This is a genomic window from Psychrobacter sp. ASPA161_9 (genome assembly GCF_051970275.1).
Classification (GTDB): Bacteria; Pseudomonadota; Gammaproteobacteria; order Pseudomonadales; family Moraxellaceae; genus Psychrobacter.
This window is the reverse complement of sequence record NZ_JBEFNI010000002.1, coordinates 57,672-173,014: the sequence shown is the minus strand read 5'-3', so window position 1 is coordinate 173,014 and position 115,343 is coordinate 57,672. Positions and strand designations below refer to the sequence as shown.

The window sequence follows — 115,343 nt, the reverse complement described above, 5'->3', positions numbered from 1 at the left end:
TTCTAGACAAAGCAACTCGTGACGCACGAGCAGCGGCGATAGCAGGAGCTGAGTTACTATCTGGTACTCTGCTACTAGCTTGCTGCTGACGCTCATATGATAAGCGATTGGTTAACGATGCTAACTGATATTCTTTTTGTTTGGCATGAGCACTTAGATTGTCGATAGCTTGACTGATTTCATCATTGCTAAAGACATGGGCGCCACTATTGGTGCTATAGACGTTGCGGCTAGAACCATAGTTTTGAGAAACTGAAATATTTGTGATGGTATGACTCAAGGTATTATTTGGTTGAAAGGTGGTTTCGGCAGCACCACTCGTTTGTGCTAAACCCATTCCCAGTACTGACAAAATTAATAAAGCTTGTTTCATAAATTTACTACCTATTTGTTAATACAAGATTGCTCGTCATCCGTGACAAAGCATTAATTGATTTAGAGGATGTACCATTGAATAACCATGATAAAATCCTTAGTACAGCAGCTAACTATTCAGTCTATGACGATTAACACAGGCATTATTGCCAGTTTGGTTATTCGCCTCTTAAACAGCTCGCTTTATATTCTATATATACTGATATTGGGCATATTTATTTTATAAATCGGCTTTTATCACCTAATTGATGAGTAAACACGATGTCAAAAAAACAGCCTAATCGTCTTGCTGAGCTTATCGACCATCAAGCATTTGCTGGTAGCGCACTACCTCAAACACTAACTGATGATATGCGTCTTTATACACAAGTAACCAATGAGATAAAAACGCTATTGGTAGACTGTCTACCTGAAGAAATACTTAATACCTGCTGGGTTGTAGGTCTGAGCTCTGAGCAATTAACACTAAGCGTAGCCTCAGTTACTGCAGCCAATCATATTCGATACTTACAACATGCATATCTACAAGTACTGACAACGCAGTCAATTACATTTCAACAACTTAAGAAGATTCGCGTAGTAGTATCTAAAACCAATACTAATAATTCATCGTATAAAGAAAAATTATCATCACTAACTAATAATCTTAAACATGATAAAGCCAATGAAAATCAGGCTCTTAGCCAAAACACAAAGCGGACTATAGCACAGGCTGCAAAGCATGTCACCACTGATGAAAAGCTCAAAAAAGCACTTTTACGACTAGCAAATGAGTAAAAGTTCGCATCTTACAATGTAATCTTATGTAAATAAAAACAGAAAATCGACATGGTAACGCTGCATTTTTGTAATTCTATAAACAAAAAAAATCATCTGTTAGCTCTATCCCTATTAAGGATTTTACTAGCAGATGATTTTTTTACTGTCCAAAGCTTTTATATTGTCTAGGCTCTAGCCTAGTTATTAAAAAATATGAAAGTATATATTTTTCAATGTGATTATAAGTTGAACGTTGATATTCCCAAAATATGTAATCTTACGTAAATGTTGCGATACTTCGTGTATATTCCTGTATTCATCCTTCAACAGTTAGACCTGTTAGAGGTAAATATTCGATAGGACAGGTTACATTGTCATCAAAAGTTACAATTTCAAAGTTATTTGCATCTGATAAGATTTCACGTACTAACATATTGTTTAAGGCGTGTCCTGATTTATAGGCATTAAAACGACCTATAATAGGATATCCAATCAAATATAAATCGCCTAAAGCATCTAAAATTTTATGGCGAACGAACTCATCAGCAAAGCGTAACCCACCAGCATTTAATATACGAGCATCATCAATGACAATCGCATTGTCCATACTACCGCCCAACGCTAAGTTGTTTTGTCTTAACGTCTCAATATCCTGTAAAAACCCAAAAGTACGCGCCTCACTTAATTGCTCGATGAAATTTTGTGTTGAAAAGTTAAGCTGAGCATGTTGAAAGTCTTTATCGAAAGCTGGATGATCAAAATCAATCTCAAAATTTAATTCAAATCCTTCATAAGGACGCAGTTCTGCCCACTTATCATCAACATCGACACGAACTGGTCGGACAATACGCAGAAACTTCTTTAACTCATCTTGTTCAGTGAAGCCTGCTTGCAATAGTAAGCCCACAAAAGGTGAGGCACTACCATCCATAATCGGAATTTCGCTCGCAGATACTCTTATTAACAGGTTATCTATACCAAGTCCTGCTATTGCACTTAATAAATGCTCAACCGTACCGACGCGCGTACCACCAAATACAAGATTTGATGACATCATGGTATCTTGTACTAAAAAAGCACTAGCTGGAATCGGCTCACTACCCTCAATATCTGAGCGCTCAAAAACCACTCCAGTGTTAACAGGTTGTGGATGAAACTCTAAATCAACAGGCTCGCCACTGTGCAGACCGATACCTGTAATAGCTATAGCTGTTTTTATGGTTCGTTGATTCATGGCTGCTTTCTCACATATTTTGTTACAATTGCCATAGTGTACCACTAGCTCCTATCAATTCGCTATAGTCAAAAATCAGTAATTTACTCATTTCTATGATTGACCCAGCTTATGATGAACTGTTTTTCATTATTAACTTATTAATGACTTGCCTAATTAACACCAATTTTTTAGCTAAAACTATGTTAAAACCTTTTAAATATCTACTATTAACAGATTATAAATACAAAAAAGCCAGCGTTGCTACGCTGGCTCTTTATAAAACTGACATCACTGTTGATAATTTATTAAGACTTTATAATCTAAAAACCGTTGTAAAAACCATACAATATATTAATATTAGTGCAACTTAAAACAGATTAATTACTTATTCTGCTGACGTTTAAGATAGTCTTGAATACTGTTAGTTTTGGTCTGTGGTTGCTCTTGAGCAGGTGCAGAACGTGCTCCAGTATCTTGATACGCTTGGTTTTGCGAATGCTTTTGACTGTTCAAAGCACTGGTATGCAGATTGGGATCTACTGGTTGCGTGCTGGTCACAGAAGGCACGGGTTGTTGAACTTTAGGTGCTTCACTTACCTTTTCATCCAACGTCAAACCTGTTGCGATAACCGTAACATGTAAATCATCGCCCATCTCTTCATCAACAACGGAACCATAGAAAATGTTCGCTTCATCAGTATCTGTGATACCTTCCACAATTTCACTGATCTGACTGAATTCATCTAATGATAGAGTTTCTGAAGAGATAACGTTGACTAATAAGCCTTTGGCATTTTCTAAACATAGATCATCTAACAACGGTGACTTGATTGCCTTTTCAGTGGCTTGACGCGCACGATCATCACCACTAGCACGCCCGACACCCATCATAGCGTGACCTTTAGCTGTCATCGCAGTACGAATATCATTGAAGTCAATGTTAACAAGACCGGAGCGCGCAATAGTTTCAGCAATACCCTGCACTGCATGCAATAACACATCATCCGCTTTTTTAAACGCGTCTTTCATTGAAATATTACCATAGACACTCATAAGCTTGTCATTAGGAATAGTAATGATAGAATCAACGAAGTTTGTCAATTGCTCAATGCCTGCTTTAGCAGATTTGTTACGCTTGCCGCCTTCAAACTTAAATGGTGTCGTAACGACCGCAACGGTCAAAACTTCCATCTCTTTCGCGATACGCGCAATGACAGGAGCTGCACCAGTACCTGTACCACCACCCATGCCAGCAGTAATGAATACCATATCTGAGTTTTCAAGCAAAGTTCGAATCGCTTCCTCTTCGCTTTCTGCAGCTTCACGCCCAACTTCTGGGTTAGCACCAGCACCTAAGCCACGATTACTCTTCGCACCAAGCTGCAATTTATGCGGTACTGTCAGGCGATCAAGGGCTTGTCTATCAGTATTGGCACAAATAAACGTCACGCCTTTGATACCTTGCTGTACCATATGTTCGACTGCATTACCGCCACCGCCGCCAACACCGAATACGGTAAAACGAGCTTGGCCATTATTTTGAGGCTGGTTATCATCTGGCATGGTGTATTTTGACATAAAAAAGATTCTCCAGTTGCAGATAGCGTGATGGTCGATACGTGGTAACGCACTCGCATAAAGTACTATCGACTTACTATATATAAATGCATACAAATAAAATAAGATAATAAAGCTGAGGCTTAGTTGATACGTGTCAAACCTCTATCTAAATGCGCTACGCTAATAATATGGTCTCGCAGTACTACAGTATTTTGTCAAATAAACGTATTAATCGTTAGATTGAGATAGCGCACTTCAAAGACGATTACAAACGTTTATGCTTTTAAATACTTTATTCTAAATACTCTAAAGTATTTTTTTAAGAACACTAGTGAAACGATGGCCGACACTTTGGAAAGTACCTTTTATTCGGCCCTGTTTAATAGCGTCAGGTTCACTTTGCTCACTGTGACGAAACTGCTCACTTTGACTATAGAGTAAAGTTCCGAATGCAGTTTGATAAGCACGATCATTCACCTGTATATTCAGCTGCTTAAATGACTCTTCATTATCAAAATGATTATAAGCACTGATAGCCGGATGTGTGTTAGACAGCACCACTGGCATTTTTAACAGTCTTTTGGCAAAAGGTATCATACCTTTAATGGTACTACCACCACCAGTAAGTACAATACCGCGATCGATATAACTTAACAGATCTGCCTCATGTAACTGTCGAATGACTTCAGTAAATATCTGTACATAACGCGCTTCAATAATGCGTGCTAGATTATAAAGACTGACATTGACCTCGTCACCTGTACCTTGCGGTTTAAAAATAAAAAACGAGCTTGGATCCATACTATTTATATCGACTGTACCATGTGATTTTTTGAGCTTTTCGGCTTCTATCATAGAAATACCGATATCAGCTGAAATATCCATTGTTACTTCATGGCTACCACTTGCGATACAATGAGTAAAAATAAGCTTATTTTCTTTATACACGCAAATACTAGTAGTACTTGCGCCTATATCTACTAGGCAAACACCTTGTTGGCGTTCTTCACCCATTAAACTATATTCGGCGCTCGTTACTGCATCAAAAACAATATGGTCGATACCAACATCACACCCTTGCAGCAGCTTTTGTATATTTTGACGGCTAGAGACCGGCATCATCATCATGTGATACATGACTGTGATGTTTTTTGCAATCATCTCAATAGCATCATCAACCATTGCTTCTTGCTCATCAATATAAATACCTTGCTGACAGCAGTGCATCAAATAATAATCAGACGGCAAATCTTGCGATTTAGCATTGGATAATGCTTGTACCATATCTTTAGCACGTACAGTCTCTTCCTCGACCGCTACATTACCGACACTGTTTTTGCTAGACAATTCAGGAGTAGCTAAGGTCAACCATACACTATGTACACGGCAGTTCGCTGTATCTTCAGCATCTTGAATGGCTTGTTTGATGGCACCTTGCAAGCGTTCACGATGTTTGATTTGACCTTGATAAAAATCGCTATTTTTAACTTGCCCAACACCCATAATACGTATGTCTTTTGCAGACACAACGCTGCCGATCACGACATAGACTGCAGTGGCACTCAGATGGACAACAACCAGATTTTCAGTATTTTTCATGGTACCAAACAAATTATCGCTAAACAGGAGACTACATGACGTCTCCATTAAATCATTAGAACAGTACTATTTTGAATTTATACATCATCTATAGCACAAAGACGGCAAAACTGTTGTACAGGTAAGACTAGTTTACGTTACAGGCTGAGCTACCACTGGTTCTACTTGTGGCACTTCAGTCTTCCATGCAACGGTAAAACCGTTCTTATATCTTAAATCTACCGACTGCATATTCTCACGGCGGTCACTTAATTGATTGCTTAAAAGCTGGCTTAAATTAAGTAACTTTTGCGCGGTATTTTCGTTATCGACAATAACCCTTAGACCATTATCGAAACGTACTAACCAAGTCATACGCGGTGTTAGAATGATATCCTCAACTCGCATATCAAGCGGTGCATACCAATCATTAATCTGCTGCATTTGCTGCATAATAACAGGCGCTTGGTTCATCTCACCTTGCAACGTAGCAAATTTTGGCTTAGTTAACTCTTCGCTGTCTGCTGGCACGAATACTGCACCTTGAGCATCGACTAAACGTTCTGTACCAAAATTGGCTACTGCCTGCTTAGGTAATGCTGTGATGACGATACCACGCTGCCAATCTCGAGTCACACTGATCTGATCGACCCAAGCAAGTCCCATTGCAATATCTCGTAACGCCTGCAAGTCAGTTGTAAAAAAACTACTTACTGTTTGCTGACTCATAGTCTGTTGCAAAGCTTGATATTGAGCAGTGGTCAAATCTTGTGTATTGACATGAATAGCAGCTGGCGGTGCATCACGTAGAGCCTTACCACCCATCATTAATATTAATAACAATAGCCCTACTACAAGAGTCATAAAAAAATACTTAACCCAAGTAGGTACTTGCAAGCTGGATCTCGGGCGACGGGCGTCATCACTCATCAAGTCAGTTGTTCCATTGACAGTTTGAGCCATAACCGCGTTTGCCCCTATACCTTGTATATATTTTAGCTTACTAAATATTTCGATTAAATAACTACTGTTTTGCTATGACCGTTTTGCTATAAAAGCCATCAAACTTTAATGCTTTGTCTCTCAATACACGATAAACGCCTAAAATGAGATAAATATCACCAACATAGGGTAATCATTACAATATTAACGTATTTTGATGGTAAACAATAGCCTAACCCATGCTGTAACTAGCGATTTTACACAAGTTTACAGGAAGCTGTGTTATAGCAGGGCTAGCGATACAATCTTAGGATGCATTATATCCGTTTTGTTCAATATAGCACTAAAAATATTAGCAATTTATCTTAATAAATAGCACTAAACTCTATTTATTGTAAAGTAGCAGCGATAAGCTCTCTAACACGATACTAAAAGACAATCTCTAATGAATAGTTTCTCTCTATTAAAGTGTTTGTGCCAGTATGTGCCAGCATAAGGTATCAAAGTCCATACCTCGTGCTTTAGCTGCCATCGGGACTAAGCTATGACTGGTCATACCAGGTACCGTATTGATTTCTAGTAACCAAAAATTGCCAGCCTCATCTTGCATAGCATCGACACGCCCCCAGCCTTTTGCATTAACGGCACGGAACGCAGCAAGGCTCAAGTCTTGCAAATGTTTTTCATCACTACTACTGAGTCCACAAGGAATATAATAGCCAGTATCATTGCGATTATATTTGGCTTCAAAATCGTAAAAGTTAGTGATGTCAGCAGGTTCTAAACGAATAACTGGATAAGCTTCATCATCAATAATAACAATTGTAAACTCACGACCCGTAATCCAGCGCTCAGCCATTACTACATCGCCACACTGTACTGCCGTTGCATAGGCAGCAGGCAACTCGTCAAGATGATTGACCTTAGTCATGCCAATACTTGAACCTTCATGTACAGGTTTAATAATTAAAGGTAAACCCAACATATTCACCACTTGCTGCCAGTCGGTATCAGCTGTTAATAATGAAAATGGTGCCGTTGATAACCCGCAACCCTGCCACAACTGCTTAGTACGAACTTTATCCATTCCTAAGGCTGATGCTAAAATCCCTGAACCTGTTTGCGGAATATCAAACCATTGCAACACGCCTTGTAGCAAACCATCTTCGCCGCCGCGACCATGTAACACGTTAAACACGCGATCATAGTCACGAAGCTCAGTAATGTCTTGATGCTTAGGATCAAAATGAGTGGCATCGACGCCTTGATTTTGTAGCGCTTGCAATACGGCGGCCCCACTGTCCAATGACACGCTGCGCTCATTGCTACTGCCACCATAAACGACAGCCACCTTACCAAACTCACTCGCATCTTTCACTTTGCTAGGAGCGACAGTTAATAGTGTGTCTTGCTTTAGCTGGTTATTTTCCATAGTATCTTTCTCTGCTTGCGCAGCTGCTGCTAAAGCAGACTCTGGATTAGTAATAAGCGTCGTATTCTCGGCATCATTTATGGCTTCGTTGAGGTTTTTTGCATTTTCTTGATTGTTAATAGACATGTAGATAGTTCCTAAAATTCTTCTAGCTTACTGGATATAGAGATTGTTTGCAGCCAAGTCGATGGATATCTGGCCCACATTGCCAGCACCTTGAGTGATAAGCATGTCATTTGCTTTTAATAAGCGCCGCATGACAGGTGCTAGATTGTCCTTATCAATAATCGTTGGTTCAACTTCGCCACGCAAGCGAATACTGCGTGCTAATGACTTAGTATCAGCACCTGCAATCGGGCTTTCGCCTGCTGAATATACCTCTAATAATAAGAGCTCATCAACGCTTGAGAGTACTTCGACGAAATCATCATAACAGTCACGCGTACGGCTATAACGATGCGGCTGAAACAGCATCACTAGACGACGATCAGGAAAACTTTGACGCGCCGCTTTGATAGTGGCATCAACTTCTTTTGGATGGTGACCATAATCATCAATCAATAAAACATTACCCTCATCAATATCCACAGAGGCATGCTGCTCAAAGCGGCGGCCGACCCCTTCGAATTTCTGCAGAGCGCGCTTAATCGCTTCATCATCGACGCCTTCATCGGTCGCCATGGTAATAGCAGCAAGGGCGTTATAGACGTTATGCGTACCAGGAATATTTAATGTCAAGCGTAGCGGCTCACGGTCGCGGCGCAATACGGTAAAGTGCGTCTTAGTACCCTCAGTAACCAAGTCAATTGCCTGTACATCGTTAAACGGCTCAAGACCAAAAGTCAGTACGGGACGGCCAATATCATCAATCATCGCATACAGCTCAGGGTCATCACCGCACACCACAGCCAAGCCATAAAACGGCATATTTTGTAAAAACTGAATGTAAGCAGCTTTTAGTTTATCGAAGCTGTTTTCATAGGTCTCCATATGGTCTTGGTCGATATTGGTGACAATCGCGGCCATCGGATGCAATGACAAAAACGACGCATCAGACTCGTCTGCTTCAGCAACCAAATAACGACTACTGCCAAGCGCGGCATTTTTCCCTGAGGCATTTAGCTTACCGCCAATCACGTAGGTCGGATCGAGCTGTCCTTCTGCCATCATAGTAGTCAGCAAACTAGTCGTTGTGGTCTTGCCATGTGCGCCAGCAACCGCAATCCCATGACGATAACGCATTAACTCGCCTAGCATATCAGCGCGGCGAACCACTGGCAGACGCGCTTCTAGCGCTGCTTTTACTTCAGGATTGCTGCGATCAATTGCTGATGATACAACGATGACATCCGCATTGGCGATATTTTTAGAATCATGACCAATTGATATCTTAATTCCAATCTGCTCTAGACGGCGAGTAACCACACTATCAGCAATATCAGAGCCACTGACTTGATAGCCTTGATTATTCATAACCTCAGCGATACCGCACATACCTGAACCGCCAATACCGATAAAATGCAAATGCTGAATGCGGCGCATTTCTGGTATCTCAATCAAACGCTTAGGTAGAGCTTTCGCAGAGGTAGACATAAGGAGTTCTCTTTATTAAAGGCTAATAAAATATGATGAATTAAAAAACTTAGTTACGGAAAACAATCAGTCATGAAAGCAAAGGCTTATGATATAAGCTACAACGCTTGCCAAATGATATCAGCAACTTGCTTACTGGCACTACGATTAGCAAGGGCGTGACCTTTCTTTGCCATCTCCAAGCAAGTATGACGATCAAGTGCTGCAAGCTCATCACTCAAACGCTGCGGTGTCAACTCAGACTGCAGTAATAAAATCGCAGCATCGTGTGACGTCAAGGTGCGCGCATTCGCAGTTTGATGATCATCTACCGCATGCGGTAGCGGCACAAAAATCGCAGCGATACCGACATTTTGAATTTCAGTAACCGTCAAGGCACCAGCTCGGCAAACGATAATATCTGCCCAATTATAAGCAGCGGCCATATCATCAATAAATGGCTGTACATTGAACTGATGAGCACTTAAATCCTCACTATCATAAGCCGCTTGTGTAGCGCCCTCGTTATTACGCCCGCATTGATGAAGCACCTCAAAAGGACTGTCTATTAATGAGAGTGCCTTAGGTACGGTGTCGTTTAATACTTGCGCGCCAAGTGAGCCACCAACCACCAGCAATTTGAGTGCTGAACTGTCATTAATATCGTAACGCTCAGTAGGTTCAGTGACACCCGTAATAGCGTTACGTACTGGATTACCAACAGTTTCAAGCTTAGCATCCTGCTCACTATTAGCAAAAGTATGCTCAAACGCCTGCAGTACCCTAGTAGAAATCTTAGCCAAGTAACGATTGCTCATACCGGCAATGGCATTTTGCTCATGGATAATTAGAGGCGTATTGGTCATACGCGCAGCAATACCACCAGGCGCAGTTACGTAACCACCAAAACCTACTACCATATCAATCTGATTGCTACGGATAATTTTAACTGCTGCCATCGTCGCTGATAGCAAGGTAAAGGGTAATTTGACTACACGCCCTATGCCTTTGCCGCGTAACCCTTGCATCGCAATAGGATGAAAAGCGTAACCAGTTGGCTTAACCAAGCCATTTTCCATACCATTCGGCGTACCTAGCCAGTGAATAACGGCACCGCGTTGGGTCAATTCCTCAGCAACTGCCAGTGCTGGGAATACATGTCCACCAGTACCAGCGGCCATCATCAATATATGCGGTGTCTTCATTAACGCCTGCCTTTCTTATCTGTACTAAAATGAATATTAAGTAGTAGCCACTGATATATTGATAGAAGTGATTCACTCTGAAGGCACATACACAAAAGCCCGCATAGTATAGAGGAATCTATGCTCATTTATACAGCATTTTATCGCTTAAATAATGGGTTAAATGGCTATAATATTAAACAATAAAAATGAGAGATATCAAAAAACTAATAACCTCTCATCTCCAGAATATAATCCTTAAAATACAATCCTTAACAACGGGCTTCTATCGCTATCATAAAGTCTGTCGCAATATCCGTACCGCATTGATCATCAATCTCGCGTACACAAGTAGGACTGGTGACGTTAATCTCGGTAATACGGCCACCGATTAGATCTAAACCAACGAACATAAGGCCTTTTTCTTTGACAATTGGGGCGACGACTTCTGCCACTTGGCGTTCAATATCGGTAAGCGGCATGGCCACTCCGCTACCACCAGCAGCTAGATTACCACGGGTTTCGCCTTTGGTAGGAATACGTGCCAAGCTGTAATCGATTACCACTCCATCGACGATTAACACACGCTTATCACCCTCTTTAATCTCTGGTAAATAACGCTGTGCCATAATTGGCAAGGTTTCAAGCTCAGTTAATATTTCCAGCGTCACCCCGATGTTTGGGCTATCAGCGGTCAGACGGAAAATGCCCGTGCCACCCATACCATCTAACGGTTTAACGATGACATCTTGTTGCTCAGCGATAAACTTGCGAATATGTGCTTGTTTGCTGGTCACAATCGTTGGGCTCATATAATCGCTAAACCAAGTGGCAAACAACTTCTCATTACAGTCGCGAATCGCTTGTGGGTCATTGACCACTAGCACGCCTGACGCTTTGGCATGATCAAGCATGTAGGTCGCATAAATAAAGCGCATGTCAAACGGTGGATCCTTACGCATCAAAATCACGTTGTAGTCGCTGACCGGACCTGTCGCCTTATCACCTAACGTATAGAAATTTTCAGGGTCACGCTTTACCGTCACTGGCTGCGTATCGACCATCAATTGCCCACGATCCAACCAAAGATCATGAATCTGACAATAGCCAAGCGTGTGACCACGGTCTTGTGCTGCCCACATCATTGCCAAGCTGGTGTCTTTTTTATAATTAACCTGTTCGATAGGATCCATGATGACGAGTATTTTTAAAGATTTTTTTTGATTTTCTTGGCTCATGATAAGGCTCACTTACGTTATATTATGAATAGGCAGTTATAGGAAATTACAGGCACTTATTTATAGGCAAGTATTCATAAGCACCTGCAATGTAGCAAAGCTTCAATACAACTCAAGAACAGCATTCTAACAACAAACTATACGCCGTACTGCTCACGGTAATGCTGCATTTTTGCTAGTTGGGTCGCGTCTTTATGCTGGCCGTTTTGTGCACCATGGTCGTCAGCTAAATAACTGATTAAATCGTCAATGTTGACGAGTGCACGCACCGGTACTTTTAGGGTCACTGCGAGCTCTTGTATAGCAGAATAATCGCTTTGGCCTTTTTCTTTACGATCAAGGGCTACAATAATACCTGCAACGCTTGCGCCAGCTTGCTCTAATATCTCGACCACTTCGCGCATCGCTGTGCCAGCAGTAATAACATCGTCAAGTACCCAGACAGCTTTGCCACTGACATCAGCACCGACTAAGTTACCACCCTCGCCATGAGTTTTGGCTTCTTTACGGTTATAACCCCATTTAGCATTGATACCATGATGCAGCCATAACGCTTGCGCTGTTGCGGCAACGAATGGAATACCTTTATAAGCCGCACCAAAAATGACCAGCTCTTGCTGCTCTGCATCGTTATTGCTAGCATCTATTTGTTCAGCCATCTCTGCGGCCAAGGCATCTGCATAACCGCGCGCTAGTAACGATAACATCTCACCAGTCGCTAGCAAGCCTGCATTAAAAAAATACGGACTGATACGACCAGACTTAAGCACAAACTCACCAAACTTTAAAACTTGATTGTCTAAAGCCAATTGAATAAATTGATGAGATGAGAAAGAAAGGTTTTGGGCAGGTTGAGCATTAGTCATTGGAGCATTGAGCATTATGGCATTCCTATCAGCAAAATAAAGGGCAAAAAATTTGCATTATTGTACGCATTATTGATCAGCTTGACCAACCATTGATGTCGTAATCCTGCATATTGGGATAACGAGTCAACAGGCCACTACGCGATGAGAGATTAAAATAGCATTGACCATCATGGCTCACTTGTATGCCCCAGCCTAAATGATAAGCCGCAACAATAATATGTCCCACAAATAGCCGAATCTGACGATACTGATAACGCTGTGCTGGTTCAAGATCAAGCTGGCTAAGTAAGTAGCTACGGACATGCTGACAGATTTGCGCCGCGCTATAGCTATGATTGATAGTTTTGCGCGTACTACATTGCTTTAAAGCATGGACAGCGACGCTACATGCCATAATATCGGTAGCCAAACTGCCCTCGCCTGTCTCAAACTGCTGCGGCTGTAAAATCACTTGCCAATCATCAGCATAAAGACTGCTGAGTAACTCATCAGGATTATAACGTTTGGTCAACGCACGTAACGAGGCAGAAGACGCTTTAGTATTATTTTTATTGGAGCCATTATCATCTTTATTAATCTTTACGGGACTATCAGCAAGCGCAAAACCATAACGATTCAGTTTTGGATAAGCGCGAATCGCCTGCTGAATATCTGACATATCTAATAGAGTCATGTTGCTTAGCGGCGATAATAATGGCTGCTCGCTATGATTTTGATAAAAATTATCAGGAAATTCGACAAGCTTTGCCGCATTTAATAATGACAAATGCTCAGCCAATGCCTCTGACGCAACCAACTCCCATTTCGATAAGCTGTCTTCATTAGGCTGATAAAACCGCGCAGAATTTCCATAGAGCCGTCGCAATTGGCCATTTAGGCGTCGAGCAGGCTCTGGAATATCACTTAAAGGTCGCGCAGGGTCAAGTGGCGATTGGCTCGGATCAAAGTTAGGGTGCACGATCGCAGGCTGCTTGCTATCAGGCAACGTAGACGACAGCTCAGCATTGCCTTCTGGCAGCTTATCGCTTATTGCTGCAAGTTCAGCATTGGGTAAGCGATTATCAGAAGTAGAAGGCTGGGTCATGAAATCTCCATAAACTATAAAATATAAAATCAATTCTAATTAAATCAAACTGTCATCTTACTCTTGATGGCGCAAAATATCACGATAACCTACCTGCCAGTCAGGATAATTGAGCCAAGCTAACGGAATGTTGCTATGTAAACGTTTCCCCGTAACAGTTATTTTTTTCTTATCAATAGCAGGAGGCGTCTCTCCTATCTGCTCACTTAACCAAACGCCTAGCTCAAAAGTCGTGACTGGCGCATAGTCAGTGGCGATATAAAGGGGCTTTGGCGCCCCTGTAGTCATTACATTGGCGATAATATTGACCAAATCACGATTCATAATACGATTACTCCAGTGCGCTGCTGCCACTGGCTCTTTTTGTGACTCGCGGGCTTTACGTAAGCGCATTAGACGCTCGCGTCCGTAAATTCCGCTCGGACGAATGACAATGGCTTTATTACCAAAACCTTGTTGCAGCGCTTGTTCTGCTTGGAGTATCACTTTGGAAGCTTCGCGCTTAGGGGTAATAGGCGCGGTATCTTCATCAATCCATTCACCATTATCTTGACCATAAACACCCGTTGAGGAAATAAAAACCACGCGCACAAGGTTGGTTAGCTTATCCGCAAGCTCTGCTAAATGTTGATTAATCGCCAAGTAACTGTCGTGATAACCGCTGGTTGAATACTCATCAGGAGTGACGATAATTGCAATATGAGTAAAGTCTTGCAGCTGCTCAGCGCTAAGCGTCAACGCATCAGCTTGCATAAACTTTGCATTACTATTCAAATCATAATGCTCGCGTTTACTGCGAGCGAGACCTGTGACCGAGAAACCGTCCTCAGCAAGTCTATTGGTGACTGGCAGACCGATATCACCTTGTCCGATAATCAGTAAATTTTGCGTACTCATAATGCATCCCTTTTTTGGCACAATTCTGCTTTAACATCAATCTCTAGAAATGACGCTAACAGCAATATTCAAAAACCGTTTTTAACAAACAGTTTTAAAGGCAATCTGTAAAAACCTATTTTCAAAACTTCTTATGAAGACAGCTTTTAAAAATAGCGTCTGTATGACAATTGCACATCGTCATTGGCATCGACGCGATCTTGCCAATCGTAGTTGGCATTAATGCGTAATGCTTGTGTTTTATCGATATCGTATTGCAGACCTAAGCTTGAGATCGGCTGCCAATAATGACCGCGGACGTTAGAGTCGTCACTGCTGCCATGATACCAATATGGCAATTGCAATTCAGCCTGCGCGCGTAACTGATTGTTAATCTGATAAAGGCAGCCAGCATTCACGCCTGCGCCTACGCGAAAACCTTTATTAATCCCACGTCCTGCTTGCCCCTTCCCTGATAACAGGGCATAGCATAGCTGTGGTGGCATCTCCCCAGTACCAGCACTAGGTGTACCGAACGCCCACGACCAGCCAGTTTCATAGCCAACGCTCCCAACTAGATGATCCCTACCCTCGACTTGCGAGCCATCGTTCACACGCGTCGCTTCTACACTTGCGCCCCAAGTCTTGCCTTGCTTAGCAGTATTGACCGGATTAAAAGAGCGTCCGCGCAGCACGGTGAAGTTTTCTAATACCACGCTGTCAGGTTCATTGTCCTTACTGCTATCAGTATCATAAAAGCGCAGCGTAGTGGCAAGCGCTTCTAAATTAAAGAACTGTGAAAATCCTGACGCCCGATCAAGGGTGTCATGAAAGCCTAAACGTAATCCAACATCGACATAGCTATTGTCACCGCGCTGACCAATGCCAATTTGAGCCACTTGCAAAGGATGCCTATCGATAGGATTATTATCCGAGGCGACAATACCGTAATCTATAATCGTTTTTGGGTCAGCATCATCAGCAGATATACTTGATGCCAAATTGCGCTCTGCTGATTTAATATTACGAGCGTCATCTTTAGATAGTTTCTGATAACCAAGCGCCGCAGCTGCCTTAGCCTTATTCAGCTCGGCTTGACGTACGGTACTGTCAGATGGCGTGTAACGAGTATCTGCTAATATACCTTCGTTATTTAGCAGTTGAATCACGTCGGAAGGAATGACGACATAGGGCAATTGACTGAGCAAATCCTGCTCAGGACGCACGACATCAATCAAGCGTAAAATCTCAGAAGCACAGTTGTCCGTGGTGAAATAATAAGGAATGTCTAAATCTTTGGTTTCCCATACATGCAATATGATTTGTTGTACTTCCGCGGGAGTCAAATCCAACTGATACGTCCACGCATCGCGCTCATCGTCTTTGAGATACTTGGCCAGCTTCTCTGGATAAGGATCAATCTCAATTACGTTATTATAAGCACCAGTAGCCGACTTAATAGCGTAAACGGCAAAAGCATCATCAGGATTACCATCGACGGTATCGTTGAGCGCATAAGCATGATGAATTTGGCTAGGATCTGCCGCGCTTGCTGGCGAGTCAATACGCAGCAAAGTGTGAGCAAAAGCGGAGATTGGATTGTCCAAATACTCCTCGGCAAACATAATTGACAGTTGCTCAGGAGCTAGCATGGTCATCCATTTTTTAAGCTCTGGACAGTCAGCTTGCAGGCGCGAAATGTCGATGCCCAAAGTCTCAGTAAGCCAGTGCGTGCGTGCTGGAAAACGACAAATGGCTGAGTTTGAGTTATTGGTAGACTGTGTGATTTGAGGCGCTGCGATTTGATTGGCAAACGCGATGAGCATCGCGTCAAGCTCAGCACTGGCATCCTGTTGTCCACTCGCACTCAGAAAAAACTCTGGACTATCAATTAAGCTTTTGGGCGCACCTTTATTAAATAGCGATTTTTTATCATCTAAAAAATATAATAACCGTCGCCATGTTGTATGCTCGGCAAGATTGTCTGCCTGTACTTGCTTACGCCATGTGGCTAATAGTTGTTCGGCTTGTAGTGAATTAGCTCGATTGTTTTGCACACTCTTATCACTATCCAAATTCACCGCTTTTGCTTGAGGCGCAGCAGTTATATCAGGCGCTAATTCCCCTGTTGTCACTACTGACAATGGCGTTGGCAAAAAAGCCTGCGCATTTGCAGAGAGTAGTAGCCCAGCAATGGCAATCGGCAAACGTGCTCGATGACTACAAGCTCGCAGGCTAATTGTGCTTAAGGTACAATCTACAGATATAGAAGACGGCTTTATAGACATGAGGTAAAATCTCGCACGTTATTATTGATAGGCTGGTAGCGCTGCTAAGGTCTAGTCAACAAGTTCTGCTAGGCTGTTGACTTAAATATTTCAAAAGTTATCTTGGAACTAAATTATTTAATTATTTGGCTCTTAAGTATATAAATTATGTTTGTTATTATTTTACGAAAATTTATTAGATAAATGCTTTAGCTGCATACTTGTTAATACCATTATATAAAGAGAACATTATGCTCAGTTCAGCTATTCCATCGTCAATGACTATCAAAGATGGCCTATTATCCGACGCGACATGGCTTGCATCACCGAATAACAATAGACGACCTGACGATACGACTATTGATACTATCGTCATTCATAATATTAGCCTACCACCCAATGAGTTTGGCGCCTGTGGCACTGACGGCGTACATTATGTAAAAGCGCTATTTACCAATCAATTAGACTGGGATGCACATCCTTATTTTCAGACAATTAGAGGCGCAGAAGTTTCAGCTCACTTATTTATCGAACGTGATGGCACCATTACTCAATTTGTAAATTTCAATGAACGCGCGTGGCATGCGGGCAGGTCAAGCTACCTTGGCCGACCTGAATGTAACGATTATAGCATTGGCATCGAGCTTGAAGGGTCAGATTTTGTGACCTTCACCACCGCTCAATACGACGCGCTTGCAGCAGTAGTCGCCGCTATATACGCCGCCTATCCAAAAACCCGCCGACACCTAACCGGGCACAGTGACATTGCACCGGGACGTAAGACAGATCCTGGTGATTATTTTGAATGGGCGAAGTTGCGTCAAGAGGTTGCAGCTCTATTAAGATAAAAGGCTTACTCAACTTTAATAATGATTAATCATCGATTGGAAACATTATGACTTGGATTGAAGTGGTCGATTCAGCAGTAAAAATAGGTTTGGGAGCATTGATAGCAGGCGTTATTGCTTTTCTATTATCTTCAACTCAACATCGTAACGAGCTTAAAAAAGCTAAAGTAGAACGAGAGTTTGAGATGTTAAAGGAAGTCGCAGAAAAAGTTGAAAACTTTAACCATATCGCTTTGAGGTATTGGGCACTCTCTTCTGATTGGCGAAGAAGATTAATTCTAGATAGTTCCATTGAAAAACCTAATGAGCTGTCAGTAACTCAAAATGAATTTTTTGATAGCTTCAAGGAACTAACCAAATCGGAATCCCTATTACTATTATTTGGCTATAAAGACGCCTCAGTTCAAGTAAGAGAATATGGCGATTTAATTAAAGATTTTTACAATCGAGTGAAAGACACGAGTAAACCTTTTGAAATAAATGATGCTACTAGCTATAGAGAGTCTATGATTAATAAACGCTCAGAGCTATTCATTCTTCTGAATGGTATTTACAAAACAATTTAAAATTGCGTCACTTTTGACTGTCATTAAAATAACAGGGCTCTTTTTTTTAAAACCTTCATATTCCACATTCAATTCATTTATCTATGCTATAGATATGCCATGAAAATGCTATAATCCGTCAGTTTTTTGACAACAGTAAATCAGCAAACAACCATCCCTAAACAAATTAGCAGAATAGGTTCTCATGGCAAAAAGTCGGTTATTTCGTTCAACCATGGTGGTCAGTAGCATGACCATGCTGTCGCGTATTTTAGGTTTGGTACGCGATATTGTGTTATTAGGTGTCTTTGGCGCAGGTGGCCTGATGGATGCCTTTTTGGTCGCTTTCAAGATACCGAACTTTTTACGGCGTTTATTTGCAGAAGGCGCATTTAGCCAAGCCTTCGTTCCTGTACTGTCCGAATATAAAGAAAAATACAGTCTGCAACAGGTACAGATTTTAGTCAGTCGCACCTCAGGGGCGTTGTTGCTGGTTTTATCCATGCTGACAGTCGTTGTGATTTTAATCGCACCTTGGGTGGTGACATTATTTGCGCCTGGATTTGCTGATCAACCAGACAAGTTTGCCATTACTGCTGAGCTGCTCCGTCTGACCTTCCCTTACTTACTGTTTATTTCTATGACCGCTTTTGCCAGCGGTATTTTGCAAAGTTACGGGCGTTTTGCTGCGCCAGCCTTTGCACCAGTATTATTAAACTTGTGTATGATTGGCGGTGCGCTAATTTTCGCCCCAATGTTTGATACGCCGATTATGGCGCTCGGTTATGCAGTCGCTATCGCTGGTTTGTTACAGTTTCTGATACAGCTGCCACAGCTATGGCAACAAAAATTGCTGGTTGCACCTAAAATTGATTTTCAGCACGAAGGTGTTAAGCGTATTTTAAAATTGATGCTACCTGCTATCTTTGGCGTCTCTGTCACTCAGATTAACCTACTGCTCAATACCGTATTCGCTTCTCTCATGATAGGCGGTTCAGTCTCTTGGTTATATGCTGCGGAACGTATGAGCGAGCTACCACTAGGACTAATCGGTGTGGCTATCGGTACGGTTATTCTGCCAAGCTTGTCAAAAAGTGAAGCGCAAAAAGATGATGTTAGCTTTAAAAAGACCATTGATTGGGCAGCGCGGCTAATTATTTTGGTTGGTGTTCCAGCATCAGCAGCCTTATTTATACTGGCAGATGTGCTCATGCAAGCGCTGTTCTTACGTGGTGAATTTACCTTACGTGATGCGCAAATGAGTTCATTGGCGTTACGTAGTATGGCCGGCGGAATTTTGGGATTCATGCTGATTAAAATCTTTGCACCAGCATTTTTTGCGCGTCAAGATACCAGAACACCAGTAAAAATCGGTATTATTTCCGTGTTTGCCAATATGGTTTTCAGTGTTATTTTTATCGGGATATTTTACTTTTTCAAAATACCACTGCATGGTGCCTTGGCTTTAGCAACTACGGGTGCAGCGTTCGTGAACGCAGGCTTATTGTATTACTTCTTACACAAGCGTGATATTTTCCGCTTTGGCAGCCATTGGAAAAAGCTTTTTGCCCAGTTTGCGATTTCTACAAGCGCCATGGTCGCTGTCCTTTACGTCATGCTGCCCTACTTCCCAACCGATGATGCTCAATGGCGACGTATAGCAGCTCTGCTCATTATGTGTGGGGTTGGCGCAGTAGTTTATGGCGTAGTATTATTAGCAACAGGATTCCGTCCTCGTCAGCTAAAACATGGTTAAAAACCAAATAAAACGATGACTTACGAAACCAAAACAAGCTTAGTATGAGAATTGACAGTGCATGACGTTGATAGTTGCCATAATGAGTCTTTTATGCATAAATGAATTTTGAGGACTAATATGACAACTAAACAATCTATCTTGCTACGTTTGCCAACCATACTGGCTGCTGGCGTGTTGAGCACCGGACTAGTTATAAGTGGTTGTAGCAACAACGATAATGTAGAAACAGAGACAGCTGCCAGTAATACTGAAAATACTGCAGATGTTGTGGAAGCATCTGAGAACGATGTAGCTGGTCAAACAGAATTAACTGATGCTGATAATGCTGTTGAAAGTCAGCAAGTAGCTGAGAGCTCTAGCTCTATTAATAAGCAAAAAAGCCTAGTTACCAATCCGACCGAAGCTGGCACACCAGAAGATACTGTCAAAAAAGCCCTAGATAGCTTATATGACGGCGATGTGCAGCAAGCCGCTGGATACTATAAAGTAGATATGGCAAATTTTGAAGAAGAGCTGGCTAAGACTCAGTCTGCTTTTCAGCAAACTGTCGATGGCGTCACTATTACTGATACCAAATATAATGGTGATAAAACTCGTGCCACTATCACCGGTGAGCTGATGCTAAAAGGTCAAAGTGAGCCTGCACCACTGACCTATGAATTACAGAAAATAGACAACCAATGGAAGATTTTAGGTTAAGGCATCTGACTTCCGTTCTCTGATTGCTATTATCTAAACTTATTCATCTATGTCATTATCTAACGTCACTGCTTTACCTAGCATGACAACATCAGCGATGAAACCCTCCATATCGCACACTTTCGGCATATACCCCCACTGCTCAAAGCCAAGCTTACGGAATAATCCTAAGCTTGGCTGGTTATGGGCAAAGATAAGTGCGATTACATTATGAATGCCTAGACTTGGCGCTTGCGTCATCATCCAGCGCGCGAGCAAGCTACCCAGCCCTTTTCCATGATAATCCTGATGCAAGTAGATACTGATTTCAGTGCTGATATGGTACGCGGTACGTGCATACAAATCACTAAAGCTGCCCCACGCGATGATTGGGGACGCTGTTTGCACTGCGCTTTCGGTAGTGTAAGCCGCTGATTGAACAACAGCTCTAACAACATAGATTGGGCGCGTTAGACTATTTAGATGCTCCTCAAACCACTCTGCACGCTCTTCACAAGTTACTGGAGCAAGATTGGCCGTTGCTTGTTTACCCCCAATGCTTTGATTATAGATTGCTAAAATCTCTGGCAAATCAGCCTTGCTGGCACGCTGCACAGTAAATTGCTCATTGAGATTATATGTTGGAGAGGTCGATGGTATATCGTTCAAAGCAATGTCAGTCATAGGGTCTCCATAGCTAATGGTAAAGTTTGTGATAAACAATTAAAAATCACTCTTGGTTATTAAACATAGTCAATCTACAGTCGCATTCATTACAGTTATTAAAGAACAATGGGCGCAGGCGTATATGGGATACTGCAAGCGAGATTAACGCCGTCACTCTTTTATAGTGGATTGACTATACTTGTATTATCAGCAGACTATAGGATGTTAGTATGGCTATTTTACTTTATAATGGCTGGTTTTAGACACATCAATCTTTAATAGAGATGTGTTTTTTCTTTTTTATCTGTTCTTATCTATCATAGCTGAAAATTTATGAACACCTATTTTCTTGAGCAACTGATTGCGTCGCCAAGCACTTTGCCTGCAAATACTAGCCCAGTAGATTTAGCGCCCTGTGTGCTGACTATCGGCAACTTCGACGGTGTGCATTTAGGTCATCAAGCGATGTTAGCCCAAGTTCGTGACATTGCTGACGCGCAAAACCTTAGCTCTGCCGTCATGATATTTGAACCACAGCCGCGTGAATTTTTCTCACCAGCGACTGCTCCTGCGCGCCTGACCAATCTTGCAGAAAAGCAAGCCTTGCTCGCAGAATATGGCATTGAGACACTGATTGTAGCAGGCTTTGATAGCGATTTTCGCTCATTATCAGCGCAAGCATTCGCTGATCTTTTAGCACTACGCTTGAACGTAAAATCTTTGGTATTAGGTGATGACTTCAAATTTGGTCATGACCGTACCGGCGACAGTCAGTTTTTGCGTGACTATGGCTTGCATGTCACCAATTTACATACCGTCACGGATGAAAGCGATGCAGCTGAGCGCATTAGCTCTACTCGTGTTCGCGATCTATTATTAGCCGGTGACCTTGACGCTGCTAACACTCTGCTCGGCCGCGACTATGCCATTACAGGGTTAGTCATCGGTGGTGATAAAATTGGTCGTACCATGGACTTCCCCACTGCTAATATCGATTTAGAACGCTTAAAACCTGCTCTACACGGTATTTTCGCAGTTGACGTGGTCAGCTTAGATGATGATGGAAAAGTAATACCTAATGGTTTAACAGCACTCGCTGTTGATGGCAAAACAGGCGTCGCAGGCTTACGTCCGTATAGCTTGTTTGGTACAGCCAGTATCGGTACCAGACCCTCTGTCAATAAAGAGCGTGACTGGCGCTTGGAAGTACATTTTCCAGCGTTGCAAGCTGATTTATATGGCTTGACGCTGCAAGTACGATTTTTACATTATCTGCATGGCGAAAGACGTTATGACGGTTTAGAAGCCCTCAAAGCAGGTATTCATCAAGACGTTAAAGACCTACTGGAATGGCGAGAAAAGCAGAAAATTAGTTAGAAAGTATATCTAATTCAAAGTATGCTTAATTTATAGACAGAAAAAAACCCACAACCTTAACGCTTGTGGGTTTTCGTTTTAATCAATCTTTTTTATTTTTCTAAGCATCTGGGTGCATGCGTACATTTAAGTCATCAATAACTTCTACCCATGCCGCATCTTTTTCCCACTCTTCTTGTAAGAACATACGCTGATTATCATTCCAGACATCAGACTCTGTTAACTTCTCTTCTTTCGCTAATTTATGTTTTTCAACGAAGCTATCAATCGCTTCGTCAGAGCTATCAAGCCCTAGCTGTGCAAATAATTCATTCATATTGTATTCAGGTTCACCCAACATACTTTTTCTCCTTAAGTGCTACGGATTCAATTGTGCTTATTATTTGAACTAACGTATTCATTGTAGCAAGCTTTATTTTAAAAGCTGTTATTCAACGTTAATCTAACGTTATCAATTGTGTTAACGACTGATTATCAAAAACTAAGAAATCACAGTGCATTGATAACCAAAAATTCAGCATAAATTATTAATGATGCGAATGTTAAAGTACAAAAAAGCCCTCTATATAGAAGGCTTTTTACATAATACGAATTATAAATAGCGCCAAAGTCTTAGCAAGCTACTTAATTATGGTAATAAATGTGCTACTGCATCACGCTCTTCGCTAAGCTCTTGCTCAGTCGCCGCCATTTTCTCTTTTGAGAAATCTGATGACACATCAACGCCGTCTACGATAGACCAGTCGCCGTTAGCGCAGGTAACTGGGAATGAGTAGATTAAGCCTTCAGCAATACCGTATTCGCCGTTTGAGTAAACACCCATTGATACCCAATCGTTTTCATCACTACCTAGTGCCCACGTGCGCATGTGTGCAATGGCAGCATTGGCAGCAGAAGCGGCAGATGATGCACCGCGAGCTTTAATAATCGCTGCACCGCGCTGTTGTACTTCTGGGATATAAGTGTTTTCGTACCAATCGCGATCTACTAGATCTAGCGCTGGCTTACCGTTTACGGTACAAGCGGTTAGGTCTGGATACTGAGTTGATGAATGGTTGCCCCAGATAGTCATGTTTTTGATGTCATTAACAGTGCTGTCAGTTTTGTCAGCTAACTGTGCCATAGCACGGTTATGATCTAGGCGAGTCATGGCAGTAAAGTTACGTGGGTCAAGATCTGGTGCATTACGCTGAGCGATAAGCGCGTTGGTATTCGCAGGGTTACCCACGACCAATACTTTTACATCACGGCTCGCAACATCGTTCAATGCTTTACCTTGTGCTGAGAAAATCGCAGCATTGGCTTCTAGCAAATCTTTACGTTCCATACCTGGGCCACGCGGACGTGCGCCAACAAGTAATGCATAGTCGATATCTTTAAATGCAACGTTAGCATCATCAGTTTGGACGATACCAGCCAACAATGGGAATGCACAGTCTTCTAGTTCCATGACTACACCCTTTAGGGCGTCAAGAGCTGGTGTGATTTCAAGTAATTGCAAAATAACTGGCTGATCTTTACCTAGCATCTCGCCAGATGCAATACGAAATAGCATCGCGTAGCTGATATTACCAGCGGCACCAGTCACGGCAACACGTAAAGGCTGTTTCATAGAATACTCCCTAATTAATTATTAGATAATGTCGTCATCATTATATAGACAGGCATATTAGATATGGACTTGCTCAATGAGGTATAGACTTGCTCAATGGTAGCGGTCACAAACCGAAAGCTAGTGTAGCACTTCGTTCGGTAAACCGTCTAGAGATAACAACGCGCTTACTGATGTCTATATTGTTACATTTTATACATACAAAAGTTTGTCAGCAAAAAAGACTGTCTGATTAAATAGTAAATATAGAAAACACAAAAGCCGCCCTAAAGAGGCGGCTTTAATACGTTAATGTATATTTCTAATACTCATAAGCAGCATTGCTCAGGTATAACTATTTACCACCTGAAATAATGAAATTGTTGCCGCAACTGTTTATCACCTCATTGCATCTACCGAATTGACCACCGTCATAACAGACATGGATGTCAGTAAGCACAGACTGACGGCGACTACCAGCCTGACAGATTAAGTCAATACTAGCAGAAGACATTCCACTATTGAGACGAGTCATTTGACTCATAAAACGAGACTTTGAAACTGTGTAGCTATTGCCCGTATTCAACTCGCTAGGTAGTTTTAATGCTCCTGCATAGTTGGTGATTTGACGAAAATAACTGCTAGCACTAAGCGGGCTACACGCACCGTAATGTTGCCATGCTTGGCTGCGCACAGTGGTATCAGGCATGATACGGTTGACTACTTTTAATTGTAATGGTGTCAGGCGCGGATCACTACCGCGTCCACAGCGCTCACCATAACCCATATCTAAGCCAGATACTGTTAAAGAGTAACCTTCTAAACATTGACGCATACGTGCGCGTGAAGGTTGCAAATTACATAAAGCTGGAGTCATCTCAATCATTAACACTCGCTGACCAGTCTGAACCGCATTTGCTGCCTGCGCAGGTAGTGACAGCATAACTTGTAGCAATGCTAAACCTGTAATACTTAAAGTGAGATGACTTAGAGTAAAAGGACTTAGAGTGAAAGGATAGACATTATCAAAAGTGGTGTTCTGACAGCCGTCTGAGCAATGCTTTTTTGATCGATCGTTTTTCAAAACCGGCTGCCATAATTGAGTCTTTGAGCTCGATACCCTAATAAACTGTTGCACATACCTCTTAACAGATGATTGAAATCTGATAGATGTCTGCATAAGCCGATTTGGGTCATTATTTATCATAAGTAAAAAAACATTCAATAGTTATTAGGCGTGAACAATACATTCAGGCAACATCATACAGTGAAATGCACCTAAGTTTTAGGTTTAAAATACCAATAATTAAAGTAGTAACTCTGAATATACAATTTAGTAAAAGTTTTTTAATAACGACAGGTTATCAGATATTAACTAAAGTAATGGTAGCAAAACCCCTTTTTTAATCTATAGCAAATACGTAAGCTGACAGTTAAGTCCTAAGCACGTACATGCTAACGATCAAGCGCTTTACTACCACTTATAGCAATTTAGGCCTACATTTTAATGTTTTGGTAGACCTAAGTAATGTATACCTTTAAAACGCTGCTGGAACAGTACCCATGCGCTCACTGATAGGCTTAGCACGACCTAACAAACTACTATAGACCGTTGCATTTTCCATTACATGTTTAACGTAATTACGAGTCTCAGGATAAGCTATTGACTCAACATACTGATCAGAGGCCAACGAACCATAGGTAGGTTGCCAACGCTTAGCGTTGTTTGGGCCAGCATTATAACCTGCAGTTGCCAGTACAGGCTGATAGTTCAGCTTGCCTAAGATATCACTCATATACCATGTGCCATAACGAATATTGGTATCACCACTATTGGCACGGCTGGCACTATACGACTCGCCTAAATTACGAGCAATATACTTTGCCGTATCAGGCATGATTTGCATAAGCCCGCTAGCACCAACGTTAGAACGCGCTGATGTTACAAAGCGACTTTCTTGACGCATAATGCCGTATGCCCATGCTGGGTCGATACCTGCCGACTGACTATAACGTACCACTGAATCTTGGTGCGGCATTGGATGTGATAGCGCCAAGCTATTTACTTTGTCAGTATTATCAGCAGCATAGATAGCGCGATCAAGCCAGCCCATATCATGTGCTTGACGAGCTGCTGCAATAATCAAGCCATCATCACGATTATCACGTGCCTGCTTCACCGCCCAGTTCCACTCGCGATTGGCATAGGCACGGCTGGCATCTGCATTGTATAGTGCAAAAGCACGCGCAAAGTGTTGGTTCTGCAAAACACGTGCTTTATCAGCATTACTTACGTTCGGCAAGCTACTACCACCTAAACTACTAGCATCAAAGCGTTGACCAACTTTATCTTTTGCCAACAAACCATAGTAATCATTACTTTTGGCCAAATGCTGATACATTTTCTTAGCAGTATTGCGCTTACCACTGTTACTCGATTGCTCGTACGCACGTGCCAACCAATATTGCCACTGATTTAGTTTTTGAGTTTCAGCATCCATCTGTGAGATAGATTCAACTACATCATCCCAACGGCTAAAACGAATGGCGGCTTTAGCATAGTCTTCAGCTTCTTCGAAGTTGAAATCATCGTCTAAGCTATTGCGAAACCAGTCAACAGCCTCAGAGCTAAAGCCATCATCAGTGGTATGGTTCATGCGCTGCACACCAATGATACGATAAGCGTAACGGCGCGTATCATCGTTTAACAGCTTCGCTGAGCGCTGATTGTCTTGTTTGATATCGAAATCTAACTGCATTGCAGCCTCGCTGTATGACTTCTCAGCGAGACGCCCAATCGCATACAGATATAGATATTGATTGGTTTGGTTATTAGGCTGCATACCAAAGCGTCCAAAATAGGCGCTTGGATTCAGCTGAATCTCACTCAATGCTGAATAAGAAATGGGAGTGCCAAGGCGTGATGATAAGGCCATGATATCGCCCGTCTTGCCTTTACGTAACATACGTTTGAGACGTGATGCCCGATCTTGATTACTGATTAGCGTATTACTATTAAGCTCAGTTGCTAGCTGATCGCACAATGCAGGCTGTTTGAGTGTGTTCAACCAAACGTCCGACTTTTCTGCCAACGCTCGCATAGTGTCGCCACCACTATTAAATCCAAGTCCAATTGCACAGCGCTCACTACGATCACCATTGGTAACCAAATTGGCGACTTGACGTACCGACGCATAATCACCTGAAGCGGCTTTTGCTTCTGCAAAGTCAGCGACTAATTTTTCAGCCATGACAGTATCAGGATATTGACGAACAAACTGTGATACGGCAGCAGAGCTTTGGGCATTTAAGTCCAGATTCATACGCCAATATGTTGGATACATGGCAAATAATCCGCCACTCATTAATTGCTCATAATTAAATAGTGCACTGACATCACCACGTTCTGCAGCCAATGCAGCAGCCGTGAAATAATCCACACTATTATCTTGCTGGTAGCTCTCACCATAAGGCGCAGGCTGTGCACAGGCCACTTGCGACAATCCAAGCGCACTCATTGCCGTAGCGACACTCAGTGCACCAATACGCAACGAGCGAGCTTGTAAGCATGCAGCGGTCATGTGGCTAAGACGTTTGGGCGGATGACTCATAGAAGCATCCATACCATTACATTTAGGCATGTCAAAATTGTTGCGGTGGCTGTTCTTGTGATTGGCAGCAGGCTGCTTTGTCATACTTGCTCTCTTTATTATATTAATGATCATTTTGCACTAGAACGCTAAATAAATAAGTCGTTCTAGCTCTCATATCTGTACTGACTGTCTAAAATAAATGCTTAAAGTTGGCAGGTATAAGATGCGTTAACTATGCGCTAGAATAGTCTAGCATTACGCTCATCTGCCAATCTAACAAATATTTATCACTTTATTACTGTTTGCTTAGGATCGAACTAATGTACGATGATAAGGGCATAATACTCATCATACTATATTCGTCTGACTTTCAACCACCACCCTTACTATTTATCAATAAATAAGAGAGTGGCGCGTAACACAAAGGTGATATGACGTTAAACTTCTTCCATCAGCCATACCTATAACGAATTATTGATAAGCAATTGATAGTATTATAAATAATTCATCATGATTGTAGCCGATAGTATACGGTTACTTTTCACATTACTAGATGGTTATGATAAAATACGCCACGCATTAATGGCTTGCCGCTATATTGTTTGATAATTCTTGATAATTGTGGATTTTACTTATGAGTGTTTCTGTATTCGACCCCCGCATTAATGACGCTAGCTCTGAAGCTACTGTCACTGCGCCTGCTATCAATGCACTCGTAGAGCCAAATCTGGCGCAACCATCGGCCGCGACAAAGAAAGTATTTATCACCACGCAAGGCTGTCAGATGAACGTCTACGACTCCGGCAAAATGCTTGACGTACTTGGCGATTCGCATGGCATGGTCGTGACCCATGATATCGATGAAGCCGATGTACTGCTCATGAACACTTGCTCAATTCGTGAGAAAGCCCAAGAAAAAGTCTTTTCAGAATTGGGTCGCTGGCGTAAACTGAAAGAAAAACGTCCAGATTTAGTGATCGGTGTTGGTGGCTGCGTAGCCTCGCAAGAAGGCGATAATATTCAAAAACGCGCCCCTTATGTCGATATGATATTTGGCCCACAGACTCTACATCGTCTTCCAGAATTATACGATCAATCGAGCGAGCAACGCGATATAGCACCTAAAAATCGTATTGGTACGATTGATATCTCCTTCCCCAGTATCGAAAAATTTGATTTTCTACCTGAACCAAAAGTAGAGGGTTACAAAGCCTTTGTCTCTGTTATGGAAGGCTGCTCAAAGTATTGCTCGTTTTGTGTGGTTCCCTATACGCGCGGCGAAGAATTATCACGTCCGCTTGATGATGTATTGGCAGAGATTGACAATTTAGCAGCGCAAGGTGTGCGTGAGATTAATCTACTCGGTCAAAACGTTAACGGCTATCGCGGTGAAAAAGATGACGGCAGTATTTGCCGTTTTGCAGAGCTCCTACATTATGTCTCGCATGTCGATGGTGTTGAGCGTATCCGCTATACGACCAGCCATCCGCTAGAATTTACTGACGATATTATTGACGCTTATGCGCAATTACCAGAGCTGGTATCGCACCTGCATTTACCAGTACAAAGTGGCTCGAATAGAATTTTGGCAGCGATGAAGCGTAACCACACCATTGATGTTTATATCAATCAGATTAATAAGCTTAGAGCGATTCGTCCTGATATTTATTTATCTAGTGACTTTATCATTGGCTTCCCTGGTGAGTCTGATGAAGACTTTCAAGACACTTTGAATTTGGCAAAAGAGTTGGATTTCGATCACTCTTATAGCTTTATTTACTCTAAGCGTCCGGGCACGCCAGCAGCAGAGCTTGCTGATGATGTGAGCTTCAAAACTAAGAAAGAGCGTTTAGCAGAATTTCAAAAAGTTATCATTGACTCAACGCTTGCCAAAACTCATGAGATGGTTGGCACGACTGCTCGCGTATTGGTTGAACAAATTGCAGACCGTCATCCAGACTGTCTAATTGGCACGGCTGATAATACACGTACCGTCATGTTCCCTTATGACGTTGATAAAATGGATGAGCTACTCGGTAAAATCGTTAGTGTACGTGTGACTGACTTTGTGAGTCCGCATATGGTGAAAGGCGAGATTGTCGAAGTGTTGGCTTAAATCTTTAGAAAAATTGAATTAATAAAAAAGCCGTTCGCTACTTACTTATAGCGAACGGCTTTTTTGTGAGTCATATTAATATTAAAAATTATCCGTCTTTTATATCAAAAAACTATTTAACACTTCAGCCAATAAAGCTGCCGCGATTAATATAAATATTACTCCGCAACTACGATTCAACCACGTTAAGCGATTGCCCATATCAAGCCAACTCGCTAGCTTTTTGCCACCTAGTGTATAAATAATTTGCCAAATCGTCTCACTCAAAAATAATCCTATTGTTAATAAGATATATTGTGGCCATAGCGGCGCACTAAAATTGATGAATTTAGGAAAAAATGCGGCGAAAAACAAAATCGCTTTTGGGTTAGATAGCGATACCCATATACCAGTACGAAATAGTGTCATATTGCTCGGCGATACTTTAACTGCCGCACTCGATAGTGAGCGTGGCTTAGGCATATTAGCCGTATGTTGCATAGTAGTAGGATAGTCAGCAGCCACCTCCTTCTCCATTTCTCTGGCATCGCTCATCAAGCTGCCATCACCGGCATCGCGCCATGTACTGATACCCAAATAGATCAAATACGCTGCACCTACTGCTTTAATGACCGTGAGTAGCCAAGGTGACTGGCGACTAATCACATCCAAGCCAAGTAAGGTTGAAAGCAGTAAAATGAATAAACCAAGGCTTAACCCTGCTAACGTCCAGAGCGTCCGCTTCACCCCATAGTTCATGCCATATTGAAACGCTAGTAGCATATTGGGACCGGGGGTCGCTGAAATAAAAAACGTACTTGCAAAAAACACCGCAAACAGATGCCAAGACATCAACCAACCCCTAATTCTTAATTATAGAAAATTTAAATACTTAATGCTAAGCTGCTAAAAAATAAACACCGCCATCAAGACGGTGTATTTTATGCCCATTCATATCAAATATAAACGGTCTGCTATCTAATGAACTAATTAACCGTACAGCTATCTAACAACTTCTGTAAAAACCCATCACAACGCTCAATTTCGCTCAGCTCTACATACTCGTCAGCTTTATGAGCCTGCTCGATACTACCGGGACCACAGATAATCGTTGGGATGCCAGCATTGGTAAATTGCCCGCCCTCAGTTGCATAAGCTACTTTATGACGTTTATCATCGCCCGTCAGTGCTGCTATTAACGCTTGTAGCTCAGCACTGTCGCTATCGGTCATTGCTGGCACGCTTTCTTCTTGCATCAGCTCAATGCCGGTATCGGCAGCGCGTGCTTGCATTTGTGCGCTGAGCTCTGCAACCTTTGCTTGAATCGGCGCGAGGATATCGTCTTGTGTCATATGCGGCAGATTGCGATAGTCAAAGGTAAACTCACATAGATTGGGGACAATATTGGTCGCCGTCCCACCCTTTATCGTGCCCACTGAAAGTGTCGAATAAGGCACATCAAACAACGCATCCCCATCATCAAGAGCACCGTCACGATGGCTCAATTCTTCCGCCAAAGTATCAACATAACCAATCAAACGACTGGCATAGCTAATGGCGTTAACGCCTTGTTTGGTCAATGACGAATGTGCAGACTTGCCATGGACGCGGCAACGATAAACAGCGATGCCTTTATGTGCCACAACCATCGTCATCTTAGTTGGTTCCCCAACAATACAATAATCAGGTGTGATACCGCGCGCTTTTAAATCTGCCAATATTAAGGGCGCACCTAAGCAACCAACTTCTTCATCAAATGATAAAGCCAAGTGCAATGGACGACGTAGCTGACCATTTCTAGATAGCTTCGCAGCTTGTGGCAATAGCGTCAATGCGCAAGCAATGAAGCCTTTCATATCGCAAGCACCGCGACCATATAGTTTGTCACCACGAATGGTCGCTATGAACGGCTCTGACGTCCATTCTTGTCCATCAACTGGCACGACATCAGTATGACCCGATAGCACAAGACCATTATTTACTTTATCAGCGTTTGCCCCTGCTGGCACAGTAACGAATAGATTGGCTTTATTTTTAGCTTCATTAAAAGTCAAATCCACCGTTAAACCTAACTGCTCGCAGTAGGCTTGTACATCTTCAATTAATGCTAAGTTTGAATGCCGACTGACCGTATCAAAACCAATCAAGCGCGTTAACCAATCGATACTTTTAGATGGATAGTCAGTATTTTTAAGTTGGCTATCATTATCATTTGAAATCATAGGATATCCTTATCAAAATATAATACCGATCCTAGAAATACGATTAGCTATATCAAACTTGCTAAGCCTACAAGATGTAGTACTCGCATTCGTTTTCCTTGCTACTGTAATTTTTGGGATGGTAAAAAATAAAAAACGTTAGCCTTTTTGGAAAGAACGCTGGTGTAACTGTTTTACTTCTTCGTCTAAGCCTGCAACCGGACCATCTACTGGTACGTTCGGCGCCACTTCTTGAATTGACAAGGTATTGATGGGAGATGAGGATTTGATGCCCATCTCATCCATCCATTCGCCTAACTGTTTTGAGGAGCTAACGTAGACGATACGCCCCAATTCTGCCCAGGCATGAGCAGCAGAGCACATGGCACAATGCTCACCTGAAGTATAAACCACCGCTTTTGCACGCCCCTCTAGAGTCATATTTTCCGCCGCCCATTTCGCGACAGCAATCTCAGGATGGTAAGTTGCATCGACCGTATTGGCACGGTTACGATCTTCACGCAATACATGACCCTCGCCATCGACCAACACACTACCGAATGGCTCATCGCCTGCTTCTAAAGCTTCAGCGGCAAGCTCAACACAGCGACGCAGATGTTGCATTTCATTGTCGGTTATCATAATGCTACTCTTATTCTACTTCTAATAAGTTGTTTAGTAATTAGTCTTACTCTTGAGACAGTTTAAATCTTAATTATGTGGCTCGCAAGTTAGTATAAAGTAAGTACAAAACGGTGCGAGCCACGTGATCAGAAATAGATATATGCAGAGTTGTTGAGTTTTATTAAGTATTTACGATGGATTATTCTGATTCATTACATCCAACACAGGTGGCATAGGCTTTGGTAACTTACCTTCCGCTTGCAATTCTTTAGTTGTTTTAGCATCCATAGCGAGACCTGAGATTAGCGCCAACTCTTTAACAGGTTTGCGTTTGCGGGTGGCAAAGCTCACAGGCACCATACGCGCAAACTCATAAATATAAAGGTAGGACTCTTCGCCGCCCTCATACTCTTCATCTTCTTCAAGACGAATACCGCCAATCTTAGCCAAATCCATTAGCATCTCATTTTCTTCGCTAGTTAGGCGACAATCAGTGATACCAAAACCTGTCATAAAGCCATTTGCCCACTGTTTTAACGCCATCACGCGCTCATACAAGTCATGCTCATCGTCAGGTACTAGTGGCGTATACGCATAAGCGTCGTCTTTGTCTTTGAGCTGAAATACCGTATCCTCTGCCTCTTCAGTCAACAAAGTCAATGCAGCATCTGGTAACGGCGCAAAGCTCAACTCTGCCAATACGGTCGCCCATTCTTGCTCAGTAGGCGCGTTGCAAGCCGTCATCAATCCAGTCATCAAACCATGTAGCTCACAAATACTCACGTCAGTCCAATCTTCAATCGCATTTGACCAAGTATTCCAGCCAGAGATATTGTCATTCATAATAGTTGTCCCATCAATTAGTTAGCAATTATTCGTTAAAGACAGTCGCAACCTTACGATATTTGCAAGACTGCGACTAGTAAAAGTAAAAAACAAAGCTCAATACGTGCAATTACTTTGTTGATATAGATATTATGCGGTCACCTATGGCATTATTAAACGTAACGAAGAAAATTCATCCACGCATGACTTGTTAAGGATAAAAACTGACTATGTATGATCAACTTAAAAGCCTAGAAAAAATGATACTCGATATAAAAAAGCAGTATCAGCTCGTCAGTGCTGAACTTAGCAGCCTAAAACAACAACCTAATAGTGACCCAAAAGAGCTGGCCGCCCTCCAAACCAAGCTTGATAGCAGTAGCACTGAACGTGATAACGCTAAAAAACAGCTGGGCGATCTAGATAAACGCTATCAGAACCTTGCTGAAGCCCATCATATGATCGGTGAGGAACAAGACAAGCTGCAAAAACAGCTGAGTGATTTGCAACAACAAAATAGCCAATTACAACAGCATAATGATGAGCTCAAGCAGCAAAACAGCGACATCAAAAAACAAAACCATGACTTGCAAGAGAAAAACCAGCTCGCTGCCGAACGTACGCAAGTCGTATTAAAACGGTTGACGCGTATTGATCAAATGGAAGGTTAAGCATTCTTTAAATACATGCTTTATATAAATGATACTGCGGCGTGTCATATACTGATAGCGCCACTCTACTCATATTATTTTAACGACGTTAACTTGTAGGATCTTTTATGACTGATAATAATAGCAACGCCACTCAAAACGACAAATTGCAATCTGAGCAGAATCAAAAACAGCATGAGCACGCTGACAATGCTAAATCAACCAGTGCGCAAGCAGTAACTTCTAACAATACAGCTTCTAATGCCAGCACAAAATCTGCGGCTCCTGAACCACAAATGAAAAAAGTCGATATCGTCATCGCCGGGGTAACTTATCAGATTTATTGCCCAGTGAATGAAGAAGCAGAACTACGTTCAGCGGTCTACTACATCAATGACTTTCTTCTAAACATTAAAAGAGAGGCACCGAATTTAGGTCAAGAGAATTTACTCGTATTATGCTGCTTGAACCTTTATGAAAAAATCCATGCGCATAAAAAGACAGATAACGAGACTGCGCAAGCGTCCAAACAAGCTGAAGCACTACTCAGCAAAATTATGAAAGATGCACAGTCTATTTTGTAAATTTAAACACAGGCTCTTATCTTTCTTTGATAGTACAGCATCCGATAGTGTAGAAAGCAATGCGAATTATCATTTGTAACTCTTACCAGCATGGAAGTCTGCTTGATGCTCATAGTTGCAAAAGAATAATTCTTTATTAGCTTCAGCATTGCTGTCGCTATTTGCAGCTAATATAGGCTTGGTTTCAAGGACGCCGCGATATTCAGCTAAGCTGTTGCCGCAGAAATTACAATGACGCGGTGTGGTCACATCGCCCTCTTTTGGCATCATGCTTTTGGGCGCTCGTGGATACATGAACTTATAAAAGCCCCACATCGAAATCCAAATAATAATGATGATAATAATCGCAGCGAACACAGGAATGCTCCTTGGTTTGGCAGTTAATGCGCTATGGGGATATAGTCAATTCACTCTAAAAACGTTACAGCGAGGCTGATAGAAATTTTTGCAGCCTCTGTCTGCGTAGGCACAGCAAGCAAGAACATTTTCATCAGCCTCGCATGGAACTAAAATGCATGATACTTTTATTTAATATAGGCTATAGCTATGATGTAAAGTTTACTGTAAATCATGCTACTAGTACAATCAATGCTCTGTCTACTTACTGTCGGACTAATTATTAAAAAGCTTAAAGCATTTCTTACCTGTGCATAAAAAAACTGGCTACCTATAGCCAGTTTTTTTATGCACGCTGTTTAATACATAGTTTTTGTCGATAGCATTTCAAATGGCTTAAACAACAACCTTACAGCTGCAGCTCACTAATATCAGCCACGGTTAAGAACAGCGACCGTACCTGATTAAGCAACGCTAAGCGATTGTTTTTAAGCGCAGCATCTTCACTATTAACCATCACATTATCAAAGAACTGTGTCAATGGTTCATCTAAACTGGCTAGTGTTTGCAATACTTGCGTGTAGTCAGCCTTTTCGAGTAGTGGTGTCACCGCTGTTTGCGCTTGACGAACGCTACTATATAAAACCTGTTCGGCAGGTTCAGCTAGCAATGCCTCATCCACCTTATCAGCAACGGTTACTTCTGACTTGGCTAAAATGTTAGCCACGCGCTTGTTCGAATCAGCCAACATTGAGGCTTGCGGTAACTCGCTAAAAGTCTGTACTGCACGAATACGCTGATCAAAATCGAGCGGCATGTGCGGATTAATCGCCTGCACCGCCTGAATAGTATCGACGCTGACGCCTTGCTCAGTATACATTGCTCGATAGCGTGAATTTAAAAATGCCATTACTTGGGTAAAGGTATCGCCCATTTTAGCAATCTTACTGCCTTCAGTGCTGGTATAGTTTTTAATTGCCTGCTCAACCAAAGCGACCAAATTAATCGGCAGCTGCTTTTCAATCAAAATACGCAAAATACCAATCGCCGAACGACGCAAGCTAAACGGGTCTTTTGAGCCTGTTGGTGCTTGGTCTATCGCAAAAATACCGACCAGAGTATCCAAGCGATCAGCCAGTGCTAAGCAAATACCAATCGGCATTTTAGGTAATACATCACCACTAAATTTAGGCAGATACTGCTCTTCCAAACTTGCAGCAACGGCAGCAGGTTCGCCATTTAAGCGCGCATAGTAAGTCCCAGCGATACCTTGCAACTCAGGATACTCACCAACCAGTGAGCTTGCCAAGTCCGCTTTTGCCAACATCGCCGCACGTACTGTTTCCTCAATATCAATTTGCGCGCCTTGTTGCTGCATGAGTGTGGCAACAAACGCGGCAAGCTTGGCAATACGCTCAGACTTCTCCCAAATCGTACCCAGTTTGTCTTGGAATACGCGAGTTTTGAGACTTTCAGTCAGCGCAAATAATGGCTGCTTTTGATCTTGTAAAAAGAAAAATTCTGCATCCGCCAAACGCGGGCGCACGACTTTTTCATTACCCTCAATGATTTGCTTAGGATCTTTTGATTCGATGTTAGTAATAAAGATAAAGTAAGGTTGCAGCTTACCTTCTTTATCAGTCAGACAAAAATACTTTTGATCCGCTTGCATAGTCGAGATAAGCGCTTCTTGCGGTACTTGTAAAAAGCGTGATTCAAAGTCAGCTCGTAGCGCAATCGGAAAATCAACCAACGCCGTCACTTCGTCTAACAGATCCTGCGGTACAATCGCATTAGCATTTACTTGATTGGCTAGTGCTTTGACTTGGTTTTTGATGAGCATTTGACGTTTGTCAAAATCAGCAACGACTTTAAGACCTTTTAATAGCTCTTCATAGTCATTAGCATGAGCAATGGTATGATAATCAGGACTATGGAAGCGATGGCCACGGGTTTGCGTGCCGGTTTGATGGCCTTGGATAGTAGCATCAATGACAGCGTCATCCTGCATCAATACTGCCCATTGTACCGGACGAACGAATTCTTCCCTTGACGCACCTGAGCGCATACGTTTGGCTATTGGCAGGTTATCAAGCGCGGTCTGAAAAATAGTAGGCAGCAGCTCCGTGGTCGCTTGACCATGAACCGTCTGCTCATAGCCGACATAATCACCTTTATCGGTGATAATGGTCGTAAGCTCGCTTGCCTCAATACCTAGACCTTTAGCGAAACCCAGCGCTGCACGCGTCGGATTGCCATCAGCATCAAATGCGGCTTTAATCGCAGGGCCACGCTTTTGCTCAGTACGGTCAGGTTGCTTATCACTGATACCTTCAATCTGTAACGCTAAACGGCGCGGTGCGGCAAATGCTTTTATACTATCAAAGCTAATATTAGCTTCTGTTAGCTGTTCTTTGACGCTGTTCTCTAATGCATCGCGTAAGGGTTTTAAGCTCTTTGGAGGCAGCTCTTCACACCCCAGTTCAAATAATATGGTACTCATGGGATGCTCCTATTTATTGTTGTTAGTTGATTGGTTTTTATTTGACTCTTTAGTTTCAGTTGCCGTTTCAGTCTTATCTTTTGGCAAATACTTATCTAAAGCTGCTTGACGGTGGTCGTCATCTGCCAATGGGAAGCCCAGCTTGGCACGCGCTTCGACATAACTGACAGCCACTTTACGAGCTAAGGTACGCACACGCAGAATAAAGCGCTGACGTTCAGTCACTGAAATAGCACCACGCGCATCGAGCAAATTAAAGGCATGTGAGGCTTTTAACACCATCTCGTACGCTGGCAATGGCAAACCTGCTGCAACCAGCTTATCTGCCTGCTCTTCGTAAAAGTCAAAAAACTCGCCCATCTTTGGCACATCAGCGTGTTCAAAATTATAAGTGGATTGCTCAACTTCATTTTGATGAAAAACATCGCCATAAGTAACACGGCCAAATTCACCATCTGCCCAAACCAAATCATAGACGCTATCGACGCCTTGCACATACATGGCTAAACGCTCAAGACCGTATGTAATCTCACCAGTCACTGGGAAACACTCAATACCGCCAACTTGCTGGAAGTAAGTAAACTGCGTCACTTCCATACCGTTTAGCCAAATCTCCCAACCAAGACCCCACGCACCGAGCGTAGGCGACTCCCAGTTGTCCTCAACGAAACGCACGTCATGCACCAACGGATCGATACCGATGGCTCTTAGTGAGTCTAAATATAGCTCTTGGATATTAGGTGGATTAGGCTTTAAAACCACTTGGAACTGATAATAATGCTGCAAGCGGTTTGGATTATCACCGTAACGACCGTCAGTTGGGCGGCGCGAAGGCTGGACATAAGCGGCATTCCAGCGTTCAGGACCTAGCGAACGCAAGAAAGTAGCAGTATGAAAGGTACCGGCGCCGACTTCCATATCATAAGGCTGCAATATCACGCAGCCCTTGTCAGCCCAGTAATTCTGTAAGGTTAAGATTAAATCTTGGAAAGTCATCGGTTGAGAATTCATAAGAAGATCACTATGGAATTAGGAGTGTTAGACCGAACCTGATAAACATTTATGCTCATTGTTCGTGCAGCGCATCCGGCTACATATCTATTTGCCTGCTCACCTTACTAAAAAATGGATATTTTATCCATATTTACAGCAACTAAATTTATCTTACGTTTCAAATATGACAAAAAACGCAGCTATCTTAGTAAATCAATTATCTAGTAAGTTATAAGGTTTAGAATCACATAGCAAAAAAAATACCCAGATGAGTTAACATCTGGGCAGGAGGAAAAGTGTATCGCTGCTATCCTGTTATGGTCAGGCTTTTTGCTTTTTGTGGGCTACTTCGTATCAGCTGATATTTTTTATTGTTATTAATTTTGCGTTGTTAAACTTCATACTATCGGTAAAAATGTACTACTGGTAAGACTGGTTAGAAGCCTTAGGCATGACAATCCACAAAATGATATAGATTAAAATACCCGGTACTGCGGCGCTTAGAGTGGAAATTATTACAAATAGAAGGCGTACCCATGTTGGCGACCAACCTACATATTCTGCAATACCGCCCATCACCCCGGCGATCATACGGCTGTTCTGTGAACGATGCAATTTTGCTAACTTAGCCAAAGCTTATACCTCTCTTCTCAGATTTCTTTTTAAAATTTCGCTTAATATTATTATTATGAAATTTTTAAATATTACAATTAAGAAGTTAGTCTAATATTGTTTGAAAAACATATTCTAATAGCTATCTTTTAATTGCTTCTTACTCTTCTTAACTTACGAACAATTATAGCAACTAATTAAGCTTTATCTGTTAGCGGTGTAGGTATGGTTTGTGACTTTATGCTACTTAAACTTGCCCTAACCTGTCCTAAATGGCCTGTAACTACCTGATTCTAAATAATTATTTCAAAATGTTTCAAGAATCGCTTTGTTGCTCCTATCTTACTACTATTCTACTGGCAGTTTGCTATATACTTTTGACTTCTCATATAAGACTGCTAGATTGATACTTTAATGACTAACGAAAACTAAATAATCGAATTATTTATATACGAAATTAGTGCTATATTTTTGAAATTTATGAAGTAAATTAAACAGTTAGTTATGAACAAGTAATTATGAAAAAGCAGCTACAAGCAAGTGATTATAAATAAAAACATTACTATAAGTGCTGCTCTGACAGCTTTTATTGGAAATAGAAATATCTAACGATGAAAAACGTTATGATTTAAACAGACTAAACTATTTATACAGGCTAACAAAAACCAAGCAACAGTTTACAATAAGGCACCTGTATCAAGGTGTAAAGCTTTATATAGTCTGACCTTAATAAAATCGCTATCCAATGTAATGTGTAATAGAGAATCAATGAAATATTGTATAGTCAGTCCTAAATAAAAGAAGTACAAAGATTATAATGCGCTACTAAGATGATTTTTACGCAGCCTCTGTCTGCGTAGGCACAGCAAGCAAGAAAAAATTATCTCAGTAGCGCTGTATTTATTTTTATAGCGGATCGACTATATAAGTAACTTTTTAGGTAAAATTTTAGGAAATATTATGTACGATAATGGCTTGATGATTGGGCACTTTGAACCACTACATTTAGGGCAGATGCGTAGTATTTTGGATGCTGCAGGGCAAGCAAAATCCTTGCACATCATCATTACCGCTCATCCGTCACCGCACCCAGATTTCACTATTACGCTACAAGATAAAGCGCGCTGGCTCCAGATGGCTTGTGCAGATCTGCCATTTATTCACATTCACACCACTCATGAGATTGAGCTACCACTACATGACAGCTTCGATGATGTGACAATCGATATTCCTGCTAGCAATGTCAAACTACAACGTGTAATTGAGGCACTAGACTTATCGGCAGAGGCTGTTTTATTCGTCGCGGACAATCATCCAGTGGCGCAGAGCAATATTCAGGAGCAATTACTAATGAAAGTGGTGACTACCCCGCTCCAGCCAGAATTTGACTCTTATGCTATCGCTCGTGATCCCGTCGCCCATTGGTCAGCGATTCATCCACAAGCGCGCGGTGATTACACAAAGACGGTCGCTATCGTTGGCGGTGAAAGCTCAGGGAAGACCACCTTAGTTCATAAACTTGCTAACTATTATGGGGCAAGTTTTGCGCTAGAGATGGGACGACTGTATGTCGGCACGGACTTAGGCGGCAGTGAAATTGGGCTACAATACAGTGATTACGGACCCATCGCGCTCAATCATGCTCAGGCTATGCGAGATGCTGCTGCTGTGGCGACAGCGCCTGTCACTATCGTTGACACTGATTTTGTGACCACACAAGCATTTTGTGAAGAGTATGAAGGACGTACCCATCCCTTCGTTAGTGCCTGTATTGATGAATTTCGCTTAGACCATACCATTATGCTGGATAACAACACGCCATGGGTTGATGATGGCATGCGCTCATTGGGTGACCCTGATGCACGCGGACGTTTTGAGCAGCGCCTCGTCGATATTTTTGCACGTCACAACATAGCGCCGCATTTGATTGATGAACCCGATTATGACGCCCGCTATCAGCAAGCGCTAATCCTTATCGATCAATATGTTTATGGCAAAAAACCATGACTAGCAGGCTCAAAGGCACCAAATTTATAGTCATATTGCTTTTGTCAGTATTTTGCTGATACTCATATTTTTTAGGAAAAGAAGTTATGCGCATTCAGCTATTGGACAACATTACCGGAAAGTGGGCCATGCAATGGATTGTCATCTGGTTCATTTGCGGCGTTATTGCTTTATCTACAGGATTTTGGCTTACTACAGAACATACAACACTCGATATATTTTATTTGGGTGTATCCTTTGTCGGTTTGGTCTGTGTAGTGTCGTTATCATTCCGTAAAAACGTCATGGGTAATGGCCTTGGTATGGCAGCGACCGCTGGCGAGGTGGTCGTACAAGCAACTTCTGGTGCAGTAGGCTTGATGCTGGCACCTTTATTTAACTTTTTTACCCATGTTTACGGATTATTTTATTGGTCCAAGCATACTGATCTTGATGGTGATATGGTACCTAAGTCAGCCAGTAAATGGGTCTGGCTTATCACAGCTGCGTTTATTGCCATTGGCTTAGCGCTATTCCCAGTGGTTAACGATCTACTTGCCAGCTATGGCTATGCCGTCGTAGAAGACGATAACAGTAAGTTCTTAGGGATAATCTCGTTCTTTTGGATTAACGTTTTAGCCTTCGTGCTGTCTATTACAGCACAAGCAGCAATGATTCTGCGCTATTCATTTAATTGGTGGCTTTGGATTATCGTCAACTTCGTCTGGTTGATAGTAAACTTGATGTCTGGCAACTATATTTTTGCTATTCAAACGATGGTTTATCAAGTTAACGCCTTCATCGGCTTGTACGAGTGGCATCGTAGTGAGCAGACTTCCTTAGAAGTCTAGGTTTAACAAAGACACTAGATAGAAAATAGATCTGCTAAAACAAGCTCTTATGACTGTATGGTCTAGCTGATAATGTGGTAGATCATCGCAAATAGTGCTACAACTAGTAGTTCAGCTTAACCTTAAATACTGAAAGAGCTTAAACACTAACAAGGAGGTTAGTATGTCGCGTATCAATCGTACAGGTATGTCCAAACGTACACTTGAGCAATGGCTGAGTGAGTATTCCGTCAGCCATCAAAACTTAATCAATAAAAAGATCCATTGGCTTTGCGTTCCTACTATCTTCGTTAGTCTGTTAGGAATGGGAATGTCGCTATCGGTCTGGTTTACATTGGTACTTAGCGCCTTAGTATTATTGTTTTATATGCGCTTATCTACCCCGTTATTTATGGCGATGGGAATTTTTATCCTTATTTGTCTATCAGTGATGACTTTATTGCCATGGGGCTTTAAGGTTTGGGCAGCTGTCTTCATCGTAGCTTGGATTGGACAGTTTATCGGTCACAAAATCGAAGGCAAAAAACCATCATTTTTTGAAGATTTACAGTTTTTATTGATTGGTCCAGCTTGGGTAGCCAATAGCCTTATGAAACGTGAGTAGCGATCAGATAGCAGTGATTATAGTGTTGATTGGTTATTGATCATTCTCATAAAATCTAGGGCGTGTCCTTATAAAACAAATACAGTGCTACTGGTATAAATTTTGCGTAGCCTCTGTCTGCGTAGGCACAGCAAGCAAGGAAAATTTATACCAGTAGCACGTTATAATAATTGTATTTTTTTACTTAGCATCGACTAGATATTGGTAACGTTTCTTTATGTTTTGAAAAGTTAATTTGAACAGCTAAAAATTTGTAAAAGCCAAAAAAAAGCGCCACCCAACTGATAGTCGGATGGCGCTTTTTGTTGCTGCTTCAATCATCAAACACACAATTCATATAGTATGTTCGATAGACTAAGCTATTTGATAATATTCTATTTACCAAATACTTTCATACGCTCTTCAACAGACTTAAATTCTTTATCGCCTGCTGGCTGCTCAATAGCACCGAATACCATTTGCGCATTCAATTCCCAATGTTCATCAATGTTCCAAGTGTCAGCCACTTTTTTATCGATGATTGGGTTGTAATGCTGCAAATTGGCACCGATGTCTAGACTGGCCAATGCTGTCCAGATTACATACTGGTGCATTGCATTGGTTTGGTCTGCCCAGATTGGGAACTTGTCAGCATATAAAGGAGCAGCCGCTTGCATGTTTCTAATGACGCTATGGTCTTCAAAGAACATAACCGTACCAGCGCCAGCTTTAAAGCCATCCATCTTTTGCTTGGTCGCAGCAAATTGCTCTTCATTATCGACAATACCACGTAAAGTATCTTCGGTAATTTGCCAAAGTTTTTGATGCTCTTCACCAAACAACACAACGATACGCGATGATTGTGAGTTAAAAGCTGATGGGGTATGCAAAATAGCATGCTCAACCAGTTTAACGACTTCGTCATTCGATACTGGTAGTTGATTGCTCAACGCATAGACAGAACGACGCTTTTCAGCAAGTTGATGCAACTTCTGTAAATCTGACACAGTACTTCTCCAAATTATTAATATGAATGGGTTAGAATAAATGCTAGATGAGTATGGTTAAAGAGTTAGACTCAATAACCATTCGCTAAAACAATCTAACTGATTATAAAAAAAACCAGCTTAAACTCGTACTTTCTTTTTGTAAAAAAACTTAACAATGTAATATATTATAAAAGTTATATTAAACAAACTAACCTTTAAAACCTTCAGGCAATTCTGGAGCAGGCAGACGCTTCATATCAGAATCAACTTCACCGAAACGTTCATGACCATTGTTCCAGTCAATAATTGATTGTTCAATCTCAGCTTTGTTGTCTGCGACGAAGTTCCACCATAGTAACACTTGGTTATTCAAAGGCTCACCGCCGATAAACATCACACGCGTACCTTTTTTGGCGACTAGCTTAATGCTTTCATTGTTGGCGACATCGGTATCATGAAAGCGCAGTAATTGATCTTGTGGGCATACTTTGCCTTCAGACTCAATCTCGCCTTCTGTAACCAAGATACCATATTCAAAACCTGGCTCTAAGTTGAGCGTGACTTCACCATCTTCTAAAAAGTAGACATCAATACCGACCATTTTTGAATATTGGATGGTAGGCGCTTCATAGCGCTTGCCTGATACGCTAGTATAGCTACCTGTCGTCAGTATCATCTCCACGCTATCCTCGCGCCACGTTGGCAGCTCTGGATAATGATGGAAGTCTGGCTCAATTTCTTGATCGGTAGGCAATGCAATCCATAGTTGTACCATGCTCAAACCACGGGCGGCATTGGGCGAACCACCAGTATCTGGAAATACGCTTTGTTCAGTATGGCTGATACCTTGCGTTAGACCTGTACCTGCGGTCATGACGTTAACTTGGTTTTTAGTGATCACTTGCTCATTACCTAAGCTGTCTTTGTGCAGCACTTCGCCATTTAACATCCAGCTAAAGGTTTGCAAATTAGTGTGCGGATGACGGCCGACTTGCATGCCTGCATCATCTTCATCAAATTCAGCTGGGCCTGCATGATCCAAAAAGCACCAAGCACCAATAGGCTTTTTGCCCGTATTGGGTAAAAGACGGGCAATTGGAATACCGCCAACATCTGCCAAACGTGGTTCTAAGATATCGATACTCATGGTTCACCTCTTATTATCAATTATGTGATATTCAATGGGATGTACATGACACTGTGCAAAATATGGTATGTACAAAATACAATAGGCAGAAGTAAAAGTAGCGCCGATAAACGATTTACCTGTCATAAATATAAATGTTATCAATATTTCGATACGCTACTTTTAACTATAGTACCTTATGACTCTAATAACCTCTAAATATTAGCATTTAAAGAGTAGCACCAAAACAGTTTAGAAACTGCTTTGGTACCTCTAAGAAGTGTCTTAGAAACTCATCGGCACTTCCATTAGTAGTACCTTAGCATCTTCTTCTACGTCCATCGTGAAGTTCTTAGTATCCCAAACACCAAGTCCATCACGAGTATCCAAAGTGTTACCGTTTACGTTTACTTTACCGCTGATGACAAATATATAGACACCGTTATTAAGGTCATTTAACTGGTAAGTCTGAGTCACGCCTTTGTCAAAATCACCCATGCTAAACCAAGCATTTTGATGAATCCACACGCCAGCATCATCAGCGTTTGGTGACAATACTTGATTGAACTCGTTTGGCTGCATGATTTCATCCATGCGTACTTGCTGATAACGAGGCGCTACGTTCATTTTGTTTGGAATGACCCAAATCTGTAAGAACTTTACGTCCTCTTTGTCATCGCCATTCATCTCACTGTGAGTAATGCCAGTACCAGCTGACATAACTTGGATTTCACCCGTTTCGATAATGCCATTGTTACCAATGTTATCGCCATGACCGAGCTTACCAGATAATGGAATACTGATGATTTCCATATCGCGATGCGAGTGCTTACCAAAACCTTGACCACCGATGACAAAATCATCATTGATGACGCGTAGTGCGCCAAAGCCCATACGCTCTGGGTTGTGGTAATTTGCAAAACTAAAAGTGTGCTTGCTTTTGAGCCAGCCATGGTTTGCATCGCCACGAGAATCTGCTGCATGATAGATAGTTTTCATAATTTATCCTTATTTATTGGGGAGTTAAACATGTCTGAAAATTTACTATTAACGAACTTGTCTAAACAATGGAACTATTATAATTGTTGTTGAAGAAGAGATAAACATGGTAAATCGCAAATAACTATTCTTATTATAAGAACAATTAAACAACCTAAATAGAGTAATATATTCATAACAGAACAATCGGTATAAGCTGTTAATATTATTAATGTTAACTAAATAGAGTTAAGTCTATAAAATGTTAAATAAATAAAACCAACTAATAAGGAAAGCCAACTAATAAGGAAAGCCAATTATGTCTAATGAATCAAACAGAGAGTCTTTAAACTACGAGCTAATCGATAACCCTGAGCAAAAACGCTTCGAAATCCATATTGATGGTCATATCGCTTTTGAGGACTATGAGTTTTTTACCACTAGTCAGGGTGAAAAAGGCATTGAATATAAACATACTGAAGTGCCAAAAGAATTGAGTGGACGCGGTATCGCAGGTTACCTTGTTAAATCAATCTTAGATGATGCTGCTGCTAAAGGTTTACGGGTCAAACCCACCTGCCCTTACGTCAATTCTTATATCGACAAGCACCCAGAGTATAAAGCCAACTCTGTATTTCATGACGCAAAACCTTAATAAAGTATCAAGTCAATAATAAAAAACGAGTCAAAAAAAACGCCATGCTAAAAAACATGGCGTTTTTGATTTAACAATAAACAGTCAATAGCTTATATTACTTATTGCTGTCATCAGTTAAAGCGTTGTAGCTGTCGATTAATGGAGCATAAGCTGGGATTGTTTGATAGAAAAGGTCTAGGTACCCTTCCATATCTTCACGCCAGTCACGACGGATTTCATTGGCTACAGCAAACCAAGTCAGTGGTTGTGCGCCAGCAGCTACCATACGATCGATAGCAGAGGTACGGCTAAGCTCATTAAATGTACCTGAAGCATCAGTCACCACAAATACTTCATAGCCCGCTTTTAGGGCAGATAACGCTGGGAATGCAACACATACTTCGGTCACGATACCAGCAATAATCAATTGCTTACGACCAGTGGCTTCAATGGCTTTAACAAAATCTTCGTTGTCCCAAGCATTGATCTGACCAGGACGAGCGATATAAGGCGCATCAGCGAACATCTCTTTTAGCTCTGGCATCATAGGACCGTTTGGACCTTGCTCAAAACTAGTCGTCATCACTGCTGGCAAGTCAAAGTACTTAGTCAATTTTGCAAGTGCCATGACGTTATTTTTGAATTCAGCTGGCTCGATGTCACGAACTAAAGATAATAGACCTGCTTGATGATCTACGAATAACACAACAGCATTATCCAGAGATAAATAGATAAACCACGACAAATACAAATATGAATTCTTATCTGAGGAATAACAAGAACTTATAATCATTCAAAAATTGAAAGCGCTTAAAGCCTTAACCAATATTTCGTAAAAAATCCTTATCTCTAGACAAAATCGACAAGTAAAGAACTGGCAGTACAAATAAACCAACTGCCCAATAGCTCAACTTAACATACAGAACAGCGCCTAATAACGCACCAATCACAAAGCTCATGACCAACGCTGAGCTATGAACTAACTTTTTAGCATTCTCAGACGTTCTATTTGATAAGTAATCTGATAGGCCTATTCCTAACTGCGTAGTATTGCCTGTCATCAGTACCGTTGGACTCATGTGCTTAATGACTGTTTTGCTGGCCGTATTACGAATCGCTAAAGCCGTTAAACCTAAGCCACCAGTTATCGCAACGGTAATAGCACCTGCATCGATAAAGGGTTGAAAAGACAAGCCCGCGATCATAAATGCGGTCAAAAACACTGCTTCAGCTAAGAATAAATGACTCAGGATCAGCTGCTGTTTTTTGCTTTTATCTATGTATATCTTCGTTACTACTACCGTCAAAATAAACAGCGGTACAGATGCAAGCTTAATCCATAGACCATCTTCGCCTTTCACCAAGCCGCTACCTGCTAGTACTAAGTTACCAGTAACATGAGCGGTAAAAAACCCAAACAAAGTTATAAAGCCAATGGTATCAATGGCACCGCCAACGACCGTTAGTAACACTGGCGCTTGATAACGTTGCCAAAAGCTTGATGGCTTACCATCTTGAGCACCACTCTTATCATTCTTAGATACAGTATTGTTAGATTCAATGTTGTTAGAGGCGCTGTTATGCACTGGCATTTCCGGCAAACACTACAAACTCATCCACAAACTTTTGCAGGAATTTTTGCGTGCGCTCACTGACGCTACCATCTTCATTTAGGCTATCAGTAGCATGGCCTAGGTATACTTCAGGACTAATCATCATTTGAGCCGATAGCATCTGCATACTTTTACGTACATCTAGGCCGCTAGCTCTACCACCATAAGTGCCAGGAGACGCTGTCACTACGGCTACTTTTTTGTCTGTCCAAGCGCTATCGCCATGAGGACGAGAAGCGATATCGATAACGTTTTTTAGGGCAGCAGGCATCGTACGGTTATGTTCTGGTGTGACGATTAATACCGCATCGGCACTCTTAATCTGCTTACGGACACGATCATAACTTTCAATCGTCTGGTCATCATAATCTTGATTATAAAGAGGCAAGTCTGCAATTTGTACTTCTGTCGCCGTGACACTGTTAGGTAGCTGCGACACGATAAATTCAGCAAACTTACGATTGATTGATGCCTCTCGCAAACTACCAATGATTAGGGCTATATTCGTCGATGCGTTCATAATGATGAAGACCTCCTCTTTACCGTACGTTAATTGATTTAATTGTGCTTAGCTTAGCGTTACTTAATTTAGCGTTGCTTAGTGTAACGTTCTTGTTCTAGGTGCATGATCTTTATCAACTGAATAAGCGCCTGGACCATGAGCAAATATCATTAAGAAACCACCAGCTATCGCGATGTTTTTCATAAATGGGTTCATTTGTGATTCGTCATTCCAGAATTGATGGAAAAGGATTGCGGAAACAATACTAAACCCAGCGATTAATAAAGATACTAAGCGGGCTTTAAAACCAATGAGTACTGCGATACCGCCTAATAGCTCAAGTGCAATCACTAGTGGCAGTAGAATACTTGGTACGCCTACCGATTCCATATAGCCAGCTGTTGCAGCATAGCCAGTAATCTTGCTAAAGCCTGAAAAAATAAAAATCATCGATATAAATAGGCGACCAATAGGGGCGCTCAACTCTTGTAACTTGTCCATCAGTACTCTCCATTAATGAAAATGTATATTTAAGTTATTTTCGTCTGGTTATTCAATGGACATATTGTAGACATTGACTGTGCTTAGATAAACAGCAATAATCACAAATAACTGTTCTCATTTAAAGAACAATTAATAATTATTTATAAACGAGCTTTTTATAAACGAATCACTTATGAGAGGATAACTAAAATGGTACAACTATAAGGGATGGCAATGTTTATACGCATTGTCAAAGTCGGTAGTATTACTAAAGCCGCTGAGCAAACGATATAGAATGGGCTTGAAACGCCACCCTACGATATTCCATACTAAGTTAAGAGTCAGGTTTGAATTAAATATATTATAGATGTGTAGCTAGATTTAAGATTTGATTATTAAAAAAACATTCATTTACTCTAGTGGGGTTTAGTTATGAGAATATCTATAACACCCTAAACAGTACAAAAAATAACGGAAATACACATTTCTTGATAGTGTTTAGCATTAAATAAAGTCATTTTTTGCTAAACTTACCAATTCGACGTATAAGCAGAGCTTAACAAGCAAGTTCTAAATTTAAAGCAGTCTTTGAGCTAATTATTGAAAAGAACGGTATATTCGCTCTACCCTGTACTTGCCTATATTATACGTACTCACTTGATTTACTTACTTAACAAAAGGATTATTTATCATGACTTTAAAATCTATCAAACAAGCAAATCGCGCGATGACTTTTGCTGCTGTCAGTGCTCTTGGCCTGCTCAGCACTTTAGGTCACGCTGCTACTTACGAGCTTGACCCTCACCATACTGCAGTGCGCTTTTCTGTCGATCACTTTGGCACGACGACCAACGCTGGTGGCTTTCATAATTTATCGGGCACTCTTGAGTATGCACCTGAAGATCAAAAAGGTTTTATAGGTATTACTATCCCTATGGGTAGCTTGAGCACAGGCCTCAAAATCTTTGATGGACACCTAAAATCTGCTGACTTTTTTAATGTAGAAAAATATCCAACGGCTTATTTTAAATCTACTGAGTGGCAGTTTGATGGCGATAAAGTCAAGGCAGTCAAAGGTGACTTAACGCTGCTTGATAAGACTCACCCTGTGACTTTAACGGCCACTAAGTTTAACTGCTATGACAACCCTTTATTAAAAGCTGAAGCTTGTGGTGGTGATTTTGAAACTACTATCGACAGAACCAAATGGGGTGTCGATACCTATACAGATGGCGGTATGATGAAAGACATCAAACTGGTCATTCAAGTAGAAGCCAGCAAAAAAGCAGATCTTAAATAAGGCTGGTTCATCCCCTTAAAACAATATGTAATAACACATTATTTAATAGAAGTAGGCTGGGTTTTTTAACCCAGCTTTTTTGATTCTTCGAGATTTTGCAAGGGGAATTCTACTTAAAGAACTCCCCTTGCAAAGCTATAAGATAAGATAATACGATATAGCGGGCAACGATAATAGGGTAGCTAGGATGGGACAACTAGAAGATATGGCAATGTTTGTACGCATTGTTGAAGCCGGTAGTATTACTAAAGCAGCTGAGCAGTTAGATGTTGCCAAATCGGCTGTGAGTAGGCGTTTAAAGGATTTAGAGACTCGCTTGGGCAATCAGTTGATCAGCCGGACCACTCGGCAGTCTAACTTGACCGAGGCTGGTGAGCATTATTACCGACAGGCGAACAATATACTCAGTGAAGTGGACGCACTTAACGAGCAGACTAGTGGTGCGCCTACACGCATTGAAGGCACGCTAAAGATGACAGCACCCCTGTCATTTGGGCTTATGCATCTGAATGATGTGATTGATGAATACGCCAATCAACATCCCAATCTAAGCTTTGATTTGGATTTTTCTGATCGACATGTTGACTTGATTGAAGAAGGTTTTGAGCTAGCCATTCGTATTAGAGAGCTGCAAGACTCCAGCTATCAAGCAAAACGACTAGCGCTGATTCGTTATGCGCTTTGTGCCAGCCCAGAGTATTTAGAAAAGATGGGAACGCCTGAGACCCTAGAAGACTTACAAGAACATGAGTTCTTGCAATATGGTCTGGGCAAAACAAGCACGTTAACCCTGACGGACGCGCAAGGGAAAAAACACAACCATACAATAAACGCAAAAATCAAAGCGACTAATGGTGAGTTCTTAGTGGATTTGGCAGTGAAAGGTCATGGTATTATTTTTATACCAACCTTTATCGCTTACCAAAGATTGGCCAAAGGTGAGCTAGTGCCTGTTCTTAAGCAGTATCAATTGCCCACCCTTAATGCTTATGCGGTTTACCCTAAGAACCGCTTCTTGTCACAGCGCTGCCGTTATTTGATTGACTTTATTGCAGAGCGTTTTGGCGACAATCCTTACTGGGATGAGTTCTGATAAACAAATACATAATCTGACCTAACATAGTAGAACCCAACAGTTTTCTAAAGTCGCTATAAACCTTAAAACAATGTTGCTAGTATTGTCTCAAGATATCCATCAGTCATAAGGAGATGCATTATGGATTTGCAAGCACTAGGCATGAAAGCGATTAACGACTTTGATAACGTACGCCAAAGTCCACTACCTCAAGAGCGTCTAAACACAGCTCGCAAGCAGGCAAGCGCATTCAGAGAACGCTTTATGGATGAGCCACCTGTTCAATTTTATCAAAGCGCAGATATGGTTAGAGTGCCCTACCCAACATGGTACGCTTACAGCGGCGTCTATACCCAAAGCACTTATAAATTCCCCTACCTTCATATTCTTAACCGTATTTTTATCATTCAATATCATGACTTTTTAGGCGAATTAAAGACTTTGCTGTTCTCTCCTTCTGATATCGAAGCAGACCGCGAGACGCCGTTTTTTAAGCGCTTAACGGACAAGATGCCCAACTGGTCACCGCTTGAAAGCGTGGTCGCTCCCATCATCCGTGATGTGACAGGTGCACTTGCGGAAGTCGGCTTAGCACCAGAAGATGTTGATTACATCAGCTATGATCATCTTCATACCCAAGATATACGTCGCTGGCTTGGCACTAAAAATACAGGCACTACAAACACAGGCACGAAAGATAACGCTGCCTACTTCCCTAATGCCAAAATTTTGGTGCATGAGCGAGAGTGGCTAAGTACCACTGCCTTGCTGCCAGTGCAAGCGGATTGGTATTGTCCCAACGGCATCGAAGACGTCGACCCTGATAAAGTCATTAAGTTTACTGGGAGTATCCAATTGGGCAAAGGCTTGGCGCTGGTGCATACTCCAGGTCATACCGAGGGCAATCATTCACTAGTCGCGCGCGTGCCAGATGGTATAAGAGTCACCTCAGAGAATGGCGTCGGCGCAGATGCTTACGCTCCAATGAACTCAAAAGTGAATGCCATTCGTCGTTATGCTCAGCAGACAGGCATGGAAGTTATCCTAAACGGCAACACGCTAGAAGGTAGTAATGAGCAATATATCTCGATGGTCATAGAAAAAACCATCGCCGGTCCCTCTAAAAACCCTGACTTTCCTAACTGCGCTTCAAGCAGTGAAGCGACCCCTTACTGGCTTATCCCCGGTCATAAAGTCAGTCATCTCATCGGCGAGGCAAAATTTGGAACCTTACAGAAAAAATCGGTAAAAAGTCACTCAATGCAAAAGGAAAGTGCCTAATGGGTTATTTTACCAATAAGACGGTTTATATTACTGGCGCAGCCTCAGGTATTGGATTAGAGACTGCTAAGCAACTGATTAACCAAGGTTCTAACCTAGTACTGTTTGATGTACAACCGCTTGATGAGGTGCTATCAAGCTTGCAAGCTATGAATAAAAATGACGCTTCAATTGCAACCTATCAGTTGGATGTGACCGATGCGGATATGACCACTAAGCAAATCGCTACGGCTGCCGAAAGCTTATCGCCAGATATTCTAATGCATTTCGTGGGGATTACAGGGCCTTGGACTTTTGATGATATGAGCCAAGAGCAATTTGAGCGGGTGATGAACATCAATCTATTCGGTACACGCAACGTACTGGCTGCTGTGCGTCCGTTTTTATCACGTGGCAAGCAAGTCATGGTTACCGCTTCCATGTCATCCTTCACTGGTAGTTATGGCTACAGCTCTTATAGTGCCTCGAAGTTTGCCATTTGGGGCATGATGCAGTCGATAAACTTTGAATGGAAGCCATTGGGTATCGATATCACCGTCTTCGCCCCACCGCCGATAGATACACCATTGACACAATCTGAAGTCGGCGTCATGTCGCAAGCTGGCGTCGGTATGAAAAAGTTAGCAGGTGAGCTGAAGATTGAGGGCGCGGTTAAATCCATGTTAAAAGGCGTAGAAAACCGAGAGTTCCTAGTCGTACCAGGCGTAATAGCGAACTTAATTAGATTACAGTTGCGTTTTTTTCCAGTGAAATGGGTGAATTGGATAGGCAATAAAACCGTGGCATTGTCCATGAAGAAGTAAATAGTTTGTTAATTAACTTACAGACAAAAGCCAAGCATATTGCTTGGCTTTTTTTTGTGAAAATATACTGATAATAAAAAAAGCATCATCTAGTCAAAAGTCAGATGATGCTTTTACTTTAATACTTTGATTTCAATACTTTTATATCGTCAATTTTAATCTAAAGTTTGCACACCGCCACCATTTACAAACAGTGTCTGACCACTCACCCACTCTGATATGGGTGCGGAAAAATACAGCATCGCACCAGCGATATCCTCTGCTTCACCTAGACGTTTAATAGGCGTATGCGCTAGCATCTTCTCTTCAATCTCAGGCGTGAGCACTGTTTTTAGTGCGTCCGTTTGCGTGGCACCAGGGCCAACGGCATTAATACGTACTTCTGGGCCGAAGTCATGAGCTAGGTTGGCTACCATATGGTTCACCGCGGCTTTCGATGCTGCATATCCACTCATATCAGGGCTTTTGTTGATACTCGACATCGACGTTGTGATAACGATTGAGCCGTAACCTGACTTTTTCATATGCGGTACACATAGCTGACATAGGCGCCATGCGCTAAAGACATTTAACTCAAAATCACGACGGAAGTCATTCACCGAAATCTCAAACGGATTCTCTTGGCCACCACCGCCACCACCAGCGTTATTAATCAATATGTTGATAGAACCAAATGTTTCCATAGCTTTATCAACCATAGCGACCAAATCTTCATCTTTTAAGATATTACACTCAACCGCCAATGCTTTGACACCATAGCTTTCGATTTCTTGTGCAGCCGCTTTAGCATCGTCAATTTTTAAATCAGCGATGACAATATTTGCCCCAGCTTGTGCTAAACGTAGCGCAGAAGCCTTACCAATGCCATTGGCACCGCCAGTCACGATGGCAGTTTTGCCAGATAAATCGAATAATTTATCAAAGGTTTTAGGTTCAAATGCTTGCATACTTATTCCTTATAATAGTTATTTATATCATTCTTTATATTACTGGCTATAAATTGGTTGTCGGCTCTAACTGAACGACTTAATAAGTATGCGTGGTTTGGCGCATACTTATTAAATGGTTGATGTGACAAATCATCAGTCTTTTGTAATCGACACTTTACAACGAGAACAGTCGTTATAAAAATATCGTATGTTCCAGTAGCTATTAGTATTAGAAATTAGCGCTATAAATTTTACCCATAAAAAAAGCCCCACAATGAAGTGAGGCTTTAGTGCTCTTTCAAGCCATATTTGGAGCGGGAAAAGAGATTCGAACTCTCGACCCCAACCTTGGCAAGGTTATGCTCTACCACTGAGCTATTCCCGCTGAATATCAAACCGTAATATTAATAACTACTACGTCTCGATAGGCTGGCTATTTTAGCAAATATTCTGTGAGTGTCAATATGTTTTTTAAAAATTATTGCTAATATTGTTATTTCCAGACTAAGCTAAAGAGATAATCTGGCATAAACTACTGATTTAATGACAAGTATTAATCGTAAATTGTGTTTGGATTATTTTACGGTGGTAAGAGAAATATATCTGATGTTATGCTTATTTTGTTAATAACCATACGTTTTACAGTTGTAATATATTCATCTACCCTACTTATAACTTTTTTTATCGCTCACTCTTGTCTCCATGTACTATCACCTACCTTGCCTTTCTGTACTTCACTTACAATCATACGCTGTATTGTTACTTTTCCTGCATTGGTTTTACCTCGTTAACATTATTATACTTATGTCTGACAATAGTTCGGGTAAAATTTTACTGGTTAGGTAGATTAGCAAACGGTAGTAGAACTTCAATAACAAACTATCATTTTGTCTACTGTACTAATATCAGCTTTGTTCAACTTTTCTTTTTACTATTTATATCGAGGATATTTATTATGAAAAAACTGCTTACCACTACGGTAATGACAGCTTCACTGTCGGCACTTGCATTGACTGGCTGTACCAGTACCACAAATAGTGGTGCCGTTGGTGTTGACCGTCAGCAGCTGTTACTAGTCTCGAATGAGCAAGTTTTGCAATTATCAGCGCAAAGTTATGCCAAAACAATGCAAGAAGCAAAGGCGCGCGGCTTACTCGACACCAATAAAGCTCAGCTCAATCGTTTAAAGAACATCTCTAACCGTTTAATCGGTCAAGTTGGTGTGTATCGTCCAGATGCAGCGAAATGGCAATGGGAAGTGCATACTATCAAGTCTGATCAGCTAAACGCTTTTGTCATGCCTGGTGGTAAGATTATGTTTTATTCAGGCATCATTGACCGTCTAAACCTGACTGACGATGAGATAGCTGCCATTATGGGTCATGAGATGTCTCATGCGCTTCGTGAACATTCACGCGAGCGTATCTCACGCGAATATGCCACTCAAACAGGTATCGGTGTAGCAGCGAGTATCTTTGGTTTGTCACAAGGTCAAGCACAGTTAGCAACCGTAGCCGGCGACCTAGGTCTAAGCCGTCCGCACAGTCGTACACAAGAAGCTGAAGCAGATCAAATTGGTCTTGAGCTAATGGCACGCGCAGGTTACAACCCGCAAGCTACTATTAGCTTATGGCAAAAAATGCAACGCGCTAGCCAAGGTGAGCCACCACAGTTCTTAAGTACTCACCCAAGCAGCAGCAATCGCATTGTCGAATTACAATCATTAATGCCTAAGGTAATGCCGCTATACCAAAAATCACGTCGTTAATCATGAATTTTTAGACGTTATATTTTGAGTAAGTTCCTTGAATAAGTTGCTATAGATCATAACAAGCAGAGTGCAAACCATGTGTTGCGCTCTGCTTTTTTGTATCTCTAGTTAAGAAGCTTTTGCACCAAAAAACCGTTTACTCGATAATTTTTGGCAGTTAGAGATTCTGTTCTTTAGAAGTTATATTTCTTAGAAGCCATGCTCAATTTAATAGCGCCCTGTACAGCTAGCAGCGTCTGCTATAATGGGCACAATATGTCATTCACAAATTGCTAAATTCTAAATAGTTACCATTAGACAAAATTTATTAAGAAAAAAACATCAAGCAAGAATACATTTAAGGATTGCTATGAATACCACACCTACTGCTGATGCTCTAAGTGCCGAGCTACAAGCCCTACAACCTCAGCATATCGAACTGATTAACGAGTCAATGAATCATGCTGGTTATTTTGAAGGTAAAGAAAGCCACTTTAAACTGACCATCGTGAGTGACGCCTTTGAAGGTAAGCGCTTGGTTGGACGCCACCAATTAATATACGGGCTGGTTACACCATTACTGACCTCACAAGGCGGCCAAGTACACGCCTTAGCTATTCATGCGTACACACCGACCGAATGGCAAGGCCAAAGCCCTGATAGCCCGTTATGTGCTGGACAAAACAAGTAGTCAGTCATATTCATATAATAATTAGATATTATAAATAAGCTTGCAAATTGCAACTGTAAAGGAAACCACATTCGATGAAACACTTACATATGCTAATGGCATTACTAGTCGTTGTACTATTTTTATATCAAAGCTATCTGGTATTAAGCGCCAATAGACGGGCACCACGTGTGGTTAAAATAGCCAATCATATTGTCTATGCTTTAGTCATACTTTCAGGGGCTATGATGCTAATGCAGCTGATGAGTGCGAACGCGCCTGTCCAATGGGTGTTTGCCAAAATAATCTTACTTGTCGCTGCCATTAGCGCTAGTATTAAAGCATTCAACAATCATGCGACACCTACCCAAAGAAAAACAGGAATTCTCATTGCGGCTGTTGCCTACATTGGTATTGTGATACTCGCCTTTGCTAAACCTGCAAACTTATTTTGATCCTGATTCGATCGTCGATTTATCCTTAATAAAATTATTAACTGCACGAAATTACATTTAATAATTGGTGTATTTTTCAATATCTTAATCACTTTATTTTTGCTATCTTAAACAAATACAATCACTTAGCCTTATGGAGCCACTATGAAAACTCTTACTGCAGCGACAATACTAGCATCAGCTGGCATTTTTGGTCTCTCAGGCTGCGCATCTACCGGTAATATCACGCCACAATATGTACCGCCAAGTACCTATCAGAACTATAACTGCCAAACACTTAGCCAAGAATATAACCGTGTAAATCGTTATGTTGATGCCGCTCGTAATGAGCAGTCAACTTTGTCTACTTCAGGTGTCGGTGTTGGGGTTTCTGCTGGACGCTGGGGGATCTCACCTAATATCAGCTTTGGGGTTGGTAAAAGCAACAATACTAAAGCCCGCGATGCTAAGTTATCACGGCTTTACGGCGAGCGTGACGCGATTGTTCAATCTGCCCGTATCCAGCGTTGTAGCTTCGTCAATGGCGTTAAGATTTATGGTGAATAAATAAACTATATATAAAGTCGTTAAGGTATTATCGTTATCTCATCAAAAAAGCCAATACGCAATTAACGTATTGGCTTTTTTATGTCTAATCATAACGAGCAATAACTCAGTCTAAGATTAAGAATTTAAGCTTTGCACCCATTGAACGATTTGTCCGCTAGGTAATGCGCCTGACTGACGCGCGACTTCTTTACCGTTTTTAAAGGCCACCATCGTCGGCAAGCTGCGAATATTGTAAGGTGCAGCCGCTTGCTCGTATTTATCAGTCTGTACTTTAGCAAAGACCACTTGCGGCAATTGACTGGCTGCCGTTTTAAACTGCGGTGCCATCATAATACAAGGTTGACACCAGCTCGCCCAAAAGTCAACGATGGTCAATACATCGTTTTTTTGAATGATTTTATTGGCTGTTTGCGCGTTTAGCTCATGAGGGCTACCGGTTAATAATGGTTGACCGCATTTACCACATTTTGGCGCAGCACTCAGCCGTGCAATTGGTACACGATTGGTTGCTTGGCAATGCGGGCATACTAGATGAGAGTTTGGCTCACTCATTATAGAACTCCTGTTTCAATGGCTATCATGATTTATTTTTATTCAAACTATTCACTAAGCCATGTTAAATATACCATAACACTGTACTTATCCATTATCCAAGTGCGTTAATGGGTATTTTTAGATAACGAGTACCGTTGTCTTCTGGCTTTGGAAAGTGACCAGCATCAATATTGACTTGTACCGCTGGAATAATCAGACGTGGCATTCCAAGAGTAGCATCACGACGTTCACGCATCTGTACAAATTCTGCTTCATTAATACCGTCTTTCACATGAATATTGCCCAGCTTCTGCGCAGCGACAGTGGTGGTTGGGCAATGCTTGCGACCTTTACTCGGATAATCATGACACAGATACATGATCGTATTTTCAGGGAGTGCTAACAGTTTTTGGATTGACTGATACAGCGTTTTGGCATCACCACCGGGGAAGTCGCAGCGCGCCGTACCCACATCAGGTGCAAATAATGTATCCCCAACAAAGACCGCGGTTTTTTCTTTATCAGTGGCAATATAGGCCATATCAGCACGCGTATGACCTGGCACATACATCGCGGTGATGGTAATGCTACCAAGCTCTAATGTCTCACCATCGTCTGTCAAAATATCAAACTGGCTGGCATCGGTACGAAAACTGGTATCGAAGTTAAAAATCTGTTTAAATATTTTTTGTACTTCGGTAATATGCTGACCTATAACTAATTGGCCGCCAAGTGTTTCTTTTACATGGATAGCAGCCGATAGATGATCCGCATGCGCATGGGTCTCAATGATATAGACTAGCTCCCAACCATGCTCACGTACAAACTCAATGACCTCGTCAATGCTTTTGGTATCAGTGCTTCCTGAGTTGGAATCAAAGTCCAATACCGGATCGATAATCGCGCACAGTTTTTGCTGAACGTCGGCTAGTACGTGCGTATAGGTCTCGGTGTCGCTATGTAAGAATGAATGAACTTGCATGGCTGCCTCTCTACTTTTATATGAATGATTTAATCGTAAGAGTAATTAATTATATGGGCGTTCGATAATAAGAATGTTTTAATCTCTAAATAACACTTAAGTATAATATTCAGTCGTATATAATATTTAAATGTGCTAACGACTTATTTAAGACAACCAATATAGCAACTACGATACATTTTATCAATTTATATAATGTAATTAATGATAACTTGCTATAATTTTTGATATCATTGATAATTAACTATCTATTTATTAACAAGACAGCGCCCTCTATCGCTCTCTTATATAAGGAGCTCACTCTGACTACTTCTACTTCAGCATTGGGTACATCGACTCACAGCATTAGCGATGATGTATCACTTGATAATACAGCCGACTTTGCACCAATAGATCTTGCTAAGCAAATGCAACAAGCATCCATGCAAGCCAGCCAATTATTGAAGTCGCTCTCGCATCCCGATCGTTTGCTTTTATTATGCCAGCTGACTCAAGGTGAATACTGTGTCGGTGAGCTTGAAGGCTTGGTCGGTGTTGGACAGCCAAGTCTATCGCAGCAGCTGGGCATCCTACGTAAGGATGAACTGGTCACGACACGTCGCGAAGGCAAGCAAATTTACTATAGTATCGCAAGCGACGATGCCTTAGCCGTACTAGAGCTACTGTATCAACGTTTTTGTGCCAAAGCAGAATAATAGCGTACTAGCCTTACTCCTTAATACAACAGGGCTTAATGTAATGATGCTTTCTATTGTGATGACGTATTGATATGGCCTCTATCGCCGCTCGTCTGATTCCTACTTGGCTGCGCCAATATCAGTTAGCTACGTTGCCGACTGACGTCATCGCGGGGCTTGTGGTTGGCGTATTGGTGATACCGCAAAGCTTAGGCTACGCCGTGCTCGCAGGGCTGCCACCTGTTTATGGCTTATATGCAGCCATCGTGCCTGTCATCGTTTACGCATGGCTTGGCTCTAGTAATGTACAAGCTGTCGGACCCGTCGCCATCACCGCTATCATGACCGCCAGTAGTCTGCTGCCTTACGCTGAGCAAGGGACTGAGCAGTACGCGTTGATGGCAAGTTTATTAGCTCTGATGGTAGGAGCGCTGCTCTGGATTGCGGGGCGATTAAAGCTCGGCTGGATTATGCAGTTTATCAGTCGCGGGGTTTCGGCTGGATTTGTGAGCGGTGCCGCCGTTCTAATCTTCGTCAGCCAGCTTAAGTACTTAACCGACATTCCAATCGCTGGTAGCAGCTTAATCGGCTATTTATCTACCATGCAGATGTATGCGCGCCAACTGCATCCACTGACCTTGCTCATTGGTGTTGTTGCCTTTGCACTTTTGGTGGCGAACCGTTACGCGAGCAAATGGGTATGGCGCACATGGCTATCATCGTCCTATGCTAAATGGGCGGAGCGCTTATTCCCGCTTATCTTACTTGTTATCGCGATTGTACTCAGTATGGCATTGCATTGGAGTGCGCTTGGAGTCGCGACCATCGGTAGTATTCCGCAAGGGCTACCGAGCTTTACACTACCTCATGTGCCAGATGTTCAAGAGGCGCTCAAGCTGTTACCGACCGCAGGACTGATGGCGCTTATTATCTTTGTGTCCAGTAGCTCGGTCGCTAGTACCTATGCTAGGCTACGTGGTGAAAGTTTTGATGCCAATCGTGAGCTGACCGGACTTGGACTGGCAAACCTCTCTGGTGGACTGTTTCAGAGTTTTGCGGTCGCAGGTGGCTTTTCACGTACCGCTATCAATGTCGATTCAGGTGCCAAAACCCCAGTGGCCAGTCTTGTGACGGTGCTGGTGATGATTGCTGCGCTGATCGCCTTTGGCAATGCGCTTGCTCCTCTACCCTATGCGCTACTTGGCGCGACTATCATGGCCTCTATTATTGGGCTCATTGATATTGACACGTTAAAGTCTGCTTGGCAGCGTGATCGCTTAGATGGTGCAAGCTTTATGGCAGCGTTTGCAGGTGTACTGATATTTGGGCTAAATACTGGATTGGTCATCGGCCTGATGGTGTCATTCGCCAGCCTTATTTGGCAATCGAGTAAGCCGCATGTTGCCATCGTCGGACAGCTGGGCGGTACGGGGCACTTTCGCAATATCAATCGTCACGACGTAGTGACTTTTAATAATTTATTACTATTGCGTATCGATGAGAGTCTATTCTTTGGTAATAGTGAGTCAGTGCACCTGCGTATTTTAAATTCCTTGCAGCAGTATCCAGACGCGAATGAACTTATCCTGATTATGTCAGCAGTCAATCATATCGACCTGACTGCGCAAGAGATGTTGAGCACACTTAATCAAGAGCTAGCGCTGCAAGATAAGCGTTTACACTTTAGCTTCGTGAAAGGTCCAGTCATGGATGTCATTGGACACACCCCTCTGATTACCGAACTATCAGGACAGGTCTACCTAAGCACCTTAGATGCCGTCAATGCATTAAAAGAATGCATTAAAAAATAACTAGCGAACGCTTTGTTAGTGCGCTAAACCGTCAATCACTATTGTTGTCTATAACAAAATATCGCTATGATAGAGCCTGTGTTATGCTAGCTTATTGTATTGATAAACCTTCTTTAATAAACGCACTTTAACAAACTCAATTGAATCTATTTATGACCGATGATATAACGATCTATAAGCAAATTTACCCAAGCCAATGTATCAAAATTGCAGAGCTTGGCTATCGCTCAGTGCTCAATATACGTCCTGACGCTGAGGTTGATATGCAGCCTAACAGCTGTGATTTTGCCACGGCTACCGAGCAGGCCAACCTAACTTATCATCATATACCTTTTGATGATGAGCGCCTAAGCATGATGACTGTGCAGCAATTTGCTGATTTTTATCGTACCGCACCCAAACCTATATTGATGTTTTGTGGTACCGGTGCACGCGCTAAATTGCTGTATCAAAGCGCGTTGATGCAAGGCTTGTTATAACGTTTATATATTGAGCTTAAAACAATGGGTCTCAAAAACAGTGTCTGTTAAGAAGTAACGTGTCTCAAAAACAACGTATCTGAGAAAGTAATATCTTAAACAAACACTAACTACATTAAATAAATCATTCTAAGAAAGGAGCTCCTATGAGCCATCAAGTTAGCATTACAGGACAAATCACCCCTGACCAAATACCTATGATTGCCGAAAACGGTTTCAAAACCATCATCAACAACCGTCCTGACGGTGAAGAGCCTGGACAGCCAACCAGCGCTGATATCGAAGCGGCTGCTAAAAAAGCGGGCCTTGCTTACAAAGAAGTGTCTTTTGCTGGTAGTGAGCTCAATCAAAATCACGTCGAAGAATTCGCGGATTTCTTCAATCAAGCCGAGCAGCCAATGCTCATATTCTGCCGTACGGGCAATCGCTCAACGGGTATCTATGAAGCCGCTAAGCGTATGGATTTGTTAGACGATTAATAAATTAGAGGTTTTAACTATTTGAGCAAGCGTTAACTAATTAAGTCCATATAAACATGTGGGCTTTTATAACAGTTAAGACGATGTTTTAAAGTATATTTGAAGTTATAAAACCACAAGGAATGTGGACTATTTGAAAAGTCATTCTAAGATGACTTTCATTTTTACAAGGAATGTTTCATGAGTAATACTGCGCTGGCCTTACTCCCCCTGGCTCTTGCCTATATTATGTTTACCTTAGGAACAGGGCTCAAACCCAGTGACTTTAAGGTTATCGCTAATCACCCCAAAGCGTTTTTCGTCGGATTAGTAAACCAAGTCATTATTGTGCCTTTAGTCGCTTTAGCAGTAGTCCTAGTGATGGGACCACCACCAACCATCGCCTTTGGTATCATGCTAATTAGTTTTTGCCCAGGCGGCGTGACCAGTAATATGCTCACCTATTATGCCAAGGGTAATGTCGCGCTTTCAGTCGCGCTTACTGGTGTGGTTAGTCTATTATCGGTCATTACTTTGCCCATCTTAATTACTTTAGCCTTTAACCATTTTATGCAAGACCAAGCCAGCTCTATTAGCGCTGTAAAAATTGGTGTGGTGATGTTTTTATTAACGACTTTACCCGTCACCCTTGGTATGCTTGCTCGCTACAAATTCACTAACTTCATGGTGCGTAGGAGCAGTATTCTAAATGGCTTAGCTAGTATCTTTTTTGTATTGATTGTTTTTGCAGCCATCGCTTCCAACTGGGAACTCCTAAAATCACAGTTAACGTCAATGGGGCTTGAGCTGGTCCTTATCATTATGGCCTTATTTGTGTTAAGCATTTTGACTTCTAAAGCGCTAAAGCTTAGCTGGTTTGATACCAAAACCATTTCAATAGAAACCAGTATTCAAAACAGTACGACTGCAATTACTTTAGCCCCTATTATTATGGGAACGGCAGTTGGTCTACCTGCTATTGCCTTACCTGCTGCTGTATATGGGGTGCTCATGTATGTGATTGCGCTGCCAATTATTGCTTTGATTAGAAATAAGAATTGATTGTTTCTGACGTAAAAAAACCACCTCAAAAGAGGTGGCTTCTCAAACTAACTTTATAGATGAACGGCTTACTGCATAACTAAGTATTCAAAAGCACTTAGAGCAGCTTTAGAACCCTCACCCATCGCAATGTTAATCTGTTTAAAGGGTACCGTCGTTACGTCACCACAAGCAAAGATACCTTTGCGATCGGTACGGCAACGCTCATCAATCTCAATCTCACCAAAACGGTTTAAATCGACAAAGCCTTTAACGAATCCAGTATTTGGCACTAAGCCAATCTGTACGAACACTCCTGCCAAGTCACGCTCATGGGTCTCACCTGTGCTGCGATCTTGATAAACAATAGAAGTCACTTTACCATCAGTCGCTTTAATCTCTTGCGTCGCCGCCCCAGTGATAAATTCAATATTGGCTTTTTCTTTGGCTTTGTTAATCAATACCTGATCCGCTTTTAAATCATCTGCGAATTCAAGTACGGTCACATGCTTCACGATACCTGCAAGGTCTAATGCTGCTTCGACACCAGAGTTACCGCCGCCGATGACTGAGATGTCTTTATCTTTAAAGAAAGGACCGTCACAGTGCGCACAGTAGGCAACGCCTTTACCGATATTTTCCTCTTCACCTGGTACACCAAGTTTACGCCATTGCGCACCAGTCGCTAAGATAATACTGCGAGTCTCAAACGTCTCACCCGTGTTTAGATGAATGCTGTAATTTTCTTCTTCCGTCTCGCTGATTTCTTTGACACTCACGTGCTCTTTGAGCGTGATATTGTACTCTTGCAAGTGCTTTTCAAAATTGGCAGACAATTCATTGCCTGTGGTCAACGGTACAGAGATTAAGTTCTCGATATCTTGTGTATCTTTCACCTGTCCACCGATGCGATCTGCGACCATCGTCACTTTTAGACCTTTACGCGCGGTATAAATTGCTGCGGCAATCCCAGCAGGACCAGCACCAATAATAGTCACATCTTGCTGCTCTAACTGCTCGGCATCATCGTCCGCTTCTGCTAATAAATCAGGGAATTGCTCTTGTAGCTTTTCAATGAGCTTGGCGGTATCAATCAGACCATTAGCAAACGGTTTACCGTTTAAGAATACTGCCGGTACGCCTTGGATATTATTTGCTTCTACTTGCTCTTGGAACAATGCACCATCGATCATCTCGTTGCTGATGTCATCGTTTAGTAGCGCGAATTGGTTCAGCGCTTGTACGACTTCTGGGCAACTGTGGCAAGAGAGCGACACATAAGTTTGGAACTGCAATGGCTTATTAAAACGCTTAATGAGCTTTTGAATACCCTCATCTAGTTTTAGCGTATGGCCACCCGACTGCAAGATTGCTAAGATAAGCGAGGTAAACTCATGACCGCCTGGGATACCGCTAAAGACGATACCAGTATCGGTCAACTCGCCACCAATATGACTACGAACCGCAAAACTAATCGGACTTGGTAAGCTATCATCATTCGCTGTTGCATCAAAATTAATCTTATCGGTAGTGCCAGCAATTTTGGTCAAAAAATCAATTAGCTCTGCACGTTTTTGATGCTCACCACTACCCAATACGAAAGTAATTGGACGAGTCATATTTTCGCTATAGCTCTTAACAGCGTCTAATAAACTTTGATCTATCATGTTTGTTCCTCATTGTTATTCAATATGTAACGGCAACTAAGCGGCTGCACGTTTAAAGATGGAAAATTTGAAGTGAGTAATGTTGTTTAAAGTATAATTTGAATAAGGCCTATGCCCTTTAATGTCCCTATTATCATAGGTTTCGAGGGTTTGAGCAAGCAGAGAAACTCAAACTTTATATTTTATAAAACCAATCGTAAAACTGTTTTATCAATTAAATATAAATTGATAAAGCCATAATAGTCCCATTATAGTTATGGTGTAGAGGTTGTTTTTTCGCTACAATCGAGTGAGGCGAATAGGAAAAAGTCTTATTTACCTACTGGCGGATTGACTTTTAAGAGTGTTTGTTAAAGTGTTTTCTGCTGAGCTTGAGCCTTATCACTATTAAGTTAATAGCGCTTTGGCTCAATAAAATCTAAGTCTCACAATCATAGCAATTCATCACAGCAACCTTAACGACAATGCGCTGATGCTTATTGTAAGCTTGCGCTTCATAACAAGGATGACAACATGAGAAAGACTGATACGTTACAAGACAACAGAGAGATTATTGCAGAACTTAAGCAGAAAGACAGCCACTTTGCCAGTATTTTTGATGAGCATACTCAGCTTGATCAGCAAATCAATCAACTTGACAAAGATTTGGTTAAGCACGCCAGTCGTGACGAGGAAATAGAAAAAATGAAGCGACGAAAACTGCATTTAAAAGATGAGATTTATAAAATAATCGATAAAAATAAACTACAATCTCATGCCTAATACTTCGTTTCTTATTAGCAAATAAAAATAAAAACCCTTCCTAGTTAACAATATAAAAAGACCCCATCAACTTATGCTGATGGGGTCTTTGTCTGTAGCGTTTATCTATCCAAGTGAAACTTTGTATACAACACTACGAACATCTAAATCATTCAAATAAAGCAATACTTAGATTTTACCAACTAGATCAAGGCTTGGTTTTAGAGTGTCGCCACCTTGTTCCCAAGCTGCTGGGCAAACTTCGCCGTCGTTTTCACGAACGTATTGTGCTGCCTTTACTTTACGTAGCATGTCTTTTGCACTACGGCCAATACCGCCAGCATGAATTTCAGCAACCTGAATCAGACCATCTGGATCGATTAAGAAAGTACCGCGCTCTGCTAGACCAGCTTCTTCGATCATGACGTTAAAGCCACGAGTGATACGGCCAGTAGGATCACCGATCATTGGGTAAGTAACTTTACCAATAGCATCTGAAGAGTCATGCCATGCTTTGTGCGTGAAATGAGTATCGGTTGATACTGAGTAAACTTCAACGCCTAGACCTTTTAGCTCTTCGTAATGGTTTGCCATGTCTTCAAGTTCAGTTGGGCAAACAAAGGTAAAATCGGCTGGATAAAATAGGAAAATTGCCCAGCTGCCTTTTACATCTTCTGAAGTGATAGTTTTGAACTCACCGTTTACAAATGCATCTGCTGAAAATTCTGGGATTTCTTGATTGATAATAGACGCCATGATTGGCTCCTTTTTTAATTAAGTGTGATTAAGTTAAATGATGCTTATTTATTTGATTGTTTCTGTTAAGCCTTTAACTATCTGGGCTACCTGACAAACTATACGCGAATTCTACGGTTAATCCAGTTAAAAGTTTTTAATGTGATGTTTTGTTTTATTAAACTTGTTAAACTATTCTATCTACTTTTAATCATCAGTGTACTATCAGTAAATTGCTATCGTATACTGAATGAACAAGTATAAAAATTGCATTAAAAACCCATTAATAGAGAGGTTTTATGATTACCTTACGTCAGCTTGAATTTGCCTTAGCCGTTGCTAAACACCGTCACTTCAAACGCGCTGCTGAAGACTGTAATATTTCGCAGTCTGCATTGAGCTTGGGTATCGCAGAGCTAGAAAAACAGCTGGATACGCAGATTTTTGAGCGTAATAATAAGCAGGTGCTGATTACCCCTATCGGGCAGGATATCCTAACGCGGGCACAGCGGGTGTTTTCTGAAGTGAGCGATTTGACCACGCGCGCGCACAGTCATCAGACGCCGCTTGCTTACCCTATGACAGTAGGTATCATTCCAACGATTGCGCCTTACCTATTGCCTAAAGTGTTGCCTGCGCTGCGAGAGCATTATCCAGAATTTCGTATGACCATCGTTGAGCAACAAACCGAGCGCCTGCTCGAACAAGTGCGCTACGGTCATATTGATACTGCTATCATTGCACTACCTTATGCAGTAGATGGCCTACATAGCTTTGAGTTTTGGAACGAGGACTTCTTTGCAGTGTTTCCAAAAGACGATGTGCATGCCAAGCTTGAAACCATTAACTCCGATGAGCTAGCGACTGCCAATCTTATGCTGCTGGGTGAAGGACATTGCCTGACCGATCAGACCTTATCTGTCTGTCACTTTGATCGTGCAGAAATGAAATCAAGCTTTTCTGATGCCAGCTTAAACACGCTTATCCAAATGGCACTTGCCAATATGGGTACGACTTTGGTTCCAGAGATGGCGTTAGATCAGCTGCATCTAGAGAATCAAAATGCAGTCGCAGTACCACTGGCAGAAAAAGGACCTCATCGTCATATCGCCTTCGTCACGCGTCTAAATTATGCTCGTGTCGATGACGTAAACTTACTCGGAAAGGTGTTTAAAAAAGCGTTTGAAGATGCTGCAAGTAAACCCTAATCTTGGCAATCGTTTTGCCCTGCACTTATCTGCTATTAATAGCGATATCGAGCCAGCGAAAGTTAATGCGCTTTGGCAAGATATCGCTGTTCGTTATAACGAAACGCAGCGCGCTTATCATACCTTAAGCCACCTTCAGCAATTGTTTGAGCAGTTCGAACAGATTAAGCGTGAGCTTAGTGAGCCACATATTATCGCATTAGCATTGTACTACCATGATGTAATTTATGATCCAACGCGCGCGGATAATGAGCTAAAAAGTGCAGAGTATGCCGTCGGGGCGCTAGGCCATTATCTGAGCGCTGAACACTGCCAGCATATCTATGCGCTTATTATGATGACCGCCAGTCATCAGCTTAATGAGTTTACAGACCCTAACAAAAGCAGTGACGCTGCTTATTTGCTAGATATGGATTTGAGTATTTTGGGTGCGTCTTGGCCTGAGTATGAACAATATGCACAAGCCGTACGCCAAGAATACATGCATGTTCCGCTTGCAGATTATCGTATTGGGCGAACGGCTGTATTAAACGGACTCTTAGCGCATCCTAAACTTTATTTGACTGACTATTACTATGAGCAGTTAGAAGTACAAGCTCGGGATAATATTAAGCGCGAAGTTAATTTGCTACTTTGCTAAGAACTTAATAAACAATTCACTTCCCTGTCGTGCTGGATGCGAGTTATAGCTCGTCTCCATAATTTCAATGTTAAAGTGAGTCTCAAAACGTTGTTGATACTCATCTCTCGTGCCACCAAAGGGTGGTTCCTGACGTCCAAAGTCGACATTAAATAATAAGCCAACCAATTTTCCTTGAGGCTTTAGCAGCGTTGCCATTTGTTGCACATACTCATCACGGCGTGAGGGGTTTATTGCACAAAAAAACGTCTGCTCGAGTATCCAATCAAACTGATATTGCTCAGGGGATAAATCAAAAAAGTCCGCACAGATTAAATGCTCATCCGGAAAGTCAGGATAGCGCTCAGAAAAATCCTTAATTGGCGCAGGGGCAAAATCAACCAAAGTGACATTGGTAAAACCCTGCTCATGCAGATAGCCGACTTCGTAAGCATTACCTGCACCTGGTACTAAAATAGCTTGGTCTTTAGCCGATTCAGGTAGCTGGTCGATATAAGCTTTAAGCGGTGGCGATACCTGTCCCATATCCCATTGTATGCTTCCAGCCTCATAACGCTGCTGCCAAAATTCGGCTTGATTGACACTATCCATATAACCATCCTTGTATACTGTTTTTATTTTTTATAACAATACATTTAGTACCGTTATGAACTATCATATCAGTCTTATTACGATTATTTATATTATTTACGTGATACATTCAATCTAACTTCCCCGTCTTACCTGCCAGCATATTATGCCAATGCTGATAATCCGGCATTGCTGTTGCCACCGTTTGCCAAAACGCACGGCTATGATTGGCATGATGCAAATGACACAGCTCGTGAACGATGACGTATTCAGTGCACTCAACAGGATATGCTGGCAGATATACGGATAGCCAAATCCGTCGCGCTCGCGTGTTACAGCTGCCCCAACGCGTATGCATTTTTTTCAGGCGTATTTCATTAGCTTGCGCGCCGACAACTGGCTGCCATTTTTCAAACAGAGAAGGCATGACTTCAGAGAGCTGTTGCCGATAATAAGCAATTTTTTCATCATGACATAAGGTAAATGATTGTTCTACACCCCACAACAGAATAGGACTGTCGGCAGTTGAAGTATCTGGTGAAGAGGTTTGTTTACGCTTATATTGTTCCAAGACTTGCGCGTGATTAGCAATCGCCCAAGGTACCCGCTTAGCAACAGCTTGCTCAATTTGCGCCATGGTAATGAATGCTGGTGCTGAGACCATCAACGTATACGGCTTTAAGCGAAAATTGATATTTTTGACGCGTTTTTTAATGACATGTAGCTCAATGCCCGCCTGCGCAAGTTGTTCTCTAACAGTATGTAAACTGATGTCGTATCCCCCTTGCTTAGTCGTCATTAGAGTTGAGCCACTATAAAATAAATATAGTGCTACTAGAATAAATTTTTCGTAGCCTTTGTCCGCTAGCTACAGCAAGCAAGGAAAACTTATCTCAGCAGCATTTTATAATGGTTATTCTTTTTTATTTAGCAATCACCACAGTTACAGCGCTTGCAAATGATTGTCAAAAGACATCTTATGCACCTTACTGTCTTTAATAATACACTGAGTTTTCTCAATCTTATCCTGGTTAATTGACCCTGTCGCTGATGTATCATTCACCTCTAACGTCGTTAACTGACCTTGTCCATCACTAACGATAAAACCTGGCTTTTTATCAGTGAATAACACTGCTGCCCCTGCACAATCTGGCAAACCGACATCATCAATCAATTCTCGAGTGTTTAAATCATAAATCGCTGCACAGCCACCAATCGGTGTGGTCACGCATAGCAAATTACGCTCGCTATCGACCGCCACACTGGCGATATATTGATGAAAGCGTTGCCATTGATTATTGGGCATAATCAATGGCTTAAAGTCAGAATCAACGCGCTTATGCGTCAATACTAACGACACATTGATATGCTTATCACCTTGAAACTGAATGCCAATCATTACAGTTCCATCATTATGCATAGCTAAATGACGTACGCTCATTTGATTGTGCTCAGGGAAAATCTGCTCAAGCAATGAGCCATCATGACGATTAAGATACACTAATGACGGACGCATGGTATCTAGGTTTAGCTCTTCACGAGAAGCTTGCTCGGTCTTAATACCACCATTAGCAATCACCAACGTTTCACTATCAGGATGCATAATTAGCTCATGCGGCCCAATACCATGCGAGTCAAACTCTGCTACTTTTTTATAAGCATCATGAGCATCATAGATACCAATTTTACCGTCTAAACTTATGGTGTCATTCTCGGTCACATACAGCAATTTACTATCTAAGCTATAGCAAGCATGACCATAAAAATGGCGATGGTTTGAAGCTTTGATAGCAAACTTTACTTGCCCAGTCGCTGTATCTAGCACCCAAAACTTCTCGCTTGGACGCCGACCCATCACTACAACATCACGGTTATGGTAATTATCGCTAAGCTCATTTAGAACGTTAGAGATAGGCTGTACAACAATATCATGCACACGTTCAGGCATGGTGGTCTGCCAAACGACTTCCCTATTCGCATCGATACCAACCACACCGAAGTCATTTTCAGGATTACCCTCATCACTGTGATCGTCATTTGCCAATATAATACTTTTTGGCATAGACGCCACACCACTCACCCAGCAAACTGGGCGCGTTAGCATGGTCGTAGTATGAACGGCGCTAAAGTCAGTAGTGTTACTATCACTACCTTTATCTTCTATAGAGTTATGATACGACTGTTGCCACGCAGCAGCGGCTTGCTGACAGGCATAGCGAAATCGCGTTAACTGCGGCTTAGATGCTGAGGGCAAGTGAGAGCGAATACCAGTCGCATAATCTACCAAGCTTGCATCAGGCTGACGCTGCTTACGATAGCGATGATGGATACCGACAAGTGCGGCTGTACCCATTATAGTAGACAGTGCTGTTAATGCTGAGGTTGTCAACAGCTCATGGCCTAGTCGAGTATTGTGTCTATTGTTTTGATTATTAGACTGTTTGCGTGTTAGACCCTGTGACTCAGAAGAATCTTCAGTCACTAGCGCTACTGTCTTAGCTCTCATGATCTGCATAGTTTAATCGCCATCAGTGCTATTAAAGCCCACACGAAGACCAAGGGTTGGAATCAATTGGCGCTTAATAACACGAGTAATAGTAGTCAGATGCTCATGCAATTCTTGCTGTGTGGCTTTATCCGCAGTCGCTAAATCTTCTGGCATTTGTGCCAACAGCGTGGTGGCATCAGCAAGTGCGGTTGATAAACTATCAGCCACTTCGTTTTCGTTATTACTGCCAAGGATAGCGGTTAAAATTGGATCGGTCAGCGCTTGATTTAGTGTAGCCAATTTAGCATTGATGATAGCGCGGCTTTGCCCGGCTGTAGCGGCCGGCAGGTGACCTTTGGCCTTACCCGTTAGACCCAAAGGCTGGTCTATGGCATTAGACTTCATGGTCTCAACCAACGATAGTAGAGAATTAAACCATTGGTTCAAACCTCGATCGCTATCTGCTGTTTTATCAATCGCTAATAGTTCAGTGGCATTCTGCTGCCAGTTGTCTTCGATATTTTTTAGGCGTGTACTTAAGGCGCTACTTGCGCTTATCACATAAGCACATTGCCCAGCATCCAAGCTGTCATTAGCATATAACGCTTCTTCTAATCCTGGTACCCCTTGCACAATGGCGCTTTCATTAGCCAACTGCTCAGCAGTTAGTGTGGGATTGGCAGCGATAAGATCTGCAACGCCACCATGTACCAGTCCGCGCTCGTCAGGATAATAATTAATATATAAATTGCTCATACTGGCAGTTGCAGGGCCGAAATTGATCATTTCGGCATTCGCCCATGCTTGTGCTAACACGAGCCACTGATCGCGCAGCGCTTGTAGCTCATCACCACTTATTGGTGCTTGCTTGCAATGCTTTTGTGCCAAGTCATGCAATAGATTGCTCTGCTTAACAGCATCTGCATAAGCTGGGATAACAATATCATCAGCCACATGGGTCAGATAGGTTTTTTCAGTATCTGCGCTAATATCTATGGCGATAATTTTATCTGCACTTACGCTACTACTATCTGCCGCATTAGTAGTTGCGTCATTTTGCGCAACCTTTTGGCTATCAACCTCTGACGCTTTATTCTCGTCAGCAGGTTTGACGCAGCTGATAAGTAATCCAGCGCTTAAGGCAGAGAGCGCCATTGCTAAAGCATGGTTTATTTTCATAAGTTTCTCGGTATTTATATGAGTAATTATTTTAGTATTTTGACTGGTCACTTGCTAAGATAGCATCGCTTTTATAATGATTTTAAGAACGCATTCAATTCAGTACGCCCTTGTTTGTCTAACTTTAATACTTTTTGTTTCTGTGTTTCAGCTTCTCCGCCATGCCACAATACCGCCTCCATCAACGTACGCGCACGACCATCATGTAAAAATGTCGCTTGCGAATCAACAGTTTGTGCAAGACCAATACCCCACAATGCCGGCGTGCGCCATTCATAAGAGTTGGCTAAAAACTCAACTTGCGCGTCTTTCGGTGGCAATTTTCCCGCAATCGTCCGATCAGCAAGGTCATCACCCATGTCATGCAATAGTAAATCCGTATAAGGATAAATCACTTGCCCATGCTGCTCAAGATGGTCGTCATCGGTTTTTGGCAACTGATATCTTGGCGTGTGGCAACTTTGACAGCCCATATCATAAAAACGTTTTTTGCCCGCCAGTACCAGTTTATCGTCGGCATTGCGGCGATGCGGTACCGCTAAATTACGCGTATAAAATTCGACAAACTTAGTCACATCATCGTTGACTTCGACAGGTGGCTTGTCATTACCTTGCTCATCAGCGCCGGTAGTAGCGCTCAAGCAAGCCGTTTGCGTCGGCATACAGGATTCATGAGGACGGATATTTGAGGTCAAACCCATGTCTTCATTAAAAGCACTTTGGTTTTGGGTAATAAGCTTGGTTTGACCTGCTTTCCAGCCAAAACGACCTAAGGCCGTTTTTCCTGTTTGCGGATCCATTACCCAGTTAAATTTACCGCTAATATCGTCATTATTTTTGTCATCGCTATCTGCTTGTTTCTTAATATCTTCATCTGGAATTTGTTCAAGTAAACCAAGCCCAATCATGGGTAAAGCCACTCGCGGTGATACCATCAGCTCATCATCAAATGCACCATAACCAGGTTTGGTTAAGTTAAAAGTTGGCGCGCGCAATGTTTCGACATGACCATCGGCAAAGGTGACTGGCTTATCTGTCCACTGTACCGCAATTCTTGCTTCGGCAGGTACGCCTTGAATACCGCGATCTTGCAGCTGACCACCATACATAGGATGCACGACTTTTTCGATAAGCGAGTTCTGCAATTGCTTCCGCTGCTCATCCGTTGTCGCTGGCATCGCAAGGCGAATCAGCAAGCTGTCGGCATCATCATCGCTACTCATAGGAGCGTGACCACGGCCATCTTTTATATGACAGGATTGACAAGCAGCGACGTTAAACAATGCTCCTAGACCATCACGGCTATCGGTACTCGCAGGGGCGACCACCCACGGCTGGCGAAAGAAGGCATTACCGATAAAGAAGTTGCCTTTACGTGAGGCAGATACGTTTGAGGAAGGCTTAGAGTAACTCTCGCTACTGGTAATACTAATACCAGTGTCGCCCCCTTGCTTAATCTCTTGTGGATCAAATGTGGCCAGCTGCTGCATTGGTACGCCAGCGAGCGCCTCAATGGTTTGCGCACGTTCAGGCGCTAAAGCTTGGGGCTTTCCATTATCAGCTACATTGTCTGTTGGTTGACAAGCACTGATAGCCATTGCACCCATAATGGTTAATGCAATTTTAAACGATGTACCTTGCAAGCTTGAAGAAATGAAAGGGAAAGCAGAGGATTTGGTATGAATGGAGCTCATAGGAGTTGCCTTAGTTCTAAATTAGAACCATTAAAATGGCTGGCTATAACAGTATTTATTTCTTATCAATATAGCGGTATAAAAATATATCGACGCTATAACTTGGCGCATTGGCCTATTTTATTAAACGTAAAAATACGTTGCTAACTGTCGCTAACAACGCATGTATTATATATAACTTAGACTTCTACAAATATATCTCTCATCAGCTTGTAGTGACTTATCAGACATTATTGATAGCATTAAATGGTTCTACCTAAACAGAAACCAGCTTAGAACTGAGAACCTGCGTCCGCATCTAGATTATCAATACCGACGGCTTTTGCAGCGTTTTCGATACCAGCAGTCAGCTCTTGTAAGCTAGTAATGCTATTTTCAATCCAACTACGGCGGACATTTTGTTCTTCAGCCGAGATACCTTGGCTGCTAACTTGACCCGCTGTAGCAATCATTTGGTCAACCTTAATACCTTCTTTTTCGCCTTTTTCAACGATGACATTGAAAGCATCTTCTACTTTTTTAAAGTCAACAGCCAGCTTATCAGCCGCATCTGTATGACCATTATCGACGAGGTACTGCTTGATGCCGTAGCCTCCAACGTTCTTACCAGCAACCGTTTGGTAGCTACCATTGAATACATTTTGAATACCGCGTGCATTGTTAGCATAGCTAAGATGTGTCAAGTCACTAAAACACTCGTGCTCATCTTCGGTAGAGCCAGTGACAAAGGCTACCTGTATACGCTCAGAGGCCAACTCTCCTAATGCTAAACTACCCATTTGGTACATTATCTGACGCAGACCGTTGTCGTTTTTGCGCGCTATCAGATCGCTACGTAAAGTGTTTTCGCTATCAGGCTGCCATTCGGCTTCCATCGCGGCTAAATCATCGATCAATAACTGAGTAGCGGCTTTTAGAAACTCACCACGACGCTCGCAAATACCAGCATCTTTGTTTACCGTATCGCCGCTGGTACACTGCCCTGCCTCAGTGACATAATCCGTTACTGGACGATTACCTGCTCCTGCGCTTACACCATTAGTATCTTGCCCCCATAACATAAACTCAATCGCATGATAGCCAGTGGTCACATTGGCTTCACTACCACCAATCTCATTCATTTCTGCTAATAACTTGGGAGTAATCGTACTGGTATCTTGCTTTAGACTACCGACCGTAATGCTGTCGCTATTGATGATATTATCTTGGCTGTTGTACTCGCCCTCGTAACTGTCACTGACATAATCAATCAGCGCCTCATCAAGGGGCCATGCATTGACCTGCCCTTCCCAGCTATCTGTACTACCAATTGCACGCTTATCATTTGCAGACACAAAACCTTCATCAAAACGGAAAATCTCAGTTTGCGAATATGGCTGACGTGCGGCTTTATAGGCCGCTTTTGCAGCATCAAGGTTGGCTTGCGTAGGTGTTGCCACATACGTTTCTACCGCAGTTTGCAACATTTTAGCTGTATCTAGCGAATCTTTGTAGGCAGCATGAGCCATGTTTGCATAGCTGCTAATTAACCTATCAATGTGAGCTTGCTCTGCAGCTGATAGTTTTACATTACTACTCGATTCTGTGCTCTGTACTTCTGTTTGCGTACCAGTCTCTGCGTCTTCATTGGTTTGCTTAGTACAACCCGACACCATTAATAACCCTGCAAGTGCAGCAGCTAAAGTAGTTGGTAAAATCTTACGGCTCGTCACTGTGGTAATCGTCATACACATCCTCAAAAGATATCGCAAAAGAAAAAGAAGTCATCAATTTTGATTAATTAGCATCAAGCATTTTGACCATATTACAGCAAAGACAACTTACGTCAGACCATCATTCTTAGTCGTAGATGATAAGATGTTCCATATTGCAATAATAGAAAACACTGATGGATTATAAAGTTATTGATAATCATTATCAATATTTAATTTAGATTAATATCACCTTTTTAGCGATGTTTATTTGCCGTAAAATAGAATTCTTCATAGCACTTTCTGAGTTACTTAATCTAACCTTTGTCATATGAATCTTTTCGATTACTAGCTCTTAATTTTTACTCTAAATTTAGCCAATAAAAAAGCCAGCGTAGGGCTGGCTTTTTTATCGTAATATTCTTAAAACATAGACTAAGTAGTAATCTAGTTCTTAGTTTACGCTCTGTGGTGAATTGATAGTTAGCTCAACACGGCGGTTTTGCTGACGACCATAATCAGTGTTGTTATCAGCTACTGGACGTGATTCGCCATAAGCAACAACGTTGATACGGTTAGAAGCAACACCGCGAGCAGTCAGATAGTTAGCAACTGAGTAAGCGCGGTCACGGGATAGACGCATGTTATAAGCATCTGCACCTCTGCTGTCAGTATGACCTGCAATATTTACTGTCGTCTTATTATACTGATTCATCGTTGATGCAAGTTTATCAAGCGTTGGCTTGAAAGATGAGCTTAATGTTGCATCATCAAACGAGAAAGTAATGCTACCTGGCATAACTAGGTCAATATTACCAGTTGTTGGGTTTTGCTCAACCGTTACGCCCGTACCAGCCATTTGTTGCTCAAGCTGCTTAGCTTGACGCTCCATATAATAACCAACACCAGCACCTAAAGCTGCGCCAATAGCCGCATCACGACCAGTCTTATCGCCACCAGTTGCTTTAGAGATAACTGCACCACCAGCTGCGCCAGCTAACGTGCCAATAGCAGTTTTGTTCAAGCGTTGTTGCCCAGTGTTTGGATCAGTAGTACAACCGCTAAGTGCTAGACCTGATGCTACTGCTGCGATCATTAATTTATTACGCATAATATTTCCTCTTAAGTTAAATTTATTAATTGTACTCTTTTATATTCTAGAGTTTTTCCGTCTAAAATCATGCCATTAATATGATTAATATGCTACATGTTAAAAAGTTTTTTACAGTTAATGATTATAACGCTTTTTAGAAGAATCAGAAGCAATTATATATGACAGTAATATACCTTCACAAGATACCAAACATTAAACAGCTTATTAGGTGTTGTTCACACTCGTCATCATTATCCCAATCTTGACTTCACTGTGTGTAATATTTTGTCACATCTATGTATAGAAAGTGAATGAAACCTTGCCGCTATTATCATAGCTATGAACTTAACTACACGGAAATTTTTTTGAAACTCATTAATATTGTATATTTTTTCGTCTATGATGCGTATTAAACATCCAACTAAAGCTCGATTTTAGACAATAGTTTTTTGAATAATGGCTTTGAGAAGTATTTATAGCATTTGCTACCATGAGTCACGTTAACACTCGTACACTGGTAATGCTTTCTGCTAAAATCGTGCAAGCTTAGTATTATAGATTTATTATCTCATATAAATTTTTGTGACTTACGTTGCTACATTCGTTGCTGCATTTTTATGAGCCATTAATATATGAACCACTAATATTTAGTTTAAGGAGTTGGAACATGACCATCACACCAGCTCTTAGGTTGATAGAACACATTAGCAATTATTAAAATAAAATGATAAATAGAAAAGGACTTATCATGCGACTCACTTCTACCATTCAAAAACTGCATGAGCGGGCACCTAGACTGGGCAAAGCCATCTCTCTCGCAACGGCTACAGGCGTTATTACTGGCAATAGTATTGCCGCTGGTATACCGATATGGTTCATGGGTACCGCCAAGGCAATTACTGGCTTGAAAATTGCTGATGATAGCGTAATTAAAGTTACCAATTATTGGATTAATAGTAATAACGCCTTGATTGATAATATTTTACCAAATAAAGATTGGCGGATTAACCTACCTGATGACGTGCATCCAGATGGTAAATACTTGCTGATTAGCAATCATCAATCATGGGTTGACACCAGTATCGTACAATATGTGAGTGAAAAACGCTTACCATTAACGCGGTTTTTTACCAAGTTTGAGCTGATCTATATTCCTGTGATTGGACAAGCATTTTACTTTTTAGACTTTCCGATGATGCGCCGGCACTCAAAAGAAGCAGTTGCAAAAAATCCAGCTCTGCAAGGTAAGGATATCGAAGAGGCTAAACGTGCTTGTTCCCTATTAAAAAACAAACCCTTTACCCTACTTAACTATCTAGAGGGTACGCGCTTTACCAAGGCCAAACAGGCTAAGCAGCAATCGCCCTATACTCATCTACTTAAGCCACGTGCAGGCGGTCTAGCACTTGCTATTAATGCTTTAGGTGAAGATATCGATGGCATCTTAGACATGACCATCGTTTACCCTGACGGTATACCAACCTATGGCGATTTATGGAAAGGTAATATCAAACGTTTGGGCGTCGATGTACGTTATATTGAGATGTCTGATACATTATTTACGGCTATTCGAAATGGTGGTTATGAAGAAGATGAATCAGTTAAGGCGGAGATGTTTGATTGGATTGGAGAAGCATGGCAACAGAAAGACAAACTCATCGATGAGATGCTAGCCGAGTTTGACACGAAGCTTGAATCTCAGAGCGTTTAATACTTGATTGAACGAATCCTATATCTTATTAGCTTTTATTGATAACGATCTGCTAATTAACTATTAACATGAGTCATTGTGAACTACTAATAACGTAAATTGCTTACAATGACTCATGAATTTATAAGCACCGAATATCGTCGCTCCAACCTAACCACTTATTGATAATAAGGTACGACTGTGTCCGCCTCTACTACTGCCAATCCTGCTACAGATACGAAGCCGCTGCCCAATCAGCTAAAAAATTCCTCATTAGAACCGCAGCACCCTATACGTCCACAGCCGAATCGTCTTAAGCTGACCTACGATATCGTGATGCTAATTGCTATCAGTATTGATTTGCTATTTATTAGTATAGACGCAATTTTGATGAGTAACTTTAGTAGCAATGTGGCAGGATGGTTAGCAATCAGTGATGGTCTTAGCTGGTATCAGACCAGTCTGCATGATCCGTTGCGTACTGTGGGTGGATTTTTTACCATATTTTTGATTATTGAACTGCTTTTGCGCTGGGCAATTGCTATCAAACAAAAGGTTTATTATCGCTGGTTTTTCTTTCCGTTTGTACATTGGTATGAGGTGCTTGGTTGTTTTCCACAACTGCGGGCATTACGTTTGTTTCGGGCAGTAGTCATCGGTCGACGTTTGCATCAACTTGGCTATCAAGTATTACCGCAGCCTTGGATTAACCGCATTAAGTTTTATATTGATCTCATATTAGAAGAGCTATCTGACCGCGTCATCTTAACAACTATTTATAACTTTCGGCAGCAGCTTACTGATTCTGAAGTACATACATCGCTGATTAAATCGACTCTAGATCGTAATCGTGAGCAGATTGAAGCCATGTTGTTATCATTATTACGTCAAGAGCTCGTGCCACAGCTCCAAAAGCTTGCAGGTCAATCAGATGGCGGCAAGCTTATAGCGAACGAAGTTGGCAACGCCATTCAAGATGGACTTGCCAATACTCCTGAGCTACGTCGTTACCTACGTCTGATTCCAATTGCAGGTAGCTTAATTGAGTCACAATTACAACATATTGGGCATAACATCGGCGAAAATGTCGTGTACTCTCTCAACGAGCGACTACTAGATGCTGAGCGCATCGATGCATTGATGGTAACCATTGCTCATAGCATTGCAAGTATTGACGTCAACAATTCGGCTCTTGAAGCATTACTTGCCAGTATTATCAATGATAGTTTGAACGAATTTGAAGCGCAAATAAAAATACAGCAGTGGAAACATCAGGACATGCTTAACTTTTAGGGCGTATAAAGCGCATAGAAGGTGCATGCTACTCTTAACAGACGTTTGGCTATATTTTATGTCAGCTCTTATGTCAATTTTTATGTCCTTAGGGGCTTGTTAAGCACTAGCATCCCTTAGTACACTGCTCATTGATAATGAATATTTTGACGATCTACCCATAATAATAACTGCGCCGTGATCGCAGCGACATTAGTATCTTTTAAGGATTTGCATTATGACGATTTCGGATACAGGCCAGCAAGACATGACATCCCAACCTGCGATAACCTTTTATGGAAAGATGCTGACGTTCTCACGCTTGCAACTGAGTACCGACGACCTAACGGCTATTGAAGCTCATCTGGCGGGTATGCTAAGCAATAAGACCAGTCACATCCCCGTCCTTATCGACAGTAGCATTGAGCAAGATTTAACCGCTCTAATCGAGCTTCTATGGTCATGGGGGCTACAGCCTATCGGTGTAGTAACTGGCCTACTTGATAAGCAAGCACGTGCGCAAAGAATGGCAATATTTCCAGCAGATGGCAAGCGTATAGAGCGCATTGTATCTAGTAAAAAATCCGTTACTCAGTTAAGTCAAACCACCTCTGAAGCAGCAGAAGCTCAAGCTGAAAAGAACAATAGCACTGACGATACTGCAGCGCAGACGGACACTAGTATCATAGATGTACCTGCAGAAACTCTATTAAGTAGTGACCATATTACCAGTATGATTTATGACCAGTTGCTACGTTCAGGACAAACCATTAATCATGTTGGTGGTGATTTAATATTGACCAATAGTGTCAATAGTGGGGCTGAAGCCATTACCGATAACAGCCTTCATGTTTATGGCCGTGCACAAGGTCGCCTAGTCGCAGGGGCAACTGGAGACAAAGATGCTCGTATATTTTGTCAGGTATTCAATCCATCATTAGTATCTGTGGCTGGCACTTATTGTCTGCGTGATAATTTACCTGAGAATACTATCGACAAGCCGGTACAAGTACGCTTTGTAGAAGGTGAAGGGCTGGTATTTACTGTGATGGAGAATATCTAACGAGTGATTGTCTACTATGATAGTGTTGATGCGACTAATATAAATAATAGTGTTGATTACTGCTCTAAATATTAGAAAAAAACTGTTGAATATAATACGTTAATATTCGGGAAAGGTAATTTAACAAAACTATCCTACTATAAATCTGTGAGTCAGCCACTATCTACAAGATTAGTAAATAATTATATAAAATAGTATTTATCTGAATAGATTTTTAGCGTTTCTTCTGGACGTACTATAAATTTTTGTTGATTTATGCTAGGCTTACGCTCGCAGATAGTAGTCGTATTACAGTTGGTTATTTTATTTACAAGCAGTTACTTATAAAGGCTTAGTCATATCTTACCTTGTGCTGCGAGCACTAATATTAAGTATTATATGTACGTTTATTAAACGATTTTTATCTATCGAATATCCCATTTAATTATAGGAGTGTGCCATTGTGGCGAAGATTGTTGTAATCACTTCAGGTAAAGGCGGCGTAGGCAAAACTACGACTAGTGCCTCTTTTGCCGCTGGTTTAGCGTTACGTGGCTATAAAACGGTTGTTATCGATTTTGATGTGGGCTTACGTAATCTAGACTTGATTATGGGCTGTGAAAACCGCATCGTATATGACTTCGTTGACGTAATTAACGGTAACGCTCGTCTATCGCAAGCGTTAGTCAAAGACAAACAGCTAGAGAATTTGTATATTTTACCTGCTAGTCAGACCCGTGATAAAGATGCGTTGACAGACGAAGGCGTGGCTGAAGTTATGTCTGAGCTATCTAAGCAGTTTGACTATATCATTTGTGACTCTCCGGCTGGTATTGAGCGTGGTGCACAGCTAGCGATGTATCATGCTGATGAAGCTATCATTGTTACTAACCCTGAAATTTCATCAGTACGTGACTCTGATCGTATCATTGGTATATTACAAAGCCGTACCAAAAAGGTAGAAGATAACCAAGGTTCTATACGTGAGCACCTAATTATTACTCGCTATAATGCTGAGCGTGCAGCAGCTAATGAGATGATGGATATTGATACCATCTCTAACGATATTTTAAAAGTGCCATTACTTGGTGTTATCCCTGAAAGCCACTCAGTGCTTGAGGCATCGAACCACGGTGAACCGGTAATTCATTATACTGATTCGGTCGCTGGTCAATGCTATGACGATATCGTTGCCCGTTTCTTAGGGGAAGAACGTCCGCTACGTCATATTGACGTGAAGAAGAAGAGTCTATTACAGCGCTGGTTTGGGGGTTAATAATGAGTAAGAAAAAAGGATTTTGGAGTAGTCTGTTTGGTACTGACGATCAAAGTAACGCCGGTAGTGCCAATATGGCCACCGAACGTCTTAAAGTCATTGTTGCTAGTGAAAATCGACTAAATAATCGACTGACTGCTGATCGTATCGAAAAGATGAAGCGTGAGATATTAGAAGTGGTTAACAAGTATGTTAACGGCGTACAAATTGACGACGTTAATATTAATCATCGCTCTGAGGATACTCTTGATGTTCTCGAGATGAATATTAGTTTACCCGAACACAAGAAGTAAATTGGACAGATCAATATAAGCTGTAGCCCCTCATGCAATGCAGACTTAAACGAGAAGCCCTCAGTAACATACTGGGGGCTTTTTGTTTAAAAGTAATTGGCGATTTCAATATAAGTCACTATTTCATACGTGAAATCAGATTGTCCTTTTTCACAAACTGATGGTATAGAGCAGCGCCAATATGGATTAGAGTAAACGCGATAATCATAGGCCAGATGATCTCGGTATGTAAATCATTATAGAAGCGTGCGGCACTACGATCTGGCGTAACAAATACTGGGATTTCAAACAGCCCGAAAATATCGACAGGTCGACCACCATAAACAGACATCATTAAGCCTACAAAAGGCATCGCAATTAACAGTCCATAGAGTACAAAGTGTGACACCTGTGACATCAACAACTGCCATTTTGGCATTGGTACCGGTGGCGGTGCTTTAGTAAATATACGGTTGATAACTCGTGCAATCATCCAAAAAAGCAAGCTAACCCCAAGGGCCTTGTGCAGTCCGATATATAGACTGCTATCAAAATTCCTATATAGCAACATCATTATCCATGTCACTAGCAACAAAATCGCACTAATCCAATGAAACAAGCGGCTACTGACTGACCACTTTTGCACATTCGAATTGATATTACTCATAGATTATTCCATACAGGACACTACTGCCCTATTAAAATCACTTTAAGAAATAGCTCAAACAATACCTTTAAAACGTACTTTTAACAACCATTCTCGTAAAGCATGTTAACGTTTCCAATAAAATGATGACATTATCTGCAATGCTTGAATAGGTGGTTAAGCACATCGGTTGTATAGGAAATCTCAATTAACCATCCAAATTGGTTAGTTGATGAGCAATTTTGTCCAAATCTGGTATCAAGTAAGCCACATCATTGATAGTAACTGTTTGGAACATATAAGATGTAATGATATTTTCTTTAAATGGCGTGTCTATTGTTTTTCCCTCTCCTATACTATCAGCAACACTACTATTATCCTTACTATTGCTCATAGCAATCTGTGCGTAATGCTCAGGTAAATTAGCATCTTTAACATCTGAGATACTGACTTTCATCTGACGTAAATCACCTGCTGTCTGTAGAGCAAAACGATGAACAGTGGTATTACCCTCTAGTACGATAGTTTTATCAATAGGCTTATCATGCGATAACAAATGAAATACTGCCATTTCTTGCTGTTCCCATGGATACGCCCATACAAGCTCATTATAGTCATCAATACTTAAAATTAAACTACTTGGGATAATCCAGTCTGGCTGGTTTTCAGCAGGAATGATAGTTACCTCAAGCATTCCATTATCAGTTGTTAATAGACTAACAGCTTCAAATGAATGTTTTATAATTGGGTTCATACGTCGCTCACAGTAAATGAAGGTGAAGTAATAGTCGCTGTCATCTCACCAATATAATCGGTAAGTTTTTGAGCTAATAGTTCAGGACTACCTATGAATTGGCAATGACCTGAGTCGATAATGGCTTGCGGCTGGCTAGGACAAGTACTTGTGCTTGGATTCTGTGCCCATAGCTGACTGTTGTTATCTTGAATTAAATCCAAGTACTGTGTGCCGTCATTGCCCATGCCAGAAAATATAATGCTCACAAGATCACTACCGTAAACGTCACTAGTGTTTTGGAGCAGCTGACCAATAGCAGGCTTATACTCTCCTGCCCATGTTTGCTCTGTCAATATGACTCGACCATCTGAGTCACATACAATCTGCCGATCAACTGGTGCAATTAAACAGTGTCCTGTCCGCAGACGCTGAGTAGTCGTAATTACTTGGCAACGCCAATCGTTATGACGACTTAATATCCTAGGCAAAGTCTCTATCATTTTATGATTAAAATGATGAGCTAGCAAAATGCAGATGGGTAGCGAAGGTGGTAGGTTATCTAAAAACGTCTTAACCGCATTAGGGCCGCCCATAGAAGCTCCTAAGAACACTACATAACGCCAAGGCGGAGGATTGGTGTCAATCACCGGACTATCTAACAACGACGGCTTGTTAAGTAGTTTGGCTAATTTACGCTTCAGCTTGCGCTGCCATTTTGCATAATGTTGCATCTCGTTTAGGTAGGGTGCTGGGCTAAACCCTACCAGTACCGCACTGGATTTGGATGCAGTAATAACGCTGGCTATATTGTTATCATAGTCGCTATCAATCAACCAAATATCAACCTGAGCACTGTATAGTTTGGGCTTATCTTGTAACTGTTGCCGCGATAAACAATCAATTAAAGTAAAGCCCAAGCTGCGGACAGTATCGTTGAAAGCCAAACGCTGATGTTGACTCTCCGCAATCACCAATACTTTAATATCTAGATCTTCTTTATCACTGAGGATAGATGAATGGGTCTTATCCATCATGACTCAAGCTTATCTTTTGACCAAGTAATAGCTGCATTCTGTCTAATAGTTCAGTTTCTTGGAATGGCTTACCCATGTAATCATTTACGCCAATCTCTAATGCCCGTTCGCGATGTTTTTCACCCGTACGCGAGGTGATCATGATAATCGGTATATCTCGCAGACGCTTATCAAACCTTACTTGCGTTGCAACTTCGAAACCATCCATCCGCGGCATCTCGATATCTAATAAGATGAGATCAGGTATAGTCTCCTGTAAGATATCGATGGCATCAACCCCATCTTTAGCAACAGCGACGTTGATACCTTGACGTTCGAGTAAGCGCGACGTGACTTTGCGCACAGTTACTGAGTCATCAACCACGAGTACTGTGATTTGTGACTCTATTCCACCACGTTCAGGTTTCGATGCTTGAGTCGCATTTTGCGCTGGAGCGTTACGCATCAGTGCAATAAGGTCTAAGATTAGCATAACTGACCCATCACCCATGATGGTAGCCGCCGAGATACCTGCCAAATGCGATAATTGGCGACCAAGTGGTTTTACCACAACCTCAATACGAGACCCTGCAATTTGATCAACTTGCAGAGCCAGTTTCTGACCAGCACGGTTCTTAATAACAATAAGCGGCAAGCTGGTGTTGGTACTGATCATTAATTCATTAAGCTTACTGCCAGATAAGATTTCGTTTAAATAACGAACCCGATAATCCTCATCTTCAATATGTAAAGTGGCAGTACCAGATTCATAATAATCATAAAGCTTTTCTGGATTAACACGTATGACGCGCTCGATTTGTACTAGAGGTATTGCATAATAGCGATCTGCTGCACGTACTACCAAGGCATCAGAGACAGCAACTGTCAATGGTAAACGTATGGTAAAGCGCGATCCTTTACCTGCTTCAGACGTTACCGAGACCATACCACCCAACTGACGAATCTCGCTAATAACCACATCCATTCCTACCCCACGTCCTGAGATCTGAGTGACTTGCTGGGTAGTTGTAAGACCGGCGTTGAAAATATATTGAATGATGTCTAGGTCGGTCAGACTATTATCATTTGGATCAATCAAACCCTGAGCGATCGCTTTATCTTTTACTGCGTCAACATTGATGCCGCGACCATCGTCAGTGAGATTAATGACAACTTCACTACCCTCTCGTAATACCTCTAAAGTAATATGACCGCTACGATCTTTACCTGCTGTTAGACGAGTTTGAGTATTTTCAATACCATGATCGACCGCATTACGTAGCATATGCTCTAGAGGTGAGGTAATACGCTCTAGAATGGTTCTATCCATTTCGTCATCAGCATTGATAATCGTTAGCTCTACCGACTTATTAAGTTCGTTAGCAGTCTGGCGCACGATACGCTCAAGACGTGGTGTCACCCGTGTAAATGGCACCATACGCGAGTTCATTAACCCGTCTTGTAATTCAGTCTGGGTACGTGATAATTGTAGCAATAGACCTTCGCTATCACGCGTCTTCTCTAATAAAGTGTTATTAATTTCGATTAAGTCAGATGCTGACTCTGTCAGCGATTTGGACAACTGATTTAACGATGAATATTGATCCATTTCTAGCGGGTCAAAGTCTTCATTATTAATCAACTCATCATCATCAATCTGCGATAAGATTTGTGCTTCAAGCTCAATCTCCATCCGACGTAACTGATCGGCTAAGCGCTGGACAGTAGTTCCCATCTCCTCAATACTGTTAGTTAAACTACTCATACCCATATCAATACGAGCACGGTTAATCGCTGATTCACCTGATAGGTTAATCATATGTTCGATCAAGCCGCCTGAAATACGAATCATCTCGTTATTGCTGGTGCTTTGCTCTTGCTCTGCAAAACTACCTGCCATAGATGGCATCTCATGCAGATTTTCGACTACATGCCCTGACTGTTGCAGCATTTTTGCAGCCAAAATCATACTGCGCTGAGCTTGCAACGATACACTAGGAATATGCTTTAAATCATCAGGATTCTTACTAAACTGCTGTAGGGACAAAATCAATGCTGCAGGTGTCGATGGGTTAACCTGTTGCTTGAGGATAAAAACGGCATCAGCCAGCCAGTCATGACAATCTGTCAGCAACTGTGAAATCATTTTGGTCGCTGGTCTTCGAAGAATAGCCAGCTCTTCGTATACTGTCTCCATCTCATGCGCTAGATCAGCAATACCATTCGCCGCCACCATACGTGCGCCGCCTTTAATGGTATGTAAATCTCGCTGTAATGCTTGCAGTGCAGCCACGTCACTGACGTTACTTAGAAATAGCTGTAAATATTTATTACTACTGGCAACAATTTCGTCCGCTTCTTCTAAAAACACTTCTAAAATATCAGGATCAGGCAAACCTTCTGTCCATGAGTTTGCAATAATACTATCAAGACTAGGAATATCAGAAGCTTGTTCGACATCTTTTTGACTGCTTTCTATCTTATCTAAATGATCATTTTCATGGTTCTGAAGTGCTGGCAAGACTAGAGTAATCGCTGTCGGTAGCTGTTCACTACGCTCAAACTGTTGCAGCTGTTTAATGAGCTCATCAGCGTGAAATGCCTCTTGATAGCGCACGACGTAATCAATCTGCAAGGACAAGGTATCTTGTACCATTTGCATAATAGTCAGCCATTGGGCAGTTGGGTGTAACCGTTGTTCGACAAAAGCTTCATAAATGCTTTCTGCTTCGTGTGTTAGGTCACCGATACTACGAATACCTGCCATCCGCGCGCCACCTTTGATAGTATGCAGGTGGCGTTGTAATACTTTTAAGGCTGCGGTATTGGCACTATCAGCGCGCCACTTACTAAAAGACTGCGCGATGGCGCTATCTAGCTCTTGCGCTTCTTCTAGGAATATTTCTAGTAGCTCAACATCGGTATCGATTGCTTCAAGCTGTAACGTATCTGCTTGTATGCTTTGTACAGTCGCCGTTGGCTCATCGCTATCTTCAAGAACTATCTCGTTGGGAGCAACCACATCATTTAAAGCATTAGAATGTTCTTCAACGTCTATTGTATCAATTGCATATAAATCGCTGAGTATTTGCTGATCAACTTTTAATGACATGCTACCTGCCAACGCATCAAACAAGCCTACTAGCTGGCGATGACCTGCACACAATGCTGTCTGCACTTTTTTATCGTGAGTCGCTTCAAGATTACCATCAAGATAGCTGTACACTGAACTTAAAGCTGCTAGTAATGAGGTGAATTTGGGAGAGTCTCCAGTCTTACTTGCTAGCTGTTTAATTTGCTTGAGTTGCTGCTGAACGTAATCCTGAACCTGCTCAATATTTCCATTATTTAACGCCTCACCTAGCTCCCACTCAGCATTTAAAAGTGCATCAACGTCTGTCTCTAACAGCTGCGAAATACTCAGTTTATTGTTTGTTAGTGTGCGTGTCACATCAGACTCGCTTAACATAGCTTGCAAAGAAGCTAAATCTTCTTTATTGCGCGGACTCTCATCAGACAGATTTTTCTGCAAACTTTGCTGATAAGCATTCAGATACCCTTCGATTAATGTTACTGATTGACCCAATGCTTGCAAGTGCTGAGCATTCATTGGCGTATCATGGTTTTGTAGCTGCTCTAAGCTATGTTCTATTGTGGCACTAATATCACTAATAGCAGCAAGCGCACTAGAACCTGAAGCCGCTCTTAAAGTATGGAAAGCGCGTACAATCTCATCAGTGACTTCTATATGCTCAGCATCACTATGAGCTTTGACAAAATTATTGATATCTTGTAATAGTGACTGAGCCTCTTCAACAAATATCTTATTGAAGGCTTGTTCTTCAGCACTCTGCGGCGTTGTAATTACTGGTGCATCTGCCATCATCTCATTAATAGAATGAATGGTCTCTAACATGCCATCATTGTCATCGTTACCCATGTCATCGCTGCTATTACTGGAATCACCGTTGATTACGCAGGCACTAGCTTGGCTATCTGCGTCTAACCATCCTTTACGTAAGCTATCATAGCTAAATTTATCACCATGCTGCTTACTATAAGCATTGGCACATGCTACCCATAACGGCACTATCGTTGGATAATCCTCGTTATGGCTCTCATTATTATTAGCGAACGTCTTAACCAAGTCCGGATAGCTAGCTAGAACATCAGCTATAAGCTGTACAATATCTGCAGACACTGAAATAGTATGGTCTAAAATACGATTAAGCATGTCTTCGATAGACCATGCAAGCTCACCAGTATAGTACGCACCAACCATGCGTCCTGAGCCTTTTAAGGTATGAAAACCTCGATGCACTTCTTTCAACTCAGTTAAGTCAGAAGTTGCATTACGCCATTGCTCGTATATTGGTGTAATCTCAGCTAACACCTCTTCTGCTTCTTCAATAAAGATCTCTTCGATATCCGGATCACTATCTTGAGAGTCGATAGGTAACTGTTGTGCTTGTTGTATAAAAGGCTCAAGGACTGCAGGAATATTTAAATTGGCGACTTGCGTAGAGTTGCTTGCTGCAGTTGCATGAGATTCAGAACTAAAATCAGTTGCCGAATCAATATAGATATTTGCCGTATTTTGCTCACCAGTTGATTCGAGCGGTGCTTCTTTTAAATGAGTCAATGCTGACGAGTCTGGTTCTGTAGATATATCCATACCATAAGATAAAGGCTGTCCTGCTAGTAAATTACTCGTTTGTAAAATAGTAATGGCAGGATCCATACTGGGCTCTTGTAGTGCTGTAAAATCTGTAACTAACACTGATAAGCGTGTGGTAGTCTGGGTTACCAATGTAACCATATCTGTAGTCACTGGTAAGGTTTTGTCTAAGACTCGGTTTAGCAGATTTTCAATTGCCCATGCCATTTCACTCACACTAAAAGCGCCAACCATACGTCCCGATCCTTTCAACGTATGAAAACCTCGGCGCACTTCAGTTAATGGTGATAAATCTTGTACATCTTGTTGCCAGATAGGTAAGAAATCTTCCAAATCAGCCAGTACTTCTCTTGCTTCTTCGATGAAAATGTCGCGAATCTCTTCATCCATCTCAAAGTTATCAGGTTTCACTTGTGTACGGGCAGCTTGCAACTCTTTACTGTCTAAGCTCATTGTATCCGTTACATACGTAGTGTCTATTTGAGCAACAGTATCATCTGTTAGTACACTTTTATTTAGGACGTTATCAGCAGGCACAATTTCACCGCTGTCATCATAGCGGACGACATCAGACGAAATTAGCTCGCTAGGGTTATAAGTCTGCGTGATCGCCTCGGGCGCTGCTATTAAGTCATCCAATAATTTTTGTGCTTGCTCTACGTATTCATTAGCCTGCTGCAATAAAGATCGATCAAATACTTGCTGCGCTAAGTAATCTAACAACAGCTCGATAGCCGTCACACTCTCTGCTAAAGCTTGAGTGAGATTCCAGCCGATACTTTTTATTTTATGAGTTTCTAACTTAGCGAATAGCTCGCCAAGTTTGTCACTAACTTCGCGCATTGAAGAAAGACCCATTTCTTCAAAAGCACTGCCGATCTCAGCAAAAGCGGCTGATGTTGGTAACAGGTAAGTTTGCTGCTGATGCACATAGTCATTGAAATTGTACTTTACGTCTTCGACTGCAATACGCAGCTGGCGCAAATTATCATCAGTAAAGGTGACAGAATGTATAGCATCTGCGCCCATAACCGTACTATCAGAAGAAGTGGTTATCGTTACGAAAGAAGCTGCATCGCCAATTTTAGTATGGATAGACTGTTCAGTATTATAGATGGCACTGTATAACTCTTGAAGTTGACGTTCAATCTGCGACTGTATCTCTGCAAATACTGACGCTGACATCATATTATCTTTGATATCACTCAAAACTTGATTCACTTGTGACTCGTATCGAGACCAGCCTCGGCACTCAAGTTGTCTTTGGAGTTGCTGTAATGGAATAATAACTGTCTGTGGATTATCAAGCCTAGAAATTATGGACTCAAGCTCAGCCAATATGCGCGGTAAAAAACGTAATGTAGACTCAGTAGATTGTGATAAATGACTTAAGGTGCTATGTGTTTGCTTATCAATATGTTCAAGGCCACTGATTTGTATATAAATATCAGCTATTAAGCCTTCGATAACATCATTACTGGTATCTTTATTAGCATTTATATTAGCTGTCATCAGGATAGCTTCCTGATAACGTCCATCCAATACCTCATCTAACTGTGATAATAGCTGTGCATAAGTTGCAGGTAGTGGTAATGAGTTATCCGCAAGGTTGCTTAACCAAAGCTCCGCCAAAAACCACAAACGCTGCTGAGCCTCGGCATTGTTTGTATGCTTTAGGCTGGCAGCTTGCCACAAGTAATGACTGACTTTTTTCAAACTTAGTAAGATAGCTGAATCATTGTTATTGAAAGTTAATAATTGTTGAACTTGCTGACGCCATGCCAATAACAATTGCTTGTATTGCTCAGATAACAAAGGAGATAAGAAAGAAGCACTTGATGTTGAAACCTTAGGAATAGCCACGTTGATGGTTTGAGGATGAGCGCTGTGTTTATTAGTAGCCGATGTGCTTTTCAAAGTCACGCTATCTTCTGCTGGCACATGTGTTTGCGGCAACATCTGAGTAAGTTTATCAACAGTTCTATCAATAAGAGCACTTCTATAGCTACCTGTCTGAACGTATTGAGCCAGCTCATATCGCAATAGCTGGTGAGCAAACTGCCCTATTCGATGCTGTTGAACATTTAATAGCGTGCCACTACTTATACTAGATACGAATAGGTTAAGTCTTGCCGATAAAGTAGCCAGCTGAGGAAGATTAGCCATCGTCAATTCGCCGCTAAGCTCGTGATAATGCTGTCCTATACGTTCAAAGTCAGGATAAGTATCTAACTGCCAGTCCTCAGACACTTCTGATAACTGCTGATCAAAAAGTGGGAGAAGCCATTCTAGCGTCACCATTTCATTTGGCTGATTTTTCATAGGATTATCCTAACTCGTTTATGCACTGATTTTTTGCCACGCATTAACCTGTGAATGGGCAATGCGGCGCATATTTGAAGGTCGCCAAAACAGCGCCTCTCCTGGAGCCAATACGATATGGCCACCTAGCGCACACTGTGCAGACAATCGCGTCAAAATATCACGCTGATCAAACTGTCGAAAATATATCAACACGTTTTGACACAAAATGACTTGCTGCAGATGTGAGGTTGCTAGGCTTGGGGTGAAAATATTGTGCCAGACAAAGCTGACTTGTTCATGCAATTCTGGCATCACTCGCCAATATGCTGAGGTTTTGCTAGTTAGCAATTTATCAAGGATTAATTTAGGCGATACAGGTAATGCTTGGTCTGTTAGGGACGCTTGGCTTTGGCGTATAGCCTGCGTACCATCTTGGGCAGTTATTGCTAGCGGTTGCATAAAATGCTGATACGCTGACGGAATGAGCTGCTGTTGCCGCTGGTCATATTGACCTTTACGTGCTTTGTTTAATGCTTTCTGACTGACATCTGATCCTAATATTTTATGGTTTGATATGTTTTTAGCAGCTAAGCTCATAGCTAACGACCATACTTCTTGTCCTGTAGCACAGCCGACACTCCATATACGAAATGGCTCAGCACTACTACTATCGACACTATTGTTAGAATGACCTTGAATAATGCTCTGTAGTGGCTGAATACAGTACTGATGTGCCAACGCTGTCACAAACGCTATTGAAGGTTCATGACGAAAAAATCGACTTTCAGGAATAAGTACCGTATCAATCAACTGCTGTTTTAATCTTTTGTCTATCTGTACAGCATCCCAAAGCTGTGCTAATGACAACATATTCTCTGCTGCCGTATGCTCAACTGCATTCAGCAACCATTGAGACTGCTCTTTCGGTAATACAAAACCAATCGCTTGTTCGATATAGCGCTGCCATTGACGTACTGCAACTGGCTTATCTTTTAAGCGAAAAACAGTCGGCTCTCTATCCTTTGAATCGCTGCTTTGAAAATTATTGAGCTCTAAACTATTAACTTTACGTTTTATGAATATATTTTTCATCATGGTTGGCACAGTCTTTTGCTTGATGTTTTACAGATCAGCATAGTTTATTAAGCCATCAATATAATACAGTGCTAAAGAGCAGTGCCAGCGTTAGATGAGTTAAGCGCTATTTGGCTTTATCTACGCCATTGCAGAAGTGTGATCTTGAAAATCTTCTTCGTAATCATGGACTTGTTTGTCATCATTCGATATCTTAAAGCCCGTTACTGACTCTTGTAGAGCAGCGGCCATTTCACTCAACTCACCAACTGAACGTGCAGTTGCCATCGTTCCTGACGAGGTTTGCGAGGTAATATCTTGAATAATATTCATTGCATTAGAAATATGACCAGCAGATTCTGCCTGTTGCTGCGCTGCGTTTGAGATGTTTTGGATTAGATCAGCCAAAGTATTAGAGACGCTTTGCACTTCTTCTAGTGCTTCGCCAGCATCTTTTGCTAGGCGTGCTCCGCGCACAACTTCCGAAGTTGTCGTTTCCATCGACATGACTGCTTCACTAGTATCCGCCTGAATGGTCTTAACCAGAGTTTCAATCTGCTTGGTTGCATTAGCTGAACGCTCAGCTAGACGCTGAACTTCATCAGCAACAACCGCAAAACCACGACCAGCATCACCAGCCATTGAAGCCTGGATAGCCGCGTTCAATGCCAAGACGTTGGTCTGGTCAGCAATATCGTTAATTAGACTTACAATATCGCCAATCTCTTGCGAAGATTCACCCAGACGTTTGATACGTTTTGAGGTTTCTTGAATCTGATCACGAATAACGTTCATACCTTCGATTGAACGCTGTACTACGTCTGCGCCGTTATAAGCAATAGCAACTGAGCGCTGGGCAACTGATGCAGACTCCGTCGCATTCGTCGATACTTGATCAATTGATATTGCCATCTCATTAATCGCAGCAGATACACTAGCAATCTCTTGTGCTTGATGCTCAGAAGCTTCAGCAAGTTCAACCGCATTCATCTGAGTCTGTCCAGAAGACTGAGAAACTCGTTCAGCTGTACTGTTAATCACTAATACCAACTGGCGCAATTGGTCAATTGCGAAGTTTACTGAATCCGCGATAGCACCAGTGAAATCTTCAGATACTGTGGCATTAACAGTTAGATCACCTTCAGCTAAGTCACCTAGCTCATCAAGTAGGCGTAGAATAGCCATCTGGTTACGTTCGTTTTCTTCTTGGATCTGACGCGCACGCTCAGATTCAGTTTCTGCTTCTTGACGACGGCGAAGCGTTTCTTTTTCGATTAATATTCGCTCTGTACCACCATGCTGTTTTAACAGTTGCGATAGTGTGTATATTACGCCAAGCAGACCTAACAGAAATATAATAGCAGGCCACATTACACCGGTACGTGTCAAAATATCACGATCGATACCTGCCAATCGTGCCTGAGTATTGGTCGCAAGCTCTCCTAATGCACGGGCATTTTCACGCGACTCAATAGCTGGGCTATTCAACGCTGCAAGCTCTGCTGCCACAGGAGCAACTGCACTATTGAAAGTATCAGATATGTTTTGCAATGCTGGCAATAAACCACCATAGCTTTGCTGTTGCGCATTTAATGTTTGGGCAAATACCTCTGCTTGCTCCGAAAATTCCGCTGGCGTACCGTCAATACTACGAGTCAGTTTATCCATCTCAGTATACAAACGCTCAGCACGTAAGGTTTGAGTCTGCATATCACTGATGGCAGCAACAGGTATATTGGCTGCGACTGCTTGCTCTATAACTTGGCTATAGTCATCTTGCATCTGCTTGGTAGCTGTAGCGACATTGTCTTTTAAGTCTTGTAGTGCATTTACATCATTACGGTGACTTAGTACATAGTCGACCTTTTCTTTATTAGCTCGCCATTCGGTCTCAAGGTCACCAAAGACAGACTTGTTATCAGTGGCATTTTGTTGTGCTGAGGTCAATGCCGCTTGATAACGTTGAACGTCGTTTTGTAAAGAATCATAAGCACTAGCGCTCACATCAGAGTCGCGCGAAAAAGTTGCATCATTGACGTTTTGCACAATATTAGCTGCACTGACTTCTAATTGGTTGATGTCACTTAAGTAGTTACTTACTGTTGATAGCGTATTGATTAGCAAAACCAAGCAGGCCACACTCACTAAGGTAAAAACCCCTAATAAAACCTTCCATATGCTATTAGAATTTTTGATAGCTGGTACTTTTTGATTGGCACCAGTTGCAGGGCTTTTTGTAACATCACTCATTGTGCTCATTCCTTTCAAACAGTCGTCTAAGTCGTATCATGTCTGACGTTGTTAATGATCATCAGCTAATGACAGCTCTCTATTAGTCATTGGCAAAACTTTTATTAATAAGGTTTCTATTAATAAAATCCTTCTCAATGCTGACATATCATCTTGGTATGTCAGTCGTTATTACCTTATTTGGCTCTTGTTAAGCTCTATAAATTTAGTAGCAAATATCAAGTGATTATTGCTATCTACAATATTTATTTATATTGCAGCATCAATATAGTCTAGGTCTCGTGCCAGCATGCTTGGCATAAAAACATACCAATCTTGACTGTCTTTAAAGAATTTACCATGGTTGTAAGGAGCAAACGGTGAGCTACTATCGATAGCCTCAGCACGATACTGACTACGAGTAAACTGTTCGATACCAATGACTCTATCGACTAATAAACCCGAAAAGACTGAGCTGTGATCGATAACTATCACTTTACGTTGACTCTTTTGCTGCTGACTAGGGATTTGCAAGAATTGCGCCAAGTCCGTTATTGGCAGTAGACGTCCTCGGACGTTAGCAATGCCTAGCATCCAAGGTTGTACCAATGGCATACTGGTATATTCTGGCATAGCCAGCACTTCAGATACTTCGCCCATTGGAGCGACCAGACGCTGTCCACCAATCTCAAAAACTATGCCACGCCAGTCATATACTTGACCACCTTGACGACCACTGCTGCGTGCACGGGCTAGATCAGCTAAGCGCAAAAGCTCGATAAATCCTTTAGAAGCCACAATTTACTCCGTTACTGTACGGATAACGCGTACAAGTTCAGCTTCATCAACCGGCTTGGTTAAATATTCTTTAGCACCTTGACGCTTACCCCAAACTCGATCAGTTTCTTGATTCTTAGTACTTATAATTACGACAGGAATATGAGAAGTTGTCTTACCGCGTGTGATTTTACGAGTCGCTTGAAAACCATTCATTTCAGGCATGACTACATCCATCAACACCACATCTGGCAAGTGTTCAGCAGCCATTAAACAGCCTTTTTCGCCATTAGTCGCTTCTAATATTTGAAAGTTATTTTTCGTCAGTATGTCGCGAAACTTTGCCATTTCAGATGGCGAATCATCTATGACCAACACAGTTGTCATGGTTATTCCTTTTATTGTCAAGGTCATCCGTCAGGACAAGTTGGAACCAACTAAATAGTGTAGCAAGTGATATATTTCGCTTTTTCAAAAATCATCTAATCAAGCTGTCAATACTTACTAACTATTGTTGGTTACCATATATTTAATATCGATAGTTTTTCATACTAGTTCAGAGTCATTAACTACGAGCGATATTGATTAATCGTCTCAAATAGCTCATCTTTACTAAAGGGCTTAGTAAGATACTCATCAGAACCAACAATACGACCTCGTGCTTTATCAAACAGTCCATCTTTTGAGGACAACATGATCACTGGTGTACTTGCATAATCAGGGTTATTTTTGATCAATGCGCAGGTCTGATAACCATCAAGGCGTGGCATCATAATATCGACAAAAATTATGTCAGGATTATTATCAACAATCTTTGCGAGTGCATCAAAGCCATCAATTGCAGTAACGACTTCGCAGCCAGCTTTTTGCAATAAAGTCTCAGCGGTACGACGAATGGTTTTTGAGTCATCAATAACCATGACCTTTAACCCTTCAAAATTATTTTCCATTATTATTTTCCTATGAATAAATATTTATTCTTGACATAGTTGTTACTTACTATTCGATAAACACTTACTTCGACAGTAGCTGCAGTAAGTACTTCTCTTATCTAATGAAGCCAACTTCTGATCTTACTTTTATAATTAATATCCATCATTTTTCGGATAAATATTTCAATCTAGTCTGTAACTACAATGTATCAATTAAGTATCTGATGCTCGTTTTAACATAGCCTATCTAGATTTTCCAAGTATTCAGACCACGTATATAATAATTCGGGCGGTTGACATGACCGCCTTTTTTTATTTTGTGTGGTAAGAACAATTTTCGTGTATCTACTCTATCTATATCATTGATAGCTGTAGTCCAGCTAAGCAGTATCGTTATCGCACCTTCTATGATTTATCTATATAATAAAATGACGTTTACCATAGCGATTGATGACAATGCATATAAGACTTATTAAGTATTGCAAGAACTGTGCCTTATTATTAAGCACTTTACTTATAGTTGCTTGCCAACCTCCAGCACCTGTGGACAATCAACAACCTAATAAGGATAGTGAGCAGGCAGACTCGCCTATTATCTACGGTGTTGATAGTGTCACTATGGCATCCGATTATATTTTGAATATTAAACCCTCACGCTATCAGCCAAGCCTTGGTTTACAAGGTGTTATCAAACCTATTAAACAGTCACGTTTTGTCGCAGCACAAGACGTAATCGTGCAAAAAACATTAGTATCAGAGGGTCAGTGGGTAGAAAAAGGCATGCCTTTATTAATTTTAAAGCGTCAATCATCTACCGATGAGACAGTCAATACTGCTACGAGCAATGAGCAACAAGAGGCTGAAACTACTGCTGGCACTGCAAAACAACCAGCTAATATACAGCAGGGTGATAAGACCAATAGTGACAATGAGGGAAAAGCATCCAAAAATCTGTCTAAAGTGGCTGAACAGCTAACCACGAACAACAATAAACCAGCTGATAACGTAGCTTTAGCAGATGATGACCCAGCAGGTAGCGTAGCTACTAACAAGAATATAGTTACTGACAAGAATTTAGCAATTAGCAAAAATATAGATAACAGCGTAAATAGTGAAAAGATTGATACTAGTCAAGACATAGCTCTTACAGAGCAATCCGCACAATTAAAGCTGTCAGCACAGTCAGTCGTTGTACGGGCTAGCTTTTCAGGCCGCGTCAATAAATTATATGTAAAAACCGCCCAACAGGTTGGTGCTCGCACACCCCTATTGCGTTTAGGTGATGACAAAGATTTGCATTTTATAGCTACGCTTCCTCTCAAGACTAAGTCTCAACTCTCAGTTGGACAAACTGTGAACTTTACAGCTAAGGATTTGCCAGAGCAATTTGTGGGTCAAGTCAGCAAGCTAGTCGCTAGTAACCAACCTGATAAACTGCGGGTTTATGTTAATGTAGTCAAAAATGAAGCAAGTCGCGATAAACTCAAACCTGATATGGTCGTTTCTGGGCGAGTCAATTATGGACAGATAGAAGTCGGTACTATTGTGCCTGAACATGGTATCCACGATGTAGATCTATCAGTACTAAAAAAACCGCCTTATCAGTCGCTTATGCCCCTCACTGCGAATGTTTGGATCATTAAACAAGATCAGCGTTTGACTCGCCTACCAGTAGAGGTGATTAAATACGATCCTAGCACTGATCAATATTTAGTCGCTGGAATCAGTAATGACAGTTTAATTTGTCTAGCAGACTTACCTATAGAGTCAGTTGGTAAAAAAGTAATCGTTTCATAAATACGCTATTTGCAAATACCTTGCTCATCGTAGAAAGAGTAATAATGAAGGTTATATCCAACGGATAGTTCGATCTCAACATATAAATATTAGAATAAATCGTCAATCACGCTATATGATTCTTTGTATTGCCACTTCTTTAATATGGCTGGTAGCAGTTGGCTTATAAGCAGCAGTAATTACATAATGAGTTACATTGTGTAGAAACATTAACAAAGCGTGTCTTGTGTGGTAAGGCCTAAGTTAGGCAAAATAGACACAGTAACATTTGTAATGCGCATTTTTTTGATGACTTTTATAAAATATATTGGTTTATATCTTGGAAAAATTAAAAAGATAACAATTACCATTAAAACAACTATTACTAAATAATTATTAAATAACGACCACTACTAAAGGACAGCTCATGAGTAAACAGATTCTGTTAATTGAAGACGATCCGGATTTGGCTGAATTGATTAGCGATTACCTGACAATGAACTATTATGACGTTCATCATGCAGGGCTCGGTCAAGAAGGCCTTGATATCCTAGACACTAAAGAACGTGATATAGATTTGGTAGTGCTAGATTTGATGTTACCCGATATGGATGGCATGCAAGTTTGCCAAAAGATACGCGGTAACAAAAACAACATGACCAATAAAGTTCCTATTATCATGCTTACAGCAAAAGGTGACACGACAGATCGCGTATTGGGTCTAGAGATGGGCGCTGACGATTACATTGCTAAGCCTTTTGAGCCTCGTGAACTGCTAGCTCGTATTCGCGCTGTTATTCGTCGCCATGAGCAACCAAATCAAGCTGACAGCCAGTCTGATAGCTTAACCTTTGGACGTTTGAGCGTATTCCCTGATAGCCATGAAGTGACGATTGATGAGCAGCCAGTACGTCTAACGACTCATCAGTTTCAGCTATTACATTACTTTGCCACTCATTCTGGTAAAGTACTCAATCGTGAGCAGTTATGGCAAGCTATGCCAAATGATGACAGCTCTGATAACATCGATCGTGCGATCGACGTGCACATCTCACGTCTGCGTGCACTTATTGAAGACAATCCACGCCAGCCAAAACGCATTATTACCGTACGCGGCGTTGGTTATCAATTTGCCACCGATCAGGTCTAATCCAGCATAAAGTCTGTCAGTTCGTTTTAAATAAACTCTGAAAGTAATGAGCAGACGAAAAATAGCCATCACGCCTACCGTGGTGGCTATTGCTAATCATCGATATGAGTGTTTGATAATAGAGAGCATTTAATGCAGCAGTTGGGTTTTCGCTCCGTATTTGCAAAACTATTTGCCAGTGTCATGCTGGCACTTATTTTGTTTGCAGTAGCTATGGTGCTATTGACGCAGCTTGTCCATGACAAGAACGCAGGTATCCGCTCAGAAGTTGTGGCAACACAAATACTTGGACAGATTGATCCTTTTTTGCATGAATTAAATACGGCTATTAGCAAAAACAATCGACTGCAAGCACGCTTTATGTTAGCTGTGGTCAAAAAAAGTTTTGATATTTTTGATGAATCATTGCAAGCCAAAATGGGCCTATACGACAGTCAAGGTCGCCTGCTTATGCAGACGGACAATAGTGATCTGCCGTTAGAGCTACCTGCAACGCCTTCTCTATTAACTCTAATATTCCCATCTTTTTCAGACACACCTCCTACTCAGCAAGCCCAAGTCTATAGCAGCACTGGTTACACACTGCTATATGAGTCACGTTTGGTGCCGAAAAAGCCTGCGTTATCTGCTGCCTTAAACTTATTCACTGGTACGCTGCTACTGCTTATGATTATGGCAGGCGCGCTATGGTGGATTGCACGTTCAATGACATGGCGTATTAACCATATGAGCCAGCAGATGAGTCAGCTTGGTGATGGTGACTTTACTGTACGTGTCAATAGTCGCGGTAATGATGAGATTGCTTTGCTCGCGCGTGGGTTTAACCAAGCCGCTCAAAAAATAGAGCATCTTATTGATGCCAATAATTTATTACTAGCACATGCCTCACACGAGCTACGTACACCTATTACTCGCATTCGCCTACAAATTGAAATGATGGATATGCTTGCAGGCTCGATGCCAAAGGATACGAAAGCGAAGTTTGATAAACGGGCGCAAGCGATCAATCGCGACTTATCAGGGCTTAACGATTTAGTTGAAAGTATACTTTTAGTCAGTCGTCTCGATGCTGGCCATGCTATGCAGCAAGTTGAGCGCGTAGATTTTTATGATTTAGTTAACCAAGAGCGTCAACATTATCCAGAAGCAACCTTAATTGGTGAGCACATTGTGATTGATGGTCAACCGCCGATGTTGACTCATCTCATTCGTAACCTATTGAATAACGCCATGCTACATGGTGTTCCGCCAGTTACTATTTTGCTTTATGGCGTGCAAACTCTTGAAGAGGCAGATACCCTACCTGAATATCTATTACATTCGTTAGTATGCAGTAGCTTTGCTGACTATAGTCGCTCAAATTATGACAAGCATCTCGACGTGACAGGACAATCGAAAGACAACCAAAACGTTAATTTAATTCAGGTAAAGTCTGAGCTTGAAACGCCAACCGATGTATCAGAGCCGTTAGATGTGTTACCGACACCTGTCATTTTTCGAAATGGTGAAACGCTTGCTGAGCATAATAACAAAGAGCACGGTGGAAAGAATAATAGTGATGATGAAGCCGAGCAATCGCAGGCTATATCTAATAATGGTAGCAACCGTAATCAAATAACTGATGCCCTAGCACCAACTATTAGTGATAAGACACTTCAAAATGGTCATAGCAAACTTAGCTCTGATCTGGCTGATAGAATTAAAAGAATGATTTGGAATATCGTTCCAGACTCGCAACAACACTCCACAAATGATGGACTGAGTATCGCTAATATCAAGTCCGTCACTGATAAGCCTGCAACGACTAAATCTATAAATGACAAGGTTAGCAACAAAGGTAAAATAACTAAAGCCAGCAATGACCAGAATACCGATGGTGATAGTGAATCTAATAGCACACCGCGTAAAGAAAGCTTATTTAAAAAGCATCTAAAAAAATCTAAGTCTGAAGATGAGCGCCCTTTGCCAAAATATGCAGTACTCGCGGTTATTGACGAAGGTGCAGGTATTCCAGAAGACAAACGTGAAGAGATCTTTAGTCCGTTTGTACGCTTGCAGCAAAAAAACAAGGGCTCGGGTCTAGGCTTATCGCTAGTATCGCAAATTGTTACTGCCCATCAAGGTCATATCGTTACTGATACTATTAACGGTCATACTAGATTTTTGGTAGTGATTCCAGTCAAACATGACCCTCATCGCAGCCATGATAACCATAGTTAGTTACATGATTAGTAAGTAGGCAGTAAATGACTAACTCATTGACTGCTTTTACAAGTTTGGCGGCAATATAATATTACCTCTTTAATTCCTTGTCCTTATTTACATACTATCCAACCCTCAATCTCAACTATAATCTTTTACATGCCGTAGTACGTATTACTGCTAATAGCTATCTTGTTATAAGACAGTCATGAATCTGCATATCCAAAACGCCTATAAATATGCTATATTACCGCCCCTTATTATATTGTTATTGGCATAGATTCGACACTGTCATCGAGCAATAGTATATCGATGTTACAACCGCTACCCTATTTACTAATTTTGAGCATTCCATGAGTGACATGATCGTTCTAAATGACGTGACCAAAAGCTTTTTAAGCGACCGATCAATAAAAGACAAGGATGGTAAGCCGCATTGGTTCACTGCCGTTGAGCCAACGTCGTTATCTGTCCAAAAAGGTGAAATCTTTGGCTTAATGGGCTATTCGGGTGCTGGTAAGTCCACCTTGTTACGCCTTATTAATATGCTTGAGCGTCCAGACTCAGGTCAGGTCATTATCGATGGTACTGACTTAACCACATTGTCTGCTAGTGATTTGCGTATTGCCCGCCACAATATCGGCATGATTTTTCAGCAATTTAACCTGATGTCTAATCGCACTGTCTTTGACAATGTGGCCTTTAACTTGACGGTTGCTGGTTATCCTCGCCGCGATATTCATAAGCGTGTCATGGATTGTCTTGAGATTGTGGACCTAACGGATCGTGCTGGTCATTATCCTGCACAGCTTTCAGGCGGTCAAAAACAGCGCGTTGGTATAGCTCGCGCGATTGCGCCAAGCCCAAAAGTTTTGCTAGCCGATGAGCCGACCAGTGCCCTTGATCCTGCTACCACTCGCAGCCTATTGACCTGTCTACGCGAAATTAATGAGCAGCTTGGCGTGACCATTGTTATTGTGACTCACGAAATGAGTGTCATTCGTAGACTCTGTGATCGTGCGGCATTGCTGCATCAGGGACAGCTACTTGAAGTTGCAGATGTACGAGACGGTCTGATTCAGGCAACCACCCCGATTGGCAAAGGCTTAGTGCACGAAGACTAAGGCGGCAGGAGAAATAGATATGTTGACTGGTACTGAATTGTCTGCCTCAATAGACAAGTTGCTTGCGCTACGTAAAGAGATTTGGCAAGCGTCGTTTGACACTTTCGTTATGCTTGGTATCTCTACTGCAGCTGCCGTTACCATTGGTGGTCTGTTTGGAATATTCTTATTTTTATCCAGCGATCGACAGTTTTTACAGAATAAAGGGCTGTATGCCATATTGGGTGGCATCACTAACTTTATGCGTGCTTTCCCCTTTGTCATTTTGATGATTGCCATGAGCCCATTTACTAAAGCCATTGTTGGCACAGGCATTGGCCCTATTGCTGCATCTTTAGTCCTAGCGATTGCTGGTTCGTTTTATTTTGCGCGTTTAGTCGAGCAAAATCTGCGTGAAGTACCGCGCGGTATCATTGAAGCCACCGAATCTATGGGCGCACGTCCTTTTACGATCATTAAGGTACTACTTAATGAGGCGCGCTCAGGATTGGTACTCTCGGTGACTATTCTAACTATTAGCCTGCTTTCTTATTCAGCTGCTGCTGGTATGATTGGTGGTGGTGGTTTGGGTGACTTAGCTATTCGTTACGGCTATTATCGTTATCAGACTGAAGTGATGATTTTTATCGTCATTATGCTGTCGGTCATGGTCATCTCGATTCAAGCCTTTGGTAATTGGTTAGCCAATCGTTTAGACAAACGCTAAGCCACGTTAGAGAATGCTTGACATTGCAAGCGACTAGGTTTATTTTTGGCAGTAATTACTCCTTATCTCAGCTCATAAGAAAGCAGCATTACTACTTAGAATGTTGCTTTTTTAATGCTCAGACGATAACCGTTTTACCCAATCCCATGTATTAATAAGGAAATTTCATGAAATTAACAGATATCAGCCGTCAGTTAGCGACCGCATTTGCCGCTGTTGGTGTATCAAGCTTAGTATTAGTAGGCTGTAACAACTCATCAGCGCCAGAAGCGACTAAAGAAGCCGTGTCTGAAGGCACAACTGCTGAAACTGCTGCTAGCGATATTGATCCTGAACACACCAAAATCATCATCGGTACTACCGAAGGTGACTTCGCCGATATGGTACGTAACCAAGTCAAAGCCTCACTGGAAGAGCAAGGTTATGAAGTTGAGCTAATTGCTTTTACTGACTATGTCCGCCCTAACTTGGCATTGGCTGAAGGTGATTTGGATATCAATATCTTCCAACACAAGCCTTATCTTGATACCTTTAAAAAAGAAAACAATCTTGATTTAGTCGAAGTTTTCCAAGTTCCAACCGCACCACTTGGCATTTACTCTGGTAAAAAGACTAGCCTTGATGACGTGTATAAAGGCATGAGCGTCTCTGCGCCGAATGACCCAAGTAACTTTGCCCGTGCATTGGTTATGATGAATGATCTTGGCTGGATTACCTTAAAAGATGACGTTGATCCATTGACTGCTTCAAAAACTGACATCGCTGATAACAGCAAATACGATATCAAAATCGTTGAGTTAGAAGCCGCTCAATTACCACGTGCCCGTGACGAAGTAGACTTTGCCGTTATCAATGGTAACTATGCTACTGATGCTGGCATTGAGCTAACTGAAGCCTTGTTCCAAGAGCCAAGCTTCAATTATGTAAACTGGTCAGCGATTAAGTCTACTGATACTGGTAAAAAATGGGTTGAAGACGTGACTAACGCTTATAACTCAGAAGCCTTCAAAAAGTATGCTCATGATACTTTCCCAGGCTACAAGTACCCAAAAATCTGGGGTAATAACACTGCGCCAGCTACTGCGATTACTGCCCCTGTAGAAGCGGAAGCAGCTCAGTAACTTAAATCTGCTTGAGCAAAAATTTAGACACTTAAAAACGGTTAGTTTCAATAATTAACTAATAGTGCTAAAAGTTCAAATCGTAAACACAAAAATGCCCACTACTTATGAGTAATGGGCATTTTTTATGGTCTGAATTTTATATTTAGCTTTTGGACTAACCTTTAAATAGTGCTTCTAAACAAGTCCAGTTCAATATCATAACTAGGCTCAGGTTTTTTAAACAGATACTTACCATTGCGAATAGAGGCCAGTACATCCGCGCGCTGACGCACTGCTTCAAATGGACTTGTCGCATCTAATACCAAAAAGTTTGCCGCACGGCCGACTTCTATACCATACTCTTCTTCGATATTTAGAGTCTTAGCACCATTAAAAGTAATGAAGTCAAGACAGACGTCGAGCTGCGGTAATGACATGGTTTGTGCTAAATGAATACCATTATCTAAGATATTCATCATGTTACCGTTGCCCGCTGGATACCAAGGGTCGTTGATAGAATCTTGACCAAAAGAGATGTTGATACCATTCTCCCAAAATTCCTTCACTCGCGTTAAACCACGACGCTTGGGATAAGTATCTTGGCGACCTTGCAAATAAGCATTTTCAGTAGGCAGCGCAATGAAGTTCATCTGCGATTGTTCAAACAGTCCCATCATGCGAAACGCATAAGCGTCATCTGCCGAACCAAATGAACAAGTATGGCTGGCAGCCGTTCGAGAGCCTATACCTTCAATCATCACCAAAGCATTTAACAGTTGCACGTGGCGGCTCATCGGGTCATCGGTTTCATCGCAATGCACGTCGATGAGCTTGTCATACTTGAGCGCAAGCTCAACCGTCTTACGCACAGAATCTTGACCGAACTCGTACGCCCATTCAAAATGTGGAATACCGCCGACGCAGTCCGCGCCCATCTTTAACGCTTCTTCCATTAGCTCAACAGCGCCTTTGTAGGCATACATGCCCTCTTGCGGAAAAGCGACAATCTGAATAGTCACGTTGTCTTTTAGCTCTTCGCGCAGCTCAAGCATTGCTTTAAGTCCAGTCAAATCAGGGTCGCAGACGTCAATATGGGTACGAATGTATTGCACCCCTTTGGACACTTCTTCTTGAATACCTTTCAACATACGCGATTTAGCATCTTCAAAAGTTTGCGTTTTTTTGACATCATGCCAGCGAGCAATACCTTCGAACAAGGTACCTGAGGCGTTCTTGGCATCATCGCCGCCGCCCGTGTAGACATAATCAAGATGCAGATGCGAGTCCACATAAGGCGGTACGATCAAACGACCTTTGAGATCGACCTCTTCTTCAGCAGCAGGCAAATTATTACCTATCTGCTGAATAACACCGTCTTTGACCAAAATTTCATTGGCATCGCTATTGCGATAGATATTGGCATTAGTAAACTTAATCATGACAAACTCCTATTATTATTAAATAATTATTTATTGAAATTGCTTATCGAACATTATTTTATTAAAAGCTACTTTATTGAACGCTACCCGACAGTAGGCGCATCCAATGTTTTCTTAGATATGAAGGTAATGATGATGGCAGGAACGAAACAAAAAATAGATAGATATACAATACCTAAGACGCCTGTCTCTGGCATATGAACCAAAATCAAGCCCGCAAGCCATGTCGCAATCATAATGGAAAAGTTAAACACACTTGATTGTACGGAAGTCGCGACGGCTTTTGCTTCGGTGACTTGGTGACTGACTGCTGTTTGGAACATCGTTACTAAGGGTCCGAATGCTAGTCCCCATAATAAAAAGGCAAAATGCGAGAAGCCATTCATTCCTCTGAAGAAGACGAATAGCAACATAGCTATCGCTCCAGATACAAGCATACTGACGATCAAACCGCGCAGATGCGTATCGATAATCTTGGCGGATAGTATGACTGAGATGACAGAACCGATACCGAAGATAAGCAAGGCTAAACTAATACCGCCGACAAATTCTAAGGTTTCAACCAATAAAGTGATATAAGTGTAGGTACTGTAATGGGCCACAACTGCCAAGAAAGTGAGGGCTAAGACTATCCAAACGCCAGGTATTTTTAGTACTGCTATTGGGGAGTTACTTTGCGTCAGTTTCTCGCCCTTTACCGAAGGTAAAAACTTCATCGCCAATAGAGCAATTACCCCGCCTAGTACACCGAGTACGATAAAGGACGTGCGCCAGCCTACTTGTGTCCCAATAAAGGTCATAATCGGTAGACCCAAACTCACGCCAAAAGTATTACCTGCCATGATGATGGTAATCGCCTTACCATGCATATTCTCTGGCACTAGGGCTGTGCCGTAGGCGGCAATCATTGGCCACATAATACCGGCACAGATACCACCCAGAATACGCATAGCAACAATAAGCGAATAAGATGAAGTGAGCCCGACGACTATATTGGAGACCGCAAAACCTGCCAACAGCGCCATCAAGAGAATTTTACGGTTGATCCACAGCGTCATACTGATTAATGGAATGGCAAAAATCGCTGAAGCCAACGCATAGATACCGACCAAAAATCCGACTTGGGTCTGTTCAATACCAAGACCTGCCGTCATTTGTGGCAAAATACCAGAAGGCATCAACTCTGAGAGAATACCGATAAAAGTAACACTGGCCATAAGACCAAAGATGAACCAAGAAATAGGGTTCTGTCCGACATTATTATTTTTTGACAGATCGTCTTCTGAAAGACGAGCTTTTGAAACGATTGACATGACATCCCCAATCAAAGAAAAGTTTTTTATGAGTTTTTATATGGGTTTAGAGAAATTGAATACTGGAATAATATTGAGATAACTATTTGAATTTTTTGAATAAAACGCATATAACCGACTTGTTATAGCTTTGTTTCCATACTACCTCATAATAGCCATACTAATGGTAAGGATTTGTTCGATTTAAAGAAGCTTAACAGTTTCAAAACGCTGTTCAATCTACAAATCAGAATAGTAAATGACGTTACAGCCTGTTTGTCCTTTGTAGGAAACCGTCACTCGCCCTTTCACTTTAGCCTGCTTTTTTCTATAGTGGTTAGGCTGTATAGAGGTCGAGACAATAATATTCATGAATAATCGCTCTGTTGATAAGTCCTCTATTAACAAATCATACAAATAACAAGGATAATAATATGAGTACTAAAACCTATAATATTCGTACGGCTGGACAAGCCAATATTCCGGTACTAGGATTGGGTACTTGGCAGTCGACTGGACAAGATTGTGTTGATGTCGTCAGTCAAGGTTTAAAGATGGGTTACGAACATATTGATACCGCTCAAGCTTATGATAATGAAAAGGAAGTCGGTCAAGGTATCAAGCAATCAGGCGTGGCGCGTGATAAATTCTTTTTAACCACGAAGATATTCCCTGATGATATGAAGTTTGAACCAGAGAAACTAGTGGCAGCGGCTAAACGTTCTTTAGAAAATCTAGATACCGATTATGTTGACCTGCTATTACTACACTGGCCTGATGACCGTGTACCATTATCTGAGACTATTCCAGCATTATGTGAATTACAAAAACAAGGCTTAACGCGCAATATCGGCGTTTCTAACTTTAATATTGCTAATATTATTGAAGCCAAGAAGTACGCTGACGTGCCGATTGTGGTCAATCAAGTTGAATTTCATCCGTTCATTAAGCAAAACACCTTGCAGACTTTTTTGAACAATCACCATATTTTATTAGAAGCTTACTCGCCACTTGCACGCGGTGATGTGTTTGATAATGAAGTCATCAAAGAAATTGCTGACAAACATAGCGTGACACCAGCACAAATATCATTGGCTTGGATACTATCAGACAAACACCGTATCGCTATTCCAAAGACTTCTAACCCTGAGCACTTGCAAGGGAACTTAGATGCCATCAACGTTCAATTGAGCGCAGATGAATTAGAGAGAATCGGCAGTCTAGCCCGTAGTGACGGTCGTAAAATTGAGCATCCTGACTATACTCCTATATGGGATGACTAAAATCTATAGATATCAAAATTAGTATAAAAAAAGAGCCGCTAATAATATGTTAGCGGCTCTTTTTTACTTTTAACATTTACTAAAAAATTACTGTTGTAATGTTTCAGTTTCGCGAATCGGCTCAGCTGGATTGTACTGCTCAGACGCTGGTATTGCACCGCTACGATTGTTCTCTTTCATCGACTTGGCAACTTCTGGTGGCATGTAGTTTTCATCATGCTTAGCCAACACTTCACCAGCCACAAAGATCTCACCCTGCATTTTGCCAGTGGCGACGATGCCTGAGTTTTCAGCAAACAAATCTGGCAAGATACCTTGATAAGTGACCGGAACCGTTGATTCAAAATCAGTAATCGCGAACTCAACATTTAATGGATTATCTGGTGCACGCTGTACGCTACCGGCGACTACCATACCACCTGCACGAATGCGCTTATCTTGTGGCGCTTCGCCTTGAGCAATCGCCGTAGCATCGAAATAGTAATCGGTTTGTTGCCCAATAGCATAAATGACTAACACTACCGCCACTGCTGCCCCTGCAAGCGTAAACATAACCCACATCAGTTTTTTGCGACGAACTGCGTTCATACCACTACCTCATTGATGAGTCGCTGCTTTATTGAATATAAACAATTTATAAAACAGAAAATATTGAAGAAACTACCATTAGAAAAATTTTTTGAAAGTATCTTTCTAATCGTACTCTTCTAATAGCTATATGGTAGCATTTTTCGGACAAATCAATAAGCCCCACAAGCCCTAATACGGTCATATCTTTACAATTTAGAGGTCATAATTTTGTGAACTAAATCTATGATATTAAAATAATTTTTACATCGGCTGCTTAGTTGCAGGATTAGGGGCTTTAGCAGTACGTTGAGCTTGTCGAGCCTGCTGAATGGTCAGCTGTTTGATAAGTGCTTGGCGCTGCCTGCGACTATATATAATAAAAGCCAGCATCACGCCAACCGCAATTGCCCAACATGACCAGACAAAAACACCATGCTTACCCATGGCGATGAACTCAGATACGCTATAAAAGTAAGGCTGCATAATAGGTTCCTAGCCGTTATTTGTTTTGTCCATAGTTGTGTGGTTATTTGGCTTGCCCACGAATATATTCTTTGACCCACGCTTTACCTTGATCACGGTACAAGATTAGGGTATTGGTACGATAAATCGTTAATGTTGCGACTAGTAAGTAACTACCGATAATCATAAGTAGCAACGGCATCCACATATCTGCAGACATTTTGGGCGCGGCCGTTAACGTGAAGGTTGAGCCCTGATGTAAGGTATTCCACCACTCTACTGAATACTTGATAATAGGTAGGTTCACTGCGCCGACAATAGATAAAATGGCGGCTGCTTTACCACGGTTGGCGGTATGCTCAAACGCTGCAAACAACGCCATCACGCCCGCATATAAAAACGCCAAAATCAGCATAGACGTTAAACGCGCATCCCAAACCCAGTAAGTACCCCAAGTTGGTTTTGCCCAAATAGAGCCCGTAATCAAACTAATCACGCATAGTAAAAAGCCCAGCGGAGCAAGCGCCTGCGCCACAAGACTGGCCGTCTTAATTTTCCAAACGAGAAAGATTACCCCCAATACTGCGAGGGCAAAATAGATAGAAATAGCGATACTGGCCGCTGGTACGTGAATAAAGATAATACGGTAGCTATTACCTTGTAGGTAATCGGGCGGCGCAAAAGCGAGACCCCAAACGCTACCGATCAGCAGAAAAATACTGGACAGTACAGCTAACCACTTAACCCAAGGCGCAAAGATGCGAAAAAACTGCTTGGTACCCACAGTGGTCAAGAAGCCTTGCCAGATACGCTGCCATAGGCTAGGAGATGAGACATTATTCAGGTTGGGCATGAGAATAAACCTATTTGCACAGCTTATTGGTTATACGGATACAGCGCAACATTGGCGCTACTACCTGTTAACCTGCCGGCGTTAAACACTGGATAGAATCTACAAGTGACTGTTACTTATTTAACTGGCTATTATAGCAAAGTTGCCAGTTTTCAACATGCTGTTCATACAAATGGCTTTGATAAGAGAAACAATAACAAGCCAGCCTATACGTTTTAATTTAGCCACGCCATTTTTAAGGTCATTGCAATCACCCATGGCATAACCAAAACCGAGATAATACTACCTGCCAATAATAAAGCCAATATCGGCAAACCATTAAGACCAGTGGCAAATAAATCAACCGCTCCGGTGGCAAAAATTAACACTGGCAACTGCATCGGTAAAGCAATCAAAGGCACCAGCACCGCGCCATTCTTCAATGACAGCGTCAAACTACTGGCGACCGCTGACAACATCAACAGCATTGGACTACCCGTCACAATAGAGGCCATCAATATCCACGCCTCAAACCAGCTGAGCTGAAATAATGGCACGGCGAGTAAACTGAGCACAGCCACAATCCCACTACTAAAAATCCAATGAATGACTAAGCGGATAAGCACCCATAACGGTAGCGAAGCTTTGGCGACGACCAATTGCGCCAGTGTGCCATTGTCGAGAGCAGGTTTAAATAAGCCATCAACGCCCATCACCAGTGACAACAAAGCAGCAATCCACACGGCCGAAACCCCAAGACGCTGCAACAATGCTGGCTCGCTACCTACGGCTAGCGGAAATAAGGTAATAATCACTAAAAATAGTACTAAAGGGTACAACCACTGTACCGCCCCTTGCTGCTTCACGTGCCACTCACGTCGCCATAACTGCATAAAGCTGATACCACGTGCAGCCGATGCGCTAACGTTCAAGCTTTTATTCGCTACTTGTACTGGACTGTCTTGCATTAGGTCTTCTTGCATGGTGCTCTCTTGCACTGGACTATTTTGTAATGGACTATCTGTCATTATCCGTCCTTTCACTTATATTTGTCGCACTTATACCATGTAATCTGACAAATCGAGCACCTGATTGGCAACGCCAACTGCCTGATGACTGGTCATCAATATCGATCCGCCAGTATGGGCAAAATCGCGCAACCTGTCTTCCATTCGTGCCACCATATCGACATCAAGTGCCGTAAAAGGCTCGTCAAGTAGCCATAATGGTGTCACGTCCGGCGTCAACAAATATAATCTTGCAAGCGTAATGCGACGCGTTTGCCCAGCAGATAAATGGCTTGAGCTAATCGTCTCAAAGCCCTGCAATCCCACCCAAGTGAGGGCATTATCAATATCAGCGATACTTGGGGTAATACCATATAAATTCAGCAGAAAGGTCAGATTTTGCGCGACCGTAAGATTGGGATGAATGCCCAATTGATGCGAGACATATAAAGGCTGAATAGGCAGACTTGCTACGCCTTGGTAGTGAACCTCACCCGTCAGTACTGGCAACAATCCAGCCAGTTGCATCAGTAACGTCGTTTTACCCGTACCGTTTGCACCAACCAAGTGACAGATGCTACCAGCAGGTAAGTTGAGCGTGACCCCTTCACATAAAGGTATTTCACCGCGCTGAACCGTCAGCGCATCGAGCGCAAGTAAGGGTGCATCCACAGCCGTCATCAAATCTCTCATTATTTATCAAGGGCTAAGCAATATTCATCACAAACGAATACGTTGTTCATGGCATAATACTTTATGCTCACTATATCCACACAGTATAACAAATTGTCGATTACTATGACCTCAAAACCTATGCAGACTTCAAAAGATAACCAAACTCTAAACACTCAAGCATCAGACACTCAAACTCCAACGCCTCATACAGGTACTGCAACTGCTCATCCTAGCGCAAGCTTATCAGCTGCTAGTCTAACTATGGATAGCTTAATCGATGCTCAAGTCGCCTTTATGCAGCAGTGGTTACAGCAGCAAGCAGAGCCGATGGCTGTAGAGGCTTGGCAGTGGTTAGGCGCGCAGCCTCTACATAAATACGTCAGCGCCGATGATTTACAGCACCTAATTAATGACTGGCTACTTAGCCAACCGATGAGCGATGTCATGCGTAAGGATATCCGCGATATATTGCATACTGTCATTTATCATCCGGTCAATGACAACGTACCTTTATCTGAGCTGGTGGATGACACTCAGATTGAGACCCTTGCCAATTACGTAGGTAGCCATGACGAGCAGCGTAATGCCTTGATTCATACGCTGGTCGGCAATGAAACTTTTGCAGACTTGCTGACGCAAACGCTATATCACGCTATCAACGACTTTATGGAAAGCACGCTAGATAAAGCAGGTGGTGTTGGTAAACTCATGAAGCTTGGGCGCAGCTCTTTTGAGAAGGCAACCAACAGAAACCTAGATGAAAAGTTACAGACGTACTTGCATCGCAATATTAAAGACTTAACTCGCCGAGCAGAGGCCAATGCGCAAGCACATTTATCAAATGAAGAAGTCGCTCGGCTCTTGATAACAGGTTGGGGACGCATCAAAGACCAACCGATTAGCCAGCTACAAACCTACTTAAACGATGAGCCTGACCATAGCAGTATTGATCATATCGAAGCCAGCATCCAACAAAGCTATAACCGTCTGCGATTGTCGCCTTACCTGCGCAGCCTTGTCTCAGCTAGCGTCGACACTTGGTATGCAAACCATCAGTCGGATACGATTGCGAGCGTAGCAGCGAGCTTATATATTGATGAGCCAGCCATGACGCAATTAAGTACCGCCCTACTTCCTGTCGTGCATGACGCTCTTGAAAGTACATGGCTGACCACTCATATCTATAACATGTTACAAGCATTTTATGCGCAACCTAACATCAAAGATGGTTTTGTATTCAGCAAAGATTAATTTGTGGTTTTAGCTTATTTATCAGTTTTTAATACTATTCATTTATTAGTTAGTACAACATCTATGAGTCAACATAATAAACTCAGCTTATGGCAAAAACTCAAACGGTTCCTGACTACCTCAGCACCGCAGGCTGTTGTTGATGACGCAAAAATACCGCAGCATTCATTGTCACTTGCAGATGAAGTTAGCGTTGATAACGATATTGATGTTGGTAAGGATACTAATGTTAATAACGAAACTGATGTTAATGGAGATATTAATACTGATACTCTGCAAGCTGGAACTTATAGCGCCAAGGCTAATAAAAAGTCTAGTGATAAGAAGGCCAATGATAAAAATGCTAGTAACATAAGCGCTGCTAAAACAGACACTAGCGACTCTAATGGCATTATTGATAATACTACTAATACTGATAATAAAAATAACCCCGAAAGCTCTAAAGCGGACTCTTTGAATCAGACTGCTGAGCAAGACAACAATACCGACATAGCTATTGTCGATTACCTTAAACAGTATTTTAATGACAAACAGTGGCACTACACTCATTATCGACCAAAAACAAATGACAGCCAGCAATCGCATCATTTATCCTTAAGGATGCGCAATAAACAATTAGAATGTGGCTATCTGTTTCGTGTGCAAGAGAAAAACAACTTGCTAGCGGTCTATGGTATTTTGCCCTTTTTAGTGCCCGAAAGTCATCAAAACGCAGCAATGTTACTTATTACCCAAATTAATTATGACATGCTAATCGGTAATTTAGAGATGGATGTGAACGATGGCGAAATACGCTACAAACATGCTATCGATGTCGAGGCAGTTGGTATTAATGATCATATCCTTGAGA

104 protein-coding genes and 1 tRNA gene (2 of these 105 cut by a window edge) are annotated in these 115,343 nt (G+C 41.8%); 43 read left to right on the top strand and 62 right to left on the bottom strand.

Annotated features, from left to right (window positions below; all coding sequences use genetic code 11):
* Positions 1-373: the 5' portion of a CHAP domain-containing protein gene (locus tag ACTQ9S_RS03805; protein ID WP_068037565.1), read on the bottom strand. It extends 356 nt beyond the left edge of the window; only the first 373 of its 729 coding nucleotides appear in the window; its start codon is at positions 371-373; the stop codon falls past the left edge of the window.
* Positions 374-636: 263 nt separating this feature from the next.
* Between ACTQ9S_RS03805 and ACTQ9S_RS03800 the strand changes: the two genes are divergently transcribed.
* Complete coding sequence (locus ACTQ9S_RS03800) at positions 637-1,152, top strand: hypothetical protein (protein WP_440453835.1); 516 nt, start codon at positions 637-639, stop codon at positions 1,150-1,152.
* Between the two features lie 298 nt (positions 1,153-1,450).
* Here ACTQ9S_RS03800 and lpxC read toward each other — a convergent pair whose 3' ends face one another.
* The 12 genes from lpxC to ACTQ9S_RS03740 form a co-directional block, all read right to left on the bottom strand.
* On the bottom strand, positions 1,451-2,368 hold the full coding sequence (gene lpxC, locus ACTQ9S_RS03795) for a UDP-3-O-acyl-N-acetylglucosamine deacetylase (protein WP_068039407.1): 918 nt from the start codon (positions 2,366-2,368) through the stop codon (positions 1,451-1,453).
* 363 nt (positions 2,369-2,731) lie between these two features.
* Entirely contained in the window at positions 2,732-3,928 is a 1,197-nt protein-coding gene (ftsZ, locus tag ACTQ9S_RS03790) for a cell division protein FtsZ (protein ID WP_068037572.1), read from the bottom strand.
* Positions 3,929-4,216: 288 nt separating this feature from the next.
* Positions 4,217-5,509 carry a cell division protein FtsA gene (gene ftsA / locus ACTQ9S_RS03785; RefSeq protein ID WP_203226476.1) on the bottom strand — a complete coding sequence of 431 codons (1,293 nt, stop codon included), beginning with the start codon at positions 5,507-5,509 and terminating at the stop codon, positions 4,217-4,219.
* Between the two features lie 132 nt (positions 5,510-5,641).
* The gene (locus ACTQ9S_RS03780) at positions 5,642-6,451 is read right to left on the bottom strand and encodes a cell division protein FtsQ/DivIB (protein WP_068037577.1); all 810 of its coding nucleotides are present in this window, start codon (positions 6,449-6,451) and stop codon (positions 5,642-5,644) included.
* Positions 6,452-6,893: 442 nt separating this feature from the next.
* Complete coding sequence (locus tag ACTQ9S_RS03775; protein ID WP_068039411.1) at positions 6,894-7,808, bottom strand: D-alanine--D-alanine ligase; 915 nt, start codon at positions 7,806-7,808, stop codon at positions 6,894-6,896.
* A 207-nt stretch (positions 7,809-8,015) separates the two neighbouring features.
* Positions 8,016-9,455 (bottom strand): UDP-N-acetylmuramate--L-alanine ligase, encoded by a 1,440-nt coding sequence (murC, locus tag ACTQ9S_RS03770; protein ID WP_440453833.1) that lies wholly within the window; start codon positions 9,453-9,455, stop codon positions 8,016-8,018.
* Between the two features lie 98 nt (positions 9,456-9,553).
* A complete protein-coding gene (murG, locus tag ACTQ9S_RS03765; protein WP_440453831.1) occupies positions 9,554-10,639 on the bottom strand; it encodes an undecaprenyldiphospho-muramoylpentapeptide beta-N-acetylglucosaminyltransferase in 1,086 nt (361 codons plus the stop codon).
* 251 nt (positions 10,640-10,890) lie between these two features.
* Positions 10,891-11,856, bottom strand: coding sequence for a glutathione synthase (gene gshB, locus ACTQ9S_RS03760; RefSeq protein WP_440453830.1), 966 nt, complete (start codon positions 11,854-11,856; stop codon positions 10,891-10,893).
* 137 nt (positions 11,857-11,993) lie between these two features.
* Positions 11,994-12,722: an orotate phosphoribosyltransferase gene (pyrE, locus tag ACTQ9S_RS03755; protein WP_440454035.1), complete on the bottom strand. Its 729-nt coding sequence runs from the start codon at positions 12,720-12,722 to the stop codon at positions 11,994-11,996.
* Between the two features lie 76 nt (positions 12,723-12,798).
* On the bottom strand, positions 12,799-13,809 hold the full coding sequence (locus ACTQ9S_RS03750; RefSeq protein WP_440453829.1) for a hypothetical protein: 1,011 nt from the start codon (positions 13,807-13,809) through the stop codon (positions 12,799-12,801).
* A gap of 57 nt (positions 13,810-13,866) precedes the next feature.
* On the bottom strand, positions 13,867-14,706 hold the full coding sequence (locus ACTQ9S_RS03745) for an SDR family oxidoreductase (protein WP_440453827.1): 840 nt from the start codon (positions 14,704-14,706) through the stop codon (positions 13,867-13,869).
* A 146-nt stretch (positions 14,707-14,852) separates the two neighbouring features.
* Positions 14,853-16,973 (bottom strand): Lnb N-terminal periplasmic domain-containing protein, encoded by a 2,121-nt coding sequence (locus tag ACTQ9S_RS03740; protein WP_440453825.1) that lies wholly within the window; start codon positions 16,971-16,973, stop codon positions 14,853-14,855.
* Positions 16,974-17,203: 230 nt separating this feature from the next.
* Here ACTQ9S_RS03740 and ampD point away from each other — a divergent pair, with 230 nt between their 5' ends.
* The 4 genes from ampD to ACTQ9S_RS03720 all read left to right on the top strand — a co-directional run bounded on the left by ampD (position 17,204) and on the right by ACTQ9S_RS03720 (position 20,803).
* Positions 17,204-17,800 (top strand): 1,6-anhydro-N-acetylmuramyl-L-alanine amidase AmpD, encoded by a 597-nt coding sequence (gene ampD, locus ACTQ9S_RS03735; RefSeq protein ID WP_440453823.1) that lies wholly within the window; start codon positions 17,204-17,206, stop codon positions 17,798-17,800.
* Between the two features lie 47 nt (positions 17,801-17,847).
* Positions 17,848-18,366 (top strand): hypothetical protein, encoded by a 519-nt coding sequence (locus ACTQ9S_RS03730; protein WP_440453821.1) that lies wholly within the window; start codon positions 17,848-17,850, stop codon positions 18,364-18,366.
* 184 nt (positions 18,367-18,550) lie between these two features.
* On the top strand, positions 18,551-20,101 hold the full coding sequence (gene murJ / locus ACTQ9S_RS03725; protein ID WP_440453819.1) for a murein biosynthesis integral membrane protein MurJ: 1,551 nt from the start codon (positions 18,551-18,553) through the stop codon (positions 20,099-20,101).
* A 120-nt stretch (positions 20,102-20,221) separates the two neighbouring features.
* Positions 20,222-20,803 (top strand): hypothetical protein, encoded by a 582-nt coding sequence (locus ACTQ9S_RS03720; RefSeq protein WP_068329282.1) that lies wholly within the window; start codon positions 20,222-20,224, stop codon positions 20,801-20,803.
* A gap of 39 nt (positions 20,804-20,842) precedes the next feature.
* Here ACTQ9S_RS03720 and ACTQ9S_RS03715 read toward each other — a convergent pair whose 3' ends face one another.
* Complete coding sequence (locus tag ACTQ9S_RS03715; RefSeq protein WP_440453818.1) at positions 20,843-21,466, bottom strand: N-acetyltransferase family protein; 624 nt, start codon at positions 21,464-21,466, stop codon at positions 20,843-20,845.
* Between the two features lie 315 nt (positions 21,467-21,781).
* On the opposite strand from ACTQ9S_RS03715, the gene ribF reads away from it, so the two are divergent.
* Positions 21,782-22,825, top strand: coding sequence for a riboflavin biosynthesis protein RibF (gene ribF, locus ACTQ9S_RS03710; protein ID WP_440453816.1), 1,044 nt, complete (start codon positions 21,782-21,784; stop codon positions 22,823-22,825).
* 100 nt (positions 22,826-22,925) lie between these two features.
* On the opposite strand, the gene ACTQ9S_RS03705 is transcribed toward ribF, so the two are convergent.
* The 4 genes from ACTQ9S_RS03705 to ACTQ9S_RS03690 form a co-directional block, all read right to left on the bottom strand.
* Positions 22,926-23,165: a DUF2789 domain-containing protein gene (locus tag ACTQ9S_RS03705; RefSeq protein WP_068037599.1), complete on the bottom strand. Its 240-nt coding sequence runs from the start codon at positions 23,163-23,165 to the stop codon at positions 22,926-22,928.
* Positions 23,166-23,453: 288 nt separating this feature from the next.
* On the bottom strand, positions 23,454-24,437 hold the full coding sequence (locus ACTQ9S_RS03700) for a malate dehydrogenase (protein WP_068037600.1): 984 nt from the start codon (positions 24,435-24,437) through the stop codon (positions 23,454-23,456).
* 334 nt (positions 24,438-24,771) lie between these two features.
* Positions 24,772-25,500: a ribonuclease T2 gene (locus tag ACTQ9S_RS03695; protein ID WP_440453814.1), complete on the bottom strand. Its 729-nt coding sequence runs from the start codon at positions 25,498-25,500 to the stop codon at positions 24,772-24,774.
* A 454-nt stretch (positions 25,501-25,954) separates the two neighbouring features.
* Entirely contained in the window at positions 25,955-27,997 is a 2,043-nt protein-coding gene (locus ACTQ9S_RS03690; protein ID WP_440454034.1) for a transglycosylase SLT domain-containing protein, read from the bottom strand.
* 646 nt (positions 27,998-28,643) lie between these two features.
* On the opposite strand from ACTQ9S_RS03690, the gene miaB reads away from it, so the two are divergent.
* A complete protein-coding gene (miaB, locus tag ACTQ9S_RS03685) occupies positions 28,644-30,125 on the top strand; it encodes a tRNA (N6-isopentenyl adenosine(37)-C2)-methylthiotransferase MiaB (protein WP_350656073.1) in 1,482 nt (493 codons plus the stop codon).
* Between the two features lie 99 nt (positions 30,126-30,224).
* Here miaB and ACTQ9S_RS03680 read toward each other — a convergent pair whose 3' ends face one another.
* The 4 genes from ACTQ9S_RS03680 to ACTQ9S_RS03665 all read right to left on the bottom strand — a co-directional run bounded on the left by ACTQ9S_RS03680 (position 30,225) and on the right by ACTQ9S_RS03665 (position 33,772).
* The gene (locus ACTQ9S_RS03680; RefSeq protein ID WP_068329295.1) at positions 30,225-30,956 is read right to left on the bottom strand and encodes a LysE family translocator; all 732 of its coding nucleotides are present in this window, start codon (positions 30,954-30,956) and stop codon (positions 30,225-30,227) included.
* Positions 30,957-31,090: 134 nt separating this feature from the next.
* Positions 31,091-32,326, bottom strand: a complete 1,236-nt coding sequence (argE, locus tag ACTQ9S_RS03675; RefSeq protein WP_440453813.1) for an acetylornithine deacetylase — start codon at positions 32,324-32,326, stop codon at positions 31,091-31,093.
* 138 nt (positions 32,327-32,464) lie between these two features.
* The gene (locus ACTQ9S_RS03670) at positions 32,465-32,947 is read right to left on the bottom strand and encodes a nucleoside deaminase (protein ID WP_440453811.1); all 483 of its coding nucleotides are present in this window, start codon (positions 32,945-32,947) and stop codon (positions 32,465-32,467) included.
* A gap of 171 nt (positions 32,948-33,118) precedes the next feature.
* Positions 33,119-33,772, bottom strand: coding sequence for a UPF0149 family protein (locus ACTQ9S_RS03665; RefSeq protein WP_440453809.1), 654 nt, complete (start codon positions 33,770-33,772; stop codon positions 33,119-33,121).
* A gap of 212 nt (positions 33,773-33,984) precedes the next feature.
* Between ACTQ9S_RS03665 and ACTQ9S_RS03660 the strand changes: the two genes are divergently transcribed.
* The gene (locus ACTQ9S_RS03660; protein WP_068329300.1) at positions 33,985-34,425 is read left to right on the top strand and encodes a hypothetical protein; all 441 of its coding nucleotides are present in this window, start codon (positions 33,985-33,987) and stop codon (positions 34,423-34,425) included.
* A 107-nt stretch (positions 34,426-34,532) separates the two neighbouring features.
* Positions 34,533-34,988 carry a cell division protein ZapA gene (locus ACTQ9S_RS03655; RefSeq protein ID WP_068037608.1) on the top strand — a complete coding sequence of 152 codons (456 nt, stop codon included), beginning with the start codon at positions 34,533-34,535 and terminating at the stop codon, positions 34,986-34,988.
* A gap of 69 nt (positions 34,989-35,057) precedes the next feature.
* Here the strand turns inward: ACTQ9S_RS03655 and ACTQ9S_RS03650 are convergent, their stop codons facing one another.
* The 4 genes from ACTQ9S_RS03650 to ACTQ9S_RS03635 form a co-directional block, all read right to left on the bottom strand.
* On the bottom strand, positions 35,058-35,345 hold the full coding sequence (locus ACTQ9S_RS03650) for a hypothetical protein (protein ID WP_440453807.1): 288 nt from the start codon (positions 35,343-35,345) through the stop codon (positions 35,058-35,060).
* A gap of 388 nt (positions 35,346-35,733) precedes the next feature.
* Positions 35,734-37,827: a glycine--tRNA ligase subunit beta gene (glyS, locus tag ACTQ9S_RS03645; protein WP_440453805.1), complete on the bottom strand. Its 2,094-nt coding sequence runs from the start codon at positions 37,825-37,827 to the stop codon at positions 35,734-35,736.
* 9 nt (positions 37,828-37,836) lie between these two features.
* Positions 37,837-38,823, bottom strand: a complete 987-nt coding sequence (gene glyQ, locus ACTQ9S_RS03640; RefSeq protein WP_440454032.1) for a glycine--tRNA ligase subunit alpha — start codon at positions 38,821-38,823, stop codon at positions 37,837-37,839.
* 417 nt (positions 38,824-39,240) lie between these two features.
* Positions 39,241-39,453, bottom strand: a complete 213-nt coding sequence (locus ACTQ9S_RS03635) for a PspC domain-containing protein (protein WP_440453803.1) — start codon at positions 39,451-39,453, stop codon at positions 39,241-39,243.
* A 903-nt stretch (positions 39,454-40,356) separates the two neighbouring features.
* Between ACTQ9S_RS03635 and nadR the strand changes: the two genes are divergently transcribed.
* The 3 genes from nadR to ACTQ9S_RS03620 all read left to right on the top strand — a co-directional run bounded on the left by nadR (position 40,357) and on the right by ACTQ9S_RS03620 (position 42,873).
* A complete protein-coding gene (gene nadR / locus ACTQ9S_RS03630; RefSeq protein ID WP_440454030.1) occupies positions 40,357-41,439 on the top strand; it encodes a multifunctional transcriptional regulator/nicotinamide-nucleotide adenylyltransferase/ribosylnicotinamide kinase NadR in 1,083 nt (360 codons plus the stop codon).
* 86 nt (positions 41,440-41,525) lie between these two features.
* Positions 41,526-42,269 carry a nicotinamide riboside transporter PnuC gene (gene pnuC / locus ACTQ9S_RS03625; RefSeq protein ID WP_068329307.1) on the top strand — a complete coding sequence of 248 codons (744 nt, stop codon included), beginning with the start codon at positions 41,526-41,528 and terminating at the stop codon, positions 42,267-42,269.
* A gap of 163 nt (positions 42,270-42,432) precedes the next feature.
* Entirely contained in the window at positions 42,433-42,873 is a 441-nt protein-coding gene (locus ACTQ9S_RS03620) for an Mpo1 family 2-hydroxy fatty acid dioxygenase (protein ID WP_350656067.1), read from the top strand.
* Between the two features lie 374 nt (positions 42,874-43,247).
* Here the strand turns inward: ACTQ9S_RS03620 and ACTQ9S_RS03615 are convergent, their stop codons facing one another.
* The 3 genes from ACTQ9S_RS03615 to ACTQ9S_RS03605 all read right to left on the bottom strand — a co-directional run bounded on the left by ACTQ9S_RS03615 (position 43,248) and on the right by ACTQ9S_RS03605 (position 45,966).
* The gene (locus ACTQ9S_RS03615; protein ID WP_440453801.1) at positions 43,248-43,859 is read right to left on the bottom strand and encodes a nitroreductase family protein; all 612 of its coding nucleotides are present in this window, start codon (positions 43,857-43,859) and stop codon (positions 43,248-43,250) included.
* 190 nt (positions 43,860-44,049) lie between these two features.
* Positions 44,050-44,988 carry a pirin family protein gene (locus ACTQ9S_RS03610; RefSeq protein WP_440453799.1) on the bottom strand — a complete coding sequence of 313 codons (939 nt, stop codon included), beginning with the start codon at positions 44,986-44,988 and terminating at the stop codon, positions 44,050-44,052.
* 264 nt (positions 44,989-45,252) lie between these two features.
* Entirely contained in the window at positions 45,253-45,966 is a 714-nt protein-coding gene (locus ACTQ9S_RS03605) for a pirin family protein (protein WP_440453797.1), read from the bottom strand.
* 298 nt (positions 45,967-46,264) lie between these two features.
* Here ACTQ9S_RS03605 and ACTQ9S_RS03600 point away from each other — a divergent pair, with 298 nt between their 5' ends.
* Positions 46,265-46,600 (top strand): GNAT family N-acetyltransferase, encoded by a 336-nt coding sequence (locus ACTQ9S_RS03600; RefSeq protein ID WP_440453796.1) that lies wholly within the window; start codon positions 46,265-46,267, stop codon positions 46,598-46,600.
* A 97-nt stretch (positions 46,601-46,697) separates the two neighbouring features.
* On the opposite strand, the gene ycaC is transcribed toward ACTQ9S_RS03600, so the two are convergent.
* The 4 genes from ycaC to ACTQ9S_RS03580 all read right to left on the bottom strand — a co-directional run bounded on the left by ycaC (position 46,698) and on the right by ACTQ9S_RS03580 (position 49,198).
* A complete protein-coding gene (ycaC, locus tag ACTQ9S_RS03595; RefSeq protein WP_440453794.1) occupies positions 46,698-47,375 on the bottom strand; it encodes an isochorismate family cysteine hydrolase YcaC in 678 nt (225 codons plus the stop codon).
* Between the two features lie 25 nt (positions 47,376-47,400).
* A complete protein-coding gene (locus tag ACTQ9S_RS03590) occupies positions 47,401-48,174 on the bottom strand; it encodes a YoaK family protein (RefSeq protein WP_082785716.1) in 774 nt (257 codons plus the stop codon).
* Positions 48,161-48,715, bottom strand: coding sequence for an NADPH-dependent FMN reductase (locus ACTQ9S_RS03585; protein WP_440453792.1), 555 nt, complete (start codon positions 48,713-48,715; stop codon positions 48,161-48,163). The genes ACTQ9S_RS03590 and ACTQ9S_RS03585 overlap by 14 nt, the downstream gene beginning before the upstream one ends.
* Before the next feature lie 78 nt (positions 48,716-48,793).
* A complete protein-coding gene (locus ACTQ9S_RS03580) occupies positions 48,794-49,198 on the bottom strand; it encodes a DoxX family protein (RefSeq protein WP_440453790.1) in 405 nt (134 codons plus the stop codon).
* Between the two features lie 673 nt (positions 49,199-49,871).
* Between ACTQ9S_RS03580 and ACTQ9S_RS03575 the strand changes: the two genes are divergently transcribed.
* The 4 genes from ACTQ9S_RS03575 (at position 49,872) to ACTQ9S_RS03560 (ending at position 53,639) form a co-directional block, all read left to right on the top strand.
* Positions 49,872-50,480, top strand: coding sequence for a YceI family protein (locus ACTQ9S_RS03575; protein WP_440453788.1), 609 nt, complete (start codon positions 49,872-49,874; stop codon positions 50,478-50,480).
* 187 nt (positions 50,481-50,667) lie between these two features.
* Positions 50,668-51,573, top strand: a complete 906-nt coding sequence (locus tag ACTQ9S_RS03570; RefSeq protein WP_350656056.1) for a LysR family transcriptional regulator — start codon at positions 50,668-50,670, stop codon at positions 51,571-51,573.
* A 123-nt stretch (positions 51,574-51,696) separates the two neighbouring features.
* A complete protein-coding gene (locus ACTQ9S_RS03565) occupies positions 51,697-52,836 on the top strand; it encodes a hypothetical protein (protein WP_440453787.1) in 1,140 nt (379 codons plus the stop codon).
* Positions 52,836-53,639, top strand: coding sequence for an SDR family NAD(P)-dependent oxidoreductase (locus tag ACTQ9S_RS03560; RefSeq protein WP_440453785.1), 804 nt, complete (start codon positions 52,836-52,838; stop codon positions 53,637-53,639). The genes ACTQ9S_RS03565 and ACTQ9S_RS03560 overlap by 1 nt, the downstream gene beginning before the upstream one ends.
* A 155-nt stretch (positions 53,640-53,794) precedes the next feature.
* Here the strand turns inward: ACTQ9S_RS03560 and ACTQ9S_RS03555 are convergent, their stop codons facing one another.
* Both ACTQ9S_RS03555 and ACTQ9S_RS03550 read right to left on the bottom strand, forming a co-directional pair.
* Positions 53,795-54,586 (bottom strand): glucose 1-dehydrogenase, encoded by a 792-nt coding sequence (locus ACTQ9S_RS03555; protein WP_068037666.1) that lies wholly within the window; start codon positions 54,584-54,586, stop codon positions 53,795-53,797.
* 292 nt (positions 54,587-54,878) lie between these two features.
* Positions 54,879-54,953, bottom strand: a tRNA-Gly gene (locus tag ACTQ9S_RS03550).
* A gap of 570 nt (positions 54,954-55,523) precedes the next feature.
* On the opposite strand from ACTQ9S_RS03550, the gene ACTQ9S_RS03545 reads away from it, so the two are divergent.
* From ACTQ9S_RS03545 to ACTQ9S_RS03530, 4 genes are all read left to right on the top strand, one after another.
* Entirely contained in the window at positions 55,524-56,336 is an 813-nt protein-coding gene (locus ACTQ9S_RS03545; protein WP_068037667.1) for a M48 family metallopeptidase, read from the top strand.
* A 352-nt stretch (positions 56,337-56,688) separates the two neighbouring features.
* Positions 56,689-57,009, top strand: coding sequence for a BolA family protein (locus tag ACTQ9S_RS03540; RefSeq protein ID WP_068329335.1), 321 nt, complete (start codon positions 56,689-56,691; stop codon positions 57,007-57,009).
* A 74-nt stretch (positions 57,010-57,083) separates the two neighbouring features.
* Positions 57,084-57,443, top strand: a complete 360-nt coding sequence (locus ACTQ9S_RS03535; RefSeq protein ID WP_068329336.1) for a SirB2 family protein — start codon at positions 57,084-57,086, stop codon at positions 57,441-57,443.
* A gap of 144 nt (positions 57,444-57,587) precedes the next feature.
* Entirely contained in the window at positions 57,588-57,989 is a 402-nt protein-coding gene (locus ACTQ9S_RS03530; RefSeq protein WP_440453783.1) for a hypothetical protein, read from the top strand.
* Positions 57,990-58,106: 117 nt separating this feature from the next.
* On the opposite strand, the gene trxC is transcribed toward ACTQ9S_RS03530, so the two are convergent.
* Positions 58,107-58,544 (bottom strand): thioredoxin TrxC, encoded by a 438-nt coding sequence (trxC, locus tag ACTQ9S_RS03525; RefSeq protein ID WP_440453781.1) that lies wholly within the window; start codon positions 58,542-58,544, stop codon positions 58,107-58,109.
* 94 nt (positions 58,545-58,638) lie between these two features.
* A complete protein-coding gene (locus ACTQ9S_RS03520; RefSeq protein ID WP_068329346.1) occupies positions 58,639-59,508 on the bottom strand; it encodes an MBL fold metallo-hydrolase in 870 nt (289 codons plus the stop codon).
* A 224-nt stretch (positions 59,509-59,732) separates the two neighbouring features.
* Between ACTQ9S_RS03520 and ACTQ9S_RS03515 the strand changes: the two genes are divergently transcribed.
* The 5 genes from ACTQ9S_RS03515 to ACTQ9S_RS03495 all read left to right on the top strand — a co-directional run bounded on the left by ACTQ9S_RS03515 (position 59,733) and on the right by ACTQ9S_RS03495 (position 63,995).
* Entirely contained in the window at positions 59,733-60,203 is a 471-nt protein-coding gene (locus ACTQ9S_RS03515) for an ArsR/SmtB family transcription factor (protein WP_228138856.1), read from the top strand.
* A 74-nt stretch (positions 60,204-60,277) separates the two neighbouring features.
* Positions 60,278-61,996, top strand: coding sequence for a SulP family inorganic anion transporter (locus ACTQ9S_RS03510; protein WP_440453779.1), 1,719 nt, complete (start codon positions 60,278-60,280; stop codon positions 61,994-61,996).
* A 152-nt stretch (positions 61,997-62,148) separates the two neighbouring features.
* A complete protein-coding gene (locus tag ACTQ9S_RS03505) occupies positions 62,149-62,475 on the top strand; it encodes a beta-lactamase hydrolase domain-containing protein (protein WP_350656051.1) in 327 nt (108 codons plus the stop codon).
* A 146-nt stretch (positions 62,476-62,621) separates the two neighbouring features.
* A complete protein-coding gene (locus ACTQ9S_RS03500; RefSeq protein WP_068329349.1) occupies positions 62,622-62,954 on the top strand; it encodes a TIGR01244 family sulfur transferase in 333 nt (110 codons plus the stop codon).
* 180 nt (positions 62,955-63,134) lie between these two features.
* Positions 63,135-63,995 carry a bile acid:sodium symporter family protein gene (locus ACTQ9S_RS03495; protein ID WP_068329351.1) on the top strand — a complete coding sequence of 287 codons (861 nt, stop codon included), beginning with the start codon at positions 63,135-63,137 and terminating at the stop codon, positions 63,993-63,995.
* Between the two features lie 68 nt (positions 63,996-64,063).
* Here the strand turns inward: ACTQ9S_RS03495 and ahpF are convergent, their stop codons facing one another.
* Positions 64,064-65,641 (bottom strand): alkyl hydroperoxide reductase subunit F, encoded by a 1,578-nt coding sequence (gene ahpF, locus ACTQ9S_RS03490; RefSeq protein WP_440453777.1) that lies wholly within the window; start codon positions 65,639-65,641, stop codon positions 64,064-64,066.
* Between the two features lie 513 nt (positions 65,642-66,154).
* Between ahpF and ACTQ9S_RS03485 the strand changes: the two genes are divergently transcribed.
* Positions 66,155-66,403 carry a YdcH family protein gene (locus ACTQ9S_RS03485; RefSeq protein ID WP_440453775.1) on the top strand — a complete coding sequence of 83 codons (249 nt, stop codon included), beginning with the start codon at positions 66,155-66,157 and terminating at the stop codon, positions 66,401-66,403.
* 168 nt (positions 66,404-66,571) lie between these two features.
* Here the strand turns inward: ACTQ9S_RS03485 and ahpC are convergent, their stop codons facing one another.
* The gene (gene ahpC / locus ACTQ9S_RS03480; RefSeq protein ID WP_068037706.1) at positions 66,572-67,138 is read right to left on the bottom strand and encodes an alkyl hydroperoxide reductase subunit C; all 567 of its coding nucleotides are present in this window, start codon (positions 67,136-67,138) and stop codon (positions 66,572-66,574) included.
* A 278-nt stretch (positions 67,139-67,416) separates the two neighbouring features.
* On the opposite strand from ahpC, the gene ACTQ9S_RS03475 reads away from it, so the two are divergent.
* Positions 67,417-68,325 carry a hydrogen peroxide-inducible genes activator gene (locus tag ACTQ9S_RS03475; RefSeq protein WP_068037708.1) on the top strand — a complete coding sequence of 303 codons (909 nt, stop codon included), beginning with the start codon at positions 67,417-67,419 and terminating at the stop codon, positions 68,323-68,325.
* Positions 68,306-68,965 carry an HD domain-containing protein gene (locus ACTQ9S_RS03470; protein WP_068037710.1) on the top strand — a complete coding sequence of 220 codons (660 nt, stop codon included), beginning with the start codon at positions 68,306-68,308 and terminating at the stop codon, positions 68,963-68,965. The genes ACTQ9S_RS03475 and ACTQ9S_RS03470 overlap by 20 nt, the downstream gene beginning before the upstream one ends.
* On the opposite strand, the gene ACTQ9S_RS03465 is transcribed toward ACTQ9S_RS03470, so the two are convergent.
* The 7 genes from ACTQ9S_RS03465 to ACTQ9S_RS03435 all read right to left on the bottom strand — a co-directional run bounded on the left by ACTQ9S_RS03465 (position 68,954) and on the right by ACTQ9S_RS03435 (position 77,698).
* Positions 68,954-69,556: a methyltransferase domain-containing protein gene (locus tag ACTQ9S_RS03465; protein WP_068037712.1), complete on the bottom strand. Its 603-nt coding sequence runs from the start codon at positions 69,554-69,556 to the stop codon at positions 68,954-68,956. The two genes, ACTQ9S_RS03470 and ACTQ9S_RS03465, sit on opposite strands and share 12 nt — an antisense overlap.
* Positions 69,557-69,665: 109 nt before the next feature.
* Entirely contained in the window at positions 69,666-70,334 is a 669-nt protein-coding gene (locus tag ACTQ9S_RS03460) for a M48 family metallopeptidase (protein WP_440453773.1), read from the bottom strand.
* A 144-nt stretch (positions 70,335-70,478) separates the two neighbouring features.
* Complete coding sequence (locus ACTQ9S_RS03455) at positions 70,479-72,050, bottom strand: DUF1513 domain-containing protein (protein WP_440453771.1); 1,572 nt, start codon at positions 72,048-72,050, stop codon at positions 70,479-70,481.
* Between the two features lie 3 nt (positions 72,051-72,053).
* On the bottom strand, positions 72,054-73,202 hold the full coding sequence (locus ACTQ9S_RS03450) for an imelysin family protein (RefSeq protein ID WP_440453770.1): 1,149 nt from the start codon (positions 73,200-73,202) through the stop codon (positions 72,054-72,056).
* 71 nt (positions 73,203-73,273) lie between these two features.
* Positions 73,274-74,896 (bottom strand): di-heme oxidoreductase family protein, encoded by a 1,623-nt coding sequence (locus ACTQ9S_RS03445; protein ID WP_440453768.1) that lies wholly within the window; start codon positions 74,894-74,896, stop codon positions 73,274-73,276.
* A 272-nt stretch (positions 74,897-75,168) separates the two neighbouring features.
* Positions 75,169-76,623: an imelysin family protein gene (locus tag ACTQ9S_RS03440; RefSeq protein ID WP_350656041.1), complete on the bottom strand. Its 1,455-nt coding sequence runs from the start codon at positions 76,621-76,623 to the stop codon at positions 75,169-75,171.
* Between the two features lie 418 nt (positions 76,624-77,041).
* Positions 77,042-77,698: an OmpA family protein gene (locus ACTQ9S_RS03435; RefSeq protein WP_068037728.1), complete on the bottom strand. Its 657-nt coding sequence runs from the start codon at positions 77,696-77,698 to the stop codon at positions 77,042-77,044.
* A gap of 730 nt (positions 77,699-78,428) precedes the next feature.
* Between ACTQ9S_RS03435 and ACTQ9S_RS03430 the strand changes: the two genes are divergently transcribed.
* The 5 genes from ACTQ9S_RS03430 (at position 78,429) to minE (ending at position 83,253) form a co-directional block, all read left to right on the top strand.
* Positions 78,429-79,391: an acyltransferase gene (locus ACTQ9S_RS03430; protein WP_440453766.1), complete on the top strand. Its 963-nt coding sequence runs from the start codon at positions 78,429-78,431 to the stop codon at positions 79,389-79,391.
* Positions 79,392-79,571: 180 nt separating this feature from the next.
* Positions 79,572-80,663 carry a hypothetical protein gene (locus ACTQ9S_RS03425; RefSeq protein ID WP_227514067.1) on the top strand — a complete coding sequence of 364 codons (1,092 nt, stop codon included), beginning with the start codon at positions 79,572-79,574 and terminating at the stop codon, positions 80,661-80,663.
* A gap of 217 nt (positions 80,664-80,880) precedes the next feature.
* A complete protein-coding gene (minC, locus tag ACTQ9S_RS03420) occupies positions 80,881-81,705 on the top strand; it encodes a septum site-determining protein MinC (protein ID WP_350656038.1) in 825 nt (274 codons plus the stop codon).
* A gap of 442 nt (positions 81,706-82,147) precedes the next feature.
* Entirely contained in the window at positions 82,148-82,960 is an 813-nt protein-coding gene (minD, locus tag ACTQ9S_RS03415) for a septum site-determining protein MinD (protein ID WP_068037737.1), read from the top strand.
* 2 nt (positions 82,961-82,962) lie between these two features.
* Positions 82,963-83,253 carry a cell division topological specificity factor MinE gene (gene minE, locus ACTQ9S_RS03410; protein ID WP_068037739.1) on the top strand — a complete coding sequence of 97 codons (291 nt, stop codon included), beginning with the start codon at positions 82,963-82,965 and terminating at the stop codon, positions 83,251-83,253.
* 118 nt (positions 83,254-83,371) lie between these two features.
* Here the strand turns inward: minE and ACTQ9S_RS03405 are convergent, their stop codons facing one another.
* From ACTQ9S_RS03405 to pilG, 9 genes are all read right to left on the bottom strand, one after another.
* Entirely contained in the window at positions 83,372-83,899 is a 528-nt protein-coding gene (locus tag ACTQ9S_RS03405; protein WP_068037742.1) for a cytochrome b, read from the bottom strand.
* A 187-nt stretch (positions 83,900-84,086) separates the two neighbouring features.
* Positions 84,087-84,632 (bottom strand): hypothetical protein, encoded by a 546-nt coding sequence (locus ACTQ9S_RS03400; RefSeq protein WP_351119003.1) that lies wholly within the window; start codon positions 84,630-84,632, stop codon positions 84,087-84,089.
* A complete protein-coding gene (locus tag ACTQ9S_RS03395) occupies positions 84,629-85,648 on the bottom strand; it encodes a chemotaxis protein CheB (RefSeq protein ID WP_440453764.1) in 1,020 nt (339 codons plus the stop codon). The genes ACTQ9S_RS03400 and ACTQ9S_RS03395 overlap by 4 nt, the downstream gene beginning before the upstream one ends.
* Positions 85,638-92,627 (bottom strand): Hpt domain-containing protein, encoded by a 6,990-nt coding sequence (locus ACTQ9S_RS03390; RefSeq protein WP_440453762.1) that lies wholly within the window; start codon positions 92,625-92,627, stop codon positions 85,638-85,640. The genes ACTQ9S_RS03395 and ACTQ9S_RS03390 overlap by 11 nt, the downstream gene beginning before the upstream one ends.
* A gap of 18 nt (positions 92,628-92,645) precedes the next feature.
* On the bottom strand, positions 92,646-93,704 hold the full coding sequence (locus ACTQ9S_RS03385; RefSeq protein WP_440453760.1) for a CheR family methyltransferase: 1,059 nt from the start codon (positions 93,702-93,704) through the stop codon (positions 92,646-92,648).
* A gap of 120 nt (positions 93,705-93,824) precedes the next feature.
* Complete coding sequence (locus ACTQ9S_RS03380; RefSeq protein WP_440453758.1) at positions 93,825-95,933, bottom strand: methyl-accepting chemotaxis protein; 2,109 nt, start codon at positions 95,931-95,933, stop codon at positions 93,825-93,827.
* Positions 95,934-96,182: 249 nt separating this feature from the next.
* Positions 96,183-96,710 (bottom strand): chemotaxis protein CheW, encoded by a 528-nt coding sequence (locus tag ACTQ9S_RS03375; RefSeq protein ID WP_068037751.1) that lies wholly within the window; start codon positions 96,708-96,710, stop codon positions 96,183-96,185.
* A 3-nt stretch (positions 96,711-96,713) separates the two neighbouring features.
* Positions 96,714-97,076 carry a response regulator gene (locus ACTQ9S_RS03370; protein ID WP_350656030.1) on the bottom strand — a complete coding sequence of 121 codons (363 nt, stop codon included), beginning with the start codon at positions 97,074-97,076 and terminating at the stop codon, positions 96,714-96,716.
* A gap of 182 nt (positions 97,077-97,258) precedes the next feature.
* A complete protein-coding gene (gene pilG / locus ACTQ9S_RS03365; RefSeq protein ID WP_058369474.1) occupies positions 97,259-97,639 on the bottom strand; it encodes a twitching motility response regulator PilG in 381 nt (126 codons plus the stop codon).
* Between the two features lie 438 nt (positions 97,640-98,077).
* Between pilG and ACTQ9S_RS03360 the strand changes: the two genes are divergently transcribed.
* The 6 genes from ACTQ9S_RS03360 to ACTQ9S_RS03335 all read left to right on the top strand — a co-directional run bounded on the left by ACTQ9S_RS03360 (position 98,078) and on the right by ACTQ9S_RS03335 (position 105,700).
* Positions 98,078-99,418, top strand: coding sequence for an HlyD family efflux transporter periplasmic adaptor subunit (locus ACTQ9S_RS03360; protein WP_440453757.1), 1,341 nt, complete (start codon positions 98,078-98,080; stop codon positions 99,416-99,418).
* A gap of 406 nt (positions 99,419-99,824) precedes the next feature.
* Positions 99,825-100,547, top strand: coding sequence for a response regulator transcription factor (locus ACTQ9S_RS03355; RefSeq protein ID WP_068037760.1), 723 nt, complete (start codon positions 99,825-99,827; stop codon positions 100,545-100,547).
* 132 nt (positions 100,548-100,679) lie between these two features.
* Complete coding sequence (locus ACTQ9S_RS03350) at positions 100,680-102,767, top strand: ATP-binding protein (RefSeq protein WP_440453755.1); 2,088 nt, start codon at positions 100,680-100,682, stop codon at positions 102,765-102,767.
* 335 nt (positions 102,768-103,102) lie between these two features.
* Positions 103,103-103,873, top strand: a complete 771-nt coding sequence (locus ACTQ9S_RS03345) for a methionine ABC transporter ATP-binding protein (protein WP_068037765.1) — start codon at positions 103,103-103,105, stop codon at positions 103,871-103,873.
* 19 nt (positions 103,874-103,892) lie between these two features.
* The gene (locus ACTQ9S_RS03340) at positions 103,893-104,579 is read left to right on the top strand and encodes a methionine ABC transporter permease (protein ID WP_068037773.1); all 687 of its coding nucleotides are present in this window, start codon (positions 103,893-103,895) and stop codon (positions 104,577-104,579) included.
* 167 nt (positions 104,580-104,746) lie between these two features.
* Positions 104,747-105,700 carry a MetQ/NlpA family ABC transporter substrate-binding protein gene (locus tag ACTQ9S_RS03335; protein WP_068329390.1) on the top strand — a complete coding sequence of 318 codons (954 nt, stop codon included), beginning with the start codon at positions 104,747-104,749 and terminating at the stop codon, positions 105,698-105,700.
* 164 nt (positions 105,701-105,864) lie between these two features.
* Here ACTQ9S_RS03335 and ACTQ9S_RS03330 read toward each other — a convergent pair whose 3' ends face one another.
* Both ACTQ9S_RS03330 and ACTQ9S_RS03325 read right to left on the bottom strand, forming a co-directional pair.
* Positions 105,865-107,121 (bottom strand): amidohydrolase family protein, encoded by a 1,257-nt coding sequence (locus ACTQ9S_RS03330; RefSeq protein ID WP_440453753.1) that lies wholly within the window; start codon positions 107,119-107,121, stop codon positions 105,865-105,867.
* 83 nt (positions 107,122-107,204) lie between these two features.
* Complete coding sequence (locus ACTQ9S_RS03325) at positions 107,205-108,434, bottom strand: MFS transporter (protein ID WP_440453751.1); 1,230 nt, start codon at positions 108,432-108,434, stop codon at positions 107,205-107,207.
* Positions 108,435-108,847: 413 nt separating this feature from the next.
* Here ACTQ9S_RS03325 and ACTQ9S_RS03320 point away from each other — a divergent pair, with 413 nt between their 5' ends.
* Entirely contained in the window at positions 108,848-109,696 is an 849-nt protein-coding gene (locus tag ACTQ9S_RS03320) for an aldo/keto reductase (RefSeq protein WP_440453749.1), read from the top strand.
* A gap of 87 nt (positions 109,697-109,783) precedes the next feature.
* Here ACTQ9S_RS03320 and ccmE read toward each other — a convergent pair whose 3' ends face one another.
* The 5 genes from ccmE to ccmA form a co-directional block, all read right to left on the bottom strand.
* On the bottom strand, positions 109,784-110,284 hold the full coding sequence (ccmE, locus tag ACTQ9S_RS03315) for a cytochrome c maturation protein CcmE (protein WP_351119011.1): 501 nt from the start codon (positions 110,282-110,284) through the stop codon (positions 109,784-109,786).
* 243 nt (positions 110,285-110,527) lie between these two features.
* On the bottom strand, positions 110,528-110,749 hold the full coding sequence (gene ccmD / locus ACTQ9S_RS03310) for a heme exporter protein CcmD (RefSeq protein WP_351119012.1): 222 nt from the start codon (positions 110,747-110,749) through the stop codon (positions 110,528-110,530).
* Between the two features lie 43 nt (positions 110,750-110,792).
* Positions 110,793-111,581 carry a heme ABC transporter permease CcmC gene (gene ccmC / locus ACTQ9S_RS03305; protein WP_068329401.1) on the bottom strand — a complete coding sequence of 263 codons (789 nt, stop codon included), beginning with the start codon at positions 111,579-111,581 and terminating at the stop codon, positions 110,793-110,795.
* Between the two features lie 215 nt (positions 111,582-111,796).
* Positions 111,797-112,453: a heme exporter protein CcmB gene (locus ACTQ9S_RS03300; RefSeq protein ID WP_068039454.1), complete on the bottom strand. Its 657-nt coding sequence runs from the start codon at positions 112,451-112,453 to the stop codon at positions 111,797-111,799.
* Positions 112,454-112,618: 165 nt separating this feature from the next.
* Positions 112,619-113,248 (bottom strand): heme ABC exporter ATP-binding protein CcmA, encoded by a 630-nt coding sequence (ccmA, locus tag ACTQ9S_RS03295; protein WP_351119013.1) that lies wholly within the window; start codon positions 113,246-113,248, stop codon positions 112,619-112,621.
* Positions 113,249-113,365: 117 nt separating this feature from the next.
* Between ccmA and ACTQ9S_RS03290 the strand changes: the two genes are divergently transcribed.
* Both ACTQ9S_RS03290 and ACTQ9S_RS03285 read left to right on the top strand, forming a co-directional pair.
* Positions 113,366-114,493 (top strand): hypothetical protein, encoded by a 1,128-nt coding sequence (locus tag ACTQ9S_RS03290; RefSeq protein ID WP_440453747.1) that lies wholly within the window; start codon positions 113,366-113,368, stop codon positions 114,491-114,493.
* A 63-nt stretch (positions 114,494-114,556) separates the two neighbouring features.
* Positions 114,557-115,343 carry the 5' portion of a YbjN domain-containing protein gene (locus ACTQ9S_RS03285; RefSeq protein ID WP_350656017.1) on the top strand. Its footprint extends 164 nt past the window's final position, so only the first 787 of its 951 coding nucleotides appear in the window; it begins with the start codon at positions 114,557-114,559; its stop codon lies beyond the right edge, outside the window.

Coding starts and splice junctions, on each gene's coding strand:
- ACTQ9S_RS03800 (WP_440453835.1), top strand. CDS start 637: ATGTCAAAAAAACAGCCTAATCGTCTTGCTGAGCTTATCGACCATCAA.
- lpxC (WP_068039407.1), bottom strand. CDS start 2,368: ATGAATCAACGAACCATAAAAACAGCTATAGCTATTACAGGTATCGGT.
- ftsZ (WP_068037572.1), bottom strand. CDS start 3,928: ATGTCAAAATACACCATGCCAGATGATAACCAGCCTCAAAATAATGGC.
- ftsA (WP_203226476.1), bottom strand. CDS start 5,509: ATGAAAAATACTGAAAATCTGGTTGTTGTCCATCTGAGTGCCACTGCA.
- ACTQ9S_RS03780 (WP_068037577.1), bottom strand. CDS start 6,451: ATGGCTCAAACTGTCAATGGAACAACTGACTTGATGAGTGATGACGCC.
- murC (WP_440453833.1), bottom strand. CDS start 9,455: ATGTCTACCTCTGCGAAAGCTCTACCTAAGCGTTTGATTGAGATACCA.
- murG (WP_440453831.1), bottom strand. CDS start 10,639: ATGAAGACACCGCATATATTGATGATGGCCGCTGGTACTGGTGGACAT.
- gshB (WP_440453830.1), bottom strand. CDS start 11,856: ATGAGCCAAGAAAATCAAAAAAAATCTTTAAAAATACTCGTCATCATG.
- pyrE (WP_440454035.1), bottom strand. CDS start 12,722: ATGACTAATGCTCAACCTGCCCAAAACCTTTCTTTCTCATCTCATCAA.
- ACTQ9S_RS03750 (WP_440453829.1), bottom strand. CDS start 13,809: ATGACCCAGCCTTCTACTTCTGATAATCGCTTACCCAATGCTGAACTT.
- ACTQ9S_RS03745 (WP_440453827.1), bottom strand. CDS start 14,706: ATGAGTACGCAAAATTTACTGATTATCGGACAAGGTGATATCGGTCTG.
- ACTQ9S_RS03740 (WP_440453825.1), bottom strand. CDS start 16,973: ATGTCTATAAAGCCGTCTTCTATATCTGTAGATTGTACCTTAAGCACA.
- ampD (WP_440453823.1), top strand. CDS start 17,204: ATGCTCAGTTCAGCTATTCCATCGTCAATGACTATCAAAGATGGCCTA.
- ACTQ9S_RS03730 (WP_440453821.1), top strand. CDS start 17,848: ATGACTTGGATTGAAGTGGTCGATTCAGCAGTAAAAATAGGTTTGGGA.
- murJ (WP_440453819.1), top strand. CDS start 18,551: ATGGCAAAAAGTCGGTTATTTCGTTCAACCATGGTGGTCAGTAGCATG.
- ACTQ9S_RS03720 (WP_068329282.1), top strand. CDS start 20,222: ATGACAACTAAACAATCTATCTTGCTACGTTTGCCAACCATACTGGCT.
- ACTQ9S_RS03715 (WP_440453818.1), bottom strand. CDS start 21,466: ATGACTGACATTGCTTTGAACGATATACCATCGACCTCTCCAACATAT.
- ribF (WP_440453816.1), top strand. CDS start 21,782: ATGAACACCTATTTTCTTGAGCAACTGATTGCGTCGCCAAGCACTTTG.
- ACTQ9S_RS03705 (WP_068037599.1), bottom strand. CDS start 23,165: ATGTTGGGTGAACCTGAATACAATATGAATGAATTATTTGCACAGCTA.
- ACTQ9S_RS03700 (WP_068037600.1), bottom strand. CDS start 24,437: ATGAAACAGCCTTTACGTGTTGCCGTGACTGGTGCCGCTGGTAATATC.
- ACTQ9S_RS03690 (WP_440454034.1), bottom strand. CDS start 27,997: ATGACCGCTGCATGCTTACAAGCTCGCTCGTTGCGTATTGGTGCACTG.
- miaB (WP_350656073.1), top strand. CDS start 28,644: ATGAGTGTTTCTGTATTCGACCCCCGCATTAATGACGCTAGCTCTGAA.
- ACTQ9S_RS03680 (WP_068329295.1), bottom strand. CDS start 30,956: ATGTCTTGGCATCTGTTTGCGGTGTTTTTTGCAAGTACGTTTTTTATT.
- argE (WP_440453813.1), bottom strand. CDS start 32,326: ATGATTTCAAATGATAATGATAGCCAACTTAAAAATACTGACTATCCA.
- ACTQ9S_RS03670 (WP_440453811.1), bottom strand. CDS start 32,947: ATGATAACCGACAATGAAATGCAACATCTGCGTCGCTGTGTTGAGCTT.
- ACTQ9S_RS03665 (WP_440453809.1), bottom strand. CDS start 33,772: ATGAATGACAATATCTCTGGCTGGAATACTTGGTCAAATGCGATTGAA.
- ACTQ9S_RS03660 (WP_068329300.1), top strand. CDS start 33,985: ATGTATGATCAACTTAAAAGCCTAGAAAAAATGATACTCGATATAAAA.
- ACTQ9S_RS03655 (WP_068037608.1), top strand. CDS start 34,533: ATGACTGATAATAATAGCAACGCCACTCAAAACGACAAATTGCAATCT.
- glyS (WP_440453805.1), bottom strand. CDS start 37,827: ATGAGTACCATATTATTTGAACTGGGGTGTGAAGAGCTGCCTCCAAAG.
- glyQ (WP_440454032.1), bottom strand. CDS start 38,823: ATGACTTTCCAAGATTTAATCTTAACCTTACAGAATTACTGGGCTGAC.
- pnuC (WP_068329307.1), top strand. CDS start 41,526: ATGCGCATTCAGCTATTGGACAACATTACCGGAAAGTGGGCCATGCAA.
- ACTQ9S_RS03620 (WP_350656067.1), top strand. CDS start 42,433: ATGTCGCGTATCAATCGTACAGGTATGTCCAAACGTACACTTGAGCAA.
- ACTQ9S_RS03610 (WP_440453799.1), bottom strand. CDS start 44,988: ATGAGTATCGATATCTTAGAACCACGTTTGGCAGATGTTGGCGGTATT.
- ACTQ9S_RS03605 (WP_440453797.1), bottom strand. CDS start 45,966: ATGAAAACTATCTATCATGCAGCAGATTCTCGTGGCGATGCAAACCAT.
- ACTQ9S_RS03600 (WP_440453796.1), top strand. CDS start 46,265: ATGTCTAATGAATCAAACAGAGAGTCTTTAAACTACGAGCTAATCGAT.
- ycaC (WP_440453794.1), bottom strand. CDS start 47,375: ATGATTATAAGTTCTTGTTATTCCTCAGATAAGAATTCATATTTGTAT.
- ACTQ9S_RS03590 (WP_082785716.1), bottom strand. CDS start 48,174: ATGCCAGTGCATAACAGCGCCTCTAACAACATTGAATCTAACAATACT.
- ACTQ9S_RS03585 (WP_440453792.1), bottom strand. CDS start 48,715: ATGAACGCATCGACGAATATAGCCCTAATCATTGGTAGTTTGCGAGAG.
- ACTQ9S_RS03580 (WP_440453790.1), bottom strand. CDS start 49,198: ATGGACAAGTTACAAGAGTTGAGCGCCCCTATTGGTCGCCTATTTATA.
- ACTQ9S_RS03575 (WP_440453788.1), top strand. CDS start 49,872: ATGACTTTAAAATCTATCAAACAAGCAAATCGCGCGATGACTTTTGCT.
- ACTQ9S_RS03570 (WP_350656056.1), top strand. CDS start 50,668: ATGGGACAACTAGAAGATATGGCAATGTTTGTACGCATTGTTGAAGCC.
- ACTQ9S_RS03565 (WP_440453787.1), top strand. CDS start 51,697: ATGGATTTGCAAGCACTAGGCATGAAAGCGATTAACGACTTTGATAAC.
- ACTQ9S_RS03560 (WP_440453785.1), top strand. CDS start 52,836: ATGGGTTATTTTACCAATAAGACGGTTTATATTACTGGCGCAGCCTCA.
- ACTQ9S_RS03555 (WP_068037666.1), bottom strand. CDS start 54,586: ATGCAAGCATTTGAACCTAAAACCTTTGATAAATTATTCGATTTATCT.
- ACTQ9S_RS03545 (WP_068037667.1), top strand. CDS start 55,524: ATGAAAAAACTGCTTACCACTACGGTAATGACAGCTTCACTGTCGGCA.
- ACTQ9S_RS03540 (WP_068329335.1), top strand. CDS start 56,689: ATGAATACCACACCTACTGCTGATGCTCTAAGTGCCGAGCTACAAGCC.
- ACTQ9S_RS03535 (WP_068329336.1), top strand. CDS start 57,084: ATGAAACACTTACATATGCTAATGGCATTACTAGTCGTTGTACTATTT.
- ACTQ9S_RS03530 (WP_440453783.1), top strand. CDS start 57,588: ATGAAAACTCTTACTGCAGCGACAATACTAGCATCAGCTGGCATTTTT.
- trxC (WP_440453781.1), bottom strand. CDS start 58,544: ATGAGTGAGCCAAACTCTCATCTAGTATGCCCGCATTGCCAAGCAACC.
- ACTQ9S_RS03520 (WP_068329346.1), bottom strand. CDS start 59,508: ATGCAAGTTCATTCATTCTTACATAGCGACACCGAGACCTATACGCAC.
- ACTQ9S_RS03510 (WP_440453779.1), top strand. CDS start 60,278: ATGGCCTCTATCGCCGCTCGTCTGATTCCTACTTGGCTGCGCCAATAT.
- ACTQ9S_RS03505 (WP_350656051.1), top strand. CDS start 62,149: ATGACCGATGATATAACGATCTATAAGCAAATTTACCCAAGCCAATGT.
- ACTQ9S_RS03500 (WP_068329349.1), top strand. CDS start 62,622: ATGAGCCATCAAGTTAGCATTACAGGACAAATCACCCCTGACCAAATA.
- ACTQ9S_RS03495 (WP_068329351.1), top strand. CDS start 63,135: ATGAGTAATACTGCGCTGGCCTTACTCCCCCTGGCTCTTGCCTATATT.
- ahpF (WP_440453777.1), bottom strand. CDS start 65,641: ATGATAGATCAAAGTTTATTAGACGCTGTTAAGAGCTATAGCGAAAAT.
- ACTQ9S_RS03485 (WP_440453775.1), top strand. CDS start 66,155: ATGAGAAAGACTGATACGTTACAAGACAACAGAGAGATTATTGCAGAA.
- ahpC (WP_068037706.1), bottom strand. CDS start 67,138: ATGGCGTCTATTATCAATCAAGAAATCCCAGAATTTTCAGCAGATGCA.
- ACTQ9S_RS03475 (WP_068037708.1), top strand. CDS start 67,417: ATGATTACCTTACGTCAGCTTGAATTTGCCTTAGCCGTTGCTAAACAC.
- ACTQ9S_RS03470 (WP_068037710.1), top strand. CDS start 68,306: ATGCTGCAAGTAAACCCTAATCTTGGCAATCGTTTTGCCCTGCACTTA.
- ACTQ9S_RS03465 (WP_068037712.1), bottom strand. CDS start 69,556: ATGGATAGTGTCAATCAAGCCGAATTTTGGCAGCAGCGTTATGAGGCT.
- ACTQ9S_RS03460 (WP_440453773.1), bottom strand. CDS start 70,334: ATGACGACTAAGCAAGGGGGATACGACATCAGTTTACATACTGTTAGA.
- ACTQ9S_RS03455 (WP_440453771.1), bottom strand. CDS start 72,050: ATGCAGATCATGAGAGCTAAGACAGTAGCGCTAGTGACTGAAGATTCT.
- ACTQ9S_RS03450 (WP_440453770.1), bottom strand. CDS start 73,202: ATGAAAATAAACCATGCTTTAGCAATGGCGCTCTCTGCCTTAAGCGCT.
- ACTQ9S_RS03445 (WP_440453768.1), bottom strand. CDS start 74,896: ATGAGCTCCATTCATACCAAATCCTCTGCTTTCCCTTTCATTTCTTCA.
- ACTQ9S_RS03440 (WP_350656041.1), bottom strand. CDS start 76,623: ATGACGATTACCACAGTGACGAGCCGTAAGATTTTACCAACTACTTTA.
- ACTQ9S_RS03435 (WP_068037728.1), bottom strand. CDS start 77,698: ATGCGTAATAAATTAATGATCGCAGCAGTAGCATCAGGTCTAGCACTT.
- ACTQ9S_RS03430 (WP_440453766.1), top strand. CDS start 78,429: ATGCGACTCACTTCTACCATTCAAAAACTGCATGAGCGGGCACCTAGA.
- minC (WP_350656038.1), top strand. CDS start 80,881: ATGACGATTTCGGATACAGGCCAGCAAGACATGACATCCCAACCTGCG.
- minE (WP_068037739.1), top strand. CDS start 82,963: ATGAGTAAGAAAAAAGGATTTTGGAGTAGTCTGTTTGGTACTGACGAT.
- ACTQ9S_RS03405 (WP_068037742.1), bottom strand. CDS start 83,899: ATGAGTAATATCAATTCGAATGTGCAAAAGTGGTCAGTCAGTAGCCGC.
- ACTQ9S_RS03400 (WP_351119003.1), bottom strand. CDS start 84,632: ATGAACCCAATTATAAAACATTCATTTGAAGCTGTTAGTCTATTAACA.
- ACTQ9S_RS03395 (WP_440453764.1), bottom strand. CDS start 85,648: ATGATGGATAAGACCCATTCATCTATCCTCAGTGATAAAGAAGATCTA.
- ACTQ9S_RS03390 (WP_440453762.1), bottom strand. CDS start 92,627: ATGAAAAATCAGCCAAATGAAATGGTGACGCTAGAATGGCTTCTCCCA.
- ACTQ9S_RS03385 (WP_440453760.1), bottom strand. CDS start 93,704: ATGATGAAAAATATATTCATAAAACGTAAAGTTAATAGTTTAGAGCTC.
- ACTQ9S_RS03380 (WP_440453758.1), bottom strand. CDS start 95,933: ATGAGTGATGTTACAAAAAGCCCTGCAACTGGTGCCAATCAAAAAGTA.
- ACTQ9S_RS03370 (WP_350656030.1), bottom strand. CDS start 97,076: ATGACAACTGTGTTGGTCATAGATGATTCGCCATCTGAAATGGCAAAG.
- pilG (WP_058369474.1), bottom strand. CDS start 97,639: ATGGAAAATAATTTTGAAGGGTTAAAGGTCATGGTTATTGATGACTCA.
- ACTQ9S_RS03360 (WP_440453757.1), top strand. CDS start 98,078: ATGCATATAAGACTTATTAAGTATTGCAAGAACTGTGCCTTATTATTA.
- ACTQ9S_RS03355 (WP_068037760.1), top strand. CDS start 99,825: ATGAGTAAACAGATTCTGTTAATTGAAGACGATCCGGATTTGGCTGAA.
- ACTQ9S_RS03350 (WP_440453755.1), top strand. CDS start 100,680: ATGCAGCAGTTGGGTTTTCGCTCCGTATTTGCAAAACTATTTGCCAGT.
- ACTQ9S_RS03345 (WP_068037765.1), top strand. CDS start 103,103: ATGAGTGACATGATCGTTCTAAATGACGTGACCAAAAGCTTTTTAAGC.
- ACTQ9S_RS03340 (WP_068037773.1), top strand. CDS start 103,893: ATGTTGACTGGTACTGAATTGTCTGCCTCAATAGACAAGTTGCTTGCG.
- ACTQ9S_RS03335 (WP_068329390.1), top strand. CDS start 104,747: ATGAAATTAACAGATATCAGCCGTCAGTTAGCGACCGCATTTGCCGCT.
- ACTQ9S_RS03330 (WP_440453753.1), bottom strand. CDS start 107,121: ATGATTAAGTTTACTAATGCCAATATCTATCGCAATAGCGATGCCAAT.
- ACTQ9S_RS03325 (WP_440453751.1), bottom strand. CDS start 108,434: ATGTCAATCGTTTCAAAAGCTCGTCTTTCAGAAGACGATCTGTCAAAA.
- ACTQ9S_RS03320 (WP_440453749.1), top strand. CDS start 108,848: ATGAGTACTAAAACCTATAATATTCGTACGGCTGGACAAGCCAATATT.
- ccmE (WP_351119011.1), bottom strand. CDS start 110,284: ATGAACGCAGTTCGTCGCAAAAAACTGATGTGGGTTATGTTTACGCTT.
- ccmD (WP_351119012.1), bottom strand. CDS start 110,749: ATGCAGCCTTACTTTTATAGCGTATCTGAGTTCATCGCCATGGGTAAG.
- ccmC (WP_068329401.1), bottom strand. CDS start 111,581: ATGCCCAACCTGAATAATGTCTCATCTCCTAGCCTATGGCAGCGTATC.
- ACTQ9S_RS03300 (WP_068039454.1), bottom strand. CDS start 112,453: ATGCAGTTATGGCGACGTGAGTGGCACGTGAAGCAGCAAGGGGCGGTA.
- ccmA (WP_351119013.1), bottom strand. CDS start 113,248: ATGACGGCTGTGGATGCACCCTTACTTGCGCTCGATGCGCTGACGGTT.
- ACTQ9S_RS03290 (WP_440453747.1), top strand. CDS start 113,366: ATGACCTCAAAACCTATGCAGACTTCAAAAGATAACCAAACTCTAAAC.